Source organism: Amycolatopsis sp. NPDC102389 (assembly GCF_044765885.1).
GTDB lineage: Bacteria > Actinomycetota > Actinomycetes > Mycobacteriales > Pseudonocardiaceae > Amycolatopsis.
In genome coordinates this window covers 1-100,721 of the sequence record NZ_JBIWKX010000012.1, presented here as the reverse complement: position 1 = coordinate 100,721, position 100,721 = coordinate 1, and the positions used below count along the sequence as shown (strand labels likewise).

Here is a 100,721-nt window from a genome sequence, read left to right as displayed (position 1 = left end):
GTCGGCGGGGGGGGTGGCTTCTCGTCCAGCTCCCCGGGGGGCGGGGGGGGGGGGGGGGGGGGGGGGGCCCGCCCCCCCCCCCCCCCCCCCCCCCCCCCCCCCACCACCTCAGCGAAAGAGGGACCGCCCCCGACGCACGGACGACGTCGGGGGCGGTCGGGTCCGGGCGCACCCCTGCGTGTGGCCCGGACGGCTAGGCGGTCAGGCGCGCGCCCAAAGCGCTGGGACGTTCGGCGGCTCCCAACCTGCCTGTGCGGTGTGGCCCTGCAGGGCCCGATACGAAACGCCGTCGTAGGTCACCGTCGCGCCCGCGGCGTAGGTGGTACCCGCCGCCCAGGTTCCGCCGGGCGGGTTGTTCGACGTCGTGGTGGTCGGCGTCGTGCTGGAGGGCGGGTTCGAACCCGAGGTCACCAGGCGGAGGCTGTAGACGCTCAGGATCTCCGAGATCGGCTGGAAGTAGAACGTGCCGCCGGAGCTGCAGTTGCCGGAGCCACCGGAGGTGACGCCCTGCGCCTGGTCGCCCGCGAGCCACGAACCGCCGGAGTCACCCGGCTCGGCACAGGCGTTGGTCCGGGTGAGGCCGGAAACGGTGCCCTGCGGGTAATTCACCGAAGCGTTCTTCTGCTGGATCGTGCCGCAGTGCCAGCCCGTCGTGGAACCGGAGCGGCAGACCGACGCGCCGATCGCGGCCTCCTGCGAACCCGCCACCGGCACGGTGCCCGGGTAGCGGTTCACCAGACCGCGCGGGGTGTTGCCCGCGTCCACCCGGACCCACGCGTAGTCGTTGCCGGGGAAGCTGGAGCCCCCGACGGTGCCGCTCGGGTTCGAAGTCCGCGTGCCGGTGGTGCCGCAGTGCCCAGCGGTCACGAAGCCGCCCTCGACCGAGAAACCGATCGAACACCGGCCCGAACCGAAGGTGTAGGCGTTGCCGCCGATGACGTCGATCAGCGGGACCGGGCTTTCGGTGCTGGCCTCGACCCGCACCGCGTCGGCACGCACGCCGGAAGCGGTCGCCCACGACTTCGCGGCGGCTTCGCCACCGGGGTTCGCCAGGACGACGATCGAGTTCGTGGTGGCGTCGACGTACCAGCCGGGCACCGTCTTCGGCGCGCTGGTTCCCTTGGCGTCCAACGACGACTTCGCCGCGTCGAGCTGCGCGGCGCTCCGGGCGACCGTCTTCGGGGTCGCGCCCGCCGCACGGACGACGCCCTCCAGCGCCGCGTCGGTGACCGCGACGGTGAGCGTGGTGCCGTCCGCGTCGAGCCACGATCCGGCGTAGGACGGGCCGAGCCGGGACTTGAGGTCGCCGTCGGCGCGGGCCGCCTTCTGCTCGCCGGCGAGACGGGTCTTCGCCTGATCCGGGCTGATCTTCAGGTCGCGCGCCAGGGCGGCGACGATCTCCGGCTGGACCTGGTCCGCCGCCGGGGCGGCCTGGCCGGCGCTGGCGCTCGGCGTCAGCGCGACGGCCGTCACCAGGCCCGCGCCGGTCAGGGCCGCCGCGGCGGCCGCTACGATCTTTCGGTTCATTTCAGGCGTTTCCTCACCGCGTTCCGGAAGAAGATCTCGTTCCAGACCGTACGAGGCACCTGCTACGAATGGTACATACCATTTAGGTCATATCCACCCAGTGGACTGGACCTTTCGACCGGCTCCGCGCAGGTCAGCCCACTCCCGCGTCCGTGTAGTCGACGCCATAACCCGGATTCAGCTCCAGGTACTTCGAGTAGGTCGGCCGCCGGTCGATCAGTTCGCCGTACACCGCCCGGGACAGCGCGATCATCTCCGCGGCGAAGGGGCCCATCTCGCCGCGCTCCGACCAGCCGACGAGATTCCGCCAGCTCAGTGGATTCCCCGCGATCGGGACCGCGACGATACCCGGGATCTCGTGGAACAGCGGCTGGCACAACACCACCGCGTGTCCCGATTCGACCATCTCGATACAGGTCAGCACATCGGTCTCGTACAACGAACGCGGCGTGAATCCCGACCGGGCGCACGCGGACGCGAAACAGTCGCCGAAGCAGCCGTCGCCCGGCGTCGCGCACCATCGTTCGTCCGCGAGCTCGCCGAGTTCGATCTCGCTCTGGTGCGCGCGCTCGTCTCGCGCGGACATCAGCACGAACACCGGATGATGCGCGAGCGTCCGCCAGCGAAGACCGGGCTCCAGCGGCGGGGCGGCGTCACCGCAGACGCCGACGAAGGCGAAGTCCAGCGCGCCCTCGGCGGTCATGTCCGCGAGTTTGTTGGCCGACCACGACGTATGCGTGGCGACATGGATGTCGGGATGGGTGGTGCCGAGGCGCTGCAGGAGCGCCCCCAGCATCGGCCCCGTCGCCGAGCCGAGCCGCAGCGTCACCGGCTCACCGGTACCCGCGTGCTGGGCGAGCCGCGCCGCCTCGTCGTGCAGCGACGACACGGCGGGGAGCACCATCTTGGCCCGGTCGAGGACGAGGAGGCCGAGCGCGGTCGGCCGGGTCCCCGTGTGATCGCGCAGGAACAGCTTCCCGCCGAGGGTCCGTTCGATGCGCTTCAGTTGTGCTGTCAGTGCAGGCTGCGCCATTCCGAGCGTGTTCGCCGCCTTGGTGATACTCCCGAGTTCGGCGATCGCGCACATGATGCGCAGGTGGCGCAGTTCCAGCTCCATCCCTCTACGTTAGTAGACATAACTGGACTGGACCAGACAAACGATTGAGCCAAATGGCTTCGTATCGCTTGGTTCGCGGAATGCCATCGATGTCAGCAATCCCGGACATGCCGGGGCCGTCCGGCCGATACTGTCTCCACGCAACCGACGACGAGGGGGTTCAGTGGCGGACGAGCGTGGACGGATCCGGCGATCGCTGGCGCGCGTGATCACCGACGACAACCTGGATCTGTACGTACTGGGCGCCGTCGCACTGGCGTTCACCGTCCTGGGCGCGACCGGGATCTCGGACGTCAAAACGCTTTCCTCCGTGGTGACGGCGTTGCTGGCCCTGCTCGCCTTCTCCCAGATCCGCTCGCGGCGGCTGACCGAACAGGTCCGGGACGCCGGCCGCGGCGGCCCCGCGACGCTCTTCGAACCCGAATTCCCGGCGGATCTCATCGCCCGGCGCGCGGCGGCCTTCGACATCCTGCTCATCGGCCATTCGATGACCAGGACCGTGCAGGGCATGCGCAGCGACATCCGGTCGATCCTCGAAGCGGGCGGACGGATCCGGGTACTCGTCCTGGATCCGGCCGACGAAGCGATCGTCGAAGTCGCCGATCGCCGGATTTCCCCCAGTCACGGGCAGGGGCGGACGCGGCTGCGGATCCTGGCCACGCTGGACGAACTGACTTCGTTGAAAGGCAGGACCGGCGGCAGGCTGGAGATCAGGGTCTCGTCGCGGATCCCGTCCGCGGGCTTCAACTGTCTCGACGTCTCGAGCAAGCGGGGCCTGATCTGCGTGCAGCACTACGAACACCGGCCGGTCGGTGAAGCCGCTCCCGTGTTCACAGTGGAACCGAAGGACGCTCCCTGGTATCGCTACTTCGCCGACGAGGCCGAACGGCTGTGGGAGGACGGCACGCCTTGGCCGCTGTCCGCCGCGGACCAGCTCACGCGGGCACGCCGTCCGGTGTTCAGCGAGGACTTCGGCCCCGGGCTCGCCGAGGCGATCGACGGCGCGAGCGAACTGCTCGTCACCGGGATGGCCCGCAACACCCTGGTGAACAACAACTACGGCAAACTCGAAGAACGGCTGCGCGCCGGGACGAAGATCCGGTTCGCGCTGATCGACCCGGGCTCGCCCGCGATCGACACGGCGGCCGCGCGCTACTACGCCGTGCGCTCGCCGGAAAGCGCGCGAGAGCGCGTCCTTCACACGTTGCGGGTGCTGGCGGAACTGCGCCGCTCGACCGGCGGCGACCTCTCCGTCCGGCTCGTCACGCATCCCATCGCCATCGGCGTCATCGCCACCGGCTCGGCGCTGTTCGCCGAGTACTACACCTACCAGGCCGCGGGTGAGCCGAAGTTCGTCCTGCAGCCCGCGGACGGCGCGGCGTACCGGACGTTCCTCGGCGAGGCGGAGGCGTTGTGGAACAGCGCCGAACCGCACGACCTGACCGTGGACGACGTGGAGCCCGCGGGCGGCTGAGCTTCGGCGGTGGGGGGGGGGGGGGGGGGGGGTGGGGGGGGGGGGTGGGGGGGGGGGGGTGGGGGGGCCACGCCCGGGGGGGGGCGCGGGGCGGGGGGGGGCCCCCACACCCTTGCTGCGCCAATACCCCCCCCCCCCCCCCCCCCCCCCCCGACACCTTCGCCGTGCGCGACGAGGAACGCCGATCACACCACCGCGCCGTTGTCGTCCCGCTGTCGTGCGGGCGACGCCTTGCGGACGGGACGCCCGGCCCCCGGCCACCGCTCGTCGAGCAGGATCGCGACGGGACCGGCAGTGGCCACTGTGGACACTGTGCCCGCGACGAGACCGAGCAGGAGCGCGAGCGCGAAGTCGGCCAGCGATCCGTCCCCGAGGAACAGCAGCGCCCCGAGGACGAACAGCACGCCGATCCCGGTGTTGATCGTCCGTGGCAACGTCTGCAGGACCGCCGTCCCGACGACGCGCGAGAACGGTTCCTTGCGGCGCTGCCCCCGCACTTCCCGCACCCGGTCGAAGACCACCACCGAATCGTTGACCGAGTAGCCGATCACCGTCAGCAGCGCGGCGAGGAAGACACCGTCCATGGATTTGCCCAGCCAGGCGAAGATCCCGAGGATGATCAGGACGTCCTGCGCGAGCGCGGCCACCGTGGCCACGCCGAGCCGCCAGTCGAACCGCACCGCCAGGTAGATCAGCTGCGCCAGCACCGCGAGGCCGAGCGCGATCACCGCCTTGGTGCGCAGTTCGGCGCCGAGGCTCGGGCCGATCTGCTCGTCGCGGATCTCGGTGGCGTCGCCCGCGACGGACGCGACGGCGGCCCGGATCCGTTCGGTGGCGTCCTCGTCGATCGGCTCGGTGCGGACCGAGATGTCCTTCTCGCCGGACGTCTGCACGACGGCGCGCGGGAATCCGGCGTCGGAGACCGCGTCCCGTACCCGCTCGACGTCGGCGGGCGCCGAAGTGCTGTACTCGACGACCCTGCCGCCGGTGAACTCGACGCCGAGGTTCGGCCCGGCCACGAACAGTCCCGCGATCGCGGCGATCACGACCGCGCCCGCCACCATCAGCCAGCGCCGGGGTTTCCCGAGGAACCCGGGATCGCGGCGGTTCACCCAGCGGCGGACCCGGCCCTCGTGGGTGAGCCCGGACAGCCGCGATCTGCGCGCGACCACGCCCCGCATCGTGAGGTGCAGCAGCAACCGCGTGAGCACGAGCGAGATGAACAACGCGACGACGACGCCGATGGACAACGTCACCCCGAAGCCGCGCACCGGGCCGGATGCCAGCCAGAACAGCAGACCGGCGGCGAGCAGCGTGGTCACGTTCGAATCGACGATCGCCGACAACGCGCCGCTGAACCCGCGGCTGACCGACCGCGGCAGCGAGCCGCCCCGTTTGACCGAGTGTTCTTCTCTCGCCCTTTCGAAGACGAGCACGGTGGCGTCGACGGCCATGCCGATGGCCAGCACGAATCCGGCGAGCCCCGGCAAGGTCAGCGTCGCGCCGACGGCGAGCAGCGCCGCATAGGACACGGCCGCGTACGCCACCAGCGCGCCCACGGCGATCAGCCCGGCCAGGCGGTACACCGCGAGCAGGAACAACGCGGTCAGCGCCAGCCCGATCACGGCGGCGCGGGCGCTGGCGTCGATGGCGGCGGCACCGAGGGTGGGGCCGACGGTGCGCTGCTCGATGATCTCGACCGGCGTCGGCAACGCGCCGGCGTTGATCAGCAACGCCAGATCCTTGGCCTCGGCTGGCGAGAACCTCCCGGTGATCTGCGTGCTCCCGCCGACGATCCCGACCCCGCAGGCGACCTGCGGGCTCACCTGCGGCGACGAGATCACCTTGTCGTCGAGCGCGATCGCCACCCGGCGAGCGGGATCACCCGGCGGCGAGCAGGCGGCCTGCCCGGTCAACCGCTCCCAGGCACGGCCGGCATCCCCTTTGAAATCAACCGAAACGAGCCAGCCGCCGCCCTGCGAATCGACCGACGAGAGTGCCTCGTCGACGCCTTCGCCGGTCAGCGCGGCGGGTCCCAGCGTGATCGGCTGCCCGCTCTCGTCGTTGAGGACACGAGAGTCCGCGGCACCAGGGGCGAGCACGGGATGGAAGGACAGCTGCGCGGTGCGGCCGATCACCTCGACGGCCTCGCGTGGATCCCGCACGCCGGGCAGTTCGACGATGATCCGGTTGTCTCCCGAGCGGGCCAGCATCGGCTCGGCGACACCGAGCGCGTCGACCCGGCGGCGCAGCACCTCGAGCGTCCGGTCGGTGGTCTCCGCGTCGGCGGTGACGGTGGGCGAATCCTTGGTCTCCAGCACGATCTGCGTGCCACCACGCAGATCGAGCCCCAGTCTCGGGGCGGTGGTCAGCAACAGGTACACGGTCGCGGCGAGGACGACCAGCGAGACGACGGCTCGCCCGGTCATGCCTCGCCGCGCGGTTTCGCGCGGCACGAAGTTCTCCTTGGTGATTTCCCGGTTCGGGCACGCGAACACGCGCCCGTGAGCGTCAGACGGCTACCGGGAAAGGAGGTGCGCGGTCCCCCAGCGCGAGGCGGTTCGCCGTGCGCGAGGGAGGAGTGACGTCGTCGTGGAGTTCGCTGAGGCGGAGCAGTGTCGTCGACGCGGGTCCGTGCGGGACGGTCCCGAAGAGAGGCAGATCACCGTGACCGTGCACACCCAGGAGCGCGGGTTCGGCGGCGAGCCTGCCCGCGGCGCGCACCGGCGCGACGGCCTTGGAGACCGAGGAATCGACCGTCGCGTTCGCCCCGCGCGACTCGTCCGCCGAAGCGGAACCGCCCGAATGGAGCGCGAAGAACAGGCCGAGCGCGGTCAGCACGGCGGCGAGCAGCACCGGCACGGCCTGCCCGGCCGTCCTGCGGCTCTCCACCATCATCGACACACTCCCGGGGTTCTCGCCGACACCCTACTGGGATCCGGCCGCCCGCCACAGGCGCGTGATCCCGGCGCGGACGCGGTCCTCCCCCAGTTCCGGCAGCAACGCGGTCAGATGCTCGGCCGCCAGCGGGGCCAGCAGGGCGTGCGCGGCGTGCTCGGGGTCGGGCGTGCCGTCGAGCAGGATCGCGACGTGCCGGTGCCAGAACCGGTAAGCCCCGATGCGGTATCGCGCCCCCGGCGCAGCCGTTTCCGACATTCGCACCAGCGGCAGGTGTTCGAGCACGTAATCGACGTACGCGTCGGCGAAGGCCACGAGCCGTTCGGCCGCCGGAGCGCCAGGGCCCAGCGGCGGTGGCCCGTGCAGGATTTCTTCCTGGAGCAGGCGTTCCCGCGCGTCCAGCAACGCGACGGCCAGCCCCGCCTTGTCCCCGAAACGGCGGAAAAGCGTCCCCTTGCCGACGCCCGCGGCCGCCGCCACCTGATCCATCGACACCGCTTCGACGCCGTGCTCGGCGAACAGCGCCGCCGCCGCGTCCAGGATCGCCGCCCGGTTCCGGGCCGCGTCGGCGCGCTCCTTGGGCGGCGGCGTGCGCAGAAGATCCAACGAGGTTGCAGAAGCGGACTGCGGTCCGTTATGGTCGTGAGGCACATGCGGACTATAGTCCGATTAACTGGAGGTAGCGACATGACCGCACTCATCACCCGTGACGAGCTGAAGGCCGCGATCGACGCGAAGACCGTGACGGTGGTCGACGCACTGGGTGGCGAGTACTACGCCAAGCAGCATCTGCCCGGGGCCGTTCCCCTGGTCCTCGCCGATGTCGACGCGCACGCCGCGACCGTGCTGCCCGATCGCGGCGCCGCCATCGTCACCTACTGCTCGAACCCCGCCTGCCCCAACAGCGGACAGGTCGCCGACCGGCTCACCGCCCTCGGCTACACCGACGTCCGCAAGTACCGGGAAGGCATCGAGGACTGGGCCGGCGCGGGCCTGCCCCTCGAGTCTCAGGTCTGAGCGGGGACGCGCTCCCGCAGGATCGGGACCCCGTCGCCGTCGAGTTCGGCGAGGTAGGCCGTCCGCCCGGTCATGGCCATGATCAACGCCAGGGTCGTGCCCGAGACGAGCGGCCCGGATCCGGCGGCGAAGGGGCCATCGGTGGCTTGCAACCGCAGCCCGCCGATGCGCCCCTTCGCCGTCACCACCATGTCCGAGCCCCGGTAGTACCCGGCCAGAGCGGTGAGCACGGTGATCGGGTGGTCACGGCGTATTCCGAGCGGACGGCGGATGTCCTCGCCGTGCACGATCGTTTCGCCGAGCACCGCCATCTTCGGCAGGGGTGGTTTGGTCGTGCTGGTGACCACGCGGCGGAAGCGCTCCAGCGTCTCGGCGCCGTCGTCCCCCAGCTGCTCGGCCAGCCGCATGGCGACCTGTTTGTCGAAATCCCACCGGCAGCGGATCACCCCGGCCATCCACCTCAGCGGCGTGAGGCTCGCCCCCGAGGTGAGATGCGCGAGCACCTCGCGGACCGTCAGCCCGGCGCACAGCGACGCCGTCTCCCACCGCTCTTCGGTGAGCTCCGCGAGGTCGTTCGCCAGCGCCGCCCGCTCGGCGTGAATCAGCGGCCAGACCTCGGCCTTCGCTCCTGAGTCCGTCATCCGGAGTCCTTCCGATCGTCGTTGTCCGGAGGTGAGACTCCCGGGGCGACGCGGAATCATCGGTATCTTGGAGGAATTTTCCGGCGGCAGCCATCTGTCCACGCTCACGCCGCGCGCCCAATGTGGCATTGGGGACGGTCAGCGTCCCCAATGCCACATTGGGCGCGGCGTCGCGACCCGAACCGCCCGTGGCTCCTAGGACTCCCGGCGCCTCCGTCCGGCGAGGAGCAGCAGCGCGCCGATCGCCAGCATCCCGAGCGCCAGCACGGTCATCGCCTTCACCGGTGAGCCGGTCACGGCCAGGCCGGGCGGACGCGGGGTGTTCGGCGGCTGCGGGTTCGGCTTCTCCGGCGGCTGAGGCGTCGGCGGCGTCGGCGGGACCCGGGTGTCGGTGCCGCAGTCGGGGTTCGCCGACCCCGGCGGGCAGTTGCCGCCAGGCGTGTCCGACGTGACGACGTTGCGGAGGCGGTGGTCACCGGTCGCCGGCTTCCGCACGGTGACCGCGTAGGTGACGGTGGCCTTCTCCCCCGGTTTCAGCTCGCCCTTCCAGGTGAGCTTCGGCGCGGAGTACGTGACCGTTCCCGTGCTCGCCTTCGCGGTGCCGTCGAAGGTCGCGTCGTCCAGCACCTGGGTCAGGTCGTCGGTGAACGTCGCGTCGTCCACCACGGCCTGCCCGGTGTTCTCCACCGTGACGGTGTACGTGACGACCTCGCCCGGTTTCGCCTCCGTCTTGTCGGCCGTCTTCTTGATCTTCAAGCTCGACAGCGGTGTCGTCGTGCCGCACTTCGGATCCTTGCTGCCCGGCGGGCAGTTTCCGCCCGGAGTGTCGGACGTGATCACGTTGGTCAGTTTGCCGTCGCCGTCGGTCTTGGTCACCTTGACGCTGTACGTGACCGTCGCCGTCTGCCCGATCTCCAGGTCGCCGGTCCAGGTCAGCTTCGGTTCCTCGTAGGTCACCGCACCGATCGTCGCCGCACCGTCCTTCTGGAACACGGCGTCGTCGAGGACCTCGGTGAGGTCGTCGGTGAACGTCGCACCGGTCAGCTTCGTCTTGCCCGTGTTCCGCACGGTCACCGTGTACTTCACGACGTCGCCGGGGTTCGCCGTGGCCTTGTCCGCCTTCTTCTCCAGCGAGATCCCGGGCACCGGCGTGACGGTCGAACACGCCGGGTCGTCGGACTGCGGCGGGCAGGTGCCAGGGGTGTTGGTGCTGACGGTGTTCCGCAGTTCGTGGTCGCCCGTCACCGGGCTCTTCACCTTCACCGAATACTTCAGCGTGGTCGTCGCCCCGACCGGGAGATCGCCCACCCACACCAGGTTCGGCGCGGCGAAGGCGAACGTCCCGGCGACCGGGGCCGACGTGGCATCGCCGGAGTAGTCGGCGTCGTCCAGCACCTCGGAGAGGTCGTCCGTGACCCGCGCGGCGTCTTCGCCGACAAGGGGGACCTTGCCGGTGTTGGTGACGGTCACGGTGTAGGTGACGACGTCGCCCGGGTTCGCGGTCTGCTTGTCCGACGTCTTCTTGACCGTCAGTTCGCGGGACGGCACGTCCGCGACGCAGTTCGGATCGGTCGAGTCCGGCGGGCAGTTGTTGCCCGGGGTGTCCGAAGTGACCACATTGGACAGTTTCTTGTCACCAGGGTTCGGGTTCTTGATCTTGACCGTGTAGGTGATGGCCGAGCTCTGCCCGATGCCCAGGTCGCCGGTCCACGTCAGCTTCGGCGCCGCGTACGTGACGCCGCCGATGGTCGCCGCGCCGTCGTTCTGGTAGTCGGCGTCGTCCAGGACCTCGGTCATGTCGTCGGTGAAGGTCGCGCCTGCCTGTTCGGTCTGCCCGGTGTTGGTGACGGTGATCGTGTACTTCACCGTGTCGCCGGGGTCGACCGACTTCTTGTCCGCGGTCTTCTTGATGAGCAGTCCGGACACCGGGGTGGTCGTGCCGCAGTCCGGATCGGCCGAACCCGGCGGGCAGTTCCCGCCCGGCGTCTCCGAGGTGACCACATTGGACAGTTTCTTGTCGCCGTCGCCGGGGTTCTTCACCTTGACGGAATAGGTGACCGTCGCCGTCTCGCCGATGCCGAGGTCGCCGGTCCACGTCAGCACGGGTTCCGCGTAGACCACGGCGCCGATGGTCGCCGCGCCGTCGTTCCGGTAGTCGGCGTCGTCCAGCACCTTCGTGAGGTCATCGGTGAACGTGGCACCGGACAGCTTCGTCTTGCCGGTGTTCCGCACGGTCACGGTGTACTTCACGACGTCACCAGGGTTCGCGGACTGCTTGTCGACCGTCTTTTTGATCTCCAGTCCCGAAACCGGAGTGGTCGTCCCGCAATCCGGATCAGTCGAGCCCGGCGGGCAATTCCCACCCGGCGTCTCCGACGACACCGCGTTCTTCAGCACGTTGTCGCCCGTGTTCGGGTTCTTCACCTTGACCGTGTACGTCACCGTGGAGATCTCGCCGACACCGAGATCGCCGGTCCAGGTCAGTTTCGGCGCCGCATACGTGACACCACCGATCGTCGCCGCACCATCGTTCTGATAGTCGGCGTCGTCCAGAACCTGCGTCAGGTCATCGGTGAACGTCGCGCCGGAGATCGTCGTCTGGCCGGTGTTGGTGACGGTGACCGTGTACTTGACGACGTCACCGGGATTCACCGACTGCTTGTCGACCGATTTCTCGATCTTCAATCCCGACACCGGAGTGGTCGTGCCACACTTCGGATCCGTCGAACCTGGCGGGCAGTTCCCGCCCGGCGTCTCGGAAGTGACCGTGTTGATGAGCTTCTTGTCGCCCGGGACAGGGTTCTTGACCTTCACCGTGTAGGTCACCGTCGAGGTGGCACCAATTTCCAGGTCACCGGCCCAGGTCAGCTTCGGCGCCGCATACGTGACGCCACCGATCGTCGCCGCGCCATCGTTCTGATAGTCGGCGTCGTCCAGCACCTGCGTCAGGTCATCGGTGAAGGTCGCACCGGTCAGCTTGGTCTGCCCGGTATTGGTGACGGTGACCGTGTACTTCACGACGTCACCGGGATTCGCCGACTGCTTGTCCACGGATTTCTCGATCTTCAAACCGGAAACCGGAGTGGTCGTCCCGCACTTCGGGTCGGTCGATCCCGGAGGGCAGTTCCCACCTGGCGTCTCCGACGACACCGCGTTCTTCAGCACGTTGTCGCCCGTGTTGGGATTCTTGACCTTCACCGTGTAGGTCACCGTCGAGGTGGCACCGATTTCCAGATCGCCGGTCCACGTCAGCTTCGGCGCCGCATACGTGACACCACCAATCGACGCCGCACCATCATTCTGATAATCCGCATCGTCCAGCACCTGCGTCAGGTCATCGGTGAACGTCGCACCGGTCAGCTTCGTCTGGCCGGTGTTCCGCACGGTGACCGTGTACTTCACCACGTCACCCGGATTCGCCGACTGCTTGTCCACCGACTTCTCGATCAACAACCCCGACACCGGAGTCGTCGTCCCACACTTCGGATCCGTGGACCCTGGCGGACAGTTCCCGCCCGGCGTCCCCGAAGTGACCACATTGGACAACTTCTTGTCGCCGGGGTTCGGGTTCTTGACTTTGACCGTGTACGTGACCGTCGAGGTGGCGCCGATTTCGAGGTCACCGGTCCAGGTCAGCTTCGGCGCCGCATACGTGACACCACCAATCGACGCCGCACCATCGTTCTGATAATCCGCATCGTCCAGCACCTGCGTCAGGTCGTCCGTGAACGTCGCACCGGAAACCTTGGTCTGCCCCGTATTCCGCACAGTGACCGTGTACTTCACGACATCGCCCGGATTCGCCGACTGCTTGTCCACCGACTTCTCGATCAACAACCCCGAAACTGGCGTGGTGGTACCGCACTTCGGATCCGTCGAACCCGGCGGACAGTTCCCGCCCGGCGTCTCCGACGACACCGCGTTCTTCAGCACATTGTCGCCCGTGTTCGGGTTCTTGACCTTCACCGTGTACGTCACCGTGGAGGTCTCACCGACACCGAGGTCGCCGGTCCAGGTCAGCTTCGGCGCCGCATACGTGACACCACCGATCGACGCCGCACCATCGTTCTGATAGTCGGCGTCGTCCAGAACCTGCGTCAGGTCATCGGTGAACGTCGCACCGGTCAACTTTGTCTGACCGATGTTCGTCACCGTCACCGTGTATTTCACGACATCGCCCGGATTCGCAGACTGCTTGTCGACCGACTTCTCGATCAGCAGCCCAGACACCGGAGTCACGGTGCCGCACTTGGGATCCGTCGAACCCGGCGGACAGTTTCCACCCGGCGTCTCCGACGTCACCACGTTCTTGAGGCGATTGTCGCCCGTGTTCGGGTTCTTCACCTTGACCGAGTAGGTGAACTCCGCGCTCTTCCCCGCCGCGAGCGTGCCCGTCCAGGTCAGCTTCGGTTCCACATAGGACACTGAACCGGACGAGGCGGTGGCGTCGTTCTGGTAGACCGCGTCGTCCAGCACCCCGGTCAGATCGTCCACGACCTTGAGGTCCGCCGCGGTCACCTTGCCGGTGTTGGCGACGACGACCTTGTAGCGCACGGTGTCGCCGGGGTCGGCGGAGTCCTTGTCCACGGTCTTCGTCACCGTGTACGACGGCGGCGGCACCTTGGTCTTCGCGCACGCGGCCGCGGGATCGTCCGGGCAGCGGTTGTCCGGCGGGACGACCGGCGGCGGTCCGGTCGGGACGTTCGCGCGGTTCACCAGTTCCTTGCCGATCGCGGCTTCCTCGACCTTCACGCGCACGGTCAGCGTGGCGGTCTCCCCGACCGCGAGACCGTTCACGGCCCAGTCGATCGGCCCGGTACCGGACGCCGTTCCCTTCGACGGAGTGGATGACACATAGGTCGTTCCCGGCGGCAACGTGTCGCGCACCGTGAGCGCGGGAACGGGGATCACGCCGGTGTTGCGCAGGGTCACCTGGTAGGTCAGGGTGTCGCCGGGGATCGCCTCGGCGAGATCGACCGTCTTCGTCAGCTGGTACCCGGGCGAGGCGACCGTGTTCCGCACCGTGTTCGACGTGCGTTCCTGCGGCCGTCCGGTGTCCTCGCCGCGGAAGGTCAGCTTGCCGGTGTTGTCGAGTTTGGTGCCGTCCGGCACCGAGGCGCCGACCTTGACCTTGAACGCGACCTTCTGCGACTGCCCCGGCTTCAGGTTTCGCAGGGTGCACGTGACCACCTGCCCGGCGGCCGAACAGTCCGGATTGGACCCCGCCACGAACATGACGCCGTCGGGCAGGGTGTCGGTGAGCACGACGTTCGTCGCGGTGTCGAGGTCGGTGACGGATCCGTCGGCGTGCCGGTTGGCGACGTCGAAGGTGTAGGTGACGTCGCCGCCCTTGGTGACGTAACCCGGCGGATTGTCGTCCGTGTTGCCGACCGGGTCGTTGGCCTTGGTGATCTGCAGGTCCGGTTCGAGCGCGTCGGTGACGAGCCAGATCGTCTGCGGGTACAGCGCGTCGCCGACGGTGCCGATCTTCACCTGGAGCGCGGTGGTCCCCGCGGGGACCTTGCCGGTGATGTCGACGCTGCGGGCGTCGTATCCGACGTTGTTCACCGGATTGGGAGTACGTGACGTCACGTTCGTGCCCGAACCGGTGGCCGTGACCCGGTCGATCCGGCTGCTGAAGGCGTTGTTGGTCGCCACGCCACCGGGCGCGGGCATGGCGATCGTCTGCAGGCTGGAGGCGTCCGGTCCGACCTGGAGGTAGTCGCCGGTGATGGGCGCGTCGCCGTCACCCGCCACGATGCCGAGTTCGACATTGGGCTCGCGCGAGGTCGGAGCCTTGATGCCGCTCAGCGCGATGGTGGCCGAACTCGGCGAGCTCCCGCCCGCGACCACCTGCATCCCGTCCCAGACCTGCAGGTACCGCAGCGGCTCGCTGGGCAGTTCGTAGGCCACCACCAGCGACCAGCCACCCCAGCAGCCGAGGTTCGTCCGGCTGATCGACTGGCCTTGGCAGGCCTGGATGTCGGCGACCGTGTACTGCCCGGCACCGGCGTTCGTCACGAGGGAAGTGACGTCGGCCGCGCCACCGTAGGCGTACAACGTCGGGGTCCCGCCCGTGGTGGTCGCGGGGAACCAGTCGTAGGTTTCGGCGGTGATGCGCTGGTAGGAACCGGTACCCGGGCTCTTCACGGAGACCTGGTTCCCCTTGCTCCCGTCGCCGGAGGTCCCGTTGCTGGCGACCGGGTTGAACTGCCAGTACAGCCTGGCGTTGAGCACCTTCGCGCCGGCCGGGACGTTCAGGTTCGCCGCGGACGCGGTGTTGCCGGGCGCGGCCGGGTCGGTCTTGATCCACGACACCGCGCTCGCGTTGCTCGTGGACTCGTTGCAGACGACCCCGACACCGCACTGCACGACGGAGTTGGCGGCCATCGTGATGCCGCCGTGTGCCAGGCCGGAGTACACCGGCTCCGGCCCGATCGGCCGCTCGGTGCCCGCTCCGCGCGGCTGGATCTGGGCGTTCGCGGGCAGCGGCGCGCCCATCAGCAGGGCCACAACGACCACCGTGAGCAGTGCCACTCCCCGGCGCCACCGAATCCGCCCACGACGTTCCGCCATGCCGCCTCCGCCTCACCCCTCGCTTCCGTCGGCCCAGGTCAGGACGGCGGGGACAGCGAGCCCGATTCACGGTCATCCTGGGTCGGCGAGATCGTCGACGGCAAGCGGGATCGGCGGTGTCTCCTGGATAAAACCCATTGAGTGGCCCCGAAACCCCCGGAAGGGTGATGAAACACCGTCCACAACGGACAAAACCAGAGGTGGCGTTTCGTCGCGAAATCCGGCATCGTCGAACGCGTGATCGAAATTCCTTATCGCGGCTCCGGCCCTTATTGCTACACCCATTCCCTCGCGATGATGCTCGGCGCCGACGCGCCGGGAGCCGACCTGCTCGAAACTGTGACCGGAAGCCCCTTCGGCATGCAACTGGTCGGCGGAACGCTCCCGTTCTTCGACGCCTTCGGCTGGGATCCCGATCTCGGTATCGGCGAGGCACTCGACGTCCTCGGCTGGAGCGCGGAAACGACGAGCGAGCCGGATCCGGACGCGGCGTTCGCCCGGCTCGCCGAGCGCCTTTCCGACGGGCCGGTCCTGATCGGGCCGATCGAAATGGGACACCTGCGCCACCAGCCCGGAATGACCGGCCCGATCGGCGCCGACCATTTCCTGGTCGTGCTCGCCGCGGACGACGAGTCCGTCACCGCCCACGACCCGCAGGGATATCCGTACGCGCGGATCCCGCGGCCGGATTTCGCCGCCGCGTGGCTGGCCGAAACCGTCGCGTACGGCAAACCGCACACGATGCGAACGAATTTCGTACGGCACACCGATGTCACGGAAGAAGCCGCGATCGTCGCTTCGCTCCCTCGGGCGATCAGGCGGCTCGGCGGCGAAGGCGACGCCGGTCTTCCGCCCGGCACGGTGGGCAACGGCGACGCCGCCCTCGCGCTCGCCGCCCGGATCGACGACGACTGCGATCCGGACCTGCGCGGACTGCTCGTCCATTTCGTGGTGCGCCTCGGCGGACGAACGACGCCGCGACCTGCCTGCGCCGGGTCGGCCACGAAGACGCGGCCGCCGTCCTCACCACGCAGGCGCGGCTGATCGGCTCCCTGCAGTACGACCTCGTCGTCGAACACGACGCCCGTGCCGCCGCGACCCTCCGGACGCTTGCCCCGACCTACGAAGAGCTGCGACGGGCGCTCACGTCATCCTGACGCGCAGCAGGGCGGCGGCGATCGACTTGCCGCGAAGGGCCGCGTCGGGCGCGTTCTCGCGGACGGCGGTCACGATCGCGCCGTCCACGATCAGGACGAGCTGGGCGGCGAGTCCGTCCGCGTCGGTATGACCCGCGTCGGTGAGCAGGCCGGCGAGATACTCGGTCAGCGCGCTCTTGTGCTCGGCCGCGACGGCGTGCACGGGACTCGCCGGGTCCGCCGTCTCCACCATGGTGTTGATGAAGGCGCAGCCACGGAAGTCCTTGCGGGAGAAGCGTTCGAAGAGAGCGTCGAAGACCGCGAGGATTCGGTCCTCCGGATCGAGGCGGTAGCCGTCGACAGTGCTGGAGAGCCACTGCCGCCAGGTACGGTCCCGTTCCCGCAGCACGGCTTCGACCAGCGCGTCCTTGCTCGGGAAATGCCGATAGAGCGACGCCTTGCCGACGCCGGACTCCTCCAGGATGCGATCGATGCCGACCGCGCGGATGCCTTCGGCGTAGAACAGCTCTTCGGCCGTGCTCAGCAGCCGCTCGCGCGCTCGGGTTCCCACGGCCGAAACAGTACCACTCTGTACCGAATTGGTTGACCGCAGGCGGTACAGGTCTGTACCGTCCAACTCGGAACAGACCTGTACCGTTTGGAGAGACCGTGCCCCGCATCCCCCAGCTGACCGAGCATCCGTTGCTGACCGACGTCCGCGACCAGCTCGGCCGGGTGCCCAACCTCTACGCCGCGATGGCCAACGGCCCGGCGGCGTTGAGCGGCTACCTCGCCTTGCGCGACGCCCTCACGCGCGGCGAACTGACCGCGCGCGAACGCGAGCTGCTCGCGCTGTTCACCGCACAGCGCAACGACTGCGGCTACTGCCTCGCCGCGCACACCTTCCGCGGCGAGAAGATGCGCATCCCCGCCGAGGAACTGGACAAGGCCCGTGAGGCGGAAAGCCCCGACCCGCACACCCGCGCGGTACTCCGGCTGGCCGACGCCGTCATGGCCCACCGCGGCCGGATCCCCGACGAGCGGCTGGCCGAAGCCCGCGCCGGCGGCGTCACCGACGCACAGGTCACCGAGGTGGTCGCGCATATCGCGCTCAACGTGCTGTCCAACTACTTCAATCACGTGGCCGAGCCCGACCTCGACTTCCCCGAAGTGTCCCGGTGAGATACGCGTCGCCGATCCTGCTGACCGCGGCGGGCGCGGGTGGGGCGGCCGCCGCCGGGATGGGCTCAGGAGTCGGGCCGGCGGCGTCGGCACCGCTCGCCGCCAGCCTGGCGCTGGTGCTGGCCAATCCGGCGCTGCCATCCGCCCGGCCGGTCGCGGTGTTCGGTGGCCACGCGCTCGCCGTGGTGACCGGGGTCCTCGCCGCGTTCGTGCTGCCGTCCGGTCCGGTGGCCGTCGCGGTCGCGGCGGCCGCCGGATTCGGCGCCATGCTCCTCTTCCGGGTGGTGCATCCGCCCGCCGTCGCCTCCGGCTGCCTGATGGTCCTGCAGCCGTGGCCCAACGGCGTGTTCCTGATCGGCGCGGCGGCCGTGCTGGCGGTCGCGCTGATCCTTCACACCAGGTTCGCCGCGAGGGCCATCCGGACGTGACACCGGCGGGGCCGTTTTCGCGGCCCCGCCCCTTAGCGAATGGTGGGGGAACCGTCGCCGAGCAGGTCCTCGGTCAGGACGGTGCGCGAAGGCAGCCCCAATTTGCGCAGGGCTCGTCCGATGTGGATCTCGACCGTCCTCGGCGAGAGGAACAGCCGCTCGCCGATCTCCCGGTTCGTCAGGTTCCGGGCGGCCAGCCGGGCGACTTCGAGTTCCCTCGGCGACAAGCCCTCGCCGTAACCTTTGCGGCCGCGCCGGGGCGTCTCGGGATCGCATCGTCGCAACGAACGGCGGCAGCGGAGCGCGTCCACGGCCGCACCGAGGCTCGCGTACGTCGTCTCCGCGGTGGTGAACGAAGCGACGGCACGCTCTCGCACCCCGGCTTCGGAGAAGCATCCGGCCGCGAGTTCGTCGGCGTAGGCGGCGAAATACGGGAGAGGCAACGCGCTGTAGGCCCGCGCGGCGCCGAGCAGCAGATCGCCGGCGGCGAGCGTCTCACCGCGCGCCTGCGTGAGCATCCCCCGGCACAGCAGCGCCGACGCGTTGGCGACCGGCGCGTCCTTGCCGTCGATGCCCTGCCGGTACTCCGCGAGCAGCTCCCTCGCCTCGACGTGCTGACCCAGCCCGAGCATGGTGCGCACGGCGAACGGCATCAGCTCGGCCGCCCAGACCCAGTTGTTCTTGCGGCGCACGGTTTCCAGGCCGTACTCGGCCAGGCGCCGGGCGGCCTGCAGATCCTTGCCCGCCTGATGGACGGCCACCCGGCCCGCGTACGCCGAAGCCTGCACCGGGACGCTGCCCGCGGAAAGCGCGAACGCCGCGTCGAAACTGCGCAAGGCCGCCGTCGGCCGGTGCTGTCCGTACTCGTACCAGCCGAGTACCAGCAACGGTTCGGCCGCCAGTGAACCGTCCTTGTCGACCCGCGTCAGCATCGCTCGCGCCTTTTCCGCGACGCTCGCCCACTCCCCCATCGCCAGGTCCAAGCGCAGCTCCGTACCGTCGGCGAGCGCGTCGAGGTAGGGCTGGTGGTCGTCGCGGATCAGCCGTCGCGCGGTCGCGAGGTAGGCCCGTGCCACCGGATAGTGCCCGTTCCACGCCACCGCGTCGGCCAGGTTGATGTAGGTGCGGGCCACCTGGCGGCAGACCTCGGCCGACTCCGGGGCCAGCGGCAGATCGGCGATCTCGTGCCAGGCCTCCGGATCGGCGATCTGCATCCGCGCCGAAAGCCGGTTGGCGGTGATCGCGGCGAGCAGCCCGGCGTCGTGCTCCCCCTTGCTCACCTGCTCGGCCTCGTCGAGCCAGCGGAAGTTCTCCTCGACCGGGACCGTCCAGATATGCGGCAGCGCCAAGGTGACCAGCCCCCTGGCGAGCAGCGCCTGGCGCCTGCCGAGGTCGGCCGCGCCCAGTTCGATCTCGAGCCTGCCCGCTTCGACCTTGCCCACCTGATTGATCAGCACCTGTCCGAGGTGGACGCGGATCTCGCCCCGCGCGGCCTTGCTCAGCGGCCATTCGCGCAGGATCTCCCGCAGCAGCCGGACCGTACCGGCGTGCGCGATACCGCGCGGCAGTTCCCTGCCGAGCCGGACGGCGAACGATTCGCGCGCGGTGCGCGGCAGATCCGTGTCCCGCAAGGCCGTTTCGAGCAGACGGCTCGCTTCCTCGGTCCGGCCGTCTTCGATGGCGTTGTCGACCGCGGCGCCGGTCCACTGTGTCCACGCGGCGATGTCGCCCGCCAGCCGCGCGTGACGGGCGATGAGCGACGCGGAGGGTTCGGCGTCCGCCGAGAGCCGGGCAGCGGCGCGTCCGTGCATCGCGCACCGCTGAGGGCCGGGAAGCAACGCGTAGACCGCTTCGGCGATCAGCGGGCTCCCCGAGACATAGCGGCCGCGGCCGAGATCCCGCAGCAGTCCCGCGTCCACGGCTTCGGTGACCGCGCCGTCGAGCTCCGCGGACGGCGGCGCCGCGACCGCGCCCAGATCCCGCTCCCCGGCGGGCGATCCCAGCACCGCGGCCGCGCGGACGACGTCCCTGGCGGCGGGGCCGATGACCGCCATCAGCCCGGAAACCCGGCTCCGCACGAGCGGCGGCACCGTCGCCGACGCCAGCCGGTCCGCGGAAAGCGCTTCGGCCGTGTCACCGACGCTCTGGACCAACGCCGTCAGATCGACGGCGATCCCGGACGTCCGCCGGTGCGCCGCTTCGGCGAAATCCGGTGCGCAGCGACCGAAGGACGCGTCCAGCAACGTCTGAACCTGGACGGCGGTGAACGCCGTGAGCGAGAGATGCGCGGCGGTCTCGCGCAACGGCGGGAAACGCCGCGGCCCGCACGCCGCCGCGCTGACCACCACGCTCAGCGCCGCCGCCGGGGAAGCCGCGAGCCCGCTCAGGAACTCCCAGGTGTCGTCGTCCGCGGAGTGGACGTCGTCGAGCACCAGCACCGCCGGGCCACAGCCCGCCAGTACTTCCCGGACAGCCCGGAACTCCTGCTGCCGAACGGTTTCGGCGTCCGCGTTCGCCGGGAACGGTGGCAGCCACGGTGACCACTCGGGAATGAGCCGCCGCAGGACACCGGTCACCGGGGAGAAGCTTGCCGCGTGAGCGGCGGCCACGTCGCTCTTCGCGATCAGCGCGTCGACCAACGGCGCCAGCCGGCACGGCCGCGAGAAGGAACCGCACCGGGCGGACCAGACCACACGCGACGCGAGTACGGGATGAGCGGCCAGTTCTTCGAACAGACGGCTCCGGCCCACCCCCGGTTCGCCCTCGACGACGGCGACCGACGGCGGGCGCGAGGCGACGCGCACCAGTTCGGCCATTTCGGCGTCGCGGGCCACGAACACCGGTGCCGTACCGATCGTCGGCATGCTCGGGACCATACCGAGCGGACACCCGCCGAAAGGCGGGAACACGAACAGTGACCACGAGCCGCGCGCTTTCCGCTGATCCACACCACCGGAGTCACGACCTCGCCGCACTGTTAACTCGATCGGGCGACGACGACCTGCGGTGACACCGACCCTCGCGACGGCAATACGGACCCTTAGGTATTGCCGCGAACCTTGCCATCAGACCACCGGAGGGTGAATCTCAGACTGTTCGCAGTGCCCCTCTGTTACCTCGCCACAGCGCAAGTCCCCTGCTCGCGCCGGTTCGCCACCCGATCGGGTAGCCGAATTCCCCACCTGTCCCTTACGGGTAGCCGCCGCGCTTGCTTCGCGTTCGACCATCCAGTTAGGAGTGTTCCGACGGTGAAGACCTCATTCAGGCGCGGGCTGGCCACGGCCTGCGCCGGTGTCGCCGCGCTGGTCGCCCTGCAGGCGCCCGCCACCGCGGCACCCGTCGTCACGGCGGCCACCACGATCCCGATCAAGATGCAGGCTCAGGAGAAGAGCAACTGGTGCTGGGACGCCAGTGGCAACACCATCGCCGCCTGGTGGGGATACTCCCTCACGCAGACGAAGTTCTGCCAGGTCGCGCACAACGAGTCCGGTACGGACTGTGCGAACAACCAGGGCTACCTGAGCGACCAGCAGCGGGTGTTCCGGTGGCTCGGGTTCAGCAACGTCGGCACCTACAGCTCGTCGGGCCAGACGTTGAGCTTCGCCTCCATCAAGAGCCAGGTCGACGCGCGGCAGCCGATCGGCACCCGGATCGGCTGGCGCAACGGCGGCGGCCACATGCACGTGCTCTACGGCTACGACAACACCAACGGCGCGACGACGGTGTACTACGGCGACCCGTGGGGCTCGAGCCCCCGCTACAACCAGATGAGCTACAACGCCTACCGGTCCAACAACTCGTTCACCTGGACCCACACCGTCTACGGGATCAAGGACTGAAACCATGAAGCGAACCTTCCTCGGCGCCACGATCCTCGCCCTCGGACTGTCACTGGCGCTCGGCGGCCAGTCCTCCGCCGCCGACGCACCCAGCGGCGCGCCCACCGCCGCCGATCTCGCCGCGGTGTCCACAGTGGTCACCAGTGACGCGACCACCCAACGGCTCGCCAAGGCGCAGTTCCCCGGCGCGGCCAAGGCGGACACGGCCGTCGCGGCCAGAACCGCCAAGGCCGATCCGCGGACACCGGTGGCGGTCTACCAGCCGACCGCGGGTTTCATCGCCGGTACTTCGTCCGTCCCGGCCGAACTCGCCTACGTCGCCACTCCGGCGACCCTGGGCAACGGCGACGCCGCGACCGTGTGGTCGCAGCGTGAGGGCTCGGGCTGGTCGGTCTACAACGTCGCCTCGGGCGATGTCGAAAAGCGTCTCGCGGCGCAGGTCGGCAAGGGCTACCTCCTGAGCGAACCTCAGGCGGGCGCCTGGTACGCCGTCGACGGGGACACCGTGACCGTCCTCGACGGCTCGTCGGTGGCGAAGACCGGCGAGAAGATGTCGCTCGCCGCCTACCGCGAAGCCCTGCAGAGCCGCTACGGCGACAAGCTGCCCGGCTCGACCTACGACCGCACCGGTGCCGCCGGTGGTTACGGTGCCGCCCCGGTGGGCGACACCTCGGTGCCGTGGTGGCCGTACGCGCTCGGCGCGGTCTTCCTCGCCGCCGCGGGCGCGGGCGTCACGCTCCGGCTCCGCCGGCAGTAGCGCCAGGGGCTGAAGGACGCTTTCACCGCGTGCGATGCAGCGAAAGCGTCCTTCACCGCGTGCCATGCGGTGAAGGACGCTTTCAGCCCGCCCGCTAGGCGAACGTGTAGTCCTCAAGCGGGAAACTCCCAGCCTCCTTGATCGCGTTCAGCGTCGAGGATGGCCGGAGCAGCGTCGCCTCCCCGTGCGGGTTGAAGTAGTAGCTGTTCGCCGGCGCGCAGTTCCCGAGGGTGAAGATGGAGTCGCCGAGGCGTTCGGTCATCCGGTCGAGGAACGCGTCGTTGGCCTCCTGCGTGACTTCGAACTCCGTCGCGCCACGCCGCCGCATCGCGCCGAAGAGCCGGTCCATATGCCGCATCTGCGTCTCGATGGTGGTGAAATAGGACAGTCCCGAGTAGGAATACGGGCTGTTGAGCGAGATGAAGTTCGGGAACTTCGGGATCGCGACGCCCTCGTAGGCCTGGAAACGGTTCTCCCGCCACCACTTCCCGAGATTCCGCCCGTCGCGTCCGACGATCTCGATCGCCGGGAAGTTCGCCTCCCACAGATCGAATCCGGTCGCCAGCACCAGGACGTCGATGTCCCGCCGCTCGCCGTCGGCGGTCTCGATCCCGGTCTTGTCGATCTTCGCGATGGACGTCGTCTCCAAGTGCACGTGGTCCTTGGTGAAGGCCGGGTAGTACTCGTTGGAGAACGTCGGACGCTTGCAGCCGAACGAATAGCGCGGCGTCAGTTCCGCGCGCAGCCCCGGATCCCGCACCTGGCGGCGGAGGTGCGCCTGGCACCACAGCTTGCCGAGCCGGTTCGCCATCGGCAGCTGTTTGTAGTGCAGGACACCGGAGACCATCATCAGTTCCAGCAGCGCGGTCCCGGTCAGCCGGGCGGCCCGCTGGGTGAACGGGAGCGCGGCGAACGCGCGCCGGACGGCCTTGGGCACCGGGAAGTCCAGTTTCGGGCTCACCCAGATCGGCGTCCGCTGGTACACGGTGAGTTCCCGCGCGATCTTCGCGATCTCGGGGATCAGCTGCACCGCGGTCGCGCCGGTGCCGATCACCGCCACCCGCTTGCCCGCGAGGTCGTAGCCGTCGTCCCAGGCGGTGGTGTGGATGACCTTGCCGCCGAAGGTGTCGATCCCGGCGATGTCGGGTTTCTTCGGCTGGGAAAGGAATCCGGTCGCGGTGAGGAGGTACTTGGCGGTGACCGGCCTGCCGTCGGCGAGCGAGACCGTCCAGTGCGCGTTCGCCTCGTCCCAGACCGCGCCGGTGACCACCGAGCCGAACCGCATGTAGCGCCGCAGCCGGTACTTGTCCGCGACGTGCTCCGCGTACCGCTTGAGTTCCGCGCCCGGCGCGAAGAGCCGCGACCAGTGCGGATTCGGCTCGAACGAGTACGAGTAGGTCGCCGATGGGATGTCCACCGCCAGCCCGGGATAGCGGTTCACATGCCAGGTGCCGCCGAGGTCGGATTCGCGTTCGAGGATGAGCAGGTTGTCGTAGCCGAGCCGGTTGAGCTGGATCGCCGCGCCCATCCCGCCGAAACCGGCCCCCACGACGACGGCGTCGTACTGCGCGTTCATGCGTTCTCCTCCCGGTGGGTGTCCTGGTCGAGGCGGGCGCGGTAGCCGTCCCGCTCCGGTGAATCGGGGCGCAGTGCCCGGTCGTCGCGGATCAGCCGCCGGAACGCGTTGAGCGCCGGTTCGGGTGTCACGGCCGCGAGGGTCGCGAGCGCGCCGACGTAGCCGGGCACGGCGATCTCCGCGGCGCGGGTGCGGACGGAATCCACCACGGCGTCGGCGATCCGGCCCGGTTTCACCTTCGGGATCGGCCGCATGTCGAGCCCCGAGGCGAGCGCGGTGTCGACCGCCGACGGCAGCACGGCGGAGACGCTCACCCCGTGCGGCGCGTACTCCAGCCGGGTCGCCGCGGTCAGCCCGACGACGGCGAATTTGCTGGCGTTGTAGATCGCCAGCCCCTTCACCGGGAACTTCCCGGCCAGCGACGCGACGTTGACGATATGCCCGCGGCCGCGGTCCAGCATGCCGGGCAAGGCCAGCCGCATGCCGTGGACGACGCCGAAGACGTTGACCTCCATGGTCGCCCGGTTCAGCGCGTCGGAGAGATCGAGGAAGCCACCGTTCGGCATGATCCCGGCGTTGTTGACGAGCACCGCGAGCGGCCCGTTCGCCTGTTCGGCGTCAGCGAGAAAGGCGGCGAACGAAGCAGGATCGGCGACGTCCAGGTGATGCGCGGTCCCGCCGATATCGGCGGCGGTCCGTTTCGCGGCTTCGAGGTCGAGGTCACCGATGGAGACGCGGGCACCGAGCGCGGCCATCCGTTCCGCGGTCGCGCGGCCGATGCCCTGCCCCGCGCCGGTGATCGCCACGTGCGCGCGAGCGAGATCGAGGTCCGGGTACTTGCTCATGCGCGTACTCCTTCTCGTTCGAAGGCTTCGGCGACCAGGCCGGGCGCCGTCCTCAAGGCCGTGGCGAGCACGTGCTCACGCCGTCGTCCGTCCATGAAGTTGGCGCCCATGGCGGTGAGATCGGCGGGCCCCGGTTCGATCCGGACCACCCGGACGCCTGCCGCGCGCAGCTGTCGTGCCTCGTCGTCGACACGCCTGGTCATCGCCGTCCGCAGCAGGCGTTCGAGCCGGGCCGGACCGCGCGCCGGAGCCCCGCCTTCGCTGCTCATCGGTGCGATGAGCAGCGACCTCGCCGAGGCGGGCGGGCGGCGCGTCCGGGGAACCGAGCGCGATCCGCTTCCCGGTCAGGTCCGCGGCCATCAACCAGGTCGCGGGATGCGGGACCCAGCCGCCGGGCGCCAGCGCGTCCCCGAGCTCGCGAAGCCAACCGGCGTCTCCCCTACCCCGCGGCAGAAGACCCGCGAGACCGGCGAGCGTGTCGACGTCCCGGCGCAGCGCGGCCCGGACCAGCCCCGCCGCGGGCCAGCGCGGATACGGCACCGGCGGAAGCCTGTCCGGCACCCGCCGGACGTGCGCGGCGACGACGGCGTCACCGCCGGGCACGCCCGCCACCGCGTCGAGGATCGCCTTCGCCGGGATGCCCGCCCCGAGCATGGCCACCGCCTCCGCCCCCGCCGAGGTACCGACCAGGACGTCCGCCTCCCGCGGGTCCCAGCCGGCCTTGGCGTGCAGCGCGTCGAGCACCGCTGCCGTCCAGGCGAACCCCAGGGTCCCGCCGCAGCCGAGCACCAGCGCCTTGCGGAATGACGTGTCATTTTCGGAACGGTATGTCATTTGAACGCGTCAGGCAATAAGCTGGCGGGATGACGACGGAGACCCCGGTCAGCAGGGCCGCACGGAAGAAGCAGGAACTACGGCGCGAGATCGTGGAGACCGCGTTCGACTGCTTCGCCGAGCGGGGCTACCACGCGACGGGGATCGCCGACATCGCCGCCCGGCTGGGCATCGGGCACGGCACCTTCTACCGGTACTTCCAGAACAAGCGCGACATCGTCGACCACGTCATCACGGACCTGGTCGAGAAGGTGGTCGGCGCGCTGGCCGCGGACAACGCGCCGGACGCGGTCAACAGCCTTGCCGAGTACCGCAAGCAGAGCGCGCGGATCGGCGAAGCGCTCGCCAGGATCTTCGGCGGCGATCCGCGGATGGCCCGGTTCCTCTTGCTCGAAGCGGCGGGTATCGACGCCGAGATGCGGGAACGGGTACTGGACTTCTACGAGACCGCCGCCGAGCTGACCGCCGGCTACCTGCGTCACGGTGTCCGCCTCGGCTATCTGCACGAGGACCTGGACGTCGACTCCACCGCCCGCGCGATCAACGGGATGATCCTCGCGTCGGTGCTGTCCGAACTGCGCGACCCGTCACCGGACCGCCAGGCCGCGATGAGCCGGGCGGTCCGCCGGGTGATGTACGACGGGATCGCTGCGCACCAGTAGGCGGGGTCCGGGCGATACTGGTGCCACTTTTATGGAACAGGGTCCGGACGTCCAGGTCCACCGGCGAAAACGCACACCGGCACCGACGAAAACGAACCTCAGGGGTTCCGCAGGGTGCTGCTCGGCGATTCACCGAAAGCGGCGCGATACTGCGCGCTGAACCGGCTGCCGTCCAGGAAACCCCACTTCGCCGCGACAGCGGTCACCGTCGTGCCGTCGCCGGGTGCGGCGTCGCGGAGTTCCGCACGGGCGCGGTCCAGCCGGACCCGGCGCAGATAGGCCATGGGCGTGGTGTCCAGATGCCGCCGGAACGCCAGTTGCAGAGCCCGCACGGAGACCCGGCAGGCGCGGGCGATGTCGGCGACCCCGAGGTCGAGGTCCGGATTCGCCTCCAGGAAGGCGATCCCGCGGCGCACGGTGCCCGGGACGGCGTCGCGGCGGTCGTACGGGCGGTCTTCGCCCGTGCCCGCCGTGAAGGTGTCCAGTGCCATGGCCGCCATCAGCCTGCCCACCGCGCCGAGCACCAGAGGCCCGTTCTCCACGCCCGGTACGGACAACAGCCCGGTGACGTACTCGACCGTCCGGCACCAGCGCAGCGCCTTCTCCGGACTCACCGGCTCGTAGCACAAGCGCTCGACCACGGCGCCGTCCTGCGCAGGATCGATTCCGTTGACCAGCGACAGGTCTATCCCGGTGATCTGCAGCCGCGTGCCGTGCAACCCCGTCTGATACTCACGACCGGGATCCGGTCCGATGAACACGTCTCCAGGACCGAACCGGCGGTCGGTGACACCGTCGTCCAGCTCCTGTCGACCGTCCAGCACCCGCACCATCACCATCCTGCCCAACGGCTGGACGACGACGTCCGTGGTCAGCGTGTTGTGCAGGAAGTCGAAATACAGCTCCCCGAGATCACAGCGGTTGTGTTCGAAACGGTAGCTCTCGACACTGCCGTGGACCCGCAGGCGATTGTCGCGATACGCCTCGGCGAGCAGGGCACACGCCTGTTCCGGATCGGTGGTCGCGAACTCCGTCACCCTCGGTTCGTGCACGCCGACCACGCCTCCTTTCCGTTCGCCCGTAACGAAAAGTCCGCCCGCCGGAACGCTACCGTCGCTCGGCGGGCACTACCAGGGTCCGCCGGGCGTCATCCGGCTGCTCGGAATGGGCTCACCCGCGCGATCGAGGATGGCCCTGGCCCGGGCTTCGACCGGCTTGTCGACATCTGGCCGCCCGCCACGGCCACTCGTCGCCCTCACGGCTTGCGGTGGTGCGGAGTGCCTGCAGATCCGAGCCGCCGCCGGGTTCGGTGAGCGCCATCGTCGCGCGGATCTCGCCCGTCGCCATCTTCGGCAGGTAGGTGTCCTTCTGCTCCTGTGTGCCATATGTGGATAGGTGTTCGTGTGGTCGAGCTCCCGCGCGACGGGCCGGACCTCGCGATCCACGGTATGTGAAATACCGAATAATGATAGCCGCATACCGGTCCGCGATGCGAAGGGACGACGGTGGACTTCAAGCAGCTCAAGGCGTTGGTGACGGTCGCCGAGGTCGGCAGCGTGACCTGCGCGGCCGAGCTGCCGCACCTGGTCCAGCCCGCGGTCACCCGGCAGATCTGCACCCTGGAACAAGAGCTGGGGGTGCCGTTGTTCGAGCGGACCCGCCACGGGATGCGCCCGACCGAGGCGGGCGCGACGCTCGTCGAACGCGCCCGGCGGGCGCTCACCGAACTCGACCGGGCCCGGGCCGAGCTGGCCCCGAAACCCGGGGTGGTCACCAGGATCGTCACGGTCAGCCTGCTGGAGAGCGCCGCCGAACGGGTCGCCGCGCCGCTGACGACGGCCGTGCGGCGCGAGCATCCGGGGATCGAACTGCGGCTGCTCACCGCGTACTCCGGACATCTTCAGCGGTGGATCGACGACGGCGACGTCGACCTCAGCCTGCTCTGCAACCTGACCAGTACGCCGTCGCTCAACGTCCGTCCGCTGGTCCGCGAACGGTTGTGGGCGGTCGCTCCCCCGTCGGCCGGGCTCGACCCCGCGCACCCCGTCCCGTTCGCCGAGGTGGCCGCGCAGCCGCTGGTCATGCCGTCCGAGGGGCACGCGCTGCGCACCCTCATCGACGGCGCGGCCACGGAGGCGGACACCGAGGCGGCGGTCGCCGTGCAGACCAACGCCATGAACCTGCAGAAACGCCTCGTGCTCGGCGGGCACGGCTGGACGATCCTGCCGGGTATCGGCATCGCGGCGGACGTCCCCGACGGCACCCTGAGCGCGGCTCCGGTATGCGAACCGGAGGTCTGGCGCACCGTCGTCCTCGGCACGCCGCGGACAGAGCGCGTCACCCCCGCCGTCGACGCCGTCACCCGGGCGCTGGTCCGGCAGATCCACCGGACCGTGCGCGAGGGCGAGTGGCCCTCGGCGCGGCTCTGGGAAGACCGAACAGGAGAAGAATGAGCACGCTCCCCCGTACCGGTCACGCCGTCGCCGCCGACGGCACGCGGCTGGCTTACCAGTGGCACGGCACGGGAAGGCCGCTCGTGCTGCTGGCCGGGCAGGCGAACGACCACACGTGGTGGGACCGCACGCGCGGGGACTTCCCGAGCACGATCACCATGGACTATCGCGGCACCGGCGCCAGTGACGCACCCGATTCCCCTTATTCCACAACGGGTTTCGCAGACGACGTGATCGCCGTCCTCGACGCGCTCGGCGTCTCCGAGGCGGACGTCTACGGCACCTCGATGGGCGGCCGGGTCGCTCAGTGGGTCGCCGCGCGGTATCCCGATCGGGTGCGGCGGCTGGTCCTCGGCTGCACCTCGCCGGGCGGCGCGCACGGTGTCGAGCGGTCGAACGACGTGCGGCTGGCCCTGGCGCGGCGATCCTCCGTGGAGGCGCGGGAGACGCTGGAGGACTTGATGTACACGCCCGCCTGGCGAGCGGCCAACCCCGGCCCGTACCGGGTGCTGGGTGCGCACGGCATGCCGCCGCACGCGGTGCGCCGGCATCTCGTCGCGAGCAACACCCACGACGCCTGGGACGTGCTCCCGGAGATCACCGCGCCCACGCTGGTCCTGCACGGCGACGAAGATCTGCTCGCGCCACCGGCGAACGCACCCCTGCTGACGGAGCGCGTTCCCGACGCGCGGATGCACCTCTTCGCCGGGGCACGGCACGCCTACTTCGACGAATGCCGCCCCGAATCGAGCGACCTGGTGAGCGACTTCCTCGGGTAAACCATGCCGGCGCCCGCTCGGCGGCTGGCCTGGGTCTCTACGCGGACAAGTTCGGCCGCCGGGCCGCGCTGCCCCTTTCCGTGACGCTGATGAGCTTCGGCTTGCTGGCCATCGCCCTCACGCCCGGCTATTCGTCGATCGGCATCCTCGCGCAGGTGATCCTCGTGGTCGCCCAACTCGCGCAAGGACTCTCGGTGGGCGGCGAGTTCGGGTCGAGCGCGACCTACCTGTCCGAGATCGCCACTCCGCGGCGACGCGGGTTCTACTCGAGCTTCCAGTACGTCTCGATCACCGCCGGTCAGCTCTCGGCCCTGCTGGTGATGATCGTGATGCAGTCACTGCTCACCGAAGCGCAGATGTACGCGTGGGGCTGGAGGATTCCGTTCGTGCTCGGCGCGATCGCCGGGCTTCGTCGTGATGTACCTCCGCCGCGGCATGGTGGAATCGGAACACTTCCAACGCTCCGCGGCTGTCGGCTCGCCTTCCCGCGGTCATGTTCGGCTTCTCCGTCGGCGGCATGCTGCTGACCGTGCCGATCATGACACTCGTGGGCAGGACGGGGAGCCCGTGGATCGCCTTCCTGCTCATGATCACCGCCATGGTCTTCCTCAGCGGCTACACCGCCTTGTCGGCCATCATCAAGGCGGAAATGTTCCCCACCAACGTCCGCGCCCTCGGCGTCGGCCTCCCGCACACCCTGGCGACCGCGGTGTTCGGCGGGCTTTCGGAACCGATCGCGCTGGCTTTGAAGCAGGCAGGGCACGAGAGCGTGTTCTTCCGGTGGGTCACCGGTTGCATCGGGCTGACCTTCGTGGCGACTTTGGTGGTGCGGGAGCCTTCGCGTGACTCCTCTTTGGAGATCGGCGCGGCGCCTGCTCGGGATTCTGTCGTGAGGTAGGTGGGGCTGGCGTGGGTTCTGGTTGGCTTCGGCAACGGGCGCCTTGGCAGGTGTGGGGTGCTGTTGCCGAATTCCGGCAACAGCACCCTCACGAGAGGGGCCATGGCCGCGTTTCGGCAAAGGAGTCTCGCGCCCAGTGGATGATTCGGCATGGCGGTGATGGTCGCCGTTGCGGACCCTTGGTCGGGTCCGTCCACCCATTGGGCTGTAGCCGTATTTTGGCGACGAAGCCAGACAGTGGCGTTCATCGGAAGCGCAAACCGCAGTGCATGAGCCGTGGCCGTTTTTCGGCGAGGTCGCTGGGGCACGATGTAAAGGCGTCGGTCAATGCTGCGTGCCCTCGATCGGATGCCAGGCTTTCGGCTGAGTCATGGCCGTTTTCGGCAATGAGGCCAGTGCCGATCACGCGGCACCGTTGCCGGTTTTCGGCGACAGCTCAGAACGGTGGTGGTTCGTCCGCCCGGGGTTCGTGCAGCGGCGGTGGCGCGCTGTCGTAGCTCTGCCCTGTAGGCGTGGTGATCGTGAGAGTCCCATCGGAAGTGAGCCGGTAGTTCCAGCCGGGTTCGTCTTTCAGGCGGTGGTCGCGGCGGCAGAGGTCGACCAGCTCGGTATCAGCGGTATGGCCGCCGTGTTGCCACGGCAGCGCATGGTCGAGATCGCAGGCCTGCGCGACGCGGTGGCAGCCGGGTCTTCGGCACTCACGATCGCGCACCCGCACGAACTCATCAAGGCCGGCGGTGGGGCGATACCGGTCCCGGCCCAGGTCGAGCACCTGCCCCGACAACGGGTCGGTGATGATCCGCCGCAACACCGTGTTCGGCCCGGATGCGATGTGCCGGACCAACGGAGCCGGAATGTGCCCGTGCCCGGCCAACTCGGCCGGATCGTCGTTCAATCCGAGATACGTGTGCAGGTCCATGTACAGGAACACGTCGGACCGTTCGCTCTTCCCACCCTGACCACCCAGCAAAAGATCCAACGCGACGTCGGCACGCAACTGATCCAGGGTCCGAGCCTCGCCGCCGGTCTTCAGGGCGCGTGCTTCACGGTCGATCCGCGTGTAGGCGGCGGCGACCTTCTCCACCGGACCGTCTTCGACCTCGATCGACGCCACCCCTGTCTCGCCTTGCCGCAGCGACAACCGACGTCCGGCGCGGTGCCGTTCCGCGCGTCGGGCGGCGCCGTCGCGATCGGCCATCATCGCCGCATGGTTCGCCGCTTTCCGGATCTGATCGGCGTTCCTACCCGGCAACCGGTCTTTCAATACCGCGTCCACGGCGCGGGCGTCGTCGTCGGACAGCCAGGCGGTGGCTGTGGCGACTTTCATCGCCCCGAACCCACCCACCTGCCCGCGGTCCAACAGCCCGAGTGTGCGGGGCAGGCGGGTGGTCAACGCCTGAGCGGTCGACACCAGCCCGGCCGCGTGACCGTCCACAACAGACAGAGCCAACGCCACCTCCTGCACCACACTGACAGCACCGTCACGATGACGGCTCAGCTGCGACAGAGCACGGAACCGCACCGCCTCCAATCGCGCGATCCCCTCCGACGCCGCGACCGCCGCGGCGACGGCATCGTTGTCCCCCAACGAATCCAGCGAAGCATTGACCTCCTTCAAAGCATCGGACTCGGTGATTTCCTTGAGTAGCGCCACAGTGGCGTTGAGAGTGTCCACAACGCAGAACGTACAACCGACCACCGACAGTTTTCGAACCATGCTGCTTTTCCTTTGTGCGACAAACAAAGCGAACCTAATCGACGTCGAGCAAACCCTGAGCACCGTTCTCCAGCTGCCGCGCGATTTCCTCGGACCGCGGCAGCATGGTCTTCTCATACAGCGCGACGGCATCGCCAAGACTGGCGGAACCGGCCAGCGCGAGGGCGAGTTCGCAAGCGTCGAGCATGGCCAGATTGGCGCCGACCCCCAGCGGCGGCATCAGATGAGCGGCGTCGCCGAGCAGGGTCACCCACGGCTTGTGTTCCCACGTGTGCGGGACGGGCAGGACGAACAAGGGGCGATCGACGTACGGACCGTCGTTGTCGGTGATCATCCGCAACAGCGACGGCGACCAGCCGGAGAACGCGTCGAGCAGCCGAGCGCGGATCTCCAAAGTGTCGCCGCCGGCAATCCAGTCCGAGGGTAGGCGCTGGATGATGTAGACCCGGATGTGGTCACCGCTGTTGCGCTGAGCGAACAGACACCGCTCGCCGTCCGCCGCCATCGCGCTGCCCTGGCCCACGAGTTCGGCGAGTTCGGGGTGCGCGTTCCGGACATCGTCGAACCACGCCTCCAGAAAGGTGATCCCGGCGTATTCGGGCACGGCCGCCGACACGACCGGCCGGACCCGCGACCACGCGCCGTCGGCGCCGATGATCAGGTCCGTCTCGACCGTCGTTCCGTCCGTGAATCGCAGACGTCCGGGGGCCTCGACCCGGTCCAGGGTCTGTCCCCAGTGGACGGTTCCCGGCTCCAGCGAGTCGAGCAGCAGGCCACGCAGCTGACCGCGGTCGATCTCCGGCCTGAACAGCTCCCCTTCGGCCGGGACATGGTGCTCCAAAAGACCCCCGAGAGGATCCAGTTTGCGCATCTCCTGCCCTTCCGGACGTGCGAGCGCGAAGAACTCGTCGAGGAGGCCGGCTTCGCGGAGAGCCAGCTGCCCGTCGTCCGCGTGGAGGTCGAGGGTGCCGCCCTGGTTGCGGGCACGGGGATGCGGGTCGCGGTCGTAGACCGTCACGGGAATGCCGTTTCGCTGCAGGATGCGGGCGCAGGTCAGGCCGCCGGGGCCAGCTCCGATGATGCTGATCGTCATGAACACCAGAAAAGCAGAACGAGTGAAAAAGTGCAACGAGTCAACTTAGTGACTGTGACAACTCATGGGGTAGAGTGCGCTCATGGAGACACCGGGACGGCGTGAACGCAAGAAGGCGGCCACCCGCCAGGCACTGGCGGACGCCGCGCTGAACCTGTTCCTGGAGCGCGGCTACGACCAGGTCAGCATCCGTGACATCGCCGAAGCGGCCGACGTCTCGACGACGACGCTGTTCAAGCACTTCCCCGGCAAGGAAGCGCTGGTCTTCGACGAGTCACAGGACCGCGAGACACGTCTGATCGCCGCCGTCCGCGAGCGCGAAAAGGGCCAGGACGTCGTCGAGGCGCTGCGCGAATACGTGCTCGCCACGTGGCTTCCGCTTACGACACATCCCCAGTACGCCGAGTTCACCGCGCTGGTGAGCGGCACCCCCGCACTTCAGGAGTACGGCGAGCGCATGTGGACCCGGCACGCCAAAGCCCTCGGGGCAGCCATCGCCGAGGACACCGGCGCGGACTCCGACGACATCGCCTGCCACGCGCTCGCCCGTTTCGTACTGGACATTCCGGCGCTCACCCGGGGTCGCCCGGATCCGCGAAAGGACGTCGAGAGGATCTTCGATCTCCTCGAACGAGGCTGGCGCTAGTCCTCTTCGGGGCGGGAGCCGCGCAGCGAACCCGGATGCGCCTTGGCGGAGGGATCGTTGCGCGTCTTGAGCAGGCTCGCCACCGTCACCACCACGAGGATGCCGATGATCACCGAGAGACTGACCGGCGTCGAGATCTCCGGAACGCTCTCGTCGATGTCCACATGGGCCCAGTGCAGGATCAGCTTGATCCCGATGAACCCGAGGATCACCGCGAGCCCGGCGGACAGGTACACCAGCCGGTCGAGCAGGCCCTTCACCAGGAAGTACAGCGCCCGCAGGCCCAGCAGGGCGAAGGCGTTGGCCGCGAAGACCAGGTACGGTTCGTCGGTGACGCCGAAGACCGCGGGGATCGAGTCCAGCGCGAACAACAGGTCGATCCCGCCGATCGCGAGCAGCACCACCACCAGCGGCGTGCCCACCCGCTTCCCTTCCACCCGGGTGAACAGCTTGCCTCCGTCGTACTCGGTCGACAGCGGCAGCAGACGGCGCGCGGACCGGACCACGACGTTGTTCTCGATGTCCGGATCCTCGTCGTGATGCCGGAACAACTGGATTCCGGTGTAGATCAGCAGCAGCCCGAACAGCAGGAACATGAAGGAGAACAAGGAAAGCAGCGTGGCGCCGAGGGCGATGAAGATCGCGCGCATGATCAGCGCGACGACGATGCCGAACGTGAGCACCTTGTGCTGGTGTTCCTCGGGTACCGCGAAGGTGCTCATGATGATCACGAAGACGAAGAGGTTGTCGACCGACAGGCTCTTCTCCACGATGTAACCCGCGAAGTACTGCTGCCCGAAGTCACCGCCGTGCGCCAGGGTCAGCCAGACACCGAACGCCACCGCGACCAGGATGTAGCCGATCGACCAGGCCACCGCCTCGCCGAAGCCGACCTTGTGCGGCCGCACGGCCGCGAGGATGAGATCGAGTGCCAGGAGCCCGAGCACCAGCCCGATCGTGACGATCCAGGTGAGGGCATCGATCTGGAGCATCCGCACCCTGTCTTTCCATCGACGGCAGGTGCCAAGATCCTAAGTGCGACTCCCCCGGTCCGCATTCGCATGACCCGGCGCCGCGTCCAGCAGCGCGGCGATGACGGTCTTGAGCAACGGGTGGTCCGCGCTCCCCCGCCGGACGGCGGCGAACACGCGGCGCAGCGGCGGTTCGCCGCGCAACGGGACGGCGACGGCACCGGGAACGGCGGTGAAAGCGTTACGCGGCACCAAAGCCACACCCTCGCCGGCGGCGACCAGGGTGGTGATCGCGTGGAAGTCGTCGGAGACGTGCCGGATCTCCGGGTTGGCGCAGACGATCATCAGCACGTCACGGCAGGGATTCCCGGGTTTCGGCGCGATCCACTCGTCGTCGGCGAGGGCGTCGATGTCCACTTCGGACTCCCCGGCGAGCCGGTGCGCGGTGGGCAGCACGACGTCGAAGGGCTCCACGTACAACGGGAACCGGGTGAGTCTGCTTTCATCCGTTCGTGGCGAAAGCCGGTACTCCTCGGTGATCGCCAGATCCACCTCGCCGTCGAGCAGCAGCGGGATGCTCGCGTGCCCCTCGACGTCCTGCACCTGCATGGTGACCCCAGGCGATCCGGCCCGCAGCGAGGCGATCACCGGCGCGACGACCATCGTGATCGCGGAGGCGAAACTCGCCAGCCGCACCAGGCCCTGGACGCCGGAATCGAGCGCGGCCAGGGTGGCCTGCGCCCGTTCCAGTTCGGCGGCGACGGCGTTGGCGTGCACCACCATCAGTTCGCCCGCGGGGGTCAGCGACACCCGCCTGCCCCGGCGGCGAAGCAGCTGCTGGCCGCACTCGGCTTCGAGTGCGGCCAGCTGCTGGGAGACCGCGGACGGCGTCAGGTGCAGCGCCTGACCCGCCGCCGTCACGGTGCCGTGGTCGGCGAGGGCACGCAGCACGCGCAGCCGTCGCGGATCGATCATTCGTCCATCATGGACCTTGCCGTCACGAAGGCGTCGACGGCCCGGTTGACGTCGTCGGTCGAGTGCGCCGCCGACATCTGCGTCCGGATCCTGGCCTTGCCGTGCGGCACCACCGGGTACGAGAAACCGATCACGTAGATGCCCTGCTCCAGCAGCAGATCCGCCATCTTGCCCGCCTTGGCGGCGTCGCCGATCATCACCGGGATGATGGGGTGCTCACCGGGGAGCAGGTCGAAACCCGCCTCGGTCATCCGCCGCCGGAACAGCTCGGTGTTGGCGCGCAGCTTGCCCAGCAGGTCGCTCGAGGTGTCCAGCAGTTCCAGCGTGGCGAGCGCGGCCGCGGTGATCGACGGCGCCAGCGAGTTCGAGAACAGGTACGGCCGTGACCGCTGCCGCAGCATCTCGACGATCTCCGCGCGGCCCGAGGTGTAGCCGCCGCTCGCGCCGCCCAGCGCCTTGCCGAGCGTGCCGGTCAGCACGTCGACCTTGTCCTGCACGCCGAACAGTTCCGGCGTACCGCGGCCGGTCGGCCCGGTGAAGCCGACGGCGTGCGAATCGTCCACCATCACCAGGGCGTCGTAGCGCTCGGCCAGCGCGCAGATCTCGTCGAGCGGCGCGAGGTAGCCGTCCATCGAGAACACGCCGTCGGTGGCGATCATCCGGTACCGCGCGCCGGACGCCTCTTTCAGCCGGGCCTCCAGATCCGCGACGTCACGGTTGCGGTAGCGCATCCGCTTCGCCTTGCACAGCCGGACGCCGTCGATGATCGACGCGTGGTTGAGCTCGTCGGAAATGATGACGTCCTGATCGGTCAGCAATGTCTCGAAGAGCCCGGCGTTGGCGTCGAAACAGGAGCTGTAGAGGATCGTGTCCTCGGTGCCGAGGAACTCCGACAGCTTCGCCTCGAGCTCCTTGTGCGGCTGCTGGGTCCCGCAGATGAACCGCACCGACGCCATGCCGAAGCCCCAGCGGTCCAGCGCGTCTTGCGCGGCCTTGACCAGCTTGGGGTGGTCGGCGAGGCCGAGGTAGTTGTTGGCGCAGAAGTTGAGGACGTCGCCGTCACCGACACTGACCGAAGCCCGTTGCGGCCCCTGGAGCACCCGCTCGCCCTTGTACAGCCCGGCTTCCCGGATCTCGGCGAGTCCGGCCTTGAGGTCGTCGCGCATCGCGCCGTACATCAGTTCTCCGTCCAGTCCAGAATGACCTTGCCGCAGCGGCCTTCCCTGGCCGTCGCGAACGCCTTCTCGTATTCGGTGTAGCCGAACCGGTGGGTGATCACCGGCGAGATGTCCAGCCCGGCCTGCAGCAGCACGGACATCGAGTACCACGTCTCGAACATCTCGCGCCCGTAGATCCCCTTGATCTGGATCATCTTGAGCACCACGGACGCGATGTCGACCGACACGTCGGAAGCGGGGAGGCCGAGCAGCGCGACGCGGCCACCGTGCGACATGTTCGCGATCATGTCGCGCAGCGCCTCGGGGCGCCCACTCATCTCCATGCCGACGTCGAAGCCCTCGGCCATGCCGATCCGCTCCTGCGCGTCGGCGATGGTCGAGGAGGACACGTTCAGCGCGAGATCGACGCCGACCTTGCGGGCCAGTTCGAGGCGGTGCTCGCTGACATCGGTGACGACGACGTTGCGTGCGCCCGCGTGGCGCGCGATGGCGGCGGCCATGATGCCGATCGGGCCGGCGCCGGTGACCAGCACGTCCTCGCCGATGACGGGGAAGGACAGCGCGGTGTGCACGGCGTTGCCGAGCGGGTCGAAGATCGCGGCGATGTCGAGGTCGACCTTGGTGCGGTGCACCCAGGCGTTCATCTCGGGCAGGACGGCGTACTGCGCGAAGGCGCCGTCGGTGTGGACGCCGAGGCCCTTGGTCCTGGCGCACAGATGACGCCGTCCGGCCTTGCAGTTGCGGCAGCTTCCGCAGACGAGGTGCCCCTCGCCGCTGACCAGGTCGCCCACCTTGACCGTCGTCACCGAGCGGCCGATCTCGACCACCTCGCCGACGAACTCGTGCCCGATGACCAGCGGCGCGGCGATGGTGCGCGCCGCCCAGTCGTCCCAGGAGTCGATGTGCAGATCGGTGCCGCAGATCCCGGCGCGCAGCACGCGGACGGCGACGTCGCCGGGGCCGACGGCGGGGTCCGGCACGTCGGTGAGTTCCAGCCCGGGTGCTCGGTCGGCTTTGACCAATGCCTTCATGGCGCGAAGTCTGGTCCGCCCGTGCTGTTCAGTCCATCGCGAGTTTCTGAAATCCCTCGTTAGTGCAACTTCACAAGGAACCCGGGACACGGACCGAAACGAAGTCCGGCCGCGGGATCACCTCGAAGCCGATCGACCGGTACAGGCGGATGGCCGAGGTGTTCGCCGCCGCCGCGTGCATCATCGGGCGTTCGCCGCGAGCCCGGATCCCCGCCGCCACCGCGCGGATGAGCCGGGTCGCCAGCCCCTGACCGCGATACGCCGGGTCGGTGCAGACGGCGCTGATCTCGGTCCAGCCGGGAGGGTGCATCCGCTCCCCCGCCATCGCGATCAGCTCGCCGTCACGCCGGATTCCCAGATATGTCCCCAATTCGATGGTCCGTTTCCGGAAGGGCCCCGGTTTGGTCCGCTCCACGAGGTCCAGCATCTCCGGGACGTCGTCCGGCCCCAGCAGGACCGCTTCGGGGTCTTCGGCGGCTTCGAGCGCGACGTCGACCAGCCGGACCCCGGCGATCCTGCCGAGGACTTCCCAGTCCGACGGCACGGGGAGCGCGTTGTGGACGATGACCGTCTGGCCGGGGCCTGCCAGCGCGGCGACGTCGGCCCACACACCGTCGTCCGGTTCCGGTGGCAGGGCGATGAACGGGGCGACGTCGACCTGGTAGCGCAGCACCTGGCCGGAGCGCTCCGCGAAGTGGGCGTGCGGGCCGGTCAGCGAAGCCCAGGCCGGGTCGTCGAAAGGGGTGACCATGACCGCTCCGACGCCGGCGGGCGGGCTTTCATTCCCGCTCCCACATCCTGAGCGCTCAGCCGCCGGGAACGAGCAGCGGCGAGTGCGGATCGAGTTCGACCCCGCGTTCCCGGAGCGTGTCGTCGATGACCCGCCAGATCCACCGCACCAGCAGGCTCGCCAGCTCGGGGAGCTCGATGCCGCCCGGGTTCTCCAGCCAGCGCGCGGCACTCGCGTCGACGAGGCCGACCAGCCCGAAGGCGAGCGGGTCGGCGATCCGGCCGTCCAGGTCGAAGGTGTCGAGGTAGTGCTCGAAGAGGATGGAGAGCTGCCTGGCGATCGCCGTTTTGACGTCGGTGATGGCGTCGCCGCCGCGTCGGCCTGCTTGGGAATGCCTGGCGAGATAGCGGTAGAGGTTCCCGTATTCGGCGAGCCAGCCGGTATGCGCGCCCACCGCGATGGTGATGAGCTGCATCGGAGTCCCGCTCGGATCCCACAGCGGGGCCAGTTCGGCGGTGATGAGGTGGACGGCGCGGTCCGCGATCGCGCGCTGCAGGTCGGCGGCGTCGTCGAAATGCTTGTACACCCGGGTTCTCGCCACCCCCGCCTCGTCGGCGATCTGTTCGGTGGAGACCTCGGGACCGTGCTCGGCGATCGCGCGCAGCGCCGCGTCGACGAACTCCCGTCGACGGCGCTCCCGCTGTCCCGCCCAGCGCGCCGCCCGGCCATCCGGCCGCGGCGCGTCGGCTTCAGGCGTCATCCCCCGGAGTTTATCCGCGGCCGGTTAACCGGTACACTCCCGTACCCGTTACTTTTGGCAGCAAGTGTCACTGAGGGTAGTCAGATTGGCCCGTCCGGAGACCGCGATGAGGGATGACGCCGGCGACAGCACAGCGGACGCCACGCTGCTCGACGCCTTCCGCGCCGGTGACATCGCCGCCGGCGAGACACTTTTCCGGCGGCACGCCGAGCCGCTCCGCCGGATCGCCGCGGGCTGGGTCGCCGAGCCCGCCGAGCGTGACGATCTCGTGGCCGAAGCCTTCGTACGAGTCCTGAGCGTCATCCGCGACGGCGGCGGTCCGCGCGAGAATCTCCGCCCCTATCTCGCGGTCACCATCCGGAATCTCGCCGCCAAGTGGAGCCGTCACCACAAACGGGTCGAGCTGTACGGCACGACCCCGGCGGTCGAAGAGGCCGCCGGGGTCGCGGGCGCGGAAGAGCTCGTCATCCTCCGGGCGAACGCCCGGTTGGCCTGGACCGCCTATTGCGCGCTCCCCGGCCGCTGGCGGACCGTGCTGTGGCGGACCGAAGCCGAAGGCGACTCGCCGAAGGTGGTGGCCCCGCTGCTGGGGGTGTCACCGAACGGCGCCTCCGTGCTCGCCTTGCGGGCTCGCGAAGGGCTGCGCCAAGCCTTTCTGCAGGCGCAGGTCCCCGCGACGGGAACGCCGTGCTGCCAGGAAGCGCGGCGCCGGATGGGCGCCTGGCTCCGCGGTGGCGTGCCCGGCCGCCGGGCCGGCCTGATCGCCGCGCATCTGGCGGACTGCGAACCCTGCCGGACCGTCGCCACCCGGCTCGACGAGATCAACCGGGAGATGCCGCCGGGCGTCCGCGCGGTCCCCGCCTAGGCGCCGATGGTCGCCGCGTCGATGACGAACCGGTAGCGGACGTCGCTGTTCTCGACGCGGTCGTAGGCCACGTTCACCTGGTCGGCCGAAATCGTCTCGATCTCCGCGCCGATCCCGTGCTCGGCGCAGAAGTCGAGCATCTCCTGGGTCTCGGCGATCCCGCCGATCATCGAACCGGCCAGCACCTTGTTCCCACCGAGCAGCGAGAAGGCGTTGTAGGACAGCGGTTCGCCGGGCGCGCCGACGTTCACCATCGCCCCGCCGACCCGCAGCATGCCGAGGTAGGAGTCGACGGGCAGCGTCGCCGAAACGGTGTTGAGGATGAGGTCGAAACGGCCGCGCAGCACCTTGAACGTCGACGCGTCACCGGTCGCGAAGTAGTCCTTCGCGCCCAGCTTCAGGCCGTCCTCCTGCTTCTTCAAGCTCTGGCTGAGCACGGTGACCTCGGCGCCCATGGCGACCGCGATCTTGACCGCCATGTGGCCGAGTCCGCCGAGGCCGACGACGGCGACCTTCTTGCCCGGCCCGGCACCCCAGCGGTTCAGCGGGGAGTAGGTGGTGATGCCCGCGCACAGCAGCGGGGCGGCGACGTCGAGGCCGATCCCTTCCGGGATGCGGCAGACGAAACCGTCCTTCACGACGATCTGACGGCTGTAACCGCCGTAGGTGTTCTCGCCGTCGAACCCGACGCCGTTGTAGGTCTGGATGTTGCCCTTGACGCAGAACTGCTCGGTGCCCGCGAGGCAGTACTCGCACTCGCCACAGGAATCGACCATGCAGCCGACCCCGACCCGGTCCCCGACCTGGTACTTCGTCACGTCGGAGCCGACCGCGGCGACGACGCCGGCGATCTCGTGACCGGGCACCATCGGGAAGATCGCGCTGCCCCAGTCCTCCTTCACCTGGTGGATGTCGCTGTGGCAGATCCCCGCGTACGCGATGTCGATCAACACGTCGTCCGGACGCAGGTCGCGACGCTCGATCGTCGTCGGCGACAGGGCGGCGCCCGGGGACGGCGCGGCGATGGCGTGCGTGGTCGTCGTCATGAAACCCTCCGAGAAAACAGTGAGACCATGTAAGAGGTCACTTACAACTAGCGTAAGAGGTCTCTTACATATTCCGCGACCGGGACGGTGTGATCCACGACATGGGCGGCAAGTACCACCACGGCGACCTTCGCGCCGAACTCGTGCGGGTCTCGCTCGACCTGATCGCCGAACAGGGACTCGACGCGTTCTCCGTCGCCGAGGTCGCCAGGCGCGCGAAGGTCAGCCCCGGCGCGCCCTATCGGCACTTCCCGGACAAGGAAAGCCTGCTGGCCGCCATCGCCGCCAAGGTCGCCTGCCAGCTGGCCGACCGGGTGCACGACGCCATCGAGGCCGAGAGCGAACCGGCCGCGGCGCTCGCCGCGGCCGCCGGCGCCTACACGGAATACCTGATCGAACGCCGGGCCGGAATGAACATCATCTACTCGGACGGCTTGCAGGGGCCGGAGCACGCCGCGCTGCACGAGCAGACCCGCCGCCTGACCGACCAGTTCGTCATGCTCTGCCTCACCGTGACCGACCGGCCGGAGGACGGGCTCGAACTCATGGAGCAGTTGTTCACCCAGGCGCACGGCTACGGCACGTTCTACCTCGACGGGGTCTTCACGAAACAGGGCTACTCCACGGAAGTCGTCGTCCGGAAATCGGTCGAGGCCGCCCGCGCCGCCATCGAAGGACGCGCGAAAATGTGACGTGATTCACGTCTGATTTGTCCGATTACCGGGGCTCCCCGCGCCGACAGGATGCGAAGCGCAATCCTTTCGACAGCGAGGAGAAACGCGTGAGCATCGGGCAAGACGTCGGATCGTGGCGGGAACTGGGCCGTCACACGAGCACCGCGGCGGTACTGGCGGGTGGCGTGCTCGTCGGCGCGATCACCATCTACGTGGCGGCGAGCCTGCTGCCGACGGCGATCCAGGACATCGGCGGACGACCGCTGTACGCCTGGACCATGACGGCGTTCCTGGTCACCCAGGTCGTCGCGACCATGCTGGTGGGTCAGGCGCTTTCGCGCTTCGGCGGCAAAGGTTCCTATCTGGCCGGTTTCGGTGTCTTCGCCGCGGGCTCGGTGCTGTGCGCCGTGAGCCCGTCGATGCCGGTCCTGCTGCTCGGCCGCGGGACACAGGGGCTCGGCGCCGGCCTGCTGACCGGGCTGGGCTTCGCGTTGATCCATTCGGCGCTGCCGCCTCGGCTGTGGAGCCGGGGCAGTGCCCTGATCTCCGCGATGTTCGGCGTCGGGAACTTCGCGGGCCCGGCGCTCGGCGGGTTCACGGCTCAGTTCGGTTCGTGGCGTTCGGCGTTCGCGGTCCTGGCCGTGGCGGCGGTCGCGCTGGCGATTTTCGTGCCTCGCGCGCTCCCCGACGGCGAACGTCCGGCGCAGGCGCCGCCGGTCCCGGTCGTTTCGCTGACCCTGATCGTCGGCGCGGCCGGAGCGGTGAGCGTGGCCGGGATCCTGTCCGACGTCCTCGCGATGGCCGCCCTCATCACGCTGGGTCTCGCGCTCGTGGGCGCGTTCCTGGTGACGGAGAACCGCTCGTCGGCGAGTGTGCTGCCCGCTTCGGTCTACCGTCGGGGTGCGCGGCCGCGATGGATCTACCTGACGATCATGGTGCTGGCGTCGGGCGTCGCGGTGGAGACGTTCCTGCCGTTGTTCGGCCAGCGACTGGGCGGGCTTCCTCCCGCGGCGGCGGGATTCTTCGCCGCCGCGCTGTCCTTGGGCTGGTCGGTGAGCCAGCTCGTCAGCGCTTCGGCCCGTAAGACACGACGGCTCGTGCTCGCCGGGCCGGCCTGTCTCGCGATCGGGTTCATCGTGCTGGGACTGCTGCAGACCGAACAGCCGTCGCTGCCCGTCGTGCTCGCCTGGCTGCCGGTGCTCTTCTTCGGTGGCACGGGAATCGGCATCGCGATGCCCCATCTGTCCGTCGCGGCGATGACCTCCGCCCCGGACGGCGAGGGCGGCCGGGCGGCGGCCGCGATCGCGACCGTGCTGACGATGTCGACCGCGTTCGGCGCGGCGGTCGCCGGCCTGCTGGTCAACCTCGGCGCCGCTTCGGTGGTCGCGTCGGCGAGGTGGCTGCTGTTCGGCTTCGCCGCCATTTCCGCGCTCGGCCTGCTCACCGCGCGCCGCGCCGTCTGAGTCCGGTCAGCTCCGGGAGCGCTTCGGGCGCACGCGCGGAAGCGCTTCCGGACACCCGCCGTCGCACCGGATGTGCGCCCAGACCAGTTTTCCGCCGCGCACCGGTTCACGCCGGGCACCCCATTGCACGGCGACCCCGTCGACGACGAGCAGGCCGCGCCCTCGCGGATCCTCGATCTGCGAACTACGTGCCCGGGGTTGTTCGACGCTGACATCCGCGACTTCGATGCGGACGGCGCACGGCGACACCCCACGCCACAACTGGATGTGTCGTGCGCCGCCACCGTGCACATACGCGTTGGCGACGAGCTCCGTCGCCGCCAGCAGGACGTCGTCGCGATGTCCCTCGCCGAGGTCGGGGAGGCATCTGACCACCCAGGCGCGCATGTCCGGCAACGCCCGTGGCGTCGTGGACCGCAGGTCGAGGACCCACGTTCCCGGCACCGGATGCTCCGCGATACTGATCATGGAGCCACCCTTCCCCTCGCGCGACCTCCCTGCTGAAGCCGCACAATCGGGTTACCCAGAACGTCCGCCGGTCAACCCGTGTCGAACCCGACACCGAAGTCAGCGCACCGCGATACCCGCCAGCACCGTCTTGACCACGGCTTCCGCGTCCGGCGAAGCGGTCACCTCCCGGCCGTGCGGGAGCAGAGCGGTCAGCACCGATTCGTGGCAGACACCGACCAGCATCGCCGCCGCCGTGCCGACATCGCCGTCCAGCCTGCCGAGTTCCTTTTCCGCACGCAGATATCCGGCGAGACGATCCCGCCAGGTCTCACCGTTCCCGGCCAGTTCCCCGAATCGCGCGAGCACGGCGGGGCGGGCGAGCAGCCCGGCGAACGCGGGCAGGATCGCCTTGTGCAGAGCCAACCCGTACGTCACCTGGGCGCGGAGATTGCCTTCGACCGTGGCCGAACCGGGCGACGGCAACTCACCGAGCCCGGCTTCGACCCGCCGCACGTGTTCCGCCAGCGCCTCGGCCAGCAAGTCCTCCTTGTCGGCGAAGTGGTTGTACAGCACTCCGTCGGCGACCCCGGCCGCCCGCGCGATGGCCCGCACCGTGAGTTCCGCGGTGCCTTGGGCGGAAATCAGGTCCGCCGCCGTGCCGATCAGATGCTCGCGCAGGCTCCGGCCGTCTTCGGTGTCGCGCAGCGCCGCCGCTTTCCTCGGTGACATCAGGATTTCGCCCTGACCAGCCACGCCGCGCCACGCAGCCGCACACCATCCGGTCCGTCGAAAGGCCGGAGCGCGACCGAAAGCGCTTCTCGCGCACCGTCCGCCGCTTCGGCGTCCACCTGGCCGAGGTGATACCGGACCGGGCCCCAGTCCGCGATGAACCCGGCAGCGTCGGAGACATCCCTTCCCCAGACCTGATCTGCCTCGACGCGCGTGGACGTGACGTCGAGGAACCCGGCGTCCGTCAGCACCGAGCGAGCCCGTTCGGGGTCGGCGAACGCTGTCGGGCCGGTGCCGTCCTCGCCGGTCGGGGTCGGCAGGAACGGTGCCAGCGCACCGAAAACGGTGCCGAGATCGGTTCCGGCGAGTGCGGTCATGCACAGGAACGCGAGCTTGCCGCCCGGCTTCAGAGCCCGGCGCACGTTCGCGAAAGCGGCGACCGGATCCGCGAAGAACGTCACCGCGAACCGGCTGAGCGCGACGTCGAAAACCCCTTCCCCGAACGGGAAGACCTGGACGTCGCCCTGCTCGAACTCGACGTTCGCGACGCCTTCGGCCGCCGCGCGGGCCCGTGCCCTGGCGAGCATCGGCGCGGAAAGGTCGATCCCGGTCGCGCCGCCGAGCGGGGCACGGACTGCGGCGAGCCGGGTGACCTGCCCGTTGCCGCAGCCGATGTCGAGCACCCGGTCCCGCTCGCCGATCCCGGCGGCGTCGAACAGGAACTCGTTGAACCCGCTGTTCACCGCGTCGTAGCGCGCGTCGTGCTCGGCCCAATGCCGTCCCTCGTAGCCATTCCACGCTTCCGACTGGGCGGTGTTGACGATGCCGGACATCCCAGAACCTCCTCCGTCATGAACACACGTTCATGAACATGTGTTCATACTGACGGAGGTCCGGTCCGGCCGTCAAGCTCCCGACCCGTCAGCACCGCGGCGGAAGCCAGCCGGGCGTGGTCACGACCTGACCAGGCGCCACCGGCAGCTGCGAAGTCCCGAAACGGAAACCGACAAGCCCGCCCGGGCAGACGCGCACCGCCCCGGGCCCGTCCTGGGTCCCGGATTCGCGCCAGGCCACCGGATCCAGCCCGACCCGCCAGACCTTCCAGAACGACGCGCCGTCCCGGTGGCCGATACAGGGATCCCCCACGGGCAGACCTTCGATTCGGCAGACGTAGCGGGAATCCCCGTACGGCCCCGATCCGCTCCCGAGCCGCACCGCGAGCCCGGAACGCTCGAGCGCGGTCCGCGCGTCACCGGGTGAGCCGGACACACACCGCACGAGCACACCGGCCTCCATGCCGACCGCGACGGTCACGCCTTCCGCCCCCTCGCAGGCGCCAGTTCGGGAAACCGGGTCCACCGCGGGAAAAAGGACCACCAGGCTGAGGAGCACCGTCAAGATCGACACGCCTTCGAATACTACGGGTGCCTCTTCGACTGCGCACAGTGAACATTCGGAGAAGATGTCGGAAATCGCCCTGGTCAGGGGACTTGCACATTCTTCGGCACAGGAAAAAGATGTGATCTTCTCGCGCGCACCACTCCATCGGGTGCGGCACCTCGAAAGGTTCAGAGCGTGACGCGCAGGCGCCTTACCGCATTCGTCGTTCCCCTCGCCCTCGCCGGATTCCTGCTCACCGCGGGCGGCACCGCCCACTCACGGCAGCCGTCACAGAGCCCGGTCGACATCTCCCCCGGCGCGATCAGGTTCGATCCGACCCTGCCGAGGCTGGACATTTCCTACGGCCGTTCGGATCTGGACCTCGAATACATCCGGAAAGACGCGTCGGACACCAACGGCTGCGGTACGAGAAATCACGAAGAAACCGAAGAGGCCTTCGTCAGGCCGGGCACCGGGCACGTCACACTCGCCGGGGTCCGCTACGAACTCGAACAGTTCCATTTCCACACCCCGTCCGAACACCGTTTCCGGGGCCGCGCCGATCCGCTGGAAATGCATTTCGTGCACCGCAGCGCCGCCGGGAAACTGCTGGTGATCGGGGTGCCCCTGCGCTCGGGCGCCGGATCGCCGGTGGATCGCGTCCTGGCGAAGCTCGCCCCGGAGTGCGGCGAAACGGTGGCGCTGGAGGACTTCGACCTCGCCACGCTCCTGCCCCGCGACCGGACCACGCTGCGGTACGACGGCTCGCTCACCACGGCCCCGTTCACCGAAGGCGTGCAGTGGTTCCTGATGTCCGAGCAGACCGTCACGCCGTCGACGATCGCGCGGTTCCAGGGCCTGTTCGGCGACGGCAACGCCCGCGCGCCACAGCCGCTCAACGGACGACGGCTGACGGTGGTGCCGCAGAGCTGAGGCTTCCGGCGTTTCATCGGGATTTCATGGGTTCGTCCTACGGTTCCGGGCACGGATCCGCGGCCGCGGACCGGTGGTCCACGAGGAGACGCGCATGAGCCCGGCGAGCCGGACCCCGTACAACATGGTGACGCCCCGGGACGACGCGCCGAGTCCGGGACAACGGGACGGGGTCGTCGGGCCGGGCTGGAGCTGGGCGGCGTTCTTCACGCCGTGGGCCGACGGCCGCCCGTCGCCGAAGTACCGGTGGACGCTGTTCGAGACCGCCGCTCACGCCGTCGAAGACCTTCGTCGCTGCCTCGAGGACAGCGCCGTCGGCAGGCGCGGCGCCCTCTGCGCCTCCGTGCTCCGCAAACGCGGCGCCCCAAGGGAATTGGTGCTGTGCGACGCCGCGGACTGGGCCTACGCCGTCCACGAGGTCCGCGCCGGGGTGCATCTGGCCGACGCCGCCGACACCTACTTCGCGCGCTGGCGGACGAGCATGGCGGGACACCGGTTCACGATCGTCAACGCCGGAGTACCGACTGTCTGGTGAGGTCCAGACCTTCCAGCGCGAGGGTGCGCTGAGCGGAATCGCCGTCGGGCCCGATGGTGGTGAGCACCCACTCGAAGTGTTCCCTGGCGGCCACCGGATCTCCCGCCGCGAGATGGGTGCGGCCGAGCCGGTTGCGGATCTCGGACTCCATTCCGACGATGGTCTCCTCGGTGACCGCCGTCAGCGCCCGCCGCTGGAGTTCGAAGGCCGCGTCGAGATTCCCCAGTTCCAGTTCCGCGGCGCCCAGCCGGGCGAGGCTGGTCGCGGTCAGCAGGCCGTCCGTGGTCTCCTCGGCGAGTTCGACGGACCGCCGGAGGTCCAGCACGGCTTCGGCGAACCTGCCGGTTTCGAGGCGGACGGTGCCACTGTGGCACAGCACCCTGGCCAGCATCCCGGGACTGCCGATCTCCTCGCTCAGCTCACGGGCGCGGCCGAGGTGACCGAGCGCTTCTTCGTGATCGCCCCGCAGATAGGCGAGATAGCCGAGCGCGGACAGCGACCGTTCGGCGAGCCACCGGTCCCCCACCTCCTCGGCGAGGACCATCACCCGCCCCATCGCGGGAATGGCGAGATCGTGCCGTCCCGCGATCAGATCCGCCATGGTGAGCCCGCCCAGCGCCCGCGCCTCGACGCCGCGGTCTCCGGAAGCCTGCCCGGCTCGCAGCGCGTCGTCGAACCAGCCACGCGCCCGGTCCAGCTGTCCTTGCATGGCGTAGGCGTAGCCGAGGCAGAACCGCAGCGACGAGACGAGACGTTCGTCTTCGGCCCGTTCCGCCAGCGGCAGCGCGATCTGCAACGCCGTCCGGCATTCGTGGTACCGCTGCTGGCGCGCGAGGTAGTCGACCAGGCCCTCGGCGACAGAGCACGCTAGGTCGTCGAGCCCGGCTTCGGCCGCCTGGGTCACCACCTCCGGCAGGTCACCGACGGCGTCGAGCCAGGCGGAAGCGTCACGCTGGCCGGTGAAAGGCCCGCCCGTCTCCAGCGGGAACCGCGCGACACCCCATTCGCTCGCCCGTCGAGCGGCGCCGAGATACAGCCCGTACACCCGTTTCCGGGCCGCTTCGGCGGCCTCTTCGGGCATCTCCCCGGCGAGCCGCCGGGTGTAGACGGCCACCAGGTCGTGCAGCCGGTAGCGACCGCTCGCCGGCTCCTGCACGAGGCTGGCGTCGACCAGGCTTTCCAGCCGACGCTCGGCTTCGGCCGGCGAGCAGTCCAGCAGGGCGGCGACCGAGAGCCGGTCGAATTCGGCCGTCGGAGAGAGGCCGAGCACGGTGAACGCGTCCTGCTCGGCGGGGCGCAGCTGTTCGTACGACAAGCGCAGCGCCACCTCGACGCTGCGGTCCTCGGCGGTCAGTTCGCCGAGCCTGCGCTCGTCGTCCGACATCCGGTCCACCAGATCCTTGAACGTCCACATCGGACGGTTCTGCAACCGGGCGCCCGCGATCCGCAGCGCGAGCGGCAGGCGCCCGCACAGCCCGGCGAGCGCGCGCACGGCGAACCGCTCCCCCTCCGCCCTCGGCGCTCCCACGATACGGCCGAGCAGCCGTTCGGCCGCTTCGAGACCCAGCGCGCCAAGGGAAACGCGGCGATCGGCGTCCAATCCGGACAGACGGCGACGGCTGGTCACCAGCACCCGGCTGCCCGGCCCGGACGGCAGCAGCGGACGCACCTGCCCGGCGGACTCGGCGTTGTCCAGCACCAGCAGCAACCGCAGGTGCGCGGTCGCCGCCCGCCACGACGCGGACAGCTCGTCGAGATCATCCGGCATGGCCACGTCCTCGACGCCGACCGCGCGCAGCAGCCGCCGCAGCGCGCGCTCCGGTGTCACCGGCTCGCGGCCTTCGGTGTAGCCGTGGAGATCCACGAACAACGCACCGTCCGGATAGGACTCGCGGAGCCGGTGGGCCGCGCGCACCGCGAGCGTGGTCTTCCCGGCGCCAGGGACGCCGTCGACGGTGTCGACCGAGACCGACTCCGGATCGCCGTCCTCGACGAGCAGGGCGAGTTCCCGGTCCCTGCCGACGAGTTCGCCGTTGGTGGCGGGCAGTTCGTTGCGGATCCGGCGGGACGGCTCCCGGCGCGGCGCGACACCGAGCAGCGCCTCGTCCCCGCGCAGGACCGCCTCCTGCACCTGCCGCAGTTCCTCGCCCGGTTCGACGCCGAGCTGCTCGATCAGCCGCTCGCGGACGTCGGTGAACACCTCCAGCGCCTCCGCCTGCCGCCCGCCGCCGTAGAGCGCCCGCATCAGCAACGCGGCCAGCGGCTCGCTCGGCGGGTCGGCGGACACCAGCGCCGAGAGCTCACCGATCACCTCGTCGAACCGTCCGAGTTTCAGCTGGGCCCGCAGTTTCCGGCGCAGCAACAGAAGCCTGCGTTCCTCCAGCCGTCGCCGCTCGCCTTGGACGAACGCGCCGGGCAATCCCGTCAGCGGCTCGCCGTGGAACAGCCGAAGCGCGTCGGCGAAGGTGTCCACCGCGGCGACGAGATCGCCAGATTCCTCGGCGGCGGCCGCGACGGCGGCGACCTCTTCCAGCCGGACCACGTCGAGTCGCACCCCGCCGCTGGCGAACCGGTAGCCACCGCGATCGGACACGATCACCGAGTCCCGCGGCTTCTCCCCCGAAGTGTCCAGGCATTGCCGCAACCGCCGGACGTACACCGGCAGCACGTTCGACTCCGGCGGCTTCTCCCAGAGCCCGTCGGTGAGTTCGTAATGGCTGACGGTGACGTCCGGGCGCAGCAGCAACCCGGCCAGCACGGCCTGTTGCCGGACCGGACCGAGGTCCAGCCGGGTCTCCCCATGCCAGGCCCGCAACGGGCCGAGCACCTCGAACCGCAGCTTCGAATCCGACATGACACCCCCATCGTTCCGCATCAGCCCGGCACCACGATCCCGTGGTCGAACGCGTACACGATCGCCGCCGCCCGGTCGCGCAACTGGAGCTTGGTGAAGATCCGGCCGATGTGGCTTTTCACGGTCACCTCCGAGATCACGAGCGTCGCGGCGATCTCCGCGTTGGTCAGTCCCCGGCCGATCGCCCTGAGCACGTCCTGTTCCCTCGGGGTCAGCAGTTCCGGTGAGCGCCCGCCGCTGCCGTTCCCGGCGGCCTGCCGGTACGCGGCGAGCACCCGCCCGGTGACCCCGGGGTCCAGCCAGGCGTCGCCCGCGGCGACCGCCCGCACGGCCCGGATCAGATCCTCGGCCGGGGAATCCTTGAGGACGTAACCGGCCGCACCCGCCCGCAACGCGTCGGCCAAGAGGTTGTCGTCGTCGAAGGTGGTCAGCGCGAGCACCGGCGGATGCCCGCCGGTCCGCCGCAGCCGCCTGGTCGCCTCGACGCCGCCGACGTTCTTCATCCGCAGGTCCATCACGATGACGTCGACCTCGTGCGCGGTCAGCGCCCCGGGCACCTCCGAGCCGTCGCCGCATTCCCCCGCGATGACGAACCCGTCGCGCCGCCGCAGGATGCGCCGCAGCCCGGACCGGACCAGCTCCTGGTCGTCGACCAGCAGCACCTGGATCTCGGCGGCGGTCACGGCTTGACCCCCGGCACGGTGACCCGCACGATCCATTGCCTGCCGCTGGGCCCGGCGCTGAGATCGGCGCCGAGCTGGGCCGCGCGGACGGCCATCCCCGCCAGTCCCGAGCCGTCTTCGGCCGTGCGCCGGACCACCGAGGAGAGAGTGTTGCTGACGACCAGGTCCAACCCCGAGCGGCCGGCGTTCAGCCGGACCTCCGCGGTCGCTCCAGGGGCGTGCTTGACGACGTTGACCAGTGATTCCTGCACGATCCGGTAGAGGCCCAATCCTTCCGAGGCGCCTACCCGGCCGAGGTCGCCTTCCTGTGTATAGCGCACCGCCAGCCCGGCGCTGCGGGTGCGTTCCACCAGCGTCGCGATGTCCTCGACGCCCGGCAGCGGGGCGCTGCCCGACGGGGAGTCGGCGAGCAGGCCGACCGTGCGGCGGATGTCGGCCATCGCGGCACGCCCCACCTGCTCGGCTTCGGTCAGTGCTTCGATCGCCTCGTCGACGTCGCGGTCCTGCTGCAGCGCGTGCCGGGCACCGGTCAGATGCAGCAGGGTGATGCTGAGCGAATGGCCGACGACGTCGTGCACCTCACGCGCGATGCGCTGGCGTTCGGCGAGCAAGGCCTTGTCCCGCGAGGCGTCACGGTTGCCGCGTTCGGCGTCCAGCACCCTGGTGTACCAGCGGACCATGAGCCCGCCGCTGAGACCGAGCAGGACCGCGACCATGTACACCGGCCCGCCGATCAGCCCGCCCCAGATCCCCGCCACGGCCAGGACCGCCTCGCCCGCGACCGCGACGACGGCGATCCCCCACGTCGTCCGCAGGACACTGCCCGCTTCGGTGGCCGCGACCAGCAGCAGCAACGGCGCGAAATCCGGGAGGGCGGGCTCGATGAGCAGGACCGCGGCCGCGGCGATCAGCGCCGCCATCCGCACCCACGGCACGACCCAGCCGGTGGCGGCCCAGATCAGCGGTGTGGCGATCACGAGCAGCCCGCCCAGCGCCACTGGTTCCGGCGGCGCCAAGGCGTCTCGCTGCACCAGCGCGATCACGGCGAACACCATGCTCAGCAGCGTGGAGGTCGCCGGAACCCACCACGGCAGGCTGAGCCCGGCCCGGGTGAGGCTGTCCTGCACCCGTGCCCGGAAGCGGTTCCGCAAGATCTCCAGCACGGCATCAGCCTAGGAAGTCCCGGTGAGCGCGTCATCGTGCGGCGGTCGGCACCCGTCTCCGCCCACGGTAGGAGGCCGGGAAGGCATGGACCGATGAAATCCGGATGAAACCCGGAGCGCTCATTCCTGGCTGAGCGCGACCCAGTTCAGTTTCTCCTGTTCTCGTTTCGGCAGGCCCGCGACGACGAGGTCGTAGGAGTCTTCGATCATCTCCCGCACGAAGCCGTCGGTCAGCGAACCGTCCATCTCGACGGTGTTCCAGTGTCGTTTGTTCAGGTGGTAGCCGGGGATGATCGCCGGATGTTCGGCGCGCAGCCGGACCGCCAGATCGGGCTCGCATTTGAGGCTGATCCGCAGCGGTTTCGCCTTGAGCGGGCCGAGCGCGAACACCTTGCCCGCGACCTTGAACACGCTGATGTCCTCACCGAAGGGGAACTCCTCACGGGCACCGGGGAAGCCGAGGCAGATCTTCCGGAGAGCGGCAGGTGTCATGGCGTTCAGGCTAACGGCGCCCACCGACAGAAACCTGTCCTGCCCGGGACGTTGACCGGTTGTCGGTGATTCACTGACGATGGGTGGAGCCGACTGGGTGGAGGCGAAACCGACATGCGCGTGAAGTATCTCGCCGTAGCGGGGATCCTGGTGCTGGGCTTGGTGCCGAGTGCCGCGGCAAGCCAAGTACAGGGCCCCGCCACGAGCGGCTGGGTGGGCACCTGGGCGGCGGCGCCCGCGGCCGGGGTGGCCGGGACCGACAACGGCTACCCGAACTTCTCGATCCGCAACATCGTGCACACCAGCGTCGGCGGGCACGAGGTCCGCGTGCGGCTGTCCAACGCCTTCGGCCGGACCCCGGTGCTGTTCGGCCGGGTGACCGTCGCGGTCGCCGCCGGCCCGGACACCCCGCAGGCCGTGCCCGGCACGATGCGCACGCTGACCTTCGGCGGAGACCGCGAGGTCACCGTGCCGCCGGGCGCCGACATCCTCAGCGACGGCGCGGCGCTGACCGTGCCGAGGGACGGCGACCTCCTGGTCACCACGTACACCCCGACGCCGTCCGGGCCGGTCACCTTCCACCCGCTCGCGACGCAGAACTCGTACTTCACCCGGAACGGCGACAAAGCGGCCGACGAGTCGGCGGCGGCGTTCCCGGAGAAGACCGCGGTCTGGCACTACGTGTCCGGGGTGGACGTCCGCGGCGCGGGGCTGCGGGGCAGCGTGGTGGCGATCGGCGATTCGATCACCGACGGGGCGAACTCGACCTGGGGCGCGAACCTGCGCTGGCCCGATCAGCTCGCCGACAGGATCAGCGCGCGGACGGGCGTGCTCAACGCCGGGATCAGCGGGAACCGGCTGCTGCTCGACGGCGGGAACTACGGGGTCAACGCGCTGGCCAGGCTCGACCGGGATGTCCTGAACCAGTCCGGGGTGCGGACGGCGATCGTGTTCGAGGGCATCAACGACATCCAGCAGACGCCGCATCAGGCCGACCCGAACAAGATCATCTCGGCGTTGAAGCAGATCGCGACGAGGGCGCACGACCGCGGTCTGCGGGTGCTGGGCGCGACGATCACGCCATGGAAGGGCTGGGGTTCGTACACGCCGCAGCTCGAGGAGACCCGGCAGGCGGTCAACCGGTTCATCCGGACCAGCAGGCTCTTCGACGGCTACATCGACTTCGACGCGGTGATCCGCGATCCGGCCGACCCGCAACGGATGAAACCCGAGTACGACTCCGGCGATCACCTCCATCCCGGCGACAAGGGCTTCACCGCCATGGCGAACGCCGTCCCGCTGCCCGGACTCCGCCAGGAATAAGGGCTGCGCCAGGCGGTTCCGTGGGGCACGATGAACTGATGGCGATCACGAATGATTAGCGGCGACAGCGGCACCCGTGCGACGGCGCGGCTGGTCCGGTTCGCCGAACACGAAGCGCGCGCCGAAACGCTCCGGGCACAGCTCGCGGATCTCCACGGAACGATCAGGCTCGCGAAGCGGACGTCGAACCTGTTCCGGGCCCGGACGGCGACCAGCACGCCGGGTTTGGATGTCTCGGGATTCACGCACGTACTCGACGTCGATCCCCTGGCTCGCACGGCCGACGTCGAAGGCATGGTCACCTACGAGCAGCTCGTCGACGCGACCCTGCCCCACGGGCTGATGCCGCTGGTCGTACCGCAGCTCAAGACGATCACGCTCGGCGGCGCGGTCACCGGCCTCGGTATCGAGTCGTCCTCGTTCCGCAACGGTCTCGTGCACGAGTCGGTGCTGGAGATGGAGTTGCTCACCGGCGACGGGCGGATCGTCGTCGCGCGGCCGGACAACGAGCACCGCGAACTGTTCCACGGCTTCCCGAACTCGTACGGGACGCTCGGCTACGCGCTGCGGCTGAAGATCGAACTGGAGCCGGTCAAGCCGTACGTTCGGCTCGACCACGTGCGGTACGAAGACACCGAGGAGTACTTCGCGGCACTCGGCGAAGCCTGCCGCAACGGGTCGGCCGATTTCGTGGACGGGACGGTCTTCGGCCCGGGCGAGCAGTACCTGACCCTGGGCACTTTCACCACCTCGGCGCCCGCGACCAGCGATTACACCTGGCTCGACATCTACTACAAGTCGATCCGCTCCCGCGAGACGGACCATCTGAGCGTCCGGGACTACCTGTGGCGCTGGGACACGGACTGGTTCTGGTGCTCACGGGCGTTCGGCGTGCAGAACCGGCTCCCCCGGCTGCTGCTGGGCAGGCGGCTGCTGCGGTCTTCCGTCTATTGGAAGGCGGTGGCGCTCGACCGCCGGTTCGGGATCGCCGCGAAGCTGCTCAAGCTGCGCGGGCTCCCTCCGGAGGAGACGGTCGTGCAGGACATCGAGGTTCCGCTCTCGCGCGCCGCGGAGTTCCTGGACTTCTTCCGCCGCGAGATCCCGATCAGCCCGGTGTGGATCTGCCCGCTGAAACAGCGGCCGGGTGGCGTGAACTCGCCGCTGTACGAACTGGATCCCGAAACGCTGTACGTCAACTTCGGGTTCTGGTCCGCGGTCCCGCTGGACCCTGGCGAGGAGCCGGATACGCACAATCGGCTGATCGAAGCCGAAGTGACGCGACTCGGCGGGCGGAAGTCGCTGTACTCCGACAGTTTCTATACCGAAGACGAGTTTTGGCGGCTGTACAACGGCGACGCCTACCGAACACTGAAGACGGCCTACGACCCGGACGGCCGCCTCCTCGACCTGTACGCGAAATGCGTGCGGCGGCGGTGACCCGGGCTGGGAGAAGAGAGAAGACCATGGCTGAGACGACGACCGTCGGGAAGATCTTCGAGCGGTTGCTCGGCCCGAGCGCCGAAGTGTCCATCACCGCCTACGACGGAAGCACGAGCGGCCCGGCCGACGCGCCGGTGTCGATCCAGGTGCGATCACCACTGGCGTTGACCTACTTGATGTCTTCACCGGGAGACCTCGGTCTCGCGCGGGCTTACGTGGCAGGCGCGCTCGATGTGGACGGCGACCTCTACTCGGCGTTGCGCGCGCTTGTGGCACAGGTCGATCAGCTCAGCACCGCGGACCGGTTGTGGCTGCTGCGCGAACTCGGGCCAAAGCACCTGCGCCGTGTCGCACCACCCGCCGAGGAACTGCCGAGCCGCGCCAAGCGTGTCTTCGACGGGCTGCGGCACTCGAAAGCGCGTGACAGCAACGCGATCTCGAACCATTACGACGTCTCGAACCGGTTCTACGAACTGGTGCTGGGCCCGTCGATGGCCTACACCTGCGCCGCGTATCCGTCCGCCGACGCCTCGCTGGAAGAGGCGCAGGCGCACAAATTCGACCTGGTGTGCCGGAAACTCGGGCTCAAGCCGGGGATGCGGCTGCTGGACGTCGGCTGCGGCTGGGGCGGGATGGTGGAGCACGCCGTCGCGAACTACGGTGTCGAGGCGCTGGGCGTCACCCTTTCGCGCGAGCAGGCCCAATGGGCGCAGAAGGACATCGTGACCAAGGGGCTCGCGGACAAGGCTGAAGTACGCCATCTCGACTACCGCGACGTCACCGAAACGGGCTTCGACGCGGTGTCGTCGATCGGGCTCACCGAGCATATCGGCGCGCGCAACCTGCCGTCGTACTTCCGTTTCCTCGCCGGGAAACTGAAACCGCACGGACGTCTGCTGAACCACTGCATCACCAACCCGGACACCTCCGTCCCGCACCGGTCACGCGGGTTCATCGACCGCTACGTCTTCCCCGACGGCGAACTGGAGTCGGTCGGCGAGATCGCCACCGCGCTGCACGACAGCGGGCTGGAGGTGCGGCATTCGGAGAACCTCCGCGAGCACTACGCCACCACCCTCGGCGCGTGGTGCGCCAACCTCGACGCGAACTGGGACGCGGCCGTCGCCGAAGCGGGCGCCGGGCGGAGCCGCGTCTGGGCGCTGTACATGGCCGCGTGCCGGCTCGCCTTCGAGCGGCGGGAGATCGAACTGCACCAGGTGCTCGGGGTGAAGGTCGGCCCGGACGGTGACTCGGGGATGCCGCTGCGGCCGGACTGGGGCGTGTAGGAGGTCAGTGCCGGAAGGCTTCGGCGAGCCACCACGAGCCGCCGTCGTCGGCGATCTTGGCGTCGATGACGAGCGGCGCGTCCCGTGGCCCGCCGAGCCAGTCCGTGACGGCGGTCAGGTCCTCGACCGATCGCACGGTGACCCCGGCGCAGCCGAAACCGCGTCCGATCGCCGCGATGTCGGTGTCGGGGAACCGGACGGTCGTCATGTCCGCGTCACCGAAATGGTGGATCTCGGCGCCGTACGCGGCGTCGTTGTAGACGATGACCACCAGCGGAATCCGTAGCCGCACGGCGGTTTCCAGCTCGGAGACGGCCATGTGGAACCCGCCGTCGCCGACGCCGAGCACCGGTAGCCTGTCCGGCCGCGCCAGCGCCGCGCCGATCGCCGTTCCGAGGCCGAGCCCGATACTTTGGAACGCCTGGGTGAAGCAGAAGCCGTTCTCATCGGGGACGGACAGGTACGCGCTCGGGTAGCCCATGAAGTTGCCGGAGTCGATCGACACCACACGTTCGGCGGGCAGGATCTCGTCGAGACGGCGGCTGAGCGTGCGCGGATCGATCCTCCCGTCGCCGGATAGGTCGTTATACGGCACGTCGTTCCACCGTGTTCCCGTTCGGTCTCGCTGAGCGCTGTGGCCACGCTTCTTGAGTTCGATGTGAACGTCCGCGGCCGTGCTGGCGACGTCGCCGACGACACCGAGGTCGATCCGCCGGTGCGCACCGAGCGCGGCCTGCTCGACGTCGACCTGGACCAGCCGGGCGGCCGGGCCGAGGAGCGTGCCGTGCCGGGTGGTCCACATGTTCAGCGCGCAGCCCCAGCCGATCACGAGGTCGGCGTCCCTGATGAGGTCCGCCGCTGGTGGCGACGAAAAGCCGCCCGCGATCCCGATCGAGAAGGGATCGTCGTGGAAGAGGCCGTGCGCCACCGCCGAAGTCGCCAGCAGCGCGCCGGCCACTTCGGCGAGGTCTGTGAGCGGTGCGGAACTGGCTCTGGCCCCGCGGCCGGCGATGAACACCGTCCGCCGTGCCTCGACGATGAGGTCGGCCAGTTTCGCGACCGCCTCGCCGCTCGGGCGGATCGGCGCCGGACCGGAGATTTCCGGGGCCGGGACCGCTTCGGGCGCCTCCTGGGCTTGGACGTCGAGCGGAAGGTTGAGCAGAACGGTCCGTCGCTGCTGCACCGCCGTCTGATAGGCGCGGACGGTGTCGGCGACCGCGGTGCGCGCGCCGTGCACGCGTTCCGGCACCGCGCCGACGGCGTCCGCGAGCGCGTCCTGGTCGATCCGGAAGTTCGACAGCACCGCCGAGGCCGCGGTGTCGCCGGCCAAGACGATCATCGGGGTCCGGCTCTTGGCGGCCTCGGTGATCCCGGTGAGGGCGTTGGTCAGACCGCAGCCCTGATGGAGACTCAGCACCGACACACGGCCGCTCATCCGCGAGTACGCGTCCGCCATGCTCGCCGCGCCACCTTCGTGCCGCGCGGCGACGAACCGCACTCCGCCGGACCGCAATCCGTTGGTGGCCTCGAAGTTGCCGCTGCCCACCACCCCGAACGCCGCACCCACGCCGAGTTCGGCGAGGGTGCGGCCGACCAGTTCCGCGACGTTCATGCCCGCTCGACCAGCGCGTAGACCCTGGAGGGACTGCCGGAACCGCCGACGATCGGGAGCGGGCTGACGACCAGCAGCGATCCGGTTGACGGCAGGCTCGCCAGGTTCCGCAACTGGGTCAGGCCGTGTTTTCCCGCGCCCAGAAGGAGTTCGTGACAGGGGAAGGCCGGTTCGAGAGCGAGGGCCTGCCCCGCGTCGGTGCCGACGGTCTCCACCCCGAACCCGGTGATCGGCGCCTCCTCCGCGAGCCAGCGAGCGCACTCCCCCGAGACACCCGGCGAATGCGGACCGTTCTCGTCGTTGTTGAGAAAGGCCTCCTGGTCGTGCGAACGAGCGTCCCAACCCGTCCGGTAGAGCAACCAGCCGCCGTCGGGCAGGGGCCCGTTCACGCGCTCCCACTCACGGATGTCTTCGATGGAGAGCAGGAAGTCCGGGTCTTCGGCCGCGCGGGCCGACGCGTCGAGCACCACGGCCGGGGCGACCAGCGTGCGCAACGGCACCTCGGAGACGTCGTGGCCGTCCTTTCCCGACACCCAGTGCACGGGGACGTCGAGATGGGTCCCGGTGTGCTCCCCGGTGTGGATGTTGTTCCAGTACCAGCGCGGCCCGCGTTCGTCGTACCGGCTGATCTCCTCCAGTCCGAACGGGATCGTGTTCGCGAACGGCTCCGGCAACTGGAGGATCGGGGTGCTCGCGCTCAACGGGGCGGTGAGGTCGACGACCTCGATCGCGCCCGTGGTGATCGCGGAGTTCAGCTGGGCCAACAACGACATGCGTGCCTCCCGGAGTGACTGCGGCGTCTTCGGTCACCTTAGGCGGGTTTCGGGGGTGACGGGATGGCTTGCTTGTCGGTCGTCACCGGTACATTGCGGCGTGCGCTCTGGCGAGGAGAGGAGAACGTCCATGGTGGAAGTGGCACTGCGGCCGGTCGAGGATGACGATCTCGACGCCTTGTTCGACCAGATGCGTGACCCCGAATCGGTCCGGATGGCCGCGTTCATCGCCAGAGATCCCAACGATCGCGAAGCGTTCGACCTCCACATGGCTAAGTTGAGGACTTCGCCGGACATCATCCTGCGCGCGGTGACCGGCGACGGACGCTTCCTCGGCACCGTCGGCAGTTTCTTCGTGGAAGGCGACGCGGAAGTCACTTACTGGATCGACCGTTCGGCTTGGGGGCGAGGAATCGCCAGCCGAGCCCTCGCGCTGTTGCTCGACATGGTCGAGGTCCGTCCCGTGTATGCCCGCGCCGCCAGCGACAACCTCGGATCGCTTCGGGTCCTGCAGAAGGCGGGCTTCAGTGTCATCGGCACCGAGAACGCCTACGCGTCCGCTCGGGACGCCGAGATCGAGGAAACCGTCTTGCGCCTTGACCGTTGAGGAGCGTACCGGTCTGCGGGTCCCGACGGCGGTCTTCACGACAGTTTCTCCTTACTCCTCAACAACACCTGGCCGCTCGAGGTTGCCATCGTGCTACAACAGGTGATAGTCGGCGGGGTCCGCTGCCCTCGTTTGCAGCGTCGCAGTGATTTCCGTCGCCGATCCTCCGAGGCTTCTGCTCGGTTGTGCGATAGCTTGCCTGCCATGAGTGAGCGCGGATCCGTTGTCTGGCCTCCGACCCCGATCAAGACCGAGCGGCTGGTGCTCCGCGAGTCCGAGGCACGGGACCGAGCGGCGTTCATCGAGCTGTTCGCCTCGCCGGAGGTGGGCGCCTACATCGGTGGCGCTCAACCGCGTGACGAGCTCGAACGCACGAGACCCGAGGTACCGGGCCGACGCTTCGGACTATTCGTCATCGAACTCCACGGATCGATGATCGGCATGATCACGCTCGATCAGCGCGACGCGGAGCGTCCGGGTCACGTCCGTCCGGATGGCGGGGAGACCGAGCTCGGCTACCTGTTTCTGCCGCACGCATGGGGACGCGGGTACGCCGCGGAGGCGTGCGTGGCAACGCTCGGTTGGTTCGCCGACGCGCTTCCCGGTGAGCCGGTGGTGCTCTGTACGCAGGCTGCCAACGTCCGCTCGATGCGACTCGCGGCGAAGCTGGGATTTATCGAGGTCGAGCGGTTCGAGGAGTACGACGCAGAGCAGTGGTTCGGCGTCTGGCACTCCCCATCACCCCCTGGATTGACAGATAATGTTGCCTGATACATATCGATAGAATGCGAAAACCATTCTAGAGGTTCTTTCGCGTTCGCACACCTGTTCGATTACTGGTATTCTTGCGGGGTGTCCAGCCAACGCATCCTCGAACCGCCACACGAGCTGTGGCGTGCCGGTGCACGGGAGCTCGCGCACGGCGTGGTCGAGCGGTTGTCGCTGGCACGACAGGCGTTGGCGGAGGTCGGGCAGTTCCTGGTCGAGATCGAATCCCGCGGTCCGATGGAGTTGTTCGGGCATGGTTCGACGGCGGGCTGGTTCGCCGAAACCGCCCGCATCAACCCCAAAGAAGCCGGCGACACCGTGGCCCGCGCGCTGGCGGTGAACGAAAGCCGCAACCTGGACGGCACCCCGGCCCCCGCTTTCGCCCCCATCGCCGGTGCCGCCGCCGCGGAAGGGGACCTCGGGCACCAGCAGCTCGACCCGATCCTCGCCGTGCTGAAGAAGGTCCCCGCCGACGTGTCCGCCGAAGACCGGACCGGCGCGGAACAGATCCTGGTGGACCTGGCTCGCCACGCCGGACCACAACAGATCACCAACGTCGGCGCCGAACTCTTGGCGCATATGGATCCCGACGGGAACGAACCCAAAGACGAGGACCTGAAACCACCGTCGCGCGAGGTGCATCTTCACAAACGGGATGACGGCTGGTGGCGACTCAATGGCTTACTGGACCCGGAATTCGGGGCCCGCGTCAACGCGCTGTTCGACACCTGGGGACAGCGAAGACCCGTCGACGAGGACGGCAACCGTGATCCCCGCACCCCCGGCGAACGCCATGGGGACGCCTTGTTCGACGCGATCCACTACGCGATGACCAACGACAAGGCCCCCACCCTCTCCGGGGACCGCACCACCGTCGTAGTCACGATTCCCCTGGAGACCCTGACCTCAGGACTCGGGTCGGCCTGCGTCGACGGGGTCACCCAGATCACCGCACGGCACGCCCGCATGCTCGCCTGCGACGCCAAAATCATCCCCGCCGTCCTCGGCTCCGAGAGCGAACCGCTCGACATCGGCCGCGCCGCCCGCAGCGTCACCCCAGCGCAACGCCGGGCCTTGAACCTCCGGGATCGCGGCTGCGCCTTCCCCGGCTGTCACCGAAGACCCAAGCACTGCGAGGCCCACCATATTCTGCCCTGGGGCCAACTCGGCGACACCGACCTGAACAACCTCTGCCTGCTCTGCCGCTACCACCACATGGTCATCCACGGACAATCCGGCTGGAAAGTCCAGATCACCAACAGCCGACCCGAATTCATCCCACCGCAATACCTCGACCCGCTACAAACACCCCGCCACAACCACCGCTGAACCCGAGAAGCCCGCCGACCACACCGGCGACGGGCCCCTCGGCATGCCCAAAGGCCAGCCCTACTGCGATTGCTGCTGCTGACTCGGCAACGTCCCCGCAACCGACGAAGAACACGATCACCGACCACCCAAATGAACGAGCCGACTCCCCACCGAGTCTCGCCACCACCGTGGCGCCGGCGCCACGGTGATGCCCTCCGGGCAATACACCCCTCGGCATGCCCTCGCTCAGTTGAACCAGGTCCCGAACATCGAACTCTGCGACCGCCCCGCCAACCGTTCGCCAAGATCGACCGCTTGCGCCTCTGTGAGCAGACAGATGTAGTCGGTGACGGCCCGAGCGCACCTGGCCTCCTTGTTCTCCTTGAAAGTCCCTTTCGCCGCGTCGTCACACTCGATGTCGCGATAGATGACACGGAGCTGAATGGGGATCTTCGGACTGTCCGGTGACTTCTCCAGACACGTGAGCAGCCGGTCGAAGAGCGAACCGATGATCCTCTTCTGACCTTCCTGTTGGATGGCCAGCGGCGGCCTGTCGATCACGTAGAACCACGTGAGTTCCTTCAGCGCGGCGACCCGGTATTGGCTGTCTTGATCGACCTCTACGTAAGGAGGTTCGTCGAGGAGCCGGATCGCCTCCACGAACCGGGTGAGGTGCCCACTCGTGATCTTGTTCATCTGAACACGGTTCTCCCGGGTGTCCCAGCACTGCGTTTGAAGGCTCCCGCCGAACTCTTTGACCACCACGTCGATCTGCTCTTGAAAGCGGTATTCGTTGAACCCCTTGAGCTTCCTCAGGCGGTGACGGCCGTGCTCGAATATGCGGTCCTCGTCGACCGACAGGTGGTGCAGCGGGATCAGCCCTGCCCGGAAGTAATCTTCGAGATCATGCGTCGCGTAGCTGATGTCGTCGGCCCAGTCCATCAGGATCGCGTTCGCGGACCTCAACTCACCGCGGCAGGACTTCCTCGCCCAGTCGAAGTCCTTCCGTTCGGTCTGATAGGCACCCCATTTGTCGCCGTAGCCGAGGTTGGTCCACGAAGTCGTGGCCTTGGCCGAATCACGCGGTTTGAGGCGCGGGTACTTGAGGATGGCGTTGAGCGTCGCCCGTGTCAGGTTCAAACCCGTGTGGTCCATCTTCCGCCGCGCGAGTTTCGTCACCACACGGAAGGACTGTGCGTTCCCCTCGAAACCTTCCAGCCCCTTGATCTGGGCGAGGCGCTGGTCGAGGATCTCCTCCGCGACGTGGCCGAACGGCGGATGCCCGATGTCGTGCACGAGCCCAGCCGTCTCGACGACGTCCTCGTTCAAATCCGATCCCGGAGGGAACGCCCCAGCACCGCCCTGTTGAGCGCGGAGGTGCTGCACGAGTCTTCGCCCCATCTGCGCGACCTTCAAGCTGTGCGTGAGCCGGTTGTGCAGCACCAATTGCTCACTTACCGCGGCAACCTGAGTCACCCCGGCCAGCCGCCGAAAGGCGGATGAATAGAGCACTCGATCCCGGTCGCGCTGATACGCGTCCCGATAAGCCTTCTTCTCCGGTACTTTGTGGCGCCGGGCAGTTCCCTTCGACATGGTCCCCTCCTCGTTCATAGCTCAAATAGCCTTGAAAAGGAGGCGGAGAACGATAAGGAACCGTTAACGTCCTAATCGGAGAGACCACGCATCGGTACTCGTTCGCGACCGAACCGCAACCCCGGATCAGGCCACCATCACCAAATCCAGCCCCCGCACCCGTTCCCGGTCCGCGATGACGTCGATCTCGCTGATCTTCCCGTCCACGAACGCGAACGCGAGCACCACCGAGGGCCGTCCTTCGTCGGCCATCACGAGGCCGATGCCGCCGTTCACCAGCGCGAGCTGGGTGACCGCCGCGCGCACCGAAGCCGCCGCCGCGCCACGAGCCACCACACTGGCGCCGCGCAGGAAGATCGGCTCGCGCGAGGGGCCCGCCGCCTTGTCCGCGCGGAGGACGACGTCGGGGTGCAGGAGTTCGAGGAGCGCTTCGAAGTCTCCGCCGCGGGCCGCGGCCAGATAGGCGTCGACGACTTGGCGACGTCGTGCGAGGTCCGGTTCCGTGGCGGTGGGACGACCTTGGACGCGGCGCCGGGCGCGGCTCGCGAGTTGCCTCGCGGCGGCCGGGGTGCGGTCGATCAGCGGGGCGATCTCGTCGAACGGCACCGCGAACATGTCGTGCAGGACGAACGCGAGCCGTTCGGCGGGCGCGAGCGTGTCCAGGACGACCAGCATCGCCAGCCCGACCGAGTCGGCGAGCACCGCGTCGGCGGCGGGATCGGCGGAGGAGTCGACCGGTTCCGCGAGCCGGTCGTCGAGTGGTTCTTCCCGCCGGTGGTCGCGCGAGCGCAGGACGTTCAGGCACACCCGCGCCACCACCGTGGTCAGCCAGCCGCCGAGGTTCTCGATCTCGTCCGCGTCCGTGCGGTTGAGCCTCAGCCAGGTGTCCTGGACGGCGTCTTCGGCCTCACTGGCCGAGCCCAGCATCCGGTACGCCACCGCCCGCAGCCTGACGCGGTGTTCCTCGAAACGTTCAGTCAGCCGATCCACCGCTCATATCTAACAGCCACCGAGATCGTCGGTGAACCGCACGCCCGAAGACCGGTACGACGCGGCCCGTTCGGCGGCGGCCTGCGGAGTCAGCACCTCGTTCTTCGCGTAGTAGACCCAGTCCACCTGTTCGAGGTAGGTGCTCGTGCCGCCGCTGTGCTGCGTGAGGTCGATGAACCACTGGTTCACGTTGAGGGACATGTTCTGCCGCGGGTACACGTCGAACGGCCCGCTACGGTCGTGGTCGGCCACGAGGGCGTCGTCGATGTAGTACCTCACATGGCCGTCCGACACCGTCGCGACGACGTAGTGCCAGCCGTCGATGCTGCGGCGCTGGCTGTCACTCTTGTTCTCGGCGTACCAGGGGTCCGGCGTGTAGGTGTGCCAACTGGTCTGGAAGTTCACCGGCCCCGCCTCGCCCCATCCGCCGTTGGGCAGGTACTCCGAGAAGTCCAGCTCGCTGTAGATCGGGTCGTTGTCGTAGCGGAGCGGGCTGATCGTGAAGAACGTCTGGTTGATCCGGTCGCCGTCAGGGCCGGACGCCGGCGCGTCGGAGAAGCGGATGCGGGCCGCGTACGTGCCTTCGAGGAACCGTCGATCGGGTTGCATGATCTCGGTCTGCGTCGTGCCCGCGGGCGTGCCGTCGGTGGTGGAGGCGAGTTGCAGCACCTTGTCCCCGTCGGACGTCGGGAACGTGATGCCCTCCGGAGCCCAGCGCGCCCCTCCGACACCGGGGCCGCCGGCTCCGGACCGTACTTGCCAGCCGTGCTGAGACAAGAGCCCGTCGGTGTGCGAGCCGTAGTGGAAGTCGTCGAACAGCGCCCCGCAACCGGCCGCTCCCGCGGCGGCGCCCGGCGCCAAACCCAGTGCGGCGACCGACAACGCCGTGACGGCGGCGGCGCGGAACTTCCCTGAGGTCGACATCTCGTCTCCTTTACCACTGGTCAGTTTCTTTCCACCGTCGCCCGGTGAAGTGGTAAAGTCAATAGGTCTAGACAACTTGTCCACCAGCCAATTCACGCTGACCACTGGGTAGGCTGTGGTCATGCGGCGAACAGAGGTCAAGGATCGGCTACGCCAGCTCATCGAGCGGCGGCAGCCGGGTGAGGTCCTGCCTTCGGAACGCGCGCTGAGCACCGAAATCGGCGTCTCGCGCCCCACTTTGCGGGCCGCGATCGACGAGCTGGAGCGCGACGGTCTCGTGGTCCGCGAGCACGGCCGGGGCACGTTCACCGCGCCGCGCAAGATCTCCCAGGACCTCATGCCCGCCACCGGCCGCGAGCAGTTCGCGCCGCCCGCCGAGGGCGACTGGACGAGCCGGGTGATCGACTTCGCCACGCCCCTGGCGGGCGCCCGGCTCGGCAAACGGCTCGAGGTCTCCCCCGGCCACACGCTGGTGGCCGTCACCCGCGTCCGCGTCGTCGAAGAGGCGCCGATGGCGATCGAACGGATCCTGGTCCCGCGTGACCTCGTGCCCGACATCACGGCCACGGGTTTCGAGTCCGGCTCGTTCTACGAACTGCTCCGCACGCGGTACGAGGTCGTGCCGGCGACGGCCGTGCAGATCATCGAACCGACCGTCACCGACCCCGACGAATCCGGCCTGCTCGGCGTCCCGCAGCACTCCCCCGCGCTGCTGTTCGAGCGCACCACCCGCGACGCGAGCGGCCGCGTGATCGAATACACCCGCTCGATCTACCGGGGCGACCGCTACCGGATCACCTCGCATCTGACGTTCGACCACACCTCGGGCTGACTCCGGCGTGCCGGGGCCGTCGTAAGGAGAGTCCGTGTAAGACTCCCGGGCGATGTACACCCCGTCCGATCTCGCCGACCTGCTCGAATGCGAGCACCGCAGCGTCCTGAACCAGGCGCTGGCCGCCGATCTCCCCGGGGCGCCGCGGCCGGGCTCCGGGCCGGATCAGCTCGCGGTCACGCATGGACGCGCGCACGAGGCCGCGACGCTGGACAAGCTTCGCGGCGAGCGGAGCGCCGTCGTCGAGATCGATGAACGCGATCCGGTCGTCGCCGCGAAGGCCACCGAAGAGGCGCTTCGGGCCGGTGCTCCGGTGATCTACCAGGCGGTCTTCCACGACGGCGAGTTCTCCGGCCGGGCCGACTTCCTGATGCGGGACGACGAAGGCCGCTACGAGGTCTACGACACGAAGCTGGCCAGGCACGCGAAGCCCGCCGCGGTCGTGCAACTGACCGCGTACGCCGACGCTCTGCGCCGGGCGGGCTGGCCCGCCGGCCCGCGGATGCACCTGCTGCTCGGCGATCACAGCACGCGCTCGTTCCGCGTCGACGACTTCCTTCCGCTGGTGGACCGGCTCCGCGCCAGGTTGCGGAACCGACCGCCGACCCTGCCGGTCCCGCTCTGGGCCGACGAGCGGCCCGCGTGTGGCGGCTGTTCCTACGCCGCGCACTGCGCGAGCGCCCGCGAAGCCGATCGCGACCTTTCTCTGGTCGCGGGGATGCGCGGCGATCAGCGACGCAAACTCGTCGCCGCGGGACTCGGCACCATCGACGCGCTCGCGGCCGCCGCGCCGGAAGATCGGCCGCGCGACATTTCGACGACATCCTTCACCACGCTGCGCGCCCAGGCCGCGATCCAGGTCCGGCAGGACACCACCGGGCAGATCGCCTACGAGGTCATCGATCCGGACGCGCTGGCCGAACTGCCGCCGCCCGCGCCCGGTGACGTCTTCTTCGACATGGAGGGCGACCCGTACGCCCTGGCGGGCGAAGGACTCGAATACCTCTTCGGCGCCGTGACCGACGACGACGGCACGAAGTTCACGCCGTTCTGGGCGCACAACCGGTCGCAGGAGAAGCGGGCCTTCGAAGAGTTCGTCGACTTCGCCACCGCGAGGCTCGCGGAGCATCCCGGTTCGCACGTCTACCACTACGCGCCGTACGAGGTCACCGCGATCAAGCGGCTCGCCGCCGTGCACGGTACCCGCGAAGACGCCGTCGACCATCTGCTGCGCAGTGGCGGTCTGGTGGACCTGTATTCCGTGGTGCGCAAGGCACTCCGGGTCTCGCAGCGGTCGTACTCGATCAAGTACCTCGAACCGCTTTACATGCCCGAGGCCCGCGACGGCGACGTCAAGACGGCGGTTTCGAGCATCGAGGCGTACGAGGAATACCTGACGCTCACGGCTTCCGGCGAGACCGAACACGCGGACGAAGTGCTGCGAGGAATCAGCGACTACAACGAATACGACTGCGTCTCCACGCTGCGGCTTTTCGAGTTCCTCCACAAGATCCGTGTGGACGAGGGGATCGCGCTCGCCGAGCCGCCCGAAGAGTCCGATGTGGACGCTCTGCTCCGTCAGACCGAGGAGGACGTCGCCGCCCAGAAGCGCGCCGAACGCGCGGCGCAGCTGGCCGCGCTGGTCGATCCGCTGCTGGACGGGCTGCCCGACGATCCGGCCGAGTTCACCGGTGAGGATCGCGCCCGCGCGCTGCTCGCCGCGTCGGTCGGCTATCACCGCCGCGAGACGAATCCGGCGTGGTGGGAGTACTTCCGCCAGCTGGCCGCTCCGCTCGGTGATCTGGAGACCGACAACGCCTGCACCGTCCCGGTCTCGCTGGAGGCCGGGGAATGGGTGCCGCCGTCGGGCCGGGTCCGCAAGGCGAAACGCTCGCTGGTGCTCCGCTGCGATCCGGACCGGCCGCACCCCTTCGCCCCCGGCGACGACGTCCGCCTGCGATACGGGGCGGCCGCGCGGGACGCAAAGGTCGTCTCGGCCACCGCCGTCGAACTGACCCTGGAAGAAAGCTGCCCGCCCGACGAGACCACCGCCGACCGGCCGGTCGCGGTACTGCCCGGGAGCCCGGTCCGCCCCTCACCCAAGGACGACGCCGTCGCGGACCTCGCCCGCCTGGTCGTCGACACACTGCCGACGTTGCCCGCTCATCCGGGCATCGACCTGCTCCGGCGCACGACACCCCGGCTTCGCGACGACAAGCCCCTGCCCGAACCCGGGACCGACCTGGTGAACACGGTGATCGAGGCCGTCGAGGCGCTCGACGGTTCCGCGCTCGCCGTCCAGGGCCCGCCGGGCGCGGGCAAGACCTACCTGGCAGGCAGGCTGATCGCGAAACTCGTGCGCGCGGGCAAGACGATCGCCGTCACTTCGACCAGTCACAAGGCCGTGGAGAACGTGCTGTCCGCCGCGCTGAAGAACGCGCCGGATCTGCCGTGCGCGAAACGCGCCAAGCGGACCCCGGATCCGGCCGCGCCGTGGGAGCAGCCGAAGACCAATCCCGCGCTGGTGAAATGGCGCGAGGAGCACGACACCGGCCATCTGGTCGGCGGGACGGCCTGGACGTTCGCGAACGCCGCGATCCGGGAAGAGCCGTTCGACCTGCTGATCATCGACGAGGCGGGCCAGTTCGCCCTCGCCGACGCGCTCGCGGTGTCGATGTGCGCCAAGAATCTCCTGCTGCTGGGCGATCCGCAGCAGCTGCCGCAGGTCGTGCAGGGTACGCATCCGGCGGGCGCCGAGGCGTCCGCGCTCGGGCATCTGATCGGCGAGGCGGACATCATCCCGGCCGAACTCGGTTACTTCCTCGACGAGACCCGCCGGATGCATCCGGCGGTCTGCGCTCCGGTGTCGAGACTGTCCTACGCGGGCCGACTGCACTCGCATCCCACGGCGGCCGAGCGGGCGATCGACGGTGTCGAGCCGGGCCTGTACCTCGCCGAAGTCGACCACCACGGCAACACGACACGGTCGGTCGAGGAGGCCGAGGCGGTCACCGCCCTGGTCGCCGAACTCCACGGCCGCGCCTGGACCGATCACGGCGAGCCCCGGCCGCTCGGCGACGAGGACATCCTGGTCGTGGCGCCGTACAACCTGCAGGCCAGGGTCGTCGCCCGGGCGCTGGACCAGGCCGGTCACCCGGGCGTCCGGGTGGGCACGGTCGACCGGTTCCAGGGGCAGGAGGCGCCGGTGGTGATCACCACGATGACGTCGTCTTCGGCGGTCGATCTGCCGCGTGGCCTGGACTTCCTGCTCTCCCGCAACCGGCTCAACGTGGCGCTCTCACGGGCGCAGGCGCTCGCGATCGTGGTCTGCTCGCCGCGGCTGGTCGAGGCCGACATCCGCACGGTCGACCAGATGCGGCTGGTTTCGGGCATGCTCGGGTTGATGACCGAAGCCGTGCCGTGGCACGCAGGACGGAGTGGACGATGACCGAGAACAAACCGGACAAGGAAATCCTCGACGCCGAGATCGTCGAAGAGACCCCGACCGCGCCGGTCGAGGTCCCGGAGCCGGATTACAGCGAGGGCGGTGTGCCCTCGTTCGACCACGTGCGGGACCGGATCGAGCAGCGGTACACGACATCGCTGGGCTCGACCGAGCTCGCCGGCCTCGGCGGCAAGGAAGACGTCGCCTCGCTGGACAAGAAGATCGCCGACCGGGACAAGGCCGCCAAGGACAAGCTGGCCGAGATCCGCCGCGCGATGCGGGAGCAGTGAGCTAACCCCAATGCGGTGAACCGGCCTTCACCGCGATGGCCCGCGCCTTCCGGTAGTGCTCGGCGGCTTCGGGAAGACCGAGTGCCGTGGCCAGCTCACCGAGGTACCACGCGACCGGGCGAAGGGTGAGCATCCCGCTCTCGGCGCCGGCGATCTCTTCTTCGGCGGGCAGGAGCTCTGCGTACAAGCGTTCCATCGCAGTCCGGTCACCGAGCTCGATCGCGATGACGGCGTGCAGACAGGTGCGGGCCTCGAACAGCAGGTCCCTTGGCGAATCCGGGATCGGCGGCACCGGGCGGCACCAGCTTTCGTACGCGCCGTAGCTCTCTTCCCGTGCTTCCGGCGGCAAGCCACGCTGGATCCGGTCGCAGTACAGGGCGAGCGCGAGGATCCCGTTGTCCACTCCGGACATGGCCGTCCCGGCGAGCCCCGCCGCGGCGGCGCGATAGGCGGCTTCCCCACCGGGACCGGTCATCGCGGTCCGCATCGCGCGATACCACCGAGTGAACACTCCGACGAGCGGAAGGCCGTATCGCTCGCCGAGTTCGTCCGCCGCCGCGGCGTGCCGGTCCGCGGCGGCGAAATCGGCGAGCGCGCTCTTCGCTTGCAGGAGCACGAGGTGTCCGAGCACCTCGAACGTCACCAGCCCGTGCCGCGCGGCGAGATCGACAAGTTCAGCGCCGATCGCGGCCCGCTCGGGGGCGAGCCCCGCACGGTCGAAGGACTGCAGGAACCGGGCGTTGAGCGCGAACGCCAGCAGCGCCGGATCTTCGAGCTCGCGGGCGAGCGCCTCGGCTTCCCGGGCCGCGTCGCGAGCCCGCTCTCCGCCCGCGTTCCGCAGTTCGACGGCGAGCGTGGCCAGCAGGCGGCACCGCTCGGCCCGCCGTTCCCTGGGCAGCGCGGCGAGGGTCCGCTCGACGGCGCCCGCGATACGGGAAGCGAGTTCCCTGTCGTCGTTTTCGGTCCAGATGGCGGGGACGTCGAAGGCGCCGATCATCCGTGCGGTCAGCAGTGGATCGTCCAGCTTTTCCGCCAGTTCCAACGCTTCGGCCCGATGCCGTCGCGACCGGCCGAGGCCACCGGCGACGGCGGAAGCGCGGGCCTGGCCCATGATCAGCTCCAGCCGCTTCTCCGGTTCGGAGCCGCCTGATCGGTCGTACGCGGCGAGCGCGGCGTCCCAGAGCCGCGCCGCTTCCGTTGGTGCGAAACGACTTTCGGCCCGTTCCGCGGCCGCCCGCGCGTAATGCGCGGCACGGTCGTCGTGGTCTCCGGACAGCAGGAAATGGTGTGCCAAGGCATCGACGTCGTCCGGGCGAAGCCGTTCCAGCGCCTCGGCGATCTCGCCGTGCTCGCGGGCCCTCCGCGAGCGGGAGAGGTCGTGGTAGAGCGTGTCCCGCACGAGCGCGTGCGCGAACCGGAACCGGTGCGGCGCGCGCTCGCTCAGGAATCCTTGCCGGGCCGCGATTTCCACCGCGTCGAGCGCGGTTTCTCCCACCAGGGCCTCGAGAACGGCAAGATCGACGTCCGTACCGAGCACCGCCGCGCGCCGCACCACGCCGCGGACCTCGTCCGGTAACGCGTCCACCCGGTGCCGGACGACGTCGCGGACTCCCGGTGGCACCGCGGCCAAGGCGGCAGCCCCCTCGGCGGCCAGCAGACGGGCGAGCTCACGGGCGAAGAACGCGTTCCCGCCGCTGCGCCGATGGATCACCTCGGCGGTTTCCGGATCGATCTCCTCCCCGGTGGTGACCCGGACGAGCGCGGCGACCTCGGTCTCGGGCAGGCCGCCGAGATAGATCCGCGCCGGCTCGTGGCGAGCCGCCCGGCCGAGGAAGTCCGTCAACCGCGCGGGCGGGTCGGTGCCGCGATAGGTCGCGACGATCAGCACCGGCTCGGTCAGCACCGAAGCCAGCAGCGCCAACGTCTCCTCGCCCGCCCAGTGGAGGTCGTCGAGGACGAGCAGCAACGGTGCGGCGCCGGACAGGTAGGCGGCGACGGCCCGGTGCCATCGCCAGCGCGCGGCCAGGGGATCTTCGGGCGCCGGGTCCGCGGCCGGTGCCGCGCCGTACCCGGCGTCGGCGAGGGTGGCGAGGATCCGGGTCCAGGCGTAGGCGGGCGGCGCGCCCTCGTCGTCGGGATTGTTTCCCCAGGCCGTGGTCCAGCCCCGCGCGGCGAGGCGGGCGGAAAACGCCTCGGCGAGCGCGGTCTTCCCCACCCCCGCCTCACCCGAAACGAGCACCAGCCGCGACCCTGCCGAAGCTTCTTCGAGTCTGGCCAGTTCCGCGTCCCGGCCGACCAGTGGCCGCTCGGGGATCTCGGGCACGGACGGCGCGAGCCGGGGCGCTTGCGCCAGGATGTCGGCTTCCAGATCCCGCAGGCCGGCGCCGGGGTCGACGCCGAGTTCGTCGGCGAGCCGCTCGCGCGCGGTGCGCAACACCGCCAGCGCGTCACCTTGCCGTCCGGAGCGGTAGAGCGCCAGCGCCAGCAGCCGGGAACCGTTTTCCCGCAAGGGATATTCGCGCACCTGCGGTTCCAGCGCGGGGATCACCTCGGCGGCACGCCCGAGCGCGAGTAGCGCTTCGGCACGGAGTTCGCCCGCCAGCGACCGGAGTTCGGTCAGCCGGGAGATCTCGCCGCGAGCCCAGCCCTCCTCGGCGAACTCGGCGTACGCGGGGCCGCGCCACAGCGCGAGCGCGGTGTCCACTTGAGACAGTGCCGCGTCCGCCCGGCGGGCGTCGAGGAGCTCCCGGGCCGTGGCGACGGCGGCCTCGAAGTCCCACGCGTCGACGGAATCCGCGCGCAGGGCATAGCCGCGGGCGACCGTGACGAGCAGCCGCGCGGGCTCACGGGGCGCACGATGCGGCTCCAGCGCGCGGCGCAAGGCACCGACGAAGGTCTGGACCGCGCCGACGGCACCCTCGGGCGGACGTTCCCACAGGTCGTCGACCAGGCGTTCCACCGGCACGACCCGGCCGCGAGCGATCAGCAGCCTGGCCAGCACCGCGCGATGCCGAGGGCCCTTCAGCCCGACGTCGCCGCGCGCGTCCTCGGCCACGAGCGGGCCGAGCACCCCGAACCGCATCGTCACCTCCCGCTTCACCGACGGTGATCATCGTGCCCCGGCCGCTCGGTCGCCGCTGACCGGGTGCTGATTCGGGCCGGGGACGCTGGCGGTCATCACGGAACGACCAGGAAGGTACCCATGCGCATCACCGGATTCGACTACCAGCGCGTGCCCGTGGCGGACGGCGTCGCACTCGACGTCGCCGTCGCCGGGACCGGCAGCCCGATCGTGCTGCTGCACGGCTTCCCCGAGACCCACCTCATGTGGCGGCACGTGGCGGCGGATCTGGCGGCCGACCATACCGTCCTCTGCCCTGACCTGCGAGGATACGGCGAAAGCGACAAGCCGACCGACACCGGCGAGACCTACTCGAAGCGGTCGATGGCGGCCGACGTCGTCGCCGTCGCGAAGGCCTTCGGCCACGACCGGTTCGCCCTCGCCGGGCACGACCGGGGCGCGCTGGTGGCGCTGCGGGCCGGGCTCGATCACCCGGACAAGGTGAGCCACCTCGCGATCCTCGACGTGCTGCCGACGCTGGACATGTGGGACGTGCTGCACGGCGCCGGCGCCGCGGTCGGTTTCCACCTCTATCTGATGGCCCAGCCGCCCGGGCTGCCCGAACAGCTGATCGCCGCCGCGCCCGACGCGTTCTTCGGTCACTTCCTCGACGCGTGGACGCGGAACGGCGACGCGATCCCCGCCGACGTGCGTGCCGCGTACCTGGAAGCGTCGCGGAACGCGGTGCCCTCGATCGTCGCCGACTACCGCGCTTCGGCGACGATCGACGTCGAGCACGACAAGGCGGACCGTGCGGCGGGCAACCGGCTCACCATGCCGCTCACCGTGCTTCAGCAGGACTGGGGCGCCATGCTCGGCTACGACGCCGTCGCGCTCTGGCAAGCGTGGGCGACGGATCTGCACCACCGGACGGTCACGTCGGGGCACTTCATGGCCGAGGAGTCGCCGTCGGAGGTGGTGAAGGCGCTGCGAGACCTGCTCACGCGCTAGGCCGATGGGGTCCTTCACCGCATGTGACGCGGTGCAGGACCCCTTCAGCCCCCTCCCTGGGCCGAACGGCGCAACCGATGTTTAGCCCCTGGCCTGCGGGGTATCGGTTGTCGGCACGCTCTACGAGGGGCCCGACATGACACCCACCGCCAGCACTGTCAACACCGCCAACCGCGCGCACACCGTCGCACGCGATCTCCTCTCACTCACCAGATCGGGGGAAGCCGACCGGCTCGCCACCGCGCTGGTGTCCATCGCCTCGTCCACCCGCCGGAAACCGGCGCTCGGCGAAGTCGTCGGACGGCTGGTCGACACGTTCTCCTTGGCCGCCAAGGATCGCCGTCGTTCGCTGCGGATCGGTGAACCGTTCACCTTGCGCCTGCGGGATCACGCGGGCCGGACGGTCCGGCCCGACCGGCTCGACCCCGGTGTGGCCGCGATAGTCCGCGCCATCGCCGCCAGCGTCCGCGACGACCGGGACACCTGCGCCGATCAGATCGGGCAAGCCTGCGAGAACGCGGATCTCGACCAGCGGATCCGGGTGCTCGCGCATTGCCTGGTCTGGACGTCGGATCTTCTCAGCACCGACACCACCGCCTATCCCCCGGTGCTGTCCTGTTTCAAGGTGCCGCCAGGTAACAGTCCACAGTAGACATTGCGCGGTTCGGATGACTTCCGGCCCGTCGTATGGACATCCCCTGCCGCGAACGGCAAGCTGGACCACCGCGCACGAAGTCCCAGCCCCCGATGACGGGCGCACCTTGGCGGCCAGTTCCCCCGAACCAGGAGTGCAGACTTGGACGAGGTAGCGCCCTCGACGGTACCCGCGGACTCCCGTGCCGCAGCCACGGCGGGACGGCTGCCGAACCCGGACAGCAGGGTGGTCCGGGCGGCCGTGGCCGGTGACCCGGACGCGATCCGGGACTTGACCCGTTTCCTTTCCCCGCACGTGTTCCGCTACTGCGCGAGCAGGATCGGCGCCGCCGGAACGGGTGCCTGCGACGCGCAGGACTGCGCACAGGAAGTGTTGCAGGCGGTGCTGATCGCCTTGCCCCGCTACCGGTACCGCCCGGACCGGTTCCTCGCGTTCGTCCTCGGGATCGCCGGGCACAAGGTGGCCGACCTGCACCGGCGCCGTTCCCGCGAACCGGTCGCCTCCGTCGCGGAGATCGGCGACGGGCTGACGTCGTGGGCACGCCGCGACCCGGACGAGATCGAACGGCTGGAGCACCGGCTGCAGGCCGGTGTCCTGCTGGCGAGATTGCCGATGCCGCACCGCGAGGTGATCGCTCTCCGGTTCGTGTTCGGCCTTTCGGCCGAGGAGACGGCGGAACGGCTCGGCCTGCCGAGCGCGGGGGCGGTCCGCGCGGCCCAGTTCCGGGCGCTCGCCCGGTTGCGCGTCCTGCTCACCGAGCGCAACGTCCGTTACGCGAGCGATGTCCCGATCATCGGGCAAACCGCCGAACCGGAGCTCGTCCCGGTATAGATCAGTCCACTTCGGACTGTCGATTCTTTGTACGCCGCTTGTACGAGTGCCCCGCATTCTGTCCCTCTATCTGGGGAAACCACTGGAGGACAGAGATGAAGATCCGATCGAGGATCGTCAGAGGCGCCGTGGGCACCATCGCACTGGCCGGGGCGATCATGCTCGGCGGCGCGGGCGAGGCGCTCGCGGCGACGGGCACGGTGAACACCGACTCCGGGGTGGCGGTGACCGTGCGGTCGAGCCCGAGCACCGGCGCGAGCTCGGTCGGCACCGTCGCGAGCGGCACCGCCGTCACGATCGACTGCCAGACGAACGGCACGACGGTGACCGGGAAATACGGCACCACCGACATCTGGGACTACGTGCCGTCGAAGGGCGGCTACATCAGCGACGCCTACGTCTACACCGGTTCGGACGGCCGGGTCGCCCCGGACTGCGCCGGCAGCACCCTCTCCTGTTCCACCGCGGGCACCGGCAACCCGAGGACCTGCGCCGAGGCCGTCGCGTGGGCGAAGGCGCACGTGCACACCAACAACGATCCGAACTACTACCGCTGGTGCGACCGGATCAACTCGTGGGCCTACGGCTGGACCGCGAGCGGTTCGGAAACGGCCTACGTGCACTGGACCCAGATCCCGGGTTCGTACAAGCACCCCGGCGACACCCAGGTCCCCGCGGGCGGGCTCGCGTTCTTCAGCAACGGCGGCACGGGACACACGATGATCTCGATCGGCGGCGGCAAGTTCCTGTCGAACGACATCCACGGCCCCGGCAGCTTCACCGAGACCACCATCTCGGAGATCAAGAACGCGTGGAACTACACCTATCTCGGCTGGTCGCAGCCGTGGTTCAAGATCAACCACTGATCTCGGACCGCCTCGGGCGCTGCCGGACGAAGGGGGTCCTCGTCCGGCAGCGCCCCCTCCCTTTGTCAGCCACGCTCAGCACCTGAAAGCGCCCTTTCGTCGCATCGTGATAAAAAGCGGCCACTCGATCGGGTTAGAGTTGACGGATGGGCACCGAAGCTCTCGCTACTCCCGCACCCCGGGAGCAGCGTGCGCTCATGCAGGCGATGCTCACCCGGCTGCCCGAGTTCAGCGATCGCCTCGCCCAGCTGCTCAGCGACGAGGACGAGTTCTATCACCAGGTGGACACCACCGCGCCGGACGAGTTGCGCAAGGTCTGCCGGGCGAATCTCGAGCGGGCGCTCACCGCGCTCGTCGAGGGGCGCGGGCTGCCGCTCGACGCGGCCCGCAAGACCGGGCTGGCCCAGGCCAGGCAGGGTATCCCGCTGCCGTCCGTGCTCCGCGCGTTCCGGATCGGCGGGATCTTCGTCTACGAGCGCCTGCTGGAACTCGCGGGCCCCGGGTTCATCAACCCGGCACGCACGGTCGAGATCAACTCCAACGTGTGGAAGACCATCGATCTCTACTCGGACGCGCTGACCACCGCGTACAACGAGGTCGCCGCCGAACTCTCCCAGGAGAAACTCGCCCTGCTGGACGGGCTGCTGCAGGGCCGGTACGCCACGCAGACGGAGCTCGAGAACGCCGCGAAGGAACTCGACCTCCCAGCCGCGGGCACGTTCGTCGCCGTCGTTACCGAAGCCGTCGAGCCGGAGGAACGCCCCGGCGTCGAGGCGCTCCTGCGGGCGCGGCGCTGGAAGTCGGCCTGGCGGCCGGGCGCCGAGGTCGGGCTGGTGGTGATCGATCGCGTCGAGGACGTCCGGCGGCTGCGCGACCTGCTGGGCACCCTGCCGCTGGCGGCGGGGATGAGCAGGCCGTTCAACGGATTCCTCGAGGTGCCGGACGCGGTCCACCGGGCCCGGATCGCCCGTCGCTCGCTGGCCACCGGCGCCGCCGGAGTCGCCGTCTTCGGCGACTCCCCGGTCACCACGCTGGTCGCGAGCGCGCCGGAGATGTCGCGGGACGTGCTGCGTTCGGTGCTGACCGGGCTGCTGGTGCTGCCCAAACCCGAGCGGCAGGTCCTGCTCGACACCCTGATCGCGTGGTTCGCCGGGCACGGCTCGGCCAAGGAGGCCGCGGACCGGCTGATCGTCCACCCGAACACGGTCCGGTACCGGCTGCGCCGGGTGCAGGAACTGACCCGGCGCGACCTGTCCGACCCGGTCGACGTCGGCGAACTCTACGTCGCGCTGGAAGCGGTCCGGCTGACCGACTCTTAGAGCCTGTTCCTCTCCGGGGCCATGTCGGCGTCGATGATCCTCGCGAGGTCCAGCAGGGTGTGCCCCAGACCGGGCCTCGCGGTGAGCCGTACCGCGAGGGTGCGGCCGCGCGCGGTCGTGGCGACCGGGAGGGTGACTTCGGGGTTCGCGGACCTTGTCCACTGTGGACGGCGCCCGGCCGCGGACAGGACGATGTCGGGATGCGGTGATCGCCGCCCGGGACGCCACCGTGATCTCCTGGCGTCGAGGTCTCGGATCACGTTGCCGTGCAACGAAAGCAGCGCCGCGACGTCGGCGACGGCGTCGCGGAGCTCGATATCGGTGATGGAATCCGAGTAGGCGCCGATGTCCAGGGCGCGGCGATCGTTCGGGTCCTGCGGCACAGAGTTCCTTTCCACGCACCGGAAGTCGTCCGATGGTGGTCCCGATCACGTTGTTCCGGGGAACAAACATGTTTGGCTGACTGCGCCGAATGGCGGCGCCGGTACGACCTTCCGGTCGCACGGCCTGCCTGTGACCGCCGGTCACACCTTTGACGCCGACCGGCGGGCGGGCCAGTATCTGGCGACTGATTACCGATGGGTAATGTGGATGTTTCCGGGTTTCACCAGGAGGACCGTTGCGACGAGCGTTGAGCCTGATCTTCTTGGCCCTAGGGGTGTTTTCGATCGCCGGCGCGGTGTTGCTGCCGACCTATGTGAAACCCGAACTCGCCAAGGTGCCACTGAACCAGGAATCGACGTCGGTCCTCGAAGGCACCGCGTCCAAGGTGCTCGCGGTGAAGAAAGAGGGCGACAAGACCATCACGGAGATCCGTGACGACGCCAAACTGAAGGCGACCGCCCACGTGGTGGCGAACTTCGCGCCGCCGGAGATGCGGGAAGGCACGGACGTCGCCGTGTGGCTGATGGCCGTCTCGGTCGTCGACACCGCCGACCAGACCGTGGTCAACGCGAGCAAACGCCAGGTCTGCTTCGACCGCCGCACCGCGGAAGGGTACGTGCCGCCGGGCGGCGACCAGGAGTCGAAGTGCTCCGACAAGAGCAGCTTCGTCACCAAGCTCAAGGAGAAGCCCGAAAAGGAGAACGAGAAGCCCGAGGAGGTCCAGGAGTACAAGCCGCAGCCCGGCCTGAACTTCAAGTTCCCCTTCGGCACCGAGCAGAAGGACTACCAGGTCTACGACGACAACACCGGCCGCGCGGTCCAGGCCCGGTTCAAGGGCGTCGAAGACATCAAGGGCGTCGAGGTCTACAAGTTCGTCCAGGAGATCCCCGACACGAAGATCTCGACGAAGAAGGTTCCGGGCTCGCTCATCGGCGCCACCGGGGACTCCGTCGAGGCGGGCCAGTTCTACACGGGCACCATCACGAGCTGGATCGAGCCGGTGACGGGTATCCAGGTCAAGCAGGAACAGCAGTCGCACCAGGAACTGCGGTCGGCCGCCAACCCCACCCCCACGGTGGTCTTCGACGGCAAGCTGGCCTTCACCGACGCGACCGTCGACGCGATGGTCAAGCAGGTCGACGAGAACAAGGGCAAGCTCGACTTCATCGGGAGCACCGGGCCGATCGTGCTCGGGATCGCCGGCGCGGCCTTCCTCGCCCTCGGGATCTTCCTCCTGGTGAAGCGCCGCCCCACCCCCTCACGCCACTAACGCTTGCGCAGCACCATCACCAGATTCCACGACGCGACCTCCCGGACACCCGGGACATGCGCGATCCACTGGGCCCAGGAGGGGTGGTAGCGCGGGTAGACCTCCTGGAGATCGGCGAGCGGCGCGGCCTTCCCCCACCGGATGGCCGCGCCCGCCGAAAAGGCGAAAAGGCTCTCGCCGAATTTGTTCTTCGGCTCCTTCCCGTTCTTTTCGAGATACCGCCGCCGGGCGTAGTGCCCGCCGAGGAAATGCCACGGCGCCGTCTCGTGCCCGCCCCACGGTGAATACCACGGCGTGAACGAGGCGAAAATCGTTCCGCCGGGTTTGGTCACCCGGCACATCTCGGCCAGCATGACCTCGGGTTCGGAAACGTGTTCGAGGACGTTCGACGAATAGCAGACGTCGACCGACGCGGTGCGCACGGGCAGCTTCGTCCCGCTGCCGCGCACCATGTTCTCCCCGGCTTCTCCCCGCGCCGTCAGCTCGCCGACGTCGGGATCTATGCCCAGATACGTCGCTCCCGCGGCACGGAACGCGTCGGAGAAATAGCCAGGTCCACCACCGACGTCGACGATGGTTCGGCCGTTCAACGGAGTGTGCTGCGCCAATTGCCGGACGGAGTCCTCGGCGAGCACCGAGTAGAAACCGTCCGGATCCGTCTGTTCGGTGAGAAAAGCCCGGAACAACGTCACCGATCTGCGCAAGGTGGCGCGATGAGGCATCGTTGAACGGGTCACCGACCGATTACCGACCATCGAACCATCGCTTTCCGAGAATGATTCATCTACCGTGTACGCACCGGTAACCTAGCATTGTCGCTAACAGGTTGGGAGAACCACGATGGAACGGCCACGTGTGCTGCTCGTCAACTGGCGCGACACCGGGCATCCGGAGGGCGGCGGCTCCGAGCGGTACGTCGAGCGGATGGCCGAGGGGCTCGCCAAAGCCGGATACCGGGTCGAGATCCAGTGCGCCGCGTACCCGGGCGCCAACGCCGGGGAATGGCGCGACGGGGTCCGCTATCGCCGCCGCGGCAACAAGTTCGGCGTCTACCTCCACGCTCTGCGCGCGATCCGGAAGGCGCACGCCGACCTCGTCGTCGACGTGCAGAACGGGATGCCGTTCTTCGCCAGGCTCGTGGCGGGCTGCCCGGTTCTCGTGCTGGTGCACCACGTCCACAAGGAGCAGTGGATCAGCGCGCTCGGGGAGACGGTGGGCCGCATCGGCTGGTGGATCGAGTCGCGGCTGGCTCCGTGGCTGTTCCGGCATTGCCGCTACGTCACGGTTTCCGAGATCACCAAGGGCGAGCTCGCCGGCCTCGGTATCGAAGGCTCGCGGATCACCGTGGTGCCCAACGGGTTGGACACTCCCCCGCGCGGCAAGGCCGTGCGGGAGGCCGAACCGACGCTGGTCGCGGTCAGCAGACTGGTGCCGCACAAGCGGATCGAGCACGCGATCGACGTCGTCGCGGAGCTGACCCGGCGCTGGCCGACGCTGCGGCTCGAGATCGTCGGCCAAGGCCCATGGGAAGAGGTCTTGCGCAAGCACGCCCGCGACAGGGGCGTCGAAGACCGCGTGCGGCTGCACGGCTGGGTGAGTGAGGACGAGAAACACGAGATCCTGGAACGGTCCTGGCTGCACCTGTGCCCGTCGGTCAAGGAGGGCTGGGGCATCGTCATCATGGAGGCCGCCGCGCACGGCGTGCCGTCGGTGGCCTACCGGGCGGCCGGTGGAGTGGCCGAGTCCATTGTGGAGGGCAAGACCGGGCTGCTGGCCGACGACTTCGCCGATTTCACCGCGCGGGTGGACGGGCTGCTCGCCGACCGGGCACGGCGGACCGAAATGGGCCGCGCCGGAGTGACCTGGGCCGGCCTGTTCGACTGGGAGCACAGCGTGAACCGCTTCGAATCACTCGTGCGCGACGTGGCCGGGGTGGCCATCCCCCATCCCAGGGTGCTGACGCCGCAGGGCTTGCACGATCCCGTCGGCCAGCCCGGCCGCGGCGGCGTCGTCGAAGTCCTTGCGGCGTGCGCGCACGGTGACGGTGCTCGTCTCCCCGACGGTCACCGCGCCGAACGCCACGCCTGAACGGCCACTGGCGGCGGGATAGAAGGCGATCGAGGTGACCGCGTCCGCCGCCGAAACGACGCCGAGATTGGAAACCAGATAGGTCGAACCGAGCCTGCCCGCCAGCAACCGCGTGCCCAACCGGGCGATTCTGCTGCTACGGGCGGGGAAATCGGGCTCCGGCGGCTGCGTGGCCAGCAGCGCACCCACTTCGGCGACCGTGGGTTTCCCGCCGAGCCGCAGCCGGAAGAACGCGCTGTCGTGCAGGGGTTCCGGGGCGGCGCCGCCTCGCCACGACGCACCGACCGCGGCCACCACCCGGGCGGCTTTCCGGCCGTGCCGGGCGTTCCACGTCTCGGTCAGGTCGGCGGCGGCCGCCGCGAAAGCGGAGGACCCGAACCGTGAGCGAGGCAGGATCCTGGCGCTGAAAACGTCCCCTGGGCCAGTTTCGGCCCGTTCCGGGGTGATCCTGGCAGGAGGCGCGAAAAGCGCTTCGGCGAGCCTGTGGAAGGCGGAGACGAGAAACGACCGATCCGCCGTACGGGTGCCGATTCCCTTGGCGGCGGACGAGATCGGGATGTCGAGGGCCAGCCCGAGGATGGCGAGCAGGCCCAGCCCGTCGAGCGCGCCGTGGTGCGCGGCGATCAGCACCACCGGTTCGTCGACGCCGACCGCGACCCGGAGCAACGGCGCACCGCGTTCGTACGACGCCTCGGCGAACCGGTCACGGACCGCCGGAAGTTCTTTGCCGGGAACGGCTTCGACGTCCGGAGCGGCGCCGAGCCACGGCCGTTCCTCGACCGCGACCGCCAGCCGCATCCGCGCCTTTTCCGGCGTCAGTACCGAAGACAGCCTCGCTTCCAGGAGGATGCTCCAGGAAACGGTGGGGTCGCCGTAGAGCCCGACGACCCGGCCGGCGTGGTCGGAAGCGAGCTCGGACACCGGCTCAGCGGTTGCCGTAAATGACGTTCTCGGGGCTCGAGTTCGGGTTGAACTGCTCCTTGATCTTCGCCTGCACCTGGGGTGCGGCGTCCGGATCGGCGGAGTTCGTCAGCGCGTAACTCCCCCCTGCGGCCGTTGCGAGCCCGATGATGACGGCTGCGGCCGCGCCGATGAGGGTGCCCAAGACCTACTCCTTCCGCGACAGGGAATTCCTGCGTCGGCTCAATGTACGCATCGGTAACTTGAGGCACAACAGTGCGGCGGCGATCGATAGCAGCGCTACTCCGTTTGCAAGCACCACGGGCATCGATGATCGCGTCCCGGTCACGACGGGCTCACCGGGAGTGCGGTAAAGCGTGAGCCAATCACCGGACCACACCGGTTCCGCGCCGGTCAGCAACCGCGGGTCGACCCGGCCCGGCGTCCCGTGTTCGACCAGGATCCAGCCGATTCCCGCCGCCGAAAGGTCTTGCGGCGACTTCGCCGCGCGGACACGGTCCATTCTGGAATCCTCGCCGGAGATCACTTCGTCGCCGACCCGCAGCGTGTCGTCGACGAGGACGGTCTCGGGCAGCGCCCGCGGCGCCGGGTCCAGCTGGGTCCGGTGGTCGTTCCAGGCGAAACTCCGGAACGTGGACAACGGCAGCGCGACGACGTCGCCGGGGCGGTCGTCTTCCGCGAGCACGCGGTGGACGGCGTTCCAGTCGTCCGGGTAGCGGACCGCTTCGAGCCTTCCCCAGCCACCCCAGGCGAGATCGGGCATGGTGAGCAAGGGAAAAAGCGCGGCGGCGGCGACGAGCGCCCCGCGCGCCGCCCCGGTCCGCAGGCGGGCGGCCGCGGCTTCGATCGAGAGCGCGAACCCGAGCGCGACCGGCAGCGCCCACCAGGCCACCCATTTCTGCGCGTCCCGCAGCAGTCCCGCGCCGGGAACGTGACCCATCGCCCAGGACAGCACGGGCTCGCCGAACGGCAGGGTCGCCAGCGCGGCGAGCACGACACCGAGAACTCCCAGCAGCAGCAACGCTCTCGCCGGCGGTTTGCCCCACTTTCGCGCCAGCGGGCGGAGCCCGGCCAAGGCCACGGCGACCGTGACGAGGATCAGCACCGGCGCCATCGGCGCGCCCCGGCTGCCGGGGACGACGTCGCCGTTCCAGATCCCGCCGAGCCCGAGCACGCTCAGGACGGCCGGGCCCCAGCTTTCCGCGCGGGCGCTGAACGCGGCCACCCCGGCGGGGTCGGACAGCGTGCCGCCGTCGTGCAGGAGGGCCGGGACGAGCCACGGCAGGTTGAGCACGAGGGCGACGCCGAGGGTGTGGCCGAGTTTTCGAGGTCCGGCCAGCGCGATCGCGGTGAGCGCGGCCAGCACTCCGCCGGGCGGGGTGAGTACCGCCGGGGCGCAGGCGAGCACCAGCCGCGCGAGCGCCCTCGGTTCGTTCCGGCGCAGGGAAAGCGCGGCGCGCACGATCCACGGGAGACAGGCGTAGGTGAGCAGGAGCGGCCAATGGCCGATGAACAACCGCTCCGCGAAATAGGCCGTCCACGCGTAGCCGGTGGCCGCGACGATCCGCGTACCGAGTTGCTCCGTCGGGACCAGCCGTCCTGCGCCGTATGCCGCAAGGAACAGCGACAGCAGCAGGACGATTTTCTGGACGACATCGCCGGGAACGACGGCGGTCGCGAGCGCGATCACGGCGTCGGCGGGGACCGACCGAGGCAGCGCGGAACCGAGCCCGAGCGCGTCCGGGACCAGGGACTGACGCTGGGCGAACACCATGTCGTAGCTCAAGACGAAGCCGCGGCCGAGCATCGGCGCGAACACCAGCAACGCCAGCCCAGCCGACACCGCGGCCAGGACAAGACGATCGCGCCGTGCGTCCAAGTGCCCTTCCCTTTCCGCCTCGATCGCGGTTATGGTCGCTCGATTACTCGCCGGTAATGGGAGCTCCGTTGAGCGTAGACGTCGAGGTCGAACAGACCAGGACCGACAAGCGTGTCGCGGCGATCCTCGTTTCCCTCGCGCTGGCCGCGAACAACGCCGGCGCCTACGCGCTGAGCATCATCGCCGCCCGGCTGCTCGCGCCGAGCGCGTTCGGGGAGCTGAGCTCGCTGCTCGCGGTGCTGGTGATCGGCGTCGTACCCGCGATGGGGCTGCAAACCGTGGTCGCGCTGCGGGTGGCCCGCAAGCCACAGGACAGCGGGACACTTCTGGCGCTCGGCCTCACGACGAGCGCCATCGTCGCGGCGATCGGCCTGATTCTCGCGCCGGTGCTGGTCTTCGTGCTGCACCTGGATTCCGTGGTGCCCGCGCTGCTGCTCGCCGTCACACTCGGGCCGCTCACGCTGCTCGGCCTGTTCCACGGCCTGCTGCAGGGCAGTGGCCGGTTCGCGCTGCTGGCCGGTCTCATGTCGCTCGAAGGCGCGGGCAAGGTCGGCGGGTCGCTGATCGGGCTCCTGATCGGCGGCGACGCCACCGGCGCGCTGGCGGGCACCGCGATCGGCTCGTACCTGGTGATCTTCTGCGGCTGGGTCCTCTGTGGACGGCCGCGGCCACGCAAGGCGGGACGGCAGGCGGGCGAGGTCCTGCACGCGGCTCAGGCGATGCTGGCGCTGGTCCTGCTGGTGAACCTCGACCTCGTGCTGGCGCGCCACACCCTCCCCGCGACCGAGGCAGGCGAATACGCGCTCGGCGCGATCGTCACGAAAATCGCCTACTGGCTCCCCCAAGCCGTCGGTGTCCTGGTGCTCCCCCGGTTCGCGAACGGCGACGACCGGCGCCGCATCCTGCCCGCCGCCCTGGCCGTCTGCGCCGCCCTCGACGCCGTCGTGCTCCTTGTTTCGCTGGTCGTCGGCCCACGCTTGCTCTCGTTCATCGGCGGCTCCGGCTACGCCGCCAGCACCATGCCGGTCTGGCCGTTCGCCCTCGCCGGCTCGATGCTCGCGCTGGTCCAGATCCTGCTGTTCTCGCGCCTCGCCGCCGGCGACCGGCGGGTGACCGTGCTGATGTGGGCGACCGTCGTCGTGGAGACGGTGCTGGTGACCACTTGGCTGCACTCGTCGGCCGCTCAGGTGGTGACTGTCGCTGCTTGCTGTGCTGGGGGTTTGGCGCTGTCCGGCGCGGTGTTGGAGCTGCGGTCGCGGCGGAGTTGACGGGCACTGTGTGGATTTCTGGTCATCTAACGCACCAAAATCCACACGGTCGCGCATGAAAGGTCCGGTCATGAAGTCGGGGCGCCGGGTTCTGTCGGTGATCGACTCCATGCTGCTCCAGTGCGTAGAGGAGATTGGGCACGCCACCCACTGATCGTCGGCAGTCCGTCGGTGATCACGGCGAAGCAACTCGAGGCCATCGGAGTATCGCGAAGCACGATCTCGCGACGGTGTCGGCAGGGAGGGCAGTGGCGGATGCTGCTGCCCGGCGTCGTGCTGCTCCAGAACGGCGAACCCACTGACGAACAGAAGATCAACGCCGCACTCCTGCATTCCGGCACCGACTCGATCCTGACCGGTGTACGCGCGTTGGAGCGCTACGGGCTGCGCAACCTCCCGGACACCGAGGAGGTCCACGTGCTCGTTCCGGCGGAACGCTCGGTCTCCGACAGCGGTTTCGTCCACGTCGAACGGTCACGCCGCCTGCCGAAACCCCGGCCACGGTCCGGAGTCGCGACCGCTCCGGTTCCCCGCGCGGTGATCGACGCGGCGCGGAGGACACCGCACAAGGACGCGATCACGGCGATGATGTCCGAAGCCGTCCAGCGAGGCTACTGCTTGCCAGAGGCACTCGCCGACGAACTCGAGGAAGGCCGACGGACGGGCACGGAGTCGTTGCGAACCACGCTCCTTCCGATCCTGGGCGGCGCCCGGTCGGTCGCCGAGGTCGACGCCTGGCGTCTCTGGCAACGGTCGGATCTGCCCGAATGCCGATGGAACGTCAAGATCTTCGACGCGAACGGCGGCTACATCGCACAGCCGGACGGCTGGTGCGACGAGCTGGGCTTCGCCTGGGAAATCGATTCCCTCGGGCACCACGCGGGAACCGACGGCTTCCGCCGCACACTCGCCCGCAACGCGCGCTATGCCGCGGCCGGGATCGTGGTGCTCCAGACCTTGCCCTCACGACTGCGTTCGGAACCGGACAAGGTCGCGGCCGAGCTCCGGGCGGCGCTGGACAGCGCTCGTCTACGACCGCGGCCCGACGTCCGGATCGGGTGAGCGGCCGGCGAACCAAGGCAAGCACATCGCCACCATCGCCGCCGCCGCCAGCAGCAGCGAAGCCTGTGTCACCGGACCATAAGCCCACTCCTGCCCGTGCCCCAGCAGCCGCCCCGCCACCGCGACGAGCGTTCCCACGACCATCCCGCCGAAAGCGAGATACCGCGGCGCGCGTTCGCTGAACTGGCGGGCCAGCAGGACGGCGATCAGCAGCACGATCGGCAGCATTCCGCCCAGGACGGCCAGCAGTCCGATGAGCACCACCGGGACGGCGACACCGGAGCCCGCCTCGACGGAGACGCGTCGCCGGCGGACGGGCCACAGCGTGCCGATCAGCACCAGCAGGATCGCGACCGTGCCGATCAGCAGGCCGGAGCGGTACTTCCAGTCCGGTGTGAACTCCAGTTGCACGACACCACCGGAACCGGCAGGCAGGATCCATGCCTGCTGCCAGCCGTCGACGCGCGTCTTCACCAGCGGAGTCCCGTTCAGCGAAGCGGTCCAGCCCGCGTTCGCGTTCTCCGGAACGGCCAAAATGGACTCGTCGCCACCCGCCACGGTGACCGATCGGGAGGTCGCGTCCCAGGACTCCACCGTGACGGCGCGATGCGCGGCGGGCGAAGCGGCCCTGCCGACGGGTTTGAGCCAGAGGTCTTGCACCACAAAGGATTCGGAACGGTCGGTCCGCAGTTCGTGTCCGCCCGCAGCCAGGTCGACGCCGCCCGCCGAATCGGGACACGCGGAGAGCGTCAACGGCCGGTGCGCGATGAAGTCGGCGAGCGTGCCGCGCACGGACGTGTCGTAGCCGAGGCCGTCCAGGCGGACGTTCGGACCCGATCCGCAGGGCAGGGTGAATTCCGCGGCCGGAGCGGGAAGTTCCGCACCGGTCAAGGAAAGACTCCCGATTCCGAGCGAGTTCCGGGTCCGCTGGTCGTCGTCGAGGCCGGCGAACGCGATCTTCAGCTGCGAGGTGTCCAAGGGCGGGAAGGTCGCCGCACCGGAGGCGTCGAGTTCGACGGAACGGCTCGACGTCGGTGTGGTCAGTTCCAACCGCGCGGGAGCGCCCTGGCCGGCGGCGACGCGGATCCCCGAGATCGTCTGGGGTTTCGCCCAGTCCAGGGTCAACGTCGGCCGCAGATCGGTGACGTCGGGCTGCCAGGCGGTCGCGGGATTCCCGTCCACCGCCGCGAACGCGCTCGCGGACGGATCTCCGCCCAGTTGCGAAGTCGCCGACACCTGCACGCCCGGCAAGGCCACCGGGAAGCGGCCACCACCGGCGGGCAGCACGGTGCCGCCGAATTCGTAAGCGCTCTGCGACGTCGTGGAGAACAGCCGCCGGATTCCCTCCGGTTCCTCCCCGTCGCGCGCGGCGTTGGCATCGCAGCGGAGGGGCACACACGCGTACCTCGGTTGCTGCCCGCGCGTGAACGCGAACCCCGGAGCCGTGCCAGCCCCGAGATCGGCGGGGACTTCCAGCGCGCGTTGCGGTTCCACGCCGGGGATCTTCAGGTCCGAGATCCCGACGTTCCCGTCCTGCCTGCCGACCACGAGCGACAGCAACGTGATCCGCACCTTGCGCGTCACCCCCGCCGGCACCGGATAGGTGTGCGCCCCTTCACCCCGGACGACCTGATGATCGACGGAACCGTTGTCCGTGGTGATCCGGATCCGGGTCGGCGGCCAGCCGACGCGGATGTCGTCGACCATGGCGAGATCGACCGAGTTCACCAGCCTCGGCGTATCGAGTTCGACTTCGAGCCATTCCCCGATCGGGCCGGTGAAACTCGACGAATGCCAGGCGGTGCGCGGATCCCCGTCCAGCGCGGCGAACGGCTGATGGCTCGGATCCGAGCCGCCGAAAGCGTCCGCGAACGACGCCGCCGTCGACGCCGTGACCGACCGGATCCCCCGGTACGCGGCCACGGTCTGGTGCTGCTCGCCCGGAAACGGCAGGACGTCCAGCGCGGCTCGTTGCTGCCGCGCCGATTCCCCGGCGGTCAGGGTCTGGCTCAGGTTGTCCCGCACGCCGCCGACGTTGCGTTCGGCGCGGCGCAGCCCGTCGGTGACCAGCCTCGGCCCGGACGGCGAACCGCCGTCCCCGGTCAGCACCGTCGGCGTGCCGGGGTCGAGCTGGCCGGAGTTCATCAGCGGCAGCAGGTTCTCCGGCCCGCCGCTCACCGTCGGGACGTCCTTCGTGGACGTCGCGGAGACGAGCGGAACCGGCCGTTTCACCTCGAAGATCTCCAGCGGCCCGAATTGGGCCGACTTCTCGATTCCCGGCGATCCCGCCAGCCCGGCGCGCAACGTCGTGAAATTGGGCGCGCCGACCTTGGCGCGGTCGATGTCGCCGCGCAGCATCAGGAACCGGTAGCCCGACCGCGCGAGCAGCGCGGCGAGCCCGGGATCCCCTCTGCCGTCGGCCAAAGCGGCGTCGACCGAGTCCATCAGGCGGGTGTTGCCCTCCGAACCCAGCGGGACCTGGTTGCGCACCGCCCACGGGCTGTCCGCGATGGCCTGCGCCGGTTCGTCCACGGTGCGGCCCCAGTCGTACTCGCCGAACCCGGTCGCGGGCAGCAGCAACGTGCGCGCCGTCGCGTCGGTCTTGGCGACGTACCCCATCGCGTCGTACCAATAGCCGGGCACCTCGTCCCAGCCCGGCCCCGGCCGCAACGTCAGCAGCCACACCGGTGCGGCCATCGCCACGACCAGCAGGGCGCCCAGCGCGGGACGCAGATTCCGTCGCACCGCGGGCGCGGCGCTCGTGATGCCATGCCCTGTGATGCCGTGCACGAACGCCAGCATCAGCGGCAGCCGCAGCACCGGCTCGAATTTGTGCACGTTCCGCAGCGGCGCGAGCGGGCCGTCGAGCAGATGCCGCACGGGTTCCGCCAGCGGGCTGTCGAGCGTCCCGACGTAGCCGACGGTCAGCAGCGTCAGCCCGGTCAGCACGCCGAGCACCAGGAAACGCCGTTCGGGCAGCCCACGCCGCGCGAGGCCGAACAGCCCGACCGCGGCCACCAGCCCGGTGGCCGCCATCAGCACGGGATTGTCGATCAGCGCCCAGCCCGACGGCCACCACGGCGTGCCCTGCACGACGTAGGCGACCCACTGGTTCGTGCCGCGCAGCACCTCGAACAACGACATCGGCGCCGTGGTGTTCGTCGCGGATTCGATGTAGTCGAGGAACGGCAGGCTGTACTGACCGAGCAACACCAGCGGCAGGAACCACCACAGCACCACGCCGACGACGAAGACGAACCACCAGATGACCAGCGCGACGTGCGTACTCCGCCATTTCCGGGTCAGCAACCACAACCCCGGGAGGACGAGCGCCATCACGACCATGGCGCCGTTGATCCCGCCCATGCACAGCACGGCGAGCGCGGACAACCCGGCCGCACGGCGCGGCGAGCCGATGCGATCGGCGAGGATCAGCGGCAGCAGCACCCACGGCAGCAGGACGGCGGGCAGCATTTCCGAGGACAACGACCCGATTTCGGTGACCATCCTCGGCGCGAGGGCGTAACCGACTGCTCCGATCAGCCGAGTCCGTTCGTTCCCCATTTTCAGCGCGCGGGCCACCAGCAGGGCGCCCCCGAACGCGACCGACAGCAGGATCGCGCACCACAGCCGCTGCGCGATCCACACCGGAACGCCGACGGCTTGGCACACCGCGAAGAACGGCCCCATCGGGAACAGGTAGCCGTAGGCCTGGTTCTGCAGCTCCCCCGCCGTCGCCTGGGGATTCCACAGGTGCAGCGCCCTGCCGAGGAAGGCCAGCGGATCCACGGCGAGGTCGAGTTTCGTGTCGAAGGTCGTCCTGCCGGGACGCTGCACAAAGGACAGCACGGTAAGCGCCAGCACGATCCACGTGCTCGGCCTCTTCACGAGCGCGCCGGGGGTTACCATCCGGTAGATACTAGGCGGAAACGTGGCTACTATGCGCCCTATGACAGACGGTTTCGAAGAAGCGTGGTCGCTCGCCGAACCCGTCAAGGGCTGGATGACGCGGGATCAGGGCCTCACCTTGTGGAACGCGGCCTGCCGGCTCGACAAGGGCGACCTCATCGTCGAAATCGGCAGTCACCAAGGCCGTTCGACGATCGTGCTCGCGAGCGCCGCCCGCACGGTCGGGGCGCGGGTGGTCGCCGTCGACCCGTTCGTCGACGGACGGCTCTTCGGCGGATCGCCGACGCGCCAACGGTTCGAGGCGAACCTGAGAAAGGCGGGCGTCGAGGACGTCGTCGAGCTCGTCGCGGAGTACAGCACGAAGCTCCGTCCACGCTGGGATCGCCCGATCCAGTTGCTCTACATCGACGGCAAACACGACTACTGGACCTACACCGACGACCTGCGCTGGTCGGCGAACCTGGTCGACGGTGGGGAAATCCTGGTCCACGACTGCTTTTCCTCGATCGGTGTCACCTTGGGCACGATCGCGAAAGTCCTCTTCGGACGGCGCTACACCTATCTCGACCGCGCGACGTCGCTGGCCCGGTTCCGGCTCGCCCCGCCCTCGGCGAAGGACAGGCTGCGTGTGCTCGCCCAGATGCCGTGGTTCCTGCGCAACGTCGGGATCAAGATCCTGCTGCGGCTGCGTCTGGCCCCCGTCGCGAAGATCTTCGGCCACGACAGCCCGTACGACCCTTACTGAGTGAGCGGCTTGCCGACGTCGACCTTGGCGAGACAGACGGGAGCTCCCTTGGCGGACAACTGAAAACCGATCTTGTCGAACAGCCCCTCGATCGGCAGGTACATCGTGTGCAGACCGGGCTGGAACCACACCGGCACACGGGTCCCGTCGCGGTCGACGAACCCTTCGCCGCCATCCGAGGTGAAGTAGTCGATCCGCAGCAGGTACCGGCCGAGAACGGGCGTGTCCAACGGAACGCGGACCAGTTGCTCGCCGACGGTGTACCCGCAGCCAGCGACCGGGCCGGGCAGGCCGCGGGAAACCGGTTCCACACCGGTGATCGTCCTCGCGGTGCCCGAATCGTCCAAAAGGGACATCCGGCTCGTCGGCTGGTCGAACAGGAAACCCGGGATCAGGCCGACCACCCGTGAGGCGCGGGCGTTTTCCCCGAACCAGCCGTGCAGGACGTCGTTCGGCACGGCCGTGTCGAACAGGACGAGGTCGGGGTCCCGTGCGATCGAGGCCCGCGCGTTGGCGAGGAACTCCCGGGAATGTTCGAACCGTAGTCCGGGTGCCAGCCGGGAGAAGCCCACGGCGGAACTCGCGATCAAGGCGAGGCACAACACCAGGGCGAACGGGCGTTTCGCCGGCGACGGCACGGGATCCGAAGGCCGGTCGAGCGGTTTGGGTTCCAGGAAGGCGAATGCGAGGCACAGCGCGACGACGAGCGTCAGATCAGCTACGTAGCGGGGGTCGCTGCCGAGCTCCGGGCCGACCTCGGTGAGCCTGGTGGCCGCCGAAAGCCCGATGTCCGCGACGAACACCAAGCCCAGCAGCAGCCAAGCTTTCCGGGCCCGAAGCCCGCCCACGCGAATCCCGGCGACCAGGACCGCGACGGCTGCGAGGAGCAGCGCGATCCTTACCACGACGGGGGAAGCGGCGAAGGTCGCGCCGGGCCCCGGCCCGGACCAAGGCCCGCCCACCATTCCGGGGATCAGGGTGTCACCGAGCATCCGGCCCGTCATGTCCGCGACCGTGCCGACGGTGACCGGGCCACCGCCCTGCCCGACCTGACTCGTGGTCAACGCCAGAAAAACGGCGGCGTAGCCCGCGAGGACGGCGGCGAGGACCCCCATCAGCACGAGGTGGCGACGCAGGGAAACCCCGAGCAGCACGGTGATCCCGGCGATCAGCACCGGGATGAACACCGCCTTTTCGTAAAAGGCGAGCCCGAAGACGGTCCAGGCCACGGTGGCGACCGCCCAGCGGCCGCCGTCGGCGAGATACCGCACGTGCGCGTGCAGAGCGGCCGTGGCCGCCAGCAGCACGGGCGCGATCTGGATCGCGTACGCCCACCACAACGTCGGGACGAGTAGCAGAGCCGACGTCGTGAACATCGTGAACGGGACGAGAATCCCCCACCGGCGCCCGAAACAGCGCACCAGTACCGCCCACAGCAACACCGACGCCGCCGCCTGCATCAGCAGGACCGGCGCCATCAGCACGGCGAAGTTCAACGGCGCCCAGGCGGTCAGCACGTCGGCGAGCAGGAACCCGCCCGGGGCGAGATGGCCGTGGTAATCCTGGAAAAAGAAGCCGAAATCGAACGGGCCCGACTTCGCGGCGTGATAGGTGATGACGAAATCGTCCTGCGCGAGGCTGCCACGCAGCGCTGCCCACACGTGAAGGGCGAGCGGGATCACGCCGGCGGCGAGCGCGACGAGCGTGACCGGCGAAGATCTTTTCCCCCGGAGAACCACGGGTCGCCTCAATTCTTGCAGGTCGGCGGCTGGCACATGATCTTGCTCAGCGCCTGGTAGAAGACGTCCGAGATCTTCCTCGGATCGGGGGTGGTGAACGATTCACCGCCGGTGGCGGTGGAAACCTGCCGCAGTTCGGACGCGTCGATATCCGGGCCGATGCCGATCCCGATGACCGGCAACGGTTTCCGCGGATCCTGGAGTGCGCCCAGTTCCTCCAGCAGCCGGGGCAGCCCGATCGTCTCGCTGTCCTCGTTGCGCCCGTCGGTGAGGACGACGACCAGGTTGATCCGGCCGGGTTTCCAGTTCTGCCTGGCGTTCTGGTACGCGGCGAGGATGGAATCGTAGAGCCCCGTCGCGCCACCGGCTTTCGGCCGCACGGCCTGCAGTTGCCCGACCCCGCCCGACGACTTCTGCTCGGCGATCGTCTTCATCGGCAACAGGACCCGATGGTCCTTGTCACCGTCCAATTTGGTCGAGAACAGCCACAACCCCAGCTCTGTAGTGGGTTTGAACAGCCCGAGCCCCTGTGTCGCGGCCTGCAGGGTGAGTTCCATCCGGCTCTTCCCCGTGCCCGGCACGGCGGCGGCCATCGAACCGGAGACGTCGAGCAGCACCTGGACCCGCGCGCTCAGGTTCGTCCCCGCCCAGGCCTGCAGTGCGGCGTACAGCTCCGTCACCGGCGGCGTTCCCGGCGGATGCGGTGCCGGATCGGTCCGGCCGTCCCGCGCCCGCGGCACGGCGAACTGACCGGTGGGCGCCCGGAATCCCGCGTCGGCGAAGATCGTGCCGGCGAGCGGATCGAGCAGCAGCCGCAGAAAGCGTTCCGCCGCGGTCCTCGACGCTTCGGACGCCTTGGGCAGCACGACATACGGATAGTCGAACCCCTGCACCGGAACGCCGGGGTAGGCCGCCACCAGGTTCCGGGCGAGGGCGGACTGCTCGGTCGCGGGGAAGGCTGCCGGGAACTGACCCGGCGCCGGGTTCAGCTTCCGCATCGCGGCGGTGAAGGCGGCGGCCGGGTCGGGTTCCTTCTCGGTCAGCTTCCGCAGGGCGAGCAGAGTGCCGACGCCGAGCGGGTCGCGTGCCGGATCCGGGATCCCGACCGGCGAATCGTCGATGACCTCCTGCCAGGACGGCGCTCTCCCCGGCCAGCCGAACCGCCGCGCGGTTTCGTCGGGAAGTCCCAATACCACCGGGGAATTCGCCACCGACTGACCGGATTCCGGCAGGTTCCACGCGCCGGCGTCCCTGGCCTGCGACAACATCGTGCTCGACTCGGGAACCCACACGTCGGGCCCGCCGGAGGTGGTGGTCCCGAGCAGATCCGCGGTCTTGGCCGACTCGCTCGCGGTCACGTCGACGCTGAAGCATTCCTCCTGCGGCACGGTCTTCGCGAGCCGCGTGAGCACCGGCGCCACGTCGGGCGCCGCGGTGATCTCGACCGGCGTCAGCGCGTCACAACCGTTGCCCGCCAATCGGGCCCGCAGATAGTCCACGCCCCACCACGCACCGAGCGCGATCACGAGCAACAGGCTCAAGACGACCACGGGCGCGTTGGACCGCCCGCCACGCCTCGGGCCTACCTGCATGTGGCTGCCTCCGAGGTACGGGGTGAGGACCTGGGATGTTGCCCAATCCGCCCGCGAACGTCAACCCTCGGGTAACTTAGCGCCTTCCGATGCGGCAAATGGCCTAACCGAAGTACTTTCCAGCACCGATGTGGGCGCCGGCGGATCGCCACCATCCCGCGTCGCCGGTCGAGTCGATCCCCTCGGCGATCACCGTCGCACCCGCCATGGTCGCGGTGTCGATGAGGTTCCGCAGCGCCCGTCCCGCCAGGGGTTCCGTCCGCCGCTCCGCGAGCCGGGGAGCGATCCGGACCGTCCGCACGGGCACGTCGACCAGGCAGACGACGTCACCGCCCGCGCCGAAGCCCTGCAGTTCCGCGTCCACCCCGATCTCGGCGAGCAGGTGCAGGTTGTCGACGGTCTCGCCGAGATCCGCGAGCACGGCGTCGGCGGGAAAGCCCAGCCTCAGCCGGGACGGCCCGAGCCCGGTCGCGGTCAGGATGTTCCGCACCGATCCGACGAGATCGGGATCGGCGGCCTGATGCGGCGTCAATCCCACGACCATCGGGAGCCTGTCGTCCGATTCCTCGCAGGCGGCGCGGATGAGCCATTCGCCTAGCGGCACGATGAGGCCGGTCTCGTCGGCGAAGCGGACACAGGTGTCGTGACCGATCCGGCCGTGACGCGGATGGTTCCACGCAAGCCTCGCCTCGATGCCCGCCGGCCTGCTGTCCGCGAGCCAGGTCAACGGCCGGAAGCCGACCTCGATCTCACCGGTCTCCCAGGCACCCGCCATGGAGACGGCGAGGCCGAACTCGTGCCGTTCCCTGCTGTCGAGCACCGAGTCGGACAGCGCCCATTGCCGGTAGCCGTTGGCCTGCGCCCGGCGCAGCGTCATATCCGAGACGCGCAGCAGTTCGTTCGGCGCGATATCCCTCGGCGGCCGGTGCACGACGCCGACACAGGCCGAAACCGCGACACCACTGCCGCTCTCGAGGTAAACCGGTTCGGACAGCTCCTGGTTGATCATGCCGATGACGGTGGCGACGTCCGGGCTGGTCGCGGTGTTCTGGATGAGGATGCCGAATTCGTCGCCGCCGATCCTGGCGACGAGCGCGTCCTCGCCGCCGACGACGGTCCGCAGTTTCGCGGCGACGTTCTTCAACAGGTCGTCGCTCTGTTTCTGGCCGAGCCCTCCCGCGATCAGGGAGAAACCGTCGAGGTCGAGGTGATAGACCGTGACGCCGAACGACGGGTCGGCGTGCCGTAAAGCCCGTTCGAGGCGGGTGCCGAAGCACTGCCGGTTCGGCAGGCCGGTCAGCGGGTCGTGCAGGGCTTGACGGCTCAGCTGCCGCTGCAGCAACGAAACGTCCGTGTCGCCGTCGACCAGGGTGATCAACTGCTGGGCCTCGCCGGCCGGGTCCCGGATGACGGCGCCGGTGAAGCCGGCCCACGTCGGTTCCTCGTCCTCGGTCACGAGTCTTCGCGACAGCTCGAGCCGCTGGCTCTCGCCGTCGAGCAGCTTCCGGTAGCCCTCGCGCAGGCCGTCGGCGTCGTCCGGGTGCACGAGGTCGTAGAGGTTGAGCCCGCTGAGATCCGCGACGGGCCGGTTCAGCATTTCGGCGAACGCCGGATTCACCCGCTGGACGCGGCCGTCGACCCTGGTGACGGCCACGCCGGTCGCCGAGCCGGTGAACAACTGCTCGAAACGCGCCTGGGTCAGCACCAGCTCGCGCCGCGTCTCGCGTTCGAGCGTGACCAACGTGCGGCTCAGATCCTCTTGCTGTGTCTGGATGCTCTCGCGCAACGCCTCGCCGTAGCCGGACGCGAGCGCACCGAGCACCTGCAACACCCGTTCAGGGAGCGACTTCACGCTCCGCAACTCCGGCTCGTGCAAGAGCCCCTTGCCGAGTACGTCCATCGTGCGGCGCAGGCTGTCCGGCCCGACGCACCTGAGCGCGACGAGCCGCGCGCCGGCTTCGGTGGCCTTCGCGGGCTCGGCGTCCTCACTCAGCACCGCCTCGAAGACCTCGTCCAGCAGAGCGGCGAAATGCTCTTCGATCTGGGCGTGGGTATACGGAAGATACGCCGTACCGGTGACCAGGTAGGCCCACTTGCGGGCCAGCGTGGCGCGGGTCGGCGCGGCGTTCTTCCGCTTCGGTGCCGCGGAGGATGAAGCTCTCTTGGGGGCGTCCGGCGATACGGGGAACTCATCGCCGTCCGGAAGTGGGGCAGTCACGTCCGCCGGTCCTGGGGTCGCTTTCGTATTCCGTGGTGGAGATACATCCTCCACGATTCTGAAGCCGTACTCACGGTTTAACCGTCACCCAATCGGGTGGTCACCCTACGGTACTGCAACACCGACCTTTTCCCTCAGCCAATCGCGGGTGGCGTCCCGATACTGGGACGCGTTGCGATGTAACGCCAGCGAATGTCCGGCACCGGGCAGAACATACGTGGAAAGCTCGGCCTCGGGCCGGTAGAACGGCGCTTCCGCCGGACGCAGTGTCTCGCCGCTCGAACAGTCCCGAAGTGCGAAAAGGCCGCACATCAGGATGTCCTCGGACCCGACCGCTTGAAGCACCGGAACCCGGATCCCTTTCGTCGCGGGCAGCACGATGCCGAACACGGCGACCGTTCCCATTCCCGGGACCGAAACCTGATCCTTGGTCGCCTCATCCGCTTCGATGACCAGGGGGTCGGAATTTTCCGTCGCGTAGAACAGTCCGGCACGCGCTCCCGGTTTCGTCGTGAAATAGAGCGGATCGCTGCCCAGTGAACCGAGCCGCCCGTCGGCGAACGCGGGCTGCAGACCGAAAAGCACGCCGAGCGTCAGGGCGGGGACCGACGGCAGATGCGTCATCCCGGTGAGGATCACGCCGTCCACGTCCTGATACGTCGAGGCCTCGGCCGCGACGATGCCCGAACCGACCGAATGGCCGACGATCACGACCTTCTCGAACGACGTGCCGCCGACCCGTCCCGCGCGCAGATGACCGACCACCTCGTGCATCGATCGCGCCAGCACCGGCAGCAGGAGCGGCAGGCTGAGCGGTTTACTGCTCCCGCCCGAACCGAGCTGATCCGCGGCGAAGGTCGCGTAGCCGTGTTTGGCCATGTCCCGTTGGTACGAATAGCGATCCGGGTCGTAGGGCAGGTCCCAGTAAGCGCTGTTGTAGGTGCCGCCGTGCACCAGCAGCTGGACCGCTTTGGGCGCCGGACCCTCGGGCAGGCAGAACCGGCCGTGCACCGTGGCGGGTTCGCCGAGCGGGCCGGTGACCGGCAGATCCAGATCGGAACAGCGGACGTCGACGGCCTCGGCCGGGGCCGCGACCAGGAAACCACCGAGGAGCACGCAGCACGCGGCCACGACCGTGGCCAGTTTGAGCGGCATTCTCACAGAACCCTCTCCGGAATCGGGACGCTCGGAAGGAGCACGAACCCTACACCTGGTGACGGAACGCTCACCGTCAGGCTTGTGTTCGCGGCCGGACGATCATCGGCAACCGGTTCGGCTGCATCGTCGCTTTGATCTTGGGAAAGACCTTCACGCCCGGTACCGGTTCCAGCCGCCACCGGGCGCCGATCGTCGCCGCCACCAACGCGATCTCCGTGGGGGCGAACTGATGGCCGGGGCACAACCGGGCGCCGGCGCCGAACGGGATGAACGCGCCCTTCGGCAGCTCGGCGGCGCGCTCGGGCTCCCAGCGATCCGGATCGAAACGGTCGGGATCGGGGAACCAGCGCGGATCGCGATGCAGCGTGTGCTGGCTGACCGCGACCTCGGTACCGGAGGGAATGCGCACACCGCCGAGTTCGACGTCCTCCCGCGCCCGCCGCATCAGGATCACCGGCGGGGTCCGGCGGACGACCTCGTTGATGATCCGCTGTGTGTAGACCAGGCGCGGCAGATGCTCGAAGCGCGCGGGCCCGCCGTCCAGCACCTCGTCGACCTCGGCGTGGAAGCGGCGCTCGATATCCGGCCGTGCCCCGATCTCGTGGAAGAACCACGCGAGCGCGACGGCGGTGGTCTCCGCGCCGGTGGTGAGGATCGTGATGACCTCGTCCTCCACCTGCCGGTCGGTCATCTTCTCGCCGGTCTCGTCGTCCTTGGCCAGCAACAACATCGACAGCAGATCGCCCTGGTCGCCGCCCTTCCCGCGCGCTTCGAGGACGGCGTCGCCGATGACCCGCCGCAGCCGCGCGGCCGCCGCGTCGAACTCGCGGTTCGCCGGGATCGGCAGGCGTTCCACGAACTTCGGCGAGAACGCCCGGACCATGACGTACTTCAACATGATCGGGATCGACCGCTGGATCTCGGTGAGCGCGTCGTCGCCGAGTTCCGTGGAGAACAGCGTGCGCCCGGAGATGGTCAGCGCGAGGTCCTGCATGCGCCGGTCGAATTCGACCACCTCGCCCGGTTTCCACCCGTCGGCAAGGTCTACAGCGAGCTTCGTCATCGTCGTCTCGGCGTAGAGCGCGATACGGCTTCGCTGGAACGCGGGCAGCATCATCCGTCGTTGCCGCTGGTTGAAGGCACCGTTGGAAGTCGCGAGCCCGTCGCCGAACAACGGCCGCATCTTGTCGAACACGATGCCTTTGTCGAACTTCCCCGCGTCGACGGCGAGCAACCGCCAGGCGAGCTCCGGAGTCGTGACCAGATAGACCGGCATCGGCCCGAAGTCGAGCCGCACGACGTCGCCGTGCGATCGCAGTGAGGACAACAGTTTCAGCGGGTCACGGAGCATCGGCACGGTATGCCCCAGCACCGGCCAGCGGCCAGGTGCGACAGGGACGCCCAGAGGTGTTGCCATCGTGCTCGTCTCCCGGTGCCTGGACGCTGAACCCGGTCACCTTAGGACCGCGAGGCCGCGGGCAGGCTTCCGCCGTCGCACATCCACACGATCGGACGATGGCGGCCCGGCCTCGCGCGGCCGCTAGACTTCTGTGCCCCAACGGATCCCAACCGAACGGCGGCGACGACGGTGACTTCGAACCTGAGCTGGGTGCCTCCCGAGGTCGACACGACCGTGCCGAATCCCGCCCGGGTCTACGACTACTGGCTCAATGGCGACCACAACTTCCAGGCCGATCGTGACCTGGGCGAACAGATCCTGAAGATCATGCCGGGTATCCGCGACGCGGCCCGGCTCAACCGCGCCTTCCTGCGGCGTGCCGCGCTGCACATGGTGGAGGCCGGGGTTCGGCAGTTCCTCGACATCGGCTCCGGCATCCCGACGGTCGGCAACCTCCACGAGATCGTCCAGCGGATCGACCCGTCCTGCCGGGTGGTCTACGTCGACCGCGAATCGGTCGCCGTGGCACACGCCAAACTGCTGCTGCGCGGCAACGACCGGTGCGCGGCGATCCAGGCCGATCTCCGCGACGTCAACGACATCCTCGACGCGCCCGAAACCAGGGAGCTGCTGGATCTCGACCAGCCGGTCGGTCTGTTCATGTTGCTGCTGCTGCATTTCGTGCCGGACTCGTGGGAGCCGTACACGATATTGGCCCGCTACCGGGAGCGCATGGCCCCCGGCAGTTTCCTCGCCCTCTCGCACGTCGCCGCCGACGCGGATTCGAGCGGCCTCGACGAGGCCATCGAGGCGTACAAGAGCACCCAGAACGACCCCATCCCCCGGACCCACGATCAGGTGCTTTCGTTCTTCGAGGGATTCGACGTCCTCGAACCCGGCGTCGTCGGCTGCGCGATGTGGCGCCCCCAGGGCGCCGGCGACATGTCCGAAGACCCGGAGATCAACTCGCTGCCGTATGCCGGGGTGGGCCGGAAACCGTAGGGTCACCTCGTGAGTGGTAAGGACGGTTATTGAGGGGTAAGGCAAACGTGGCATGGTCGGCGCGGGTGAGTCGTGGGGGGGGGGGGGGGGGGGGGGGGGGGGGGGGACCCCAACCCCCCCCCCCCCAGCACCCCCCCCCCGCC

The 100,721-nt window shown here is 69.2% G+C and carries 84 protein-coding genes and 1 pseudogene; 38 read left to right on the top strand and 47 right to left on the bottom strand.

Going from position 1 to position 100,721, the window contains the following annotated elements; all coding sequences use genetic code 11:
- Positions 1–201: 201 nt before the first annotated feature.
- Together ACIRGA_RS13800 and ACIRGA_RS13795 are read right to left on the bottom strand one after the other, a co-directional pair.
- Positions 202–1,527 carry an alpha-lytic protease prodomain-containing protein gene (locus tag ACIRGA_RS13800; protein WP_400940525.1) on the bottom strand — a complete coding sequence of 442 codons (1,326 nt, stop codon included), beginning with the start codon at positions 1,525–1,527 and terminating at the stop codon, positions 202–204.
- Positions 1,528–1,660: 133 nt separating this feature from the next.
- Complete coding sequence (locus ACIRGA_RS13795; protein ID WP_400940523.1) at positions 1,661–2,644, bottom strand: LysR substrate-binding domain-containing protein; 984 nt, start codon at positions 2,642–2,644, stop codon at positions 1,661–1,663.
- Positions 2,645–2,807: 163 nt separating this feature from the next.
- Here ACIRGA_RS13795 and ACIRGA_RS13790 point away from each other — a divergent pair, with 163 nt between their 5' ends.
- Entirely contained in the window at positions 2,808–4,118 is a 1,311-nt protein-coding gene (locus ACIRGA_RS13790; RefSeq protein WP_400940521.1) for a hypothetical protein, read from the top strand.
- Between the two features lie 185 nt (positions 4,119–4,303).
- Here the strand turns inward: ACIRGA_RS13790 and secD are convergent, their stop codons facing one another.
- Genes secD through ACIRGA_RS13775 form a run of 3 tightly spaced genes read right to left on the bottom strand, consistent with a single transcriptional unit; the run spans position 4,304 to position 7,622 of the window.
- The gene (gene secD / locus ACIRGA_RS13785) at positions 4,304–6,574 is read right to left on the bottom strand and encodes a protein translocase subunit SecD (RefSeq protein WP_400940519.1); all 2,271 of its coding nucleotides are present in this window, start codon (positions 6,572–6,574) and stop codon (positions 4,304–4,306) included.
- Positions 6,575–6,629: 55 nt separating this feature from the next.
- Positions 6,630–7,016, bottom strand: a complete 387-nt coding sequence (locus ACIRGA_RS13780) for a hypothetical protein (RefSeq protein WP_400940518.1) — start codon at positions 7,014–7,016, stop codon at positions 6,630–6,632.
- A gap of 30 nt (positions 7,017–7,046) precedes the next feature.
- Positions 7,047–7,622 (bottom strand): TetR/AcrR family transcriptional regulator, encoded by a 576-nt coding sequence (locus ACIRGA_RS13775; protein ID WP_400940515.1) that lies wholly within the window; start codon positions 7,620–7,622, stop codon positions 7,047–7,049.
- An 81-nt stretch (positions 7,623–7,703) separates the two neighbouring features.
- Between ACIRGA_RS13775 and ACIRGA_RS13770 the strand changes: the two genes are divergently transcribed.
- Positions 7,704–8,033, top strand: coding sequence for a rhodanese-like domain-containing protein (locus tag ACIRGA_RS13770; protein ID WP_016335231.1), 330 nt, complete (start codon positions 7,704–7,706; stop codon positions 8,031–8,033).
- On the opposite strand, the gene ACIRGA_RS13765 is transcribed toward ACIRGA_RS13770, so the two are convergent.
- Positions 8,024–8,674, bottom strand: a complete 651-nt coding sequence (locus tag ACIRGA_RS13765; protein ID WP_400940511.1) for a maleylpyruvate isomerase family mycothiol-dependent enzyme — start codon at positions 8,672–8,674, stop codon at positions 8,024–8,026. The two genes, ACIRGA_RS13770 and ACIRGA_RS13765, sit on opposite strands and share 10 nt — an antisense overlap.
- 195 nt (positions 8,675–8,869) lie before the next feature.
- Entirely contained in the window at positions 8,870–15,250 is a 6,381-nt protein-coding gene (locus ACIRGA_RS13760) for a hypothetical protein (RefSeq protein WP_400940508.1), read from the bottom strand.
- 237 nt (positions 15,251–15,487) lie between these two features.
- Here ACIRGA_RS13760 and ACIRGA_RS13755 point away from each other — a divergent pair, with 237 nt between their 5' ends.
- Positions 15,488–16,294, top strand: coding sequence for a hypothetical protein (locus tag ACIRGA_RS13755; RefSeq protein ID WP_400940506.1), 807 nt, complete (start codon positions 15,488–15,490; stop codon positions 16,292–16,294).
- A gap of 99 nt (positions 16,295–16,393) precedes the next feature.
- Here ACIRGA_RS13755 and ACIRGA_RS13750 read toward each other — a convergent pair whose 3' ends face one another.
- The gene (locus ACIRGA_RS13750) at positions 16,394–16,957 is read right to left on the bottom strand and encodes a TetR/AcrR family transcriptional regulator (protein ID WP_400940503.1); all 564 of its coding nucleotides are present in this window, start codon (positions 16,955–16,957) and stop codon (positions 16,394–16,396) included.
- A gap of 98 nt (positions 16,958–17,055) precedes the next feature.
- Between ACIRGA_RS13750 and ACIRGA_RS13745 the strand changes: the two genes are divergently transcribed.
- Together ACIRGA_RS13745 and ACIRGA_RS13740 are read left to right on the top strand one after the other, a co-directional pair.
- Positions 17,056–17,568 (top strand): carboxymuconolactone decarboxylase family protein, encoded by a 513-nt coding sequence (locus tag ACIRGA_RS13745; protein ID WP_400940501.1) that lies wholly within the window; start codon positions 17,056–17,058, stop codon positions 17,566–17,568.
- The gene (locus tag ACIRGA_RS13740) at positions 17,565–17,996 is read left to right on the top strand and encodes an HPP family protein (protein ID WP_400940498.1); all 432 of its coding nucleotides are present in this window, start codon (positions 17,565–17,567) and stop codon (positions 17,994–17,996) included. Before ACIRGA_RS13745 ends, ACIRGA_RS13740 begins: the two co-directional genes overlap by 4 nt.
- Positions 17,997–18,028: 32 nt before the next feature.
- On the opposite strand, the gene ACIRGA_RS13735 is transcribed toward ACIRGA_RS13740, so the two are convergent.
- Positions 18,029–20,860, bottom strand: a complete 2,832-nt coding sequence (locus ACIRGA_RS13735) for an AAA family ATPase (RefSeq protein WP_400940496.1) — start codon at positions 20,858–20,860, stop codon at positions 18,029–18,031.
- 384 nt (positions 20,861–21,244) lie between these two features.
- Here ACIRGA_RS13735 and ACIRGA_RS13730 point away from each other — a divergent pair, with 384 nt between their 5' ends.
- Entirely contained in the window at positions 21,245–21,835 is a 591-nt protein-coding gene (locus ACIRGA_RS13730) for a papain-like cysteine protease family protein (protein WP_400940494.1), read from the top strand.
- A gap of 4 nt (positions 21,836–21,839) precedes the next feature.
- Positions 21,840–22,592, top strand: a complete 753-nt coding sequence (locus tag ACIRGA_RS13725) for a hypothetical protein (protein WP_400940491.1) — start codon at positions 21,840–21,842, stop codon at positions 22,590–22,592.
- Between the two features lie 94 nt (positions 22,593–22,686).
- On the opposite strand, the gene ACIRGA_RS13720 is transcribed toward ACIRGA_RS13725, so the two are convergent.
- The 3 genes from ACIRGA_RS13720 to ACIRGA_RS13710 form a co-directional block, all read right to left on the bottom strand.
- Complete coding sequence (locus ACIRGA_RS13720; RefSeq protein WP_400940489.1) at positions 22,687–24,168, bottom strand: flavin-containing monooxygenase; 1,482 nt, start codon at positions 24,166–24,168, stop codon at positions 22,687–22,689.
- Positions 24,165–25,013, bottom strand: coding sequence for an SDR family oxidoreductase (locus ACIRGA_RS13715; protein ID WP_400940486.1), 849 nt, complete (start codon positions 25,011–25,013; stop codon positions 24,165–24,167). The genes ACIRGA_RS13720 and ACIRGA_RS13715 overlap by 4 nt, the downstream gene beginning before the upstream one ends.
- 75 nt (positions 25,014–25,088) lie before the next feature.
- Positions 25,089–25,847, bottom strand: coding sequence for a hypothetical protein (locus ACIRGA_RS13710; RefSeq protein ID WP_400940484.1), 759 nt, complete (start codon positions 25,845–25,847; stop codon positions 25,089–25,091).
- Positions 25,848–25,876: 29 nt separating this feature from the next.
- Between ACIRGA_RS13710 and ACIRGA_RS13705 the strand changes: the two genes are divergently transcribed.
- Positions 25,877–26,509, top strand: coding sequence for a TetR/AcrR family transcriptional regulator (locus tag ACIRGA_RS13705; RefSeq protein WP_400940481.1), 633 nt, complete (start codon positions 25,877–25,879; stop codon positions 26,507–26,509).
- A 98-nt stretch (positions 26,510–26,607) separates the two neighbouring features.
- Here ACIRGA_RS13705 and ACIRGA_RS13700 read toward each other — a convergent pair whose 3' ends face one another.
- Positions 26,608–27,561, bottom strand: a complete 954-nt coding sequence (locus ACIRGA_RS13700; RefSeq protein WP_400940479.1) for a helix-turn-helix transcriptional regulator — start codon at positions 27,559–27,561, stop codon at positions 26,608–26,610.
- Positions 27,562–27,751: 190 nt separating this feature from the next.
- Positions 27,752–27,904: pseudogene (locus ACIRGA_RS13695) on the bottom strand (acyl-CoA dehydrogenase); the annotation flags it as partial.
- 110 nt (positions 27,905–28,014) lie between these two features.
- Between ACIRGA_RS13695 and ACIRGA_RS13690 the strand changes: the two are divergent.
- Genes ACIRGA_RS13690 through ACIRGA_RS13675 form a run of 4 tightly spaced genes read left to right on the top strand, consistent with a single transcriptional unit; the run spans position 28,015 to position 30,639 of the window.
- Positions 28,015–28,962 carry a LysR family transcriptional regulator gene (locus tag ACIRGA_RS13690; RefSeq protein ID WP_400940478.1) on the top strand — a complete coding sequence of 316 codons (948 nt, stop codon included), beginning with the start codon at positions 28,015–28,017 and terminating at the stop codon, positions 28,960–28,962.
- Entirely contained in the window at positions 28,959–29,741 is a 783-nt protein-coding gene (locus tag ACIRGA_RS13685) for an alpha/beta fold hydrolase (RefSeq protein WP_400940476.1), read from the top strand. The genes ACIRGA_RS13690 and ACIRGA_RS13685 overlap by 4 nt, the downstream gene beginning before the upstream one ends.
- Positions 29,696–30,268: an MFS transporter gene (locus ACIRGA_RS13680; protein ID WP_400940473.1), complete on the top strand. Its 573-nt coding sequence runs from the start codon at positions 29,696–29,698 to the stop codon at positions 30,266–30,268. Before ACIRGA_RS13685 ends, ACIRGA_RS13680 begins: the two co-directional genes overlap by 46 nt.
- Positions 30,235–30,639, top strand: coding sequence for a hypothetical protein (locus ACIRGA_RS13675; RefSeq protein WP_400940471.1), 405 nt, complete (start codon positions 30,235–30,237; stop codon positions 30,637–30,639). The genes ACIRGA_RS13680 and ACIRGA_RS13675 overlap by 34 nt, the downstream gene beginning before the upstream one ends.
- A 436-nt stretch (positions 30,640–31,075) precedes the next feature.
- On the opposite strand, the gene ACIRGA_RS13670 is transcribed toward ACIRGA_RS13675, so the two are convergent.
- Positions 31,076–32,293, bottom strand: a complete 1,218-nt coding sequence (locus ACIRGA_RS13670; protein WP_400940678.1) for a DUF222 domain-containing protein — start codon at positions 32,291–32,293, stop codon at positions 31,076–31,078.
- Positions 32,294–32,390: 97 nt separating this feature from the next.
- Positions 32,391–33,449, bottom strand: a complete 1,059-nt coding sequence (locus tag ACIRGA_RS13665) for an FAD-dependent oxidoreductase (protein ID WP_400940469.1) — start codon at positions 33,447–33,449, stop codon at positions 32,391–32,393.
- Positions 33,450–33,531: 82 nt separating this feature from the next.
- On the opposite strand from ACIRGA_RS13665, the gene ACIRGA_RS13660 reads away from it, so the two are divergent.
- Positions 33,532–34,095: a TetR/AcrR family transcriptional regulator gene (locus ACIRGA_RS13660; protein ID WP_400940466.1), complete on the top strand. Its 564-nt coding sequence runs from the start codon at positions 33,532–33,534 to the stop codon at positions 34,093–34,095.
- Here the strand turns inward: ACIRGA_RS13660 and ACIRGA_RS13655 are convergent.
- The 6 genes from ACIRGA_RS13655 to ACIRGA_RS13630 form a co-directional block, all read right to left on the bottom strand.
- Positions 34,092–35,087 carry a TerC/Alx family metal homeostasis membrane protein gene (locus tag ACIRGA_RS13655; protein WP_400940463.1) on the bottom strand — a complete coding sequence of 332 codons (996 nt, stop codon included), beginning with the start codon at positions 35,085–35,087 and terminating at the stop codon, positions 34,092–34,094. The two genes, ACIRGA_RS13660 and ACIRGA_RS13655, sit on opposite strands and share 4 nt — an antisense overlap.
- Before the next feature lie 39 nt (positions 35,088–35,126).
- Positions 35,127–36,041 (bottom strand): LysR family transcriptional regulator, encoded by a 915-nt coding sequence (locus ACIRGA_RS13650; protein WP_400940461.1) that lies wholly within the window; start codon positions 36,039–36,041, stop codon positions 35,127–35,129.
- Entirely contained in the window at positions 36,038–37,219 is a 1,182-nt protein-coding gene (locus tag ACIRGA_RS13645; RefSeq protein WP_400940459.1) for a glycine C-acetyltransferase, read from the bottom strand. Before ACIRGA_RS13645 ends, ACIRGA_RS13650 begins: the two co-directional genes overlap by 4 nt.
- Positions 37,219–38,250, bottom strand: a complete 1,032-nt coding sequence (gene tdh, locus ACIRGA_RS13640) for an L-threonine 3-dehydrogenase (protein WP_400940457.1) — start codon at positions 38,248–38,250, stop codon at positions 37,219–37,221. Before tdh ends, ACIRGA_RS13645 begins: the two co-directional genes overlap by 1 nt.
- Before the next feature lie 70 nt (positions 38,251–38,320).
- Entirely contained in the window at positions 38,321–39,001 is a 681-nt protein-coding gene (locus ACIRGA_RS13635; RefSeq protein WP_400940455.1) for a GNAT family N-acetyltransferase, read from the bottom strand.
- A 55-nt stretch (positions 39,002–39,056) separates the two neighbouring features.
- Positions 39,057–39,740, bottom strand: coding sequence for a TetR/AcrR family transcriptional regulator (locus ACIRGA_RS13630; protein ID WP_400940452.1), 684 nt, complete (start codon positions 39,738–39,740; stop codon positions 39,057–39,059).
- 106 nt (positions 39,741–39,846) lie between these two features.
- Between ACIRGA_RS13630 and ACIRGA_RS13625 the strand changes: the two genes are divergently transcribed.
- Entirely contained in the window at positions 39,847–40,605 is a 759-nt protein-coding gene (locus ACIRGA_RS13625) for a sigma-70 family RNA polymerase sigma factor (protein ID WP_400940449.1), read from the top strand.
- Here ACIRGA_RS13625 and ACIRGA_RS13620 read toward each other — a convergent pair.
- The gene (locus ACIRGA_RS13620; protein ID WP_400940447.1) at positions 40,602–41,651 is read right to left on the bottom strand and encodes an NAD(P)-dependent alcohol dehydrogenase; all 1,050 of its coding nucleotides are present in this window, start codon (positions 41,649–41,651) and stop codon (positions 40,602–40,604) included. The genes ACIRGA_RS13625 and ACIRGA_RS13620 overlap by 4 nt on opposite strands.
- A gap of 89 nt (positions 41,652–41,740) precedes the next feature.
- Here ACIRGA_RS13620 and ACIRGA_RS13615 point away from each other — a divergent pair, with 89 nt between their 5' ends.
- Positions 41,741–42,343 (top strand): TetR/AcrR family transcriptional regulator, encoded by a 603-nt coding sequence (locus ACIRGA_RS13615; protein ID WP_400940445.1) that lies wholly within the window; start codon positions 41,741–41,743, stop codon positions 42,341–42,343.
- A gap of 89 nt (positions 42,344–42,432) precedes the next feature.
- Positions 42,433–43,788: an MFS transporter gene (locus tag ACIRGA_RS13610; protein WP_400940443.1), complete on the top strand. Its 1,356-nt coding sequence runs from the start codon at positions 42,433–42,435 to the stop codon at positions 43,786–43,788.
- A gap of 6 nt (positions 43,789–43,794) precedes the next feature.
- Here the strand turns inward: ACIRGA_RS13610 and ACIRGA_RS13605 are convergent, their stop codons facing one another.
- The 4 genes from ACIRGA_RS13605 to ACIRGA_RS13590 all read right to left on the bottom strand — a co-directional run bounded on the left by ACIRGA_RS13605 (position 43,795) and on the right by ACIRGA_RS13590 (position 46,374).
- Positions 43,795–44,256: an ATP-binding protein gene (locus ACIRGA_RS13605; protein ID WP_400940440.1), complete on the bottom strand. Its 462-nt coding sequence runs from the start codon at positions 44,254–44,256 to the stop codon at positions 43,795–43,797.
- Between the two features lie 99 nt (positions 44,257–44,355).
- The gene (locus tag ACIRGA_RS13600) at positions 44,356–44,967 is read right to left on the bottom strand and encodes a TetR/AcrR family transcriptional regulator (protein WP_400940438.1); all 612 of its coding nucleotides are present in this window, start codon (positions 44,965–44,967) and stop codon (positions 44,356–44,358) included.
- Positions 44,967–45,800, bottom strand: a complete 834-nt coding sequence (locus ACIRGA_RS13595) for a class I SAM-dependent methyltransferase (RefSeq protein WP_400940436.1) — start codon at positions 45,798–45,800, stop codon at positions 44,967–44,969. Before ACIRGA_RS13595 ends, ACIRGA_RS13600 begins: the two co-directional genes overlap by 1 nt.
- An 88-nt stretch (positions 45,801–45,888) precedes the next feature.
- The gene (locus ACIRGA_RS13590; RefSeq protein WP_400940434.1) at positions 45,889–46,374 is read right to left on the bottom strand and encodes a hypothetical protein; all 486 of its coding nucleotides are present in this window, start codon (positions 46,372–46,374) and stop codon (positions 45,889–45,891) included.
- Positions 46,375–46,542: 168 nt separating this feature from the next.
- Here ACIRGA_RS13590 and ACIRGA_RS13585 point away from each other — a divergent pair, with 168 nt between their 5' ends.
- Together ACIRGA_RS13585 and ACIRGA_RS13580 are read left to right on the top strand one after the other, a co-directional pair.
- Positions 46,543–47,280: a carbonic anhydrase family protein gene (locus tag ACIRGA_RS13585; protein WP_400940432.1), complete on the top strand. Its 738-nt coding sequence runs from the start codon at positions 46,543–46,545 to the stop codon at positions 47,278–47,280.
- A gap of 94 nt (positions 47,281–47,374) precedes the next feature.
- Positions 47,375–47,815, top strand: a complete 441-nt coding sequence (locus tag ACIRGA_RS13580; RefSeq protein ID WP_400940430.1) for a hypothetical protein — start codon at positions 47,375–47,377, stop codon at positions 47,813–47,815.
- Here the strand turns inward: ACIRGA_RS13580 and ACIRGA_RS13575 are convergent.
- The 4 genes from ACIRGA_RS13575 to ACIRGA_RS13560 all read right to left on the bottom strand — a co-directional run bounded on the left by ACIRGA_RS13575 (position 47,787) and on the right by ACIRGA_RS13560 (position 53,007).
- A complete protein-coding gene (locus tag ACIRGA_RS13575; protein ID WP_400940428.1) occupies positions 47,787–50,669 on the bottom strand; it encodes a BTAD domain-containing putative transcriptional regulator in 2,883 nt (960 codons plus the stop codon). The two genes, ACIRGA_RS13580 and ACIRGA_RS13575, sit on opposite strands and share 29 nt — an antisense overlap.
- A gap of 20 nt (positions 50,670–50,689) precedes the next feature.
- Complete coding sequence (locus ACIRGA_RS13570) at positions 50,690–51,352, bottom strand: response regulator (protein ID WP_400940425.1); 663 nt, start codon at positions 51,350–51,352, stop codon at positions 50,690–50,692.
- Positions 51,349–52,515, bottom strand: coding sequence for a sensor histidine kinase (locus ACIRGA_RS13565; protein ID WP_400940422.1), 1,167 nt, complete (start codon positions 52,513–52,515; stop codon positions 51,349–51,351). The genes ACIRGA_RS13570 and ACIRGA_RS13565 overlap by 4 nt, the downstream gene beginning before the upstream one ends.
- 120 nt (positions 52,516–52,635) lie before the next feature.
- A complete protein-coding gene (locus ACIRGA_RS13560) occupies positions 52,636–53,007 on the bottom strand; it encodes an MmcQ/YjbR family DNA-binding protein (RefSeq protein ID WP_400940420.1) in 372 nt (123 codons plus the stop codon).
- Positions 53,008–53,121: 114 nt separating this feature from the next.
- Here ACIRGA_RS13560 and ACIRGA_RS13555 point away from each other — a divergent pair, with 114 nt between their 5' ends.
- Genes ACIRGA_RS13555 through ACIRGA_RS13545 form a run of 3 tightly spaced genes read left to right on the top strand, consistent with a single transcriptional unit; the run spans position 53,122 to position 57,056 of the window.
- Complete coding sequence (locus ACIRGA_RS13555; protein WP_400940417.1) at positions 53,122–54,330, top strand: SGNH/GDSL hydrolase family protein; 1,209 nt, start codon at positions 53,122–53,124, stop codon at positions 54,328–54,330.
- Between the two features lie 51 nt (positions 54,331–54,381).
- A complete protein-coding gene (locus ACIRGA_RS13550) occupies positions 54,382–55,767 on the top strand; it encodes an FAD-binding oxidoreductase (protein ID WP_400940415.1) in 1,386 nt (461 codons plus the stop codon).
- Positions 55,768–55,793: 26 nt separating this feature from the next.
- Positions 55,794–57,056, top strand: a complete 1,263-nt coding sequence (locus ACIRGA_RS13545) for a class I SAM-dependent methyltransferase (protein WP_400940412.1) — start codon at positions 55,794–55,796, stop codon at positions 57,054–57,056.
- A gap of 4 nt (positions 57,057–57,060) precedes the next feature.
- On the opposite strand, the gene ACIRGA_RS13540 is transcribed toward ACIRGA_RS13545, so the two are convergent.
- Both ACIRGA_RS13540 and ACIRGA_RS13535 read right to left on the bottom strand, forming a co-directional pair.
- Positions 57,061–58,668, bottom strand: a complete 1,608-nt coding sequence (locus tag ACIRGA_RS13540) for a thiamine pyrophosphate-binding protein (protein ID WP_400940411.1) — start codon at positions 58,666–58,668, stop codon at positions 57,061–57,063.
- Positions 58,665–59,441 (bottom strand): cyclase family protein, encoded by a 777-nt coding sequence (locus ACIRGA_RS13535; protein WP_400940408.1) that lies wholly within the window; start codon positions 59,439–59,441, stop codon positions 58,665–58,667. Before ACIRGA_RS13535 ends, ACIRGA_RS13540 begins: the two co-directional genes overlap by 4 nt.
- Positions 59,442–59,541: 100 nt before the next feature.
- Between ACIRGA_RS13535 and ACIRGA_RS13530 the strand changes: the two genes are divergently transcribed.
- The 3 genes from ACIRGA_RS13530 to ACIRGA_RS13520 all read left to right on the top strand — a co-directional run bounded on the left by ACIRGA_RS13530 (position 59,542) and on the right by ACIRGA_RS13520 (position 62,145).
- Entirely contained in the window at positions 59,542–60,048 is a 507-nt protein-coding gene (locus ACIRGA_RS13530) for a GNAT family N-acetyltransferase (protein ID WP_400940406.1), read from the top strand.
- Between the two features lie 204 nt (positions 60,049–60,252).
- A complete protein-coding gene (locus tag ACIRGA_RS13525) occupies positions 60,253–60,819 on the top strand; it encodes a GNAT family N-acetyltransferase (protein ID WP_400940403.1) in 567 nt (188 codons plus the stop codon).
- 81 nt (positions 60,820–60,900) lie between these two features.
- Entirely contained in the window at positions 60,901–62,145 is a 1,245-nt protein-coding gene (locus tag ACIRGA_RS13520; protein ID WP_400940401.1) for a DUF222 domain-containing protein, read from the top strand.
- 228 nt (positions 62,146–62,373) lie between these two features.
- Here the strand turns inward: ACIRGA_RS13520 and ACIRGA_RS13515 are convergent, their stop codons facing one another.
- The 3 genes from ACIRGA_RS13515 to ACIRGA_RS13505 form a co-directional block, all read right to left on the bottom strand.
- Complete coding sequence (locus ACIRGA_RS13515) at positions 62,374–63,720, bottom strand: deoxyguanosinetriphosphate triphosphohydrolase family protein (protein WP_400940398.1); 1,347 nt, start codon at positions 63,718–63,720, stop codon at positions 62,374–62,376.
- Between the two features lie 126 nt (positions 63,721–63,846).
- The gene (locus ACIRGA_RS13510; protein WP_400940395.1) at positions 63,847–64,710 is read right to left on the bottom strand and encodes a sigma-70 family RNA polymerase sigma factor; all 864 of its coding nucleotides are present in this window, start codon (positions 64,708–64,710) and stop codon (positions 63,847–63,849) included.
- 9 nt (positions 64,711–64,719) lie between these two features.
- On the bottom strand, positions 64,720–65,634 hold the full coding sequence (locus ACIRGA_RS13505) for a glycoside hydrolase family 16 protein (protein ID WP_400940393.1): 915 nt from the start codon (positions 65,632–65,634) through the stop codon (positions 64,720–64,722).
- Positions 65,635–65,755: 121 nt separating this feature from the next.
- On the opposite strand from ACIRGA_RS13505, the gene ACIRGA_RS13500 reads away from it, so the two are divergent.
- Genes ACIRGA_RS13500 through ACIRGA_RS13490 form a run of 3 tightly spaced genes read left to right on the top strand, consistent with a single transcriptional unit; the run spans position 65,756 to position 70,201 of the window.
- Entirely contained in the window at positions 65,756–66,466 is a 711-nt protein-coding gene (locus ACIRGA_RS13500; RefSeq protein WP_400940391.1) for a GntR family transcriptional regulator, read from the top strand.
- A 52-nt stretch (positions 66,467–66,518) separates the two neighbouring features.
- Entirely contained in the window at positions 66,519–69,914 is a 3,396-nt protein-coding gene (locus ACIRGA_RS13495; protein WP_400940389.1) for a TM0106 family RecB-like putative nuclease, read from the top strand.
- Positions 69,911–70,201, top strand: a complete 291-nt coding sequence (locus ACIRGA_RS13490) for a hypothetical protein (protein WP_125684924.1) — start codon at positions 69,911–69,913, stop codon at positions 70,199–70,201. Before ACIRGA_RS13495 ends, ACIRGA_RS13490 begins: the two co-directional genes overlap by 4 nt.
- 1 nt (position 70,202) lies before the next feature.
- Here the strand turns inward: ACIRGA_RS13490 and ACIRGA_RS13485 are convergent, their stop codons facing one another.
- Positions 70,203–73,283 (bottom strand): BTAD domain-containing putative transcriptional regulator, encoded by a 3,081-nt coding sequence (locus ACIRGA_RS13485; protein WP_400940676.1) that lies wholly within the window; start codon positions 73,281–73,283, stop codon positions 70,203–70,205.
- Positions 73,284–73,403: 120 nt separating this feature from the next.
- Between ACIRGA_RS13485 and ACIRGA_RS13480 the strand changes: the two genes are divergently transcribed.
- The 5 genes from ACIRGA_RS13480 (at position 73,404) to ACIRGA_RS13460 (ending at position 77,944) form a co-directional block, all read left to right on the top strand.
- On the top strand, positions 73,404–74,273 hold the full coding sequence (locus ACIRGA_RS13480; RefSeq protein WP_400940387.1) for an alpha/beta fold hydrolase: 870 nt from the start codon (positions 73,404–73,406) through the stop codon (positions 74,271–74,273).
- Between the two features lie 136 nt (positions 74,274–74,409).
- Positions 74,410–74,925, top strand: coding sequence for a hypothetical protein (locus ACIRGA_RS13475; RefSeq protein WP_400940384.1), 516 nt, complete (start codon positions 74,410–74,412; stop codon positions 74,923–74,925).
- Between the two features lie 144 nt (positions 74,926–75,069).
- Positions 75,070–75,759 (top strand): sigma-70 family RNA polymerase sigma factor, encoded by a 690-nt coding sequence (locus ACIRGA_RS13470; protein WP_400940382.1) that lies wholly within the window; start codon positions 75,070–75,072, stop codon positions 75,757–75,759.
- 95 nt (positions 75,760–75,854) lie between these two features.
- Entirely contained in the window at positions 75,855–76,625 is a 771-nt protein-coding gene (locus tag ACIRGA_RS13465; protein WP_400940380.1) for a hypothetical protein, read from the top strand.
- A gap of 146 nt (positions 76,626–76,771) precedes the next feature.
- Positions 76,772–77,944 (top strand): PucR family transcriptional regulator, encoded by a 1,173-nt coding sequence (locus ACIRGA_RS13460; protein ID WP_400940378.1) that lies wholly within the window; start codon positions 76,772–76,774, stop codon positions 77,942–77,944.
- On the opposite strand, the gene ACIRGA_RS13455 is transcribed toward ACIRGA_RS13460, so the two are convergent.
- Positions 77,941–78,327 carry a hypothetical protein gene (locus ACIRGA_RS13455; RefSeq protein ID WP_400940376.1) on the bottom strand — a complete coding sequence of 129 codons (387 nt, stop codon included), beginning with the start codon at positions 78,325–78,327 and terminating at the stop codon, positions 77,941–77,943. The two genes, ACIRGA_RS13460 and ACIRGA_RS13455, sit on opposite strands and share 4 nt — an antisense overlap.
- A gap of 236 nt (positions 78,328–78,563) precedes the next feature.
- On the opposite strand from ACIRGA_RS13455, the gene ACIRGA_RS13450 reads away from it, so the two are divergent.
- A complete protein-coding gene (locus tag ACIRGA_RS13450) occupies positions 78,564–79,598 on the top strand; it encodes a DUF3068 domain-containing protein (RefSeq protein WP_400940373.1) in 1,035 nt (344 codons plus the stop codon).
- Here ACIRGA_RS13450 and ACIRGA_RS13445 read toward each other — a convergent pair.
- Positions 79,595–80,290, bottom strand: a complete 696-nt coding sequence (locus ACIRGA_RS13445; protein WP_400940370.1) for a methyltransferase domain-containing protein — start codon at positions 80,288–80,290, stop codon at positions 79,595–79,597. The genes ACIRGA_RS13450 and ACIRGA_RS13445 overlap by 4 nt on opposite strands.
- Positions 80,291–80,453: 163 nt before the next feature.
- Here ACIRGA_RS13445 and ACIRGA_RS13440 point away from each other — a divergent pair, with 163 nt between their 5' ends.
- The gene (locus ACIRGA_RS13440) at positions 80,454–81,686 is read left to right on the top strand and encodes a glycosyltransferase family 4 protein (RefSeq protein ID WP_400940673.1); all 1,233 of its coding nucleotides are present in this window, start codon (positions 80,454–80,456) and stop codon (positions 81,684–81,686) included.
- A 925-nt stretch (positions 81,687–82,611) separates the two neighbouring features.
- Here the strand turns inward: ACIRGA_RS13440 and ACIRGA_RS13435 are convergent.
- On the bottom strand, positions 82,612–82,791 hold the full coding sequence (locus ACIRGA_RS13435; RefSeq protein ID WP_378245216.1) for a hypothetical protein: 180 nt from the start codon (positions 82,789–82,791) through the stop codon (positions 82,612–82,614).
- A gap of 3 nt (positions 82,792–82,794) precedes the next feature.
- Positions 82,795–84,486: a hypothetical protein gene (locus ACIRGA_RS13430; protein WP_400940367.1), complete on the bottom strand. Its 1,692-nt coding sequence runs from the start codon at positions 84,484–84,486 to the stop codon at positions 82,795–82,797.
- Positions 84,487–84,554: 68 nt separating this feature from the next.
- On the opposite strand from ACIRGA_RS13430, the gene ACIRGA_RS13425 reads away from it, so the two are divergent.
- Together ACIRGA_RS13425 and ACIRGA_RS13420 are read left to right on the top strand one after the other, a co-directional pair.
- Entirely contained in the window at positions 84,555–85,754 is a 1,200-nt protein-coding gene (locus ACIRGA_RS13425; RefSeq protein WP_400940364.1) for a lipopolysaccharide biosynthesis protein, read from the top strand.
- A 255-nt stretch (positions 85,755–86,009) separates the two neighbouring features.
- Entirely contained in the window at positions 86,010–86,816 is an 807-nt protein-coding gene (locus ACIRGA_RS13420) for a hypothetical protein (RefSeq protein WP_400940362.1), read from the top strand.
- Here the strand turns inward: ACIRGA_RS13420 and ACIRGA_RS13415 are convergent.
- Positions 86,784–90,725 carry an alpha-(1->3)-arabinofuranosyltransferase gene (locus ACIRGA_RS13415; protein ID WP_400940359.1) on the bottom strand — a complete coding sequence of 1,314 codons (3,942 nt, stop codon included), beginning with the start codon at positions 90,723–90,725 and terminating at the stop codon, positions 86,784–86,786. The genes ACIRGA_RS13420 and ACIRGA_RS13415 overlap by 33 nt on opposite strands.
- Positions 90,726–90,765: 40 nt before the next feature.
- On the opposite strand from ACIRGA_RS13415, the gene ACIRGA_RS13410 reads away from it, so the two are divergent.
- Entirely contained in the window at positions 90,766–91,470 is a 705-nt protein-coding gene (locus tag ACIRGA_RS13410; RefSeq protein WP_400940357.1) for a class I SAM-dependent methyltransferase, read from the top strand.
- Here the strand turns inward: ACIRGA_RS13410 and ACIRGA_RS13405 are convergent.
- From ACIRGA_RS13405 to ACIRGA_RS13385, 5 genes are all read right to left on the bottom strand, one after another.
- Positions 91,464–93,209, bottom strand: coding sequence for a hypothetical protein (locus ACIRGA_RS13405; RefSeq protein WP_400940354.1), 1,746 nt, complete (start codon positions 93,207–93,209; stop codon positions 91,464–91,466). The two genes, ACIRGA_RS13410 and ACIRGA_RS13405, sit on opposite strands and share 7 nt — an antisense overlap.
- A gap of 8 nt (positions 93,210–93,217) precedes the next feature.
- Entirely contained in the window at positions 93,218–94,801 is a 1,584-nt protein-coding gene (locus ACIRGA_RS13400) for a substrate-binding and VWA domain-containing protein (protein ID WP_400940352.1), read from the bottom strand.
- Positions 94,802–94,904: 103 nt separating this feature from the next.
- A complete protein-coding gene (locus ACIRGA_RS13395; RefSeq protein WP_400940349.1) occupies positions 94,905–97,019 on the bottom strand; it encodes an EAL domain-containing protein in 2,115 nt (704 codons plus the stop codon).
- A 105-nt stretch (positions 97,020–97,124) separates the two neighbouring features.
- Entirely contained in the window at positions 97,125–98,174 is a 1,050-nt protein-coding gene (locus ACIRGA_RS13390; RefSeq protein WP_400940347.1) for an alpha/beta hydrolase, read from the bottom strand.
- 76 nt (positions 98,175–98,250) lie between these two features.
- Positions 98,251–99,594, bottom strand: a complete 1,344-nt coding sequence (locus ACIRGA_RS13385; protein WP_400940344.1) for a cytochrome P450 — start codon at positions 99,592–99,594, stop codon at positions 98,251–98,253.
- Positions 99,595–99,765: 171 nt separating this feature from the next.
- Between ACIRGA_RS13385 and ACIRGA_RS13380 the strand changes: the two genes are divergently transcribed.
- Entirely contained in the window at positions 99,766–100,578 is an 813-nt protein-coding gene (locus ACIRGA_RS13380; RefSeq protein WP_400940342.1) for an SAM-dependent methyltransferase, read from the top strand.
- The last annotated feature ends 143 nt before the right edge of the window (positions 100,579–100,721 follow it).

What these genes read in the sequence shown, in the direction of transcription:
- ACIRGA_RS13780 (WP_400940518.1), bottom strand. Translation starts at nt 7,016, where the DNA reads ATGATGGTGGAGAGCCGCAGGACGGCCGGGCAGGCCGTGCCGGTGCTG.
- ACIRGA_RS13400 (WP_400940352.1), bottom strand. Translation starts at nt 94,801, where the DNA reads ATGCAGGTAGGCCCGAGGCGTGGCGGGCGGTCCAACGCGCCCGTGGTC.
- ACIRGA_RS13645 (WP_400940459.1), bottom strand. Translation starts at nt 37,219, where the DNA reads ATGTACGGCGCGATGCGCGACGACCTCAAGGCCGGACTCGCCGAGATC.
- ACIRGA_RS13720 (WP_400940489.1), bottom strand. Translation starts at nt 24,168, where the DNA reads ATGAACGCGCAGTACGACGCCGTCGTCGTGGGGGCCGGTTTCGGCGGG.
- ACIRGA_RS13385 (WP_400940344.1), bottom strand. Translation starts at nt 99,594, where the DNA reads ATGGCAACACCTCTGGGCGTCCCTGTCGCACCTGGCCGCTGGCCGGTG.
- ACIRGA_RS13605 (WP_400940440.1), bottom strand. Translation starts at nt 44,256, where the DNA reads ATGATCAGTATCGCGGAGCATCCGGTGCCGGGAACGTGGGTCCTCGAC.
- ACIRGA_RS13410 (WP_400940357.1), top strand. Translation starts at nt 90,766, where the DNA reads ATGACAGACGGTTTCGAAGAAGCGTGGTCGCTCGCCGAACCCGTCAAG.
- ACIRGA_RS13580 (WP_400940430.1), top strand. Translation starts at nt 47,375, where the DNA reads ATGAGCCCGGCGAGCCGGACCCCGTACAACATGGTGACGCCCCGGGAC.
- ACIRGA_RS13735 (WP_400940496.1), bottom strand. Translation starts at nt 20,860, where the DNA reads ATGCCGACGATCGGTACGGCACCGGTGTTCGTGGCCCGCGACGCCGAA.
- ACIRGA_RS13515 (WP_400940398.1), bottom strand. Translation starts at nt 63,720, where the DNA reads ATGTCGAAGGGAACTGCCCGGCGCCACAAAGTACCGGAGAAGAAGGCT.
- ACIRGA_RS13655 (WP_400940463.1), bottom strand. Translation starts at nt 35,087, where the DNA reads ATGCTCCAGATCGATGCCCTCACCTGGATCGTCACGATCGGGCTGGTG.
- ACIRGA_RS13525 (WP_400940403.1), top strand. Translation starts at nt 60,253, where the DNA reads ATGAGTGAGCGCGGATCCGTTGTCTGGCCTCCGACCCCGATCAAGACC.
- ACIRGA_RS13705 (WP_400940481.1), top strand. Translation starts at nt 25,877, where the DNA reads ATGACGACGGAGACCCCGGTCAGCAGGGCCGCACGGAAGAAGCAGGAA.
- ACIRGA_RS13625 (WP_400940449.1), top strand. Translation starts at nt 39,847, where the DNA reads ATGAGGGATGACGCCGGCGACAGCACAGCGGACGCCACGCTGCTCGAC.
- ACIRGA_RS13465 (WP_400940380.1), top strand. Translation starts at nt 75,855, where the DNA reads ATGAAGATCCGATCGAGGATCGTCAGAGGCGCCGTGGGCACCATCGCA.
- ACIRGA_RS13635 (WP_400940455.1), bottom strand. Translation starts at nt 39,001, where the DNA reads ATGGTCACCCCTTTCGACGACCCGGCCTGGGCTTCGCTGACCGGCCCG.
- ACIRGA_RS13675 (WP_400940471.1), top strand. Translation starts at nt 30,235, where the DNA reads ATGTTCGGCTTCTCCGTCGGCGGCATGCTGCTGACCGTGCCGATCATG.
- ACIRGA_RS13600 (WP_400940438.1), bottom strand. Translation starts at nt 44,967, where the DNA reads ATGTCACCGAGGAAAGCGGCGGCGCTGCGCGACACCGAAGACGGCCGG.
- ACIRGA_RS13495 (WP_400940389.1), top strand. Translation starts at nt 66,519, where the DNA reads ATGTACACCCCGTCCGATCTCGCCGACCTGCTCGAATGCGAGCACCGC.
- ACIRGA_RS13540 (WP_400940411.1), bottom strand. Translation starts at nt 58,668, where the DNA reads ATGAACGTCGCGGAACTGGTCGGCCGCACCCTCGCCGAACTCGGCGTG.
- ACIRGA_RS13545 (WP_400940412.1), top strand. Translation starts at nt 55,794, where the DNA reads ATGGCTGAGACGACGACCGTCGGGAAGATCTTCGAGCGGTTGCTCGGC.
- ACIRGA_RS13795 (WP_400940523.1), bottom strand. Translation starts at nt 2,644, where the DNA reads ATGGAGCTGGAACTGCGCCACCTGCGCATCATGTGCGCGATCGCCGAA.
- ACIRGA_RS13500 (WP_400940391.1), top strand. Translation starts at nt 65,756, where the DNA reads ATGCGGCGAACAGAGGTCAAGGATCGGCTACGCCAGCTCATCGAGCGG.
- ACIRGA_RS13480 (WP_400940387.1), top strand. Translation starts at nt 73,404, where the DNA reads ATGCGCATCACCGGATTCGACTACCAGCGCGTGCCCGTGGCGGACGGC.
- ACIRGA_RS13420 (WP_400940362.1), top strand. Translation starts at nt 86,010, where the DNA reads ATGCTGCTGCCCGGCGTCGTGCTGCTCCAGAACGGCGAACCCACTGAC.
- ACIRGA_RS13595 (WP_400940436.1), bottom strand. Translation starts at nt 45,800, where the DNA reads ATGTCCGGCATCGTCAACACCGCCCAGTCGGAAGCGTGGAATGGCTAC.
- ACIRGA_RS13800 (WP_400940525.1), bottom strand. Translation starts at nt 1,527, where the DNA reads ATGAACCGAAAGATCGTAGCGGCCGCCGCGGCGGCCCTGACCGGCGCG.
- ACIRGA_RS13415 (WP_400940359.1), bottom strand. Translation starts at nt 90,725, where the DNA reads ATGGTAACCCCCGGCGCGCTCGTGAAGAGGCCGAGCACGTGGATCGTG.
- ACIRGA_RS13665 (WP_400940469.1), bottom strand. Translation starts at nt 33,449, where the DNA reads ATGACGATCAGCATCATCGGAGCTGGCCCCGGCGGCCTGACCTGCGCC.
- ACIRGA_RS13725 (WP_400940491.1), top strand. Translation starts at nt 21,840, where the DNA reads ATGAAGCGAACCTTCCTCGGCGCCACGATCCTCGCCCTCGGACTGTCA.
- ACIRGA_RS13475 (WP_400940384.1), top strand. Translation starts at nt 74,410, where the DNA reads ATGACACCCACCGCCAGCACTGTCAACACCGCCAACCGCGCGCACACC.
- ACIRGA_RS13660 (WP_400940466.1), top strand. Translation starts at nt 33,532, where the DNA reads ATGGAGACACCGGGACGGCGTGAACGCAAGAAGGCGGCCACCCGCCAG.
- ACIRGA_RS13560 (WP_400940420.1), bottom strand. Translation starts at nt 53,007, where the DNA reads ATGACACCTGCCGCTCTCCGGAAGATCTGCCTCGGCTTCCCCGGTGCC.
- ACIRGA_RS13765 (WP_400940511.1), bottom strand. Translation starts at nt 8,674, where the DNA reads ATGACGGACTCAGGAGCGAAGGCCGAGGTCTGGCCGCTGATTCACGCC.
- ACIRGA_RS13505 (WP_400940393.1), bottom strand. Translation starts at nt 65,634, where the DNA reads ATGTCGACCTCAGGGAAGTTCCGCGCCGCCGCCGTCACGGCGTTGTCG.
- ACIRGA_RS13390 (WP_400940347.1), bottom strand. Translation starts at nt 98,174, where the DNA reads ATGCCGCTCAAACTGGCCACGGTCGTGGCCGCGTGCTGCGTGCTCCTC.
- ACIRGA_RS13710 (WP_400940484.1), bottom strand. Translation starts at nt 25,847, where the DNA reads ATGACATACCGTTCCGAAAATGACACGTCATTCCGCAAGGCGCTGGTG.
- ACIRGA_RS13460 (WP_400940378.1), top strand. Translation starts at nt 76,772, where the DNA reads ATGGGCACCGAAGCTCTCGCTACTCCCGCACCCCGGGAGCAGCGTGCG.
- ACIRGA_RS13760 (WP_400940508.1), bottom strand. Translation starts at nt 15,250, where the DNA reads ATGGCGGAACGTCGTGGGCGGATTCGGTGGCGCCGGGGAGTGGCACTG.
- ACIRGA_RS13535 (WP_400940408.1), bottom strand. Translation starts at nt 59,441, where the DNA reads ATGTCGTTGTTGGCCCAGCTGAACTCCGCGATCACCACGGGCGCGATC.
- ACIRGA_RS13575 (WP_400940428.1), bottom strand. Translation starts at nt 50,669, where the DNA reads ATGTCGGATTCGAAGCTGCGGTTCGAGGTGCTCGGCCCGTTGCGGGCC.
- ACIRGA_RS13650 (WP_400940461.1), bottom strand. Translation starts at nt 36,041, where the DNA reads ATGATCGATCCGCGACGGCTGCGCGTGCTGCGTGCCCTCGCCGACCAC.
- ACIRGA_RS13620 (WP_400940447.1), bottom strand. Translation starts at nt 41,651, where the DNA reads ATGACGACGACCACGCACGCCATCGCCGCGCCGTCCCCGGGCGCCGCC.
- tdh (WP_400940457.1), bottom strand. Translation starts at nt 38,250, where the DNA reads ATGAAGGCATTGGTCAAAGCCGACCGAGCACCCGGGCTGGAACTCACC.
- ACIRGA_RS13630 (WP_400940452.1), bottom strand. Translation starts at nt 39,740, where the DNA reads ATGACGCCTGAAGCCGACGCGCCGCGGCCGGATGGCCGGGCGGCGCGC.
- ACIRGA_RS13490 (WP_125684924.1), top strand. Translation starts at nt 69,911, where the DNA reads ATGACCGAGAACAAACCGGACAAGGAAATCCTCGACGCCGAGATCGTC.
- ACIRGA_RS13485 (WP_400940676.1), bottom strand. Translation starts at nt 73,283, where the DNA reads ATGCGGTTCGGGGTGCTCGGCCCGCTCGTGGCCGAGGACGCGCGCGGC.
- ACIRGA_RS13715 (WP_400940486.1), bottom strand. Translation starts at nt 25,013, where the DNA reads ATGAGCAAGTACCCGGACCTCGATCTCGCTCGCGCGCACGTGGCGATC.
- ACIRGA_RS13770 (WP_016335231.1), top strand. Translation starts at nt 7,704, where the DNA reads ATGACCGCACTCATCACCCGTGACGAGCTGAAGGCCGCGATCGACGCG.
- ACIRGA_RS13550 (WP_400940415.1), top strand. Translation starts at nt 54,382, where the DNA reads ATGATTAGCGGCGACAGCGGCACCCGTGCGACGGCGCGGCTGGTCCGG.
- ACIRGA_RS13685 (WP_400940476.1), top strand. Translation starts at nt 28,959, where the DNA reads ATGAGCACGCTCCCCCGTACCGGTCACGCCGTCGCCGCCGACGGCACG.
- ACIRGA_RS13555 (WP_400940417.1), top strand. Translation starts at nt 53,122, where the DNA reads ATGCGCGTGAAGTATCTCGCCGTAGCGGGGATCCTGGTGCTGGGCTTG.
- ACIRGA_RS13680 (WP_400940473.1), top strand. Translation starts at nt 29,696, where the DNA reads ATGCCGCCCCGAATCGAGCGACCTGGTGAGCGACTTCCTCGGGTAAAC.